This window comes from Roseovarius sp. (assembly GCF_048262375.1).
GTDB lineage: Bacteria > Pseudomonadota > Alphaproteobacteria > Rhodobacterales > Rhodobacteraceae > Roseovarius.
This window is the reverse complement of the sequence record NZ_JBLXFE010000014.1, coordinates 1-86,425: the sequence shown is the minus strand read 5'-3', so window position 1 is coordinate 86,425 and position 86,425 is coordinate 1. Positions and strand designations below refer to the sequence as shown.

General features: G+C 59.4%; 76 protein-coding genes and 1 pseudogene. 48 read left to right on the top strand and 29 right to left on the bottom strand.

Going from position 1 to position 86,425, the window contains the following annotated elements:
- Positions 1–502: 502 nt before the first annotated feature.
- On the bottom strand, positions 503–1,135 hold the full coding sequence (locus ACN0SW_RS14850) for a tyrosine-type recombinase/integrase (RefSeq protein WP_417728709.1): 633 nt from the start codon (positions 1,133–1,135) through the stop codon (positions 503–505).
- A 175-nt stretch (positions 1,136–1,310) separates the two neighbouring features.
- Here ACN0SW_RS14850 and ACN0SW_RS14845 point away from each other — a divergent pair, with 175 nt between their 5' ends.
- From ACN0SW_RS14845 to ACN0SW_RS14835, 3 genes are all read left to right on the top strand, one after another.
- Entirely contained in the window at positions 1,311–2,123 is an 813-nt protein-coding gene (locus ACN0SW_RS14845; protein WP_417728708.1) for a class I SAM-dependent methyltransferase, read from the top strand.
- A gap of 147 nt (positions 2,124–2,270) precedes the next feature.
- On the top strand, positions 2,271–3,080 hold the full coding sequence (locus tag ACN0SW_RS14840) for an SDR family oxidoreductase (protein ID WP_417728707.1): 810 nt from the start codon (positions 2,271–2,273) through the stop codon (positions 3,078–3,080).
- Positions 3,081–3,991: 911 nt separating this feature from the next.
- Positions 3,992–4,672, top strand: a complete 681-nt coding sequence (locus tag ACN0SW_RS14835; RefSeq protein ID WP_417728706.1) for a hypothetical protein — start codon at positions 3,992–3,994, stop codon at positions 4,670–4,672.
- A 307-nt stretch (positions 4,673–4,979) separates the two neighbouring features.
- Here the strand turns inward: ACN0SW_RS14835 and ACN0SW_RS14830 are convergent, their stop codons facing one another.
- The 4 genes and pseudogenes from ACN0SW_RS14830 to ACN0SW_RS14815 all read right to left on the bottom strand — a co-directional run bounded on the left by ACN0SW_RS14830 (position 4,980) and on the right by ACN0SW_RS14815 (position 11,413).
- Positions 4,980–8,615, bottom strand: coding sequence for a M10 family metallopeptidase (locus tag ACN0SW_RS14830; RefSeq protein ID WP_417728705.1), 3,636 nt, complete (start codon positions 8,613–8,615; stop codon positions 4,980–4,982).
- A gap of 264 nt (positions 8,616–8,879) precedes the next feature.
- Positions 8,880–9,034 (bottom strand): annotated as a pseudogene (locus tag ACN0SW_RS14825) (IS3 family transposase); the annotation flags it as partial.
- Between the two features lie 293 nt (positions 9,035–9,327).
- Positions 9,328–10,014, bottom strand: a complete 687-nt coding sequence (locus ACN0SW_RS14820; RefSeq protein WP_417728704.1) for a GntR family transcriptional regulator — start codon at positions 10,012–10,014, stop codon at positions 9,328–9,330.
- Positions 10,015–10,036: 22 nt separating this feature from the next.
- The gene (locus ACN0SW_RS14815) at positions 10,037–11,413 is read right to left on the bottom strand and encodes a glutamine synthetase family protein (protein WP_417728703.1); all 1,377 of its coding nucleotides are present in this window, start codon (positions 11,411–11,413) and stop codon (positions 10,037–10,039) included.
- Between the two features lie 744 nt (positions 11,414–12,157).
- Here ACN0SW_RS14815 and ACN0SW_RS14810 point away from each other — a divergent pair.
- The 7 genes from ACN0SW_RS14810 to ACN0SW_RS14780 all read left to right on the top strand — a co-directional run bounded on the left by ACN0SW_RS14810 (position 12,158) and on the right by ACN0SW_RS14780 (position 19,401).
- The gene (locus tag ACN0SW_RS14810) at positions 12,158–13,273 is read left to right on the top strand and encodes a M24 family metallopeptidase (protein WP_417728702.1); all 1,116 of its coding nucleotides are present in this window, start codon (positions 12,158–12,160) and stop codon (positions 13,271–13,273) included.
- A 147-nt stretch (positions 13,274–13,420) separates the two neighbouring features.
- Positions 13,421–14,044: a helix-turn-helix domain-containing protein gene (locus tag ACN0SW_RS14805; RefSeq protein ID WP_417728701.1), complete on the top strand. Its 624-nt coding sequence runs from the start codon at positions 13,421–13,423 to the stop codon at positions 14,042–14,044.
- Positions 14,045–14,170: 126 nt separating this feature from the next.
- A complete protein-coding gene (locus tag ACN0SW_RS14800) occupies positions 14,171–15,715 on the top strand; it encodes an ABC transporter substrate-binding protein (RefSeq protein WP_417728710.1) in 1,545 nt (514 codons plus the stop codon).
- A gap of 72 nt (positions 15,716–15,787) precedes the next feature.
- The gene (locus ACN0SW_RS14795) at positions 15,788–16,795 is read left to right on the top strand and encodes an ABC transporter permease subunit (protein ID WP_417728700.1); all 1,008 of its coding nucleotides are present in this window, start codon (positions 15,788–15,790) and stop codon (positions 16,793–16,795) included.
- The gene (locus ACN0SW_RS14790) at positions 16,792–17,709 is read left to right on the top strand and encodes an ABC transporter permease subunit (RefSeq protein ID WP_417728699.1); all 918 of its coding nucleotides are present in this window, start codon (positions 16,792–16,794) and stop codon (positions 17,707–17,709) included. Before ACN0SW_RS14795 ends, ACN0SW_RS14790 begins: the two co-directional genes overlap by 4 nt.
- 4 nt (positions 17,710–17,713) lie before the next feature.
- Complete coding sequence (locus ACN0SW_RS14785) at positions 17,714–18,553, top strand: ABC transporter ATP-binding protein (RefSeq protein WP_417728698.1); 840 nt, start codon at positions 17,714–17,716, stop codon at positions 18,551–18,553.
- A complete protein-coding gene (locus ACN0SW_RS14780; protein ID WP_417728697.1) occupies positions 18,550–19,401 on the top strand; it encodes an ATP-binding cassette domain-containing protein in 852 nt (283 codons plus the stop codon). Before ACN0SW_RS14785 ends, ACN0SW_RS14780 begins: the two co-directional genes overlap by 4 nt.
- 108 nt (positions 19,402–19,509) lie before the next feature.
- On the opposite strand, the gene torT is transcribed toward ACN0SW_RS14780, so the two are convergent.
- Positions 19,510–20,553 (bottom strand): TMAO reductase system periplasmic protein TorT, encoded by a 1,044-nt coding sequence (gene torT / locus ACN0SW_RS14775; protein ID WP_417728696.1) that lies wholly within the window; start codon positions 20,551–20,553, stop codon positions 19,510–19,512.
- Positions 20,554–20,636: 83 nt separating this feature from the next.
- On the opposite strand from torT, the gene ACN0SW_RS14770 reads away from it, so the two are divergent.
- A complete protein-coding gene (locus tag ACN0SW_RS14770; protein ID WP_417728695.1) occupies positions 20,637–23,564 on the top strand; it encodes an ATP-binding protein in 2,928 nt (975 codons plus the stop codon).
- Here the strand turns inward: ACN0SW_RS14770 and ACN0SW_RS14765 are convergent.
- Positions 23,537–24,238 carry a winged helix-turn-helix domain-containing protein gene (locus ACN0SW_RS14765; RefSeq protein ID WP_417728694.1) on the bottom strand — a complete coding sequence of 234 codons (702 nt, stop codon included), beginning with the start codon at positions 24,236–24,238 and terminating at the stop codon, positions 23,537–23,539. The two genes, ACN0SW_RS14770 and ACN0SW_RS14765, sit on opposite strands and share 28 nt — an antisense overlap.
- Before the next feature lie 158 nt (positions 24,239–24,396).
- On the opposite strand from ACN0SW_RS14765, the gene ACN0SW_RS14760 reads away from it, so the two are divergent.
- The 4 genes from ACN0SW_RS14760 to ACN0SW_RS14745 all read left to right on the top strand — a co-directional run bounded on the left by ACN0SW_RS14760 (position 24,397) and on the right by ACN0SW_RS14745 (position 30,874).
- Positions 24,397–25,338, top strand: a complete 942-nt coding sequence (locus tag ACN0SW_RS14760) for an ABC transporter substrate-binding protein (protein ID WP_417728693.1) — start codon at positions 24,397–24,399, stop codon at positions 25,336–25,338.
- A gap of 72 nt (positions 25,339–25,410) precedes the next feature.
- Positions 25,411–26,442, top strand: coding sequence for a quaternary amine ABC transporter ATP-binding protein (locus tag ACN0SW_RS14755; protein WP_417728692.1), 1,032 nt, complete (start codon positions 25,411–25,413; stop codon positions 26,440–26,442).
- The gene (locus ACN0SW_RS14750; protein WP_417728691.1) at positions 26,439–28,394 is read left to right on the top strand and encodes an ABC transporter permease; all 1,956 of its coding nucleotides are present in this window, start codon (positions 26,439–26,441) and stop codon (positions 28,392–28,394) included. Before ACN0SW_RS14755 ends, ACN0SW_RS14750 begins: the two co-directional genes overlap by 4 nt.
- A 188-nt stretch (positions 28,395–28,582) precedes the next feature.
- On the top strand, positions 28,583–30,874 hold the full coding sequence (locus ACN0SW_RS14745; RefSeq protein ID WP_417728690.1) for an Orn/Lys/Arg decarboxylase N-terminal domain-containing protein: 2,292 nt from the start codon (positions 28,583–28,585) through the stop codon (positions 30,872–30,874).
- A gap of 51 nt (positions 30,875–30,925) precedes the next feature.
- On the opposite strand, the gene ACN0SW_RS14740 is transcribed toward ACN0SW_RS14745, so the two are convergent.
- Both ACN0SW_RS14740 and ACN0SW_RS14735 read right to left on the bottom strand, forming a co-directional pair.
- Entirely contained in the window at positions 30,926–32,275 is a 1,350-nt protein-coding gene (locus ACN0SW_RS14740; RefSeq protein WP_417728689.1) for a glutamine synthetase family protein, read from the bottom strand.
- A gap of 228 nt (positions 32,276–32,503) precedes the next feature.
- Positions 32,504–32,839: a type II toxin-antitoxin system Phd/YefM family antitoxin gene (locus tag ACN0SW_RS14735; protein ID WP_417728688.1), complete on the bottom strand. Its 336-nt coding sequence runs from the start codon at positions 32,837–32,839 to the stop codon at positions 32,504–32,506.
- 170 nt (positions 32,840–33,009) lie between these two features.
- On the opposite strand from ACN0SW_RS14735, the gene murJ reads away from it, so the two are divergent.
- Entirely contained in the window at positions 33,010–34,548 is a 1,539-nt protein-coding gene (gene murJ, locus ACN0SW_RS14730; protein ID WP_417728687.1) for a murein biosynthesis integral membrane protein MurJ, read from the top strand.
- Here murJ and ACN0SW_RS14725 read toward each other — a convergent pair.
- Positions 34,545–35,231, bottom strand: coding sequence for a rhomboid family intramembrane serine protease (locus ACN0SW_RS14725; RefSeq protein ID WP_417728686.1), 687 nt, complete (start codon positions 35,229–35,231; stop codon positions 34,545–34,547). The genes murJ and ACN0SW_RS14725 overlap by 4 nt on opposite strands.
- Before the next feature lie 74 nt (positions 35,232–35,305).
- On the opposite strand from ACN0SW_RS14725, the gene trpS reads away from it, so the two are divergent.
- Complete coding sequence (trpS, locus tag ACN0SW_RS14720) at positions 35,306–36,334, top strand: tryptophan--tRNA ligase (protein ID WP_417728685.1); 1,029 nt, start codon at positions 35,306–35,308, stop codon at positions 36,332–36,334.
- Between the two features lie 103 nt (positions 36,335–36,437).
- Here the strand turns inward: trpS and ACN0SW_RS14715 are convergent, their stop codons facing one another.
- Entirely contained in the window at positions 36,438–37,073 is a 636-nt protein-coding gene (locus tag ACN0SW_RS14715) for a glutathione S-transferase family protein (RefSeq protein WP_417728684.1), read from the bottom strand.
- Between the two features lie 138 nt (positions 37,074–37,211).
- On the opposite strand from ACN0SW_RS14715, the gene ACN0SW_RS14710 reads away from it, so the two are divergent.
- The 3 genes from ACN0SW_RS14710 to ACN0SW_RS14700 all read left to right on the top strand — a co-directional run bounded on the left by ACN0SW_RS14710 (position 37,212) and on the right by ACN0SW_RS14700 (position 41,120).
- On the top strand, positions 37,212–37,694 hold the full coding sequence (locus ACN0SW_RS14710; RefSeq protein WP_417728683.1) for an RNA pyrophosphohydrolase: 483 nt from the start codon (positions 37,212–37,214) through the stop codon (positions 37,692–37,694).
- Positions 37,691–38,176, top strand: coding sequence for a hypothetical protein (locus ACN0SW_RS14705; protein ID WP_417728682.1), 486 nt, complete (start codon positions 37,691–37,693; stop codon positions 38,174–38,176). Before ACN0SW_RS14710 ends, ACN0SW_RS14705 begins: the two co-directional genes overlap by 4 nt.
- A 73-nt stretch (positions 38,177–38,249) precedes the next feature.
- A complete protein-coding gene (locus tag ACN0SW_RS14700) occupies positions 38,250–41,120 on the top strand; it encodes an error-prone DNA polymerase (RefSeq protein WP_417728681.1) in 2,871 nt (956 codons plus the stop codon).
- A gap of 91 nt (positions 41,121–41,211) precedes the next feature.
- Here the strand turns inward: ACN0SW_RS14700 and ACN0SW_RS14695 are convergent, their stop codons facing one another.
- Positions 41,212–41,700, bottom strand: a complete 489-nt coding sequence (locus ACN0SW_RS14695; RefSeq protein ID WP_417728680.1) for a peroxiredoxin — start codon at positions 41,698–41,700, stop codon at positions 41,212–41,214.
- A gap of 90 nt (positions 41,701–41,790) precedes the next feature.
- Between ACN0SW_RS14695 and ACN0SW_RS14690 the strand changes: the two genes are divergently transcribed.
- The gene (locus ACN0SW_RS14690; RefSeq protein ID WP_417728679.1) at positions 41,791–42,996 is read left to right on the top strand and encodes an NAD(P)/FAD-dependent oxidoreductase; all 1,206 of its coding nucleotides are present in this window, start codon (positions 41,791–41,793) and stop codon (positions 42,994–42,996) included.
- Entirely contained in the window at positions 42,993–43,550 is a 558-nt protein-coding gene (gene rsmD, locus ACN0SW_RS14685) for a 16S rRNA (guanine(966)-N(2))-methyltransferase RsmD (protein ID WP_417728678.1), read from the top strand. The genes ACN0SW_RS14690 and rsmD overlap by 4 nt, the downstream gene beginning before the upstream one ends.
- 112 nt (positions 43,551–43,662) lie before the next feature.
- Here rsmD and ACN0SW_RS14680 read toward each other — a convergent pair whose 3' ends face one another.
- A complete protein-coding gene (locus ACN0SW_RS14680; protein ID WP_417728677.1) occupies positions 43,663–44,880 on the bottom strand; it encodes an FAD-dependent monooxygenase in 1,218 nt (405 codons plus the stop codon).
- Positions 44,881–44,968: 88 nt separating this feature from the next.
- Between ACN0SW_RS14680 and ACN0SW_RS14675 the strand changes: the two genes are divergently transcribed.
- The 7 genes from ACN0SW_RS14675 to ACN0SW_RS14645 all read left to right on the top strand — a co-directional run bounded on the left by ACN0SW_RS14675 (position 44,969) and on the right by ACN0SW_RS14645 (position 51,497).
- A complete protein-coding gene (locus ACN0SW_RS14675) occupies positions 44,969–46,309 on the top strand; it encodes an amidase (protein ID WP_417728676.1) in 1,341 nt (446 codons plus the stop codon).
- A gap of 17 nt (positions 46,310–46,326) precedes the next feature.
- Complete coding sequence (locus ACN0SW_RS14670; RefSeq protein ID WP_417728675.1) at positions 46,327–46,947, top strand: FMN-binding negative transcriptional regulator; 621 nt, start codon at positions 46,327–46,329, stop codon at positions 46,945–46,947.
- Positions 46,948–47,008: 61 nt separating this feature from the next.
- Positions 47,009–47,611 (top strand): glutathione S-transferase, encoded by a 603-nt coding sequence (locus tag ACN0SW_RS14665; protein WP_417728674.1) that lies wholly within the window; start codon positions 47,009–47,011, stop codon positions 47,609–47,611.
- A 319-nt stretch (positions 47,612–47,930) separates the two neighbouring features.
- Entirely contained in the window at positions 47,931–48,494 is a 564-nt protein-coding gene (petA, locus tag ACN0SW_RS14660) for a ubiquinol-cytochrome c reductase iron-sulfur subunit (RefSeq protein WP_417728673.1), read from the top strand.
- 12 nt (positions 48,495–48,506) lie between these two features.
- The gene (gene petB / locus ACN0SW_RS14655; protein WP_417728672.1) at positions 48,507–49,829 is read left to right on the top strand and encodes a cytochrome b; all 1,323 of its coding nucleotides are present in this window, start codon (positions 48,507–48,509) and stop codon (positions 49,827–49,829) included.
- 16 nt (positions 49,830–49,845) lie between these two features.
- Entirely contained in the window at positions 49,846–50,691 is an 846-nt protein-coding gene (locus ACN0SW_RS14650; RefSeq protein ID WP_417728671.1) for a cytochrome c1, read from the top strand.
- 140 nt (positions 50,692–50,831) lie between these two features.
- Complete coding sequence (locus tag ACN0SW_RS14645; RefSeq protein ID WP_417728670.1) at positions 50,832–51,497, top strand: cupin domain-containing protein; 666 nt, start codon at positions 50,832–50,834, stop codon at positions 51,495–51,497.
- Positions 51,498–51,545: 48 nt separating this feature from the next.
- Here the strand turns inward: ACN0SW_RS14645 and ACN0SW_RS14640 are convergent, their stop codons facing one another.
- Together ACN0SW_RS14640 and mutY are read right to left on the bottom strand one after the other, a co-directional pair.
- Positions 51,546–52,685, bottom strand: coding sequence for an alkane 1-monooxygenase (locus ACN0SW_RS14640; protein WP_417728669.1), 1,140 nt, complete (start codon positions 52,683–52,685; stop codon positions 51,546–51,548).
- A gap of 29 nt (positions 52,686–52,714) precedes the next feature.
- Positions 52,715–53,776 (bottom strand): A/G-specific adenine glycosylase, encoded by a 1,062-nt coding sequence (mutY, locus tag ACN0SW_RS14635; protein WP_417728668.1) that lies wholly within the window; start codon positions 53,774–53,776, stop codon positions 52,715–52,717.
- An 82-nt stretch (positions 53,777–53,858) separates the two neighbouring features.
- Here mutY and ACN0SW_RS14630 point away from each other — a divergent pair, with 82 nt between their 5' ends.
- The 3 genes from ACN0SW_RS14630 (at position 53,859) to ACN0SW_RS14620 (ending at position 56,468) form a co-directional block, all read left to right on the top strand.
- A complete protein-coding gene (locus ACN0SW_RS14630) occupies positions 53,859–54,368 on the top strand; it encodes a DUF721 domain-containing protein (protein WP_417728667.1) in 510 nt (169 codons plus the stop codon).
- A gap of 28 nt (positions 54,369–54,396) precedes the next feature.
- A complete protein-coding gene (locus ACN0SW_RS14625; RefSeq protein ID WP_417728666.1) occupies positions 54,397–55,005 on the top strand; it encodes a DsbA family protein in 609 nt (202 codons plus the stop codon).
- Positions 55,006–55,118: 113 nt separating this feature from the next.
- Entirely contained in the window at positions 55,119–56,468 is a 1,350-nt protein-coding gene (locus ACN0SW_RS14620; protein WP_417728665.1) for an aminotransferase class III-fold pyridoxal phosphate-dependent enzyme, read from the top strand.
- Between the two features lie 49 nt (positions 56,469–56,517).
- Here ACN0SW_RS14620 and ACN0SW_RS14615 read toward each other — a convergent pair whose 3' ends face one another.
- From ACN0SW_RS14615 to ACN0SW_RS14605, 3 genes are all read right to left on the bottom strand, one after another.
- Positions 56,518–56,802, bottom strand: a complete 285-nt coding sequence (locus ACN0SW_RS14615; RefSeq protein WP_417728664.1) for a hypothetical protein — start codon at positions 56,800–56,802, stop codon at positions 56,518–56,520.
- A 123-nt stretch (positions 56,803–56,925) separates the two neighbouring features.
- Positions 56,926–58,467, bottom strand: coding sequence for an alanine/glycine:cation symporter family protein (locus ACN0SW_RS14610; protein WP_417728663.1), 1,542 nt, complete (start codon positions 58,465–58,467; stop codon positions 56,926–56,928).
- 27 nt (positions 58,468–58,494) lie between these two features.
- The gene (locus ACN0SW_RS14605; protein ID WP_417728662.1) at positions 58,495–58,929 is read right to left on the bottom strand and encodes a universal stress protein; all 435 of its coding nucleotides are present in this window, start codon (positions 58,927–58,929) and stop codon (positions 58,495–58,497) included.
- A 275-nt stretch (positions 58,930–59,204) separates the two neighbouring features.
- Between ACN0SW_RS14605 and ACN0SW_RS14600 the strand changes: the two genes are divergently transcribed.
- The 4 genes from ACN0SW_RS14600 (at position 59,205) to lpxK (ending at position 62,873) form a co-directional block, all read left to right on the top strand.
- A complete protein-coding gene (locus ACN0SW_RS14600) occupies positions 59,205–59,624 on the top strand; it encodes a TIGR01244 family sulfur transferase (RefSeq protein ID WP_417728661.1) in 420 nt (139 codons plus the stop codon).
- The gene (locus tag ACN0SW_RS14595; RefSeq protein WP_417728660.1) at positions 59,621–60,364 is read left to right on the top strand and encodes a 2-dehydro-3-deoxygalactonokinase; all 744 of its coding nucleotides are present in this window, start codon (positions 59,621–59,623) and stop codon (positions 60,362–60,364) included. The genes ACN0SW_RS14600 and ACN0SW_RS14595 overlap by 4 nt, the downstream gene beginning before the upstream one ends.
- A 272-nt stretch (positions 60,365–60,636) precedes the next feature.
- Positions 60,637–61,857 carry a 3-deoxy-D-manno-octulosonic acid transferase gene (locus ACN0SW_RS14590; protein WP_417728659.1) on the top strand — a complete coding sequence of 407 codons (1,221 nt, stop codon included), beginning with the start codon at positions 60,637–60,639 and terminating at the stop codon, positions 61,855–61,857.
- Positions 61,854–62,873 carry a tetraacyldisaccharide 4'-kinase gene (gene lpxK / locus ACN0SW_RS14585; protein ID WP_417728658.1) on the top strand — a complete coding sequence of 340 codons (1,020 nt, stop codon included), beginning with the start codon at positions 61,854–61,856 and terminating at the stop codon, positions 62,871–62,873. The genes ACN0SW_RS14590 and lpxK overlap by 4 nt, the downstream gene beginning before the upstream one ends.
- A 13-nt stretch (positions 62,874–62,886) precedes the next feature.
- On the opposite strand, the gene ACN0SW_RS14580 is transcribed toward lpxK, so the two are convergent.
- The 7 genes from ACN0SW_RS14580 to ACN0SW_RS14550 form a co-directional block, all read right to left on the bottom strand.
- Positions 62,887–64,200, bottom strand: coding sequence for a M16 family metallopeptidase (locus ACN0SW_RS14580; protein WP_417728657.1), 1,314 nt, complete (start codon positions 64,198–64,200; stop codon positions 62,887–62,889).
- Positions 64,197–65,540, bottom strand: coding sequence for a M16 family metallopeptidase (locus tag ACN0SW_RS14575; RefSeq protein ID WP_417728656.1), 1,344 nt, complete (start codon positions 65,538–65,540; stop codon positions 64,197–64,199). Before ACN0SW_RS14575 ends, ACN0SW_RS14580 begins: the two co-directional genes overlap by 4 nt.
- A gap of 76 nt (positions 65,541–65,616) precedes the next feature.
- Positions 65,617–66,129 carry a DUF3035 domain-containing protein gene (locus ACN0SW_RS14570; protein WP_417728655.1) on the bottom strand — a complete coding sequence of 171 codons (513 nt, stop codon included), beginning with the start codon at positions 66,127–66,129 and terminating at the stop codon, positions 65,617–65,619.
- Between the two features lie 51 nt (positions 66,130–66,180).
- Positions 66,181–66,651: a signal peptidase II gene (gene lspA, locus ACN0SW_RS14565; RefSeq protein ID WP_417728654.1), complete on the bottom strand. Its 471-nt coding sequence runs from the start codon at positions 66,649–66,651 to the stop codon at positions 66,181–66,183.
- Between the two features lie 7 nt (positions 66,652–66,658).
- Positions 66,659–68,248: a bifunctional phosphoribosylaminoimidazolecarboxamide formyltransferase/IMP cyclohydrolase gene (purH, locus tag ACN0SW_RS14560; RefSeq protein ID WP_417728653.1), complete on the bottom strand. Its 1,590-nt coding sequence runs from the start codon at positions 68,246–68,248 to the stop codon at positions 66,659–66,661.
- A gap of 25 nt (positions 68,249–68,273) precedes the next feature.
- Positions 68,274–70,016: a heparinase II/III family protein gene (locus ACN0SW_RS14555; RefSeq protein ID WP_417728652.1), complete on the bottom strand. Its 1,743-nt coding sequence runs from the start codon at positions 70,014–70,016 to the stop codon at positions 68,274–68,276.
- Positions 70,017–70,113: 97 nt separating this feature from the next.
- A complete protein-coding gene (locus tag ACN0SW_RS14550) occupies positions 70,114–71,382 on the bottom strand; it encodes an RsmB/NOP family class I SAM-dependent RNA methyltransferase (protein WP_417728651.1) in 1,269 nt (422 codons plus the stop codon).
- Positions 71,383–71,451: 69 nt separating this feature from the next.
- Here ACN0SW_RS14550 and ACN0SW_RS14545 point away from each other — a divergent pair, with 69 nt between their 5' ends.
- Positions 71,452–71,643 carry a DUF1674 domain-containing protein gene (locus ACN0SW_RS14545; RefSeq protein WP_417728650.1) on the top strand — a complete coding sequence of 64 codons (192 nt, stop codon included), beginning with the start codon at positions 71,452–71,454 and terminating at the stop codon, positions 71,641–71,643.
- A 433-nt stretch (positions 71,644–72,076) separates the two neighbouring features.
- On the opposite strand, the gene dapB is transcribed toward ACN0SW_RS14545, so the two are convergent.
- A complete protein-coding gene (gene dapB, locus ACN0SW_RS14540; RefSeq protein ID WP_417728649.1) occupies positions 72,077–72,895 on the bottom strand; it encodes a 4-hydroxy-tetrahydrodipicolinate reductase in 819 nt (272 codons plus the stop codon).
- Positions 72,896–73,045: 150 nt separating this feature from the next.
- Between dapB and rbfA the strand changes: the two genes are divergently transcribed.
- The 4 genes from rbfA to ACN0SW_RS14520 are packed head-to-tail and all read left to right on the top strand — an operon-like array spanning position 73,046 to position 75,694.
- The gene (rbfA, locus tag ACN0SW_RS14535) at positions 73,046–73,441 is read left to right on the top strand and encodes a 30S ribosome-binding factor RbfA (protein ID WP_417728648.1); all 396 of its coding nucleotides are present in this window, start codon (positions 73,046–73,048) and stop codon (positions 73,439–73,441) included.
- Positions 73,428–74,186 (top strand): phosphodiester glycosidase family protein, encoded by a 759-nt coding sequence (locus ACN0SW_RS14530; RefSeq protein ID WP_417728647.1) that lies wholly within the window; start codon positions 73,428–73,430, stop codon positions 74,184–74,186. The genes rbfA and ACN0SW_RS14530 overlap by 14 nt, the downstream gene beginning before the upstream one ends.
- Positions 74,187–74,222: 36 nt before the next feature.
- On the top strand, positions 74,223–75,128 hold the full coding sequence (gene truB, locus ACN0SW_RS14525; protein WP_417728646.1) for a tRNA pseudouridine(55) synthase TruB: 906 nt from the start codon (positions 74,223–74,225) through the stop codon (positions 75,126–75,128).
- Positions 75,125–75,694: a DUF1643 domain-containing protein gene (locus ACN0SW_RS14520; RefSeq protein ID WP_417728645.1), complete on the top strand. Its 570-nt coding sequence runs from the start codon at positions 75,125–75,127 to the stop codon at positions 75,692–75,694. The genes truB and ACN0SW_RS14520 overlap by 4 nt, the downstream gene beginning before the upstream one ends.
- A 69-nt stretch (positions 75,695–75,763) precedes the next feature.
- On the opposite strand, the gene ACN0SW_RS14515 is transcribed toward ACN0SW_RS14520, so the two are convergent.
- Positions 75,764–76,396, bottom strand: a complete 633-nt coding sequence (locus ACN0SW_RS14515; protein ID WP_417728644.1) for an enoyl-CoA hydratase/isomerase family protein — start codon at positions 76,394–76,396, stop codon at positions 75,764–75,766.
- Complete coding sequence (locus tag ACN0SW_RS14510) at positions 76,393–77,142, bottom strand: SDR family oxidoreductase (protein WP_417728643.1); 750 nt, start codon at positions 77,140–77,142, stop codon at positions 76,393–76,395. Before ACN0SW_RS14510 ends, ACN0SW_RS14515 begins: the two co-directional genes overlap by 4 nt.
- 128 nt (positions 77,143–77,270) lie before the next feature.
- Here ACN0SW_RS14510 and ACN0SW_RS14505 point away from each other — a divergent pair, with 128 nt between their 5' ends.
- The 4 genes from ACN0SW_RS14505 (at position 77,271) to ACN0SW_RS14490 (ending at position 82,010) form a co-directional block, all read left to right on the top strand.
- Positions 77,271–78,791: a DUF2125 domain-containing protein gene (locus ACN0SW_RS14505; RefSeq protein ID WP_417728642.1), complete on the top strand. Its 1,521-nt coding sequence runs from the start codon at positions 77,271–77,273 to the stop codon at positions 78,789–78,791.
- A 117-nt stretch (positions 78,792–78,908) separates the two neighbouring features.
- A complete protein-coding gene (locus tag ACN0SW_RS14500) occupies positions 78,909–80,255 on the top strand; it encodes a TldD/PmbA family protein (RefSeq protein ID WP_417728641.1) in 1,347 nt (448 codons plus the stop codon).
- On the top strand, positions 80,242–81,024 hold the full coding sequence (locus ACN0SW_RS14495) for a 3'(2'),5'-bisphosphate nucleotidase CysQ (RefSeq protein ID WP_417728640.1): 783 nt from the start codon (positions 80,242–80,244) through the stop codon (positions 81,022–81,024). Before ACN0SW_RS14500 ends, ACN0SW_RS14495 begins: the two co-directional genes overlap by 14 nt.
- A gap of 65 nt (positions 81,025–81,089) precedes the next feature.
- Entirely contained in the window at positions 81,090–82,010 is a 921-nt protein-coding gene (locus ACN0SW_RS14490; protein ID WP_417728639.1) for a DMT family transporter, read from the top strand.
- Here the strand turns inward: ACN0SW_RS14490 and ACN0SW_RS14485 are convergent.
- On the bottom strand, positions 81,949–82,767 hold the full coding sequence (locus ACN0SW_RS14485) for a glycosyltransferase (RefSeq protein WP_417728638.1): 819 nt from the start codon (positions 82,765–82,767) through the stop codon (positions 81,949–81,951). The two genes, ACN0SW_RS14490 and ACN0SW_RS14485, sit on opposite strands and share 62 nt — an antisense overlap.
- 497 nt (positions 82,768–83,264) lie before the next feature.
- Between ACN0SW_RS14485 and rpsL the strand changes: the two genes are divergently transcribed.
- From rpsL to fusA, 3 genes are read left to right on the top strand one after another with little or no spacing between them, the layout of a single operon-like run.
- On the top strand, positions 83,265–83,636 hold the full coding sequence (gene rpsL, locus ACN0SW_RS14480; RefSeq protein ID WP_008281863.1) for a 30S ribosomal protein S12: 372 nt from the start codon (positions 83,265–83,267) through the stop codon (positions 83,634–83,636).
- A 12-nt stretch (positions 83,637–83,648) separates the two neighbouring features.
- The gene (gene rpsG / locus ACN0SW_RS14475; RefSeq protein WP_008281864.1) at positions 83,649–84,119 is read left to right on the top strand and encodes a 30S ribosomal protein S7; all 471 of its coding nucleotides are present in this window, start codon (positions 83,649–83,651) and stop codon (positions 84,117–84,119) included.
- Between the two features lie 20 nt (positions 84,120–84,139).
- Entirely contained in the window at positions 84,140–86,263 is a 2,124-nt protein-coding gene (gene fusA, locus ACN0SW_RS14470; RefSeq protein ID WP_417728637.1) for an elongation factor G, read from the top strand.
- Positions 86,264–86,425 lie beyond the last annotated feature (162 nt).

The window sequence follows — 86,425 nt, the reverse complement described above, 5'->3', positions numbered from 1 at the left end:
GATTTGCCATTTTGCTTTTTGTCATAACCATCATCCTTACTTAAGTTGATGGTCTCCGACAAACTCGGGGCGATTCACATCATGGGCTCATGGCCAAGCCCTTGTTCCAACCCATGGCATCACGCAACGTCGTGTTCTACGATCCGAAGCGCAATATCAACACGTCGGCGAGTGAAGCGAAGGCTCGGCGAATTAGGCGGCGCAAGAACCTCAAAGAGGTTAGGGAAATTCTAGGGCATCTCCGGGGAGTCGATCTCGGGCTGTACTGACTGGCTGTGAAACGGCATCGAACTGTGATCCCGCGTCGAACAACTGGTAATCAACTGGAATCATGTTGATATCACGCGTCCGCGGCGAACGGCAGGTCAGTCCAAACTGGCGCCACTCACCCCTGAAATTGCTGCACCTAGGACCGAATGGCCGCAACGCGACGCTGCATCGCAGTACTCGGTGACATGGCCAAGGTCCGCTCAGGGCCGTCCTTGTCGAACGGCCAAAAGGATTATATTTCAATGGCTTCCGAGATTGCCAATGCATCTTCAAGTTCAACACCCAGATAACGAACCGTGCTGTCCATCTTCGTATGTCCTAACAGCAGCTGAACGGCACGCAAGTTGCCTGTCTTTTTGTAAATTTGGGTGACCTTAGTGCGCCGCATCGAATGGGTGCCATAGGCGGTAACTTCCAAACCGATAGACGACACCCAATCTCGCACGATGCGGGCATACTGGCGCGTTGAGATGTGCAGGCGCTCGTGAAAACGCCCGGGCCAGAGAAATTCGGACCCGACCATCAACGGATTTTCCATCCACTTCGCCACCGAGGCGCGGGTGCCTTCGGAAATCTCGAACCGGACCGGTTTTTGGGTTTTGCTTTGCAGAACAGATGCGCGCGCTTTGATCTGCCCTGACGCCATGACATCCACGACTTTCATCCGTACGAGATCGCAGCCGCGCAATTTGCAGTCGATAGCCATATTGAACAGGGCAAGGTCGCGATGGTTCTCGGCCAATTCGAGCCGCACGCGGATTGCCCAAACATGCTTGGGCTTCAGCGGGAGCTTTTGACCGACGATGCGTCCTTTGTTCCACGCGGGCCGAAGCGCGCGAATGGCCGGTAAGTTTGGTGTTTGCATGATTGATCCTCCGATCCACCATGCCCCCCACATCGACAACCCGACGTTGACACTGCTTCATATCACAAAATGCTGCGCGGCATCTGAGGTCGGCAGTGAGCCCAAACTGATCTATCACCAAAACTGTGCTATGATTTCATCTTTGGGTTCAAGACCCGGTGGAGGAGTTTTCCCAATGACGCATGAAGACAAGAATTTTACTGGATCTATTCCCGATATATATGATGAGTACTTGGTTCCGCTAATCTTCGAGCCCTATGCCGCTGACATGGCCAAGAGAGTTGCAGATGCAAACCCAAAGGCAGTTCTTGAAACTGCGGCAGGAAGCGGGGTCGTCACGCGGGCTTTGGCACCATTGTTGAACGAAAACACGCGCTACGTGGTCACTGACCTGAACCAACCGATGCTTAATCGGGCAGCCAGTCAACAGCCGCAAGCGGATCAAATTGAATGGTTGCAAGCAGACGCACTTGAATTACCATTCAAAGACCAGTCGTTTGACGCCGTTTGCTGCCAGTTTGGTGTGATGTTCTTTCCAGACAAAATAGCTGGCTATAAGGAAGCGCTGCGTGTCCTGAAAGAGGGTGGAAAGTTCGTTTTCAACGTATGGGATCGGATCGAAGAGAATGAATTTGCTCAAAGCGTAACAGACACGGCATCACGATTTTTTCCCGACGATCCGCCCGTTTTTCTAGCGCGGACACCCCACGGACACGGTGATGTCGATGCAATTGTCAGTGACCTTAGCAAAGCTGGGTTTGCAAAAGTCGAAGTATCTACCTTGTCCAAACTAAGCCGAGCTACCAGTCCATACGTTCCGGCATTGGCCTATTGTCAGGGCACACCGCTCAGAAACGAGTTGGAGAAACGTGAATCAGGATCGCTCAAAAGAATAACAGACGCGGCGGCGGCGGATATTCAAAATTCTTTTGGATCTGGTCCTATTTCCGGGCGCATACAAGGGCATGTTTTTGTCGCCAGAAAATAGAATATGTGGCGCCGCTTGATAGCAAGTTCGTCCGCGTTTCAGTCAGTTGCGGCCAACACTTTGAACGTCTGCTTTCATCGACCTGAGCGCCTCATCATATGACCGCTTTGGGCTGGCTGCAGTCACCTGGGCAACGCTTAGAGGGCGATGATGGCCCAGAATCGTGTGCCGCACCGCCGCAAGTCGGCTTGGAGCCCAAAGCCGGCAAAAATTGCTGTCGATGATGAAAAAGTGTACTGTAGCCGTATGTCCGGTGACTTCAGGAGAAAAACGCTGGTCGTTGGCGCGACCGGCGGCATGGGAAGTACAGTGGCTCTTGAGCGGGCTCGTCAAGGGGACGTTCTTGCCTTGGTCGGACGGGATCCATCGAAGCTGTTGAAAGTCGCAAAGGGACTCGGAGACGAACATGAAAAACCTATCCTCCTGACCGTTGATCTCGGCGATGTGAGTTCCTGTACAAAATGCATTAATGAGAGTGTTGAGTTAATGGATGGCCTCGACACTCTGATATTTTGTGCTGGTACGCACCTGAGAGGGCGAACTATGGAAGCGGACCTTAAAAGCTGGGACCAAGTTCTGGATGTGAATTTTCGTTCATTTGTCCATCTTGTCCGTGCGGGTATCGATACCATCAACGCGTCTGGGCGCGGCGCGGTCATAGCAATAGGTTCGATCACTCCTGCTTTCGCCGGAGCGGGTATGAACCTTGCGGCCAAGCGAGCCCTCTCGGGTTTCTGTGAGATACTCTTCGATGATGTGCGTGAGTTCGGAACAAAGGTCAGTGTTATCCGACCGGGGTTCGTCGCCACATCGATGTCAGCCTCACCAAGGCTTGAATCTGATCTGATGATACAGCCCAAAGACATATCCGACGCAATTGGGTATATTCTGCGAACCGCGCCAACTGCGTGTCCGACCGAGATTGTGATCCGCCCTCAACGTTCCCCCTACAAGTGAGATTTTCCGCTGTCTGGAACGTCCGCTTAGTCCCGCCTTCCTGACCTTCACCCCTGCTCGGATGCTGCAAGATGCACGAATGGCCGGTCTCGTGAAGCTGCGCTGCGGCGTCGGCACGACCGATGAATGGCCGCTTTGGGCCGAGAGTGTCTGTAATCGTGTCCCCGCCTTCGCCAGAATCGCTCCGGTGCTGCGCAGCCTCGGTTTGAGCCCAACCTGCTTGTTCAAGAGGTCTTAACGAATGTCTATTAGTTGCCCGACCACAAGGCGGGAAGTCATCTCGCGTGCTACTGCATTTGACGTTATCGGTATTCAAGGCCGTTTGGCACGTCTGGGTATCATATGGGTATCATTTTCGGCGTGGTTGGCTGGCACGGTATAGGGTAACTCGTGATGGTTTGCGGCACCTAAGAGGCATCAATTCAATCGCTTGCGGACGGTATGAAGCGGGATGACTCAAGTTGCAGAGATTCAAAGACTTATTGAAAATCCTCGTGTCGGTGGTTCGATTCCGCCCCCGGGCACCACTTTTTACCTATAAATAAAAAATAGTTACGAACATTAACGCGCTGATCTGCTGCTGGGCCAAAATTGCCTGGCTATCATTTGCGCGCCCTTTGGCACGTGAGCGGCATTGAAGACGCCGGAGCCTGAGATGCCAGTATACCCTCTATGCGGCAGTGTATTGAAGCGAACGGCCCATTTCTACCGTTCACGGTTTTTTTCAGAACGGTCACTTCAAATCGAAAGTGGACTCAACCTGGGATCTTGTTCGACCGTTGCCGTCGCAGACAGTCGAGTCTGCAACCAGAAAGGCAGTCATGCTCGCAGGTGCAAGGATGTTTCAATATGCAAGGCGTTGGTCACGCAATATAGTAAACTAACCCTGATCCAGGAGTTGGAGTTTGGCCATGCAGATCAAAAACGACTGGCACGGCTCGACTGATACTCGGCATGGCTGGGTGGCCAAGCTTGCCCTCAGGATCGCGTTTCTGGTTAGTCTGTTCGCCGCCCCGGCGTCTTCACAGCCGCATTCTGTGTCGGGCGTCGCAGCGCAGGACGTGCTGAATATCCGAGCAGATATTGATCAGACGCTCGATGTGGGCAGCTCTGAAGTCATCGGCACCATTCCACATGACGCGACCGATGTCGTGGTCACAGGGATTTCGGTAGACGTAGACGGCACCCAATGGCGCGAGGTCGCATACGGGGGCACAGTGGGTTGGGTGAATGCGGACTACCTGGTGCCCACCAATTTCATGTTTCAGATCCCCGATGCCTTGCACTGCGCCGGAACAGAGCCCTTCTGGGGCGTGACCGTCGAGGAAAACAACGCCAACTACAGCGCGGCTGAGCTGGAAAGTCCAATCAAACTCGATCCCCCGCGCTTTGTGCCCGGCATTGGCAGGTCGGATCTTTGGGCATATTATCTGGAGGGTGCTGACACCGCATATTCCCTGTCACTCATCGTGCGCTACACCGAAGCCTGCTCTGATGGGATGTCGGACCTGACCTATGATTACGAAGCGGTTCTGCTGGGGATGGGCTCAACCGGCGCCCCGGCCCAAGGGTGCTGCCACATAAGTCATTGAAATAAAACGGATAGCGCCAATGCGCGCCACGTGGTGACACATCGGCCCCATGGCTTGGCTGGCGGAACCATAGAAAGCTGGCCCGTGGATGATTTCACCTTTGTCGAACGAGAGAGTTACGAAAAAGGTTTGTCAAATATACAATTGCCTTTAATTTTTTTGCAAAACTCTTCCTTGATCGAGAGGTGATCTGGTGATTCAATTCTTCCAGTTATCGGGAGGATCGAGGATGTTGGGACCCAAGCAGGAAGCGCAAGCCGCGCTGTTCTATGAGTTCTCACTTGAAGATCGGACACTCTCAGTCGCGCTAGCCAAGCAATAGGAAGTCCTGAAAACTGAGGTCCGCGACGGCAAAATTCTGCAACGTCACACTCTGCGTCGGATCTGCCACGAGTTCGACCACCGTATCCAAGCCGCTCGAATACCAATGGAAACTGTCTTCGATCGCCTTTCGGCCGAGTGATCCCACTACGCCGTTGAATTGCAAGACATCAAGCCCGTCCTGAAAGTCGACAATCGTGTCCGCGCCCCATGCCACGATATTGAAACGAAAATTGTCCCGGCCTGCGCCGCCGTTAAGTTCATCGTCACCGAGGCCGCCTATGATCAGATCATTGTCGATACCGCCTTCTATGGTATCGTTGTCTGCTCCACCGCGCAGCGTGTCCTGGTCCGATCCACCAAAGATCATGTCATCACCGCTGCCCCCGTCGATCCAGTCGAGGCCGCTCTGGCCGTAAAGGTGGTCATCCCCATCACCACCCAGGATCGAGTCGTTCTGGGTGCCACCATAGACGGTGTCGTCGCCGCCACCGCCGAACACGCTGTCCAATCCGTGATAGGTCTCGATGAGTTCGCCTGTCGCCAATCCTACGAATTCGTCATTGGCTTCCGTCATCTGGAAATGTTCGACAGCAATGTAGATATCGCCCTCGGCTATGCCTGAATTTCGGGATTGGTCGGTCAGATCAATGACTATGCCCGTGATCGATTCATTAACGGAGGTGGTGTCAAATCCGTCACCGCCATCAACGATGTCCGAGCCTTCGCCACCGACGAGGAAATCGTCGCCGTCCTCGCCGTACAACTCGTCGTCACCGGCAAAACCAAGGATAGTGTCGTTACCACCTCCGCCATAGACAATGTCGATCGGTTCCTCGAGATCATAGCCGATATAGGTGTCACCGAATTCCGACAGGCCGAATTCCTCGATCGAGATCCAGGTGTCATTCAACGCGTCGCCGGTGTTCTGGGATGGATCCTGCTGGTTGATAACGATGGGACCTGCGGCATCCTCGAACGAAGCCCGGTCGATGCCGTCACCCCCGTCCAACGTGTCAGGGCCCGCCCCCCCCGACAAGGTGTCATTGCCGTCCTCACCCTGAACCAAGTCTATGCCGTTCTCGCCAAAGAGGCTGTCATTGCCGTCGCCGCCCCAAATGGTGTCGTTGCCATCGCCGCCGTGGATCTCGTCCTCGCCGCCGTCGCCCCACAGGCTGTCTGCGCCGCCGTCTCCGAATATGGTGTCGTTGCCTTCTCCGCCACGTATCGAATCCACCCCGCCGCCCGCGATGATCGAATCGTTGCCGGTCCAACCCTGGATCGTGTCGGCTCCGCTTCCGGTCTTGATGTCGTCGTTGCCGTCTCCTCCGTCGATCAGGTTGGCGCCGTCGCCAGCCGTGATCGTGTCGTTGTCGCCGCCGCCATAGATCGTGTCATTGCCAGCCGATGTGATGATGTCGTCGTTTCCGGCGCCACCTTCAATGGAGTCATTACCCCCGCCGCCAACGATGGTATCGTCGCCCAGTCCGCCAAGGCCCGTATCATTGCCCAGGCCCAAATCTATGACATCATTGCCGCCGTTGCCTTCGACGGAATCGTTCCCGGATCCGGCCTCGATCGTGTCGTTCCCTGTTCCAGCTTCACTCGGACCCTCTCCGTATATCGAGTCATCGCCAGTGCCACCGATGATCGAATCCGACCCGCCCATACCGTAGATCGTGTCATTGTCCGATCCGCCATCGATCGTGTCGTCGCCGTCGCCCCCCTCGATGGCATCATCACCATCCTCACCAAATAACATATCGTCATTTTCGTTCCCGGTGATCAGGTCGCCGCCAGCGCCGCCATAGATCGTATCCTCTCCGGCATTGCCATAAAGATAGTCGCCATCATCGCCGCCGAATATACTGTCGTCGCCGTCGCCGCCTGCGATCACATCGAAATCTGCCCCGCCATTGATCGTGTCATCGCCGCCATCCCCATTGATATCGTCCTGGCCGGTTCCGCCGGTAATCGAATCTCCGGCGGCGCCGCCCTCAATGGTGTCGTCGCCATCTCCGCCATTGATTGTATCGCTCTCGTCGTCACCTTCTAGGATATCGTCTCCGGCTCCGCCGATGATGCTGTCGGCGCCGTCTCCGCCTATGGCAATGTCATTGCCAGCGCCGCCGTCCAGCGTGTCGGCACCGTCATTGCCCCACAACTCGTCATCATCGTCCTCGCCATAGATGGCGTCGGACCCAAAGCCGCCCGTAACCGTATCGTTGCCAGTGCCTGCGGTGATCAGATCGTCGTCCGCACCGCCAAAGATCTCGTCATTGCCGGACCCACCGTCGATCGTGTCGTCGCCATCACCGCCTAGGATCTCATCATCGTTGTCCCCGCCAAGCAGGCTGTCCTCTCCTTCGGCGCCGCGCAACGTGTCGTTCCCCGTCCCGCCATCGAGCGTGTCATCACCTGCGCCGCCATCGAGGCTGTCATTGCCCGCCCCGCCAACGAGGTCGTTGTCCGCGTCGTTGCCGATCAAAGTATCATCGCCGATGCCGCCGATGGCATTCTCGATCAGCGACCGGGAATCGCCCTCGAACAATCGCGCATTCGCGACATTGCCCTGAACCGGGCTGCCGTCGATCATGGCCAGTTGGTCAGTGGACAGCGTCGAAAACTCACCGGGACGCAGGTCGATATCGACCCCCCCGTCAAAATTCGAGGCATCATAGGTATCAATGCCACCGCCATCCCAAATCGTCAGGAATATCGTGTCGCCAAACGGATCACGTTGTGCAGCTCCGTTAATGAACATGGTGCCGGAACTCTCCGACCAGGTGTAGACGGTATCGCCGGAATTGGTGGTGAAGTTCGCGCCATAAAGGTACTGGATCGCAGCAATGTCGAGCATCATAAGGGTCTGCGGATAATCGCCTTCTTCCGGATCGCCGGTATAGGTCATGATAGTATATTCAAGCGAGTCGAAGGCCGGGTCCATGACCGGCCCTGCCTGGTCCGTAAGGACGGACTCCCAGAACGGATCAATCGTTTCCTCGCCTCCGAACAGTCCCGGCTCATGGGCATGCTTGAGGCCGAGCGCATGACCGATCTCATGCATGATGGTGCTGTCTGCCCGTGTGCCGGCTTGCGGATTGTCAAAGCCGGTGCGCGGATACCAGGTGTCCGCGATGACACTTTCGCCTACTAGGGTTTCGACTGACGGCAGAGGTGGAATGCCAAAGGCGCGTTCGTCCGTCGTCAATCCGGTTTCGGCGAAACGGATGTCGCCGTGCGTGAAAATGCCTTCGTCCACTTCGGAAAACGTCAGATTGCTGATTGCAGCATATTGCGACAATCCGAATTCCGCAGAGGCTATCTGATTGGCATTGAACGCCTCAAAATCGTTCAGAGCGACCGCAGAGACTGCAATCGTGGGAGAGAATGCGAGGATCGCGATCAGCGGCGGCGTCCCCAATCCCACAGCTGTCACATACAACGCGATCTGTGCTGGGGTCATGGCGTCCAGGACATAGTAGACGCCCGAGTTCGGAAAGCTGTAGGTTAGCGATGTCGTGTTGAGCTTGAACACGATGCTCGGATCGTCATCATCGTGCAACAGAAGTGCATCAATTTCTGGATCGCCTGAGGCAATGGCTAATTCGGTGATGGGCATATGAATTCCCCCCCCCGCAAAAAAATTTTTGATATTTTTTGGATCAGCAGTAACAGTGTACACCCTCCACCTACATTCGCGCAAGCTTTCATACGTGCGCAGGTAGTGAGCGACAGTTCCGGGTTTCATCGAGGTAAACACATTGACCCTCCTGGCCGCGGCTCGACACGCGTCAGGATAGTCATCGAAAAGGCTCTGACCGGTACTGTCAGAGCAACCCGGCTTGTGGACCTGTCGCGCTTTTGTGCCGCCCCAGATTGTCACTTAAGCGGCGGTTCGTTCGAAAGCCAAGGGGCTTTCCAGCCGAGGATTGAGTGGCGTCTGCGCGGATTGTAGAACCCGTTGATGTATTCGAAGATGGCCACTTCGGCGTCGCGACGTGTCCGCCAGAAACGTTGCCACAGGAGCTCGGTCTTCGCCTTTTTCCACGTCGCGGCGACCTCCAGCGTGTCAGCCTGAAGGTCGAATCCGATCTGCTGAAACGCGGACAGGAGATGGTTGACGTGATCAGGAGCTATTCCCCAAGACCCCCCCCTTCACCTTGCGGATGTTTCTGGCGATGTCCGGGCGTTCGGCGGAACTATCCAAAAATTTTTGCGCTGTCGCGCTGACGGTTCCAAGGGTGGCAGTGCGCGATTTCCTGCACCAACACCCCGCATTGTATCACCTCCGGTGACACGCCCTTGGGTCTGGCTTGCGCCGGCAGGGGCGGCTATTCGAACCGACCGTGCTGCATCAAAAAGGTGTAGCCGTCGCGGATATCGCTCTCCAAAAGATCGGCGGCCCTGTCGCCGTCTCCTTCCTCCAGCCGCTTCACGATGTCATCGTGATAATCAAGCTCAAGGATTCCGCGCAGGTCATTGTCAAACTGACCACTGAACTGCCGCAGAAAGGGGCCAACCTGCAACCAGAGGGTTTCGATCAGAAACAGCAGCGAGGCCGAGCCACAGGCGGCATAAATCCCGAATTTGAACGCGTGGTTATAGAGCAGATAGGCGTCAATGTCCTGATCCTCGGCCGCAGCAGTCAGGGCAACCGCCGCCTGCCGCAGCCTGAGCAGCCCGGCACGGTTTAGCCCCTTGACCGCCTGTCGCGCCGCCGCAGGTTCACAGACCAGCCGGGCGGTCATCAGGTCCGAAAACCGATCTCGGGTCATGGCGGGCAGGATCATCGACCCGTTTCCAAGCTGATCAAGCGCGCGCAGCGTCTGAAGGCGCAAAAGGGCAGAGCGCACGGGCATGTCGCTGGTCCCCAATTCCTTGGCCAGCTTGCGCGAGGTCAGTTTGCGCCCCGGCGCGATTTGCCCCGACATCAGTGCAGTGCGCAGCCTCTCGTACACCATCTCATGCAAGGGCTGTGTTTCGATCATGCCGAGACCGATCGGCGCTTGGGGTTTCATGCGATGCTTTCAGATGCAAACATCAAAGGGTGGTCCCATAGAGTTGCCATTCCAGATCCGTCACTTCGACAGCAAGCGCATCATGCTCTCCGCGTTTGACGGTTGAAAGCAACTGATGAAGCGGGGCGCCAAAGATGGATTTCATGGTCTCTGACGCCTCGAACCGATTGATTGCCTCCAGCCAACCAGCGGGCATTGGCGGATAATCAGCCGCACCATCCGCGCCTGCGGGGCCGGGGCCCGCGCTGGCGTTGATCCCGTCAAGCGCTGCCCCAAGAACCAAGGCCGCAACCAGATAGGGATTGGCATCCACGCCGGCGACACGATGCTCAAAATGGCGCGATTTTGCGCTGCCTGACGGGATACGCAACGCGACATTGCGGTCTTCTTTGCCCCAGGTGTTGGCGGCCGGGGAATAGACCGTTCCGGCAAATCGCCGCCAGCTGTTCAGCACCGGTGCAAGGATCAGCATGGACTCGGCCATGCTGGCCCGGATGCCCCCGATCGCATTCAGCATCAGCGGTGACAGCACGCCCTCTGATGGATCACCAAAGACATTCGCGCCCTTCACATCGTTGAGCGACAGATGCAGATGCATGCCAGACCCGGAACTCTGCGAAAACGGCTTCGACATAAAGCACGCCTCCATCCCAAACCGGCGCGCGGTGGTGCGCAGCAGGCGTTTGGAGCGCACGATATCATCCGCCGCATGCGCCAGATCGCGGTAGCGCAGCGTCAGTTCGAACTGTCCCACGGCGTATTCCGAAATCAGACTTTCCATCGGCAGATCCAGAGCGGCTGCCCCTTCATAAACGGCGTCAAAGAACGGCGCCATTTCGTCCAGTTCGTCCACGGACATACAGTTGGTGCCCGATAGACGCCGCCCGGTCATCGGCGCACGGGCGGGCTGTGGACGGCCGTTGGCGTCACGTTCCTTGTCCACAAGGTAGAATTCCAGTTCCAGCGCCCCCATCGGTGTAAGGCCCATGCCCTGCGCCCGGATGATCTGAGCCAGCAGCGCGCCACGAGGGTCGAGCGGATGCGGTGCGCCACTCTCGGTCTCCATCTGCAACAGCACGACGCCGCGCCCGGTGGCGGTCTGATAGCCCAATGTCTGTGGAACCGGCCAGCAGCGGCTATCGCCCCCGCCGTCCTGCATCACATGGATTGCGGCATCGACATCATGACCAGACACATCCTGCGCAAACAGCGATGCGGGCATTGCACGTCCCGTGCGGAACAGGCTCTCCAACTCGTGGCGGCGAATGATCTTGCCCCGCCCGACACCGTGCAAATCGCTGAGGACGATGTCGATGGCCTGCACATCCGGATGCGCTGCCAGAAAGGCCGTAGCCTCGGGCAAGGGCGCGCGGGTCTGCGGTGTAAAATCCGTGGTCATTGTGACGTCATCCTTGCGGTATCCACCATTTTTTACGCCCCGCCAAAACGGCACGGCGTATACTCCTCAGCCGCCATAGCATGCGCGATAGTGGCATCAATCCCAGAAAACACCCCCGTGACAATTGCACAGGGTATCTGGGTCGGAAATTCCTAAATTTTGCGATCGCATAAGTCAATAACATGAGGTTTCTGGGGTGCTCACGCACCAATACTCACTAATTTAAACAAATTTTGAATATCCTGTTTCGTGCCTCAATATAAAAAATGAGATCGCAAAAATCGTCAAATCAACCTTGGCAGGCCGGGACGGATCCCGCAGATAGAGGATACCGTCATCCAACATTTGCTGTGATGTGGCACAGGCCCAGCAGGTGGTCCCGACTTGCCTGAAGGATTGGCAACAAAGACGCCAGGCCAGACCCCGGTTGAGGGTAAGGCGGTGCCTCTCGTCATCGCCCATGACATCCGGGATAAAAGGGTCATGCGCGTCGGATCAGAGCCTTGTCCGTGGTCACCAGTGCCTCCAGCCCCTTGACCATGCCCATCGGCCTCCGGTTCACCATCTATAATGGCCTGATCCGTTGGTCTGATCTGGCAATGCTCGGCCTGACATACAGAACCACAGTGGTAGGTCTGGAATTGTCCTCTATTGTCGCGACGATCAGAGATGATTCGTCTTGTCGGCCTCGCATGACCGCGCCGCCGGCCATCCTGATGAAAACATCCCCCGGCAGGAGCCCCAATGACCGCCTTTCCCCTTGCCCAGACCCGTCTTTCCGCCTTGCGCAGCCTGATGCAGAGCACCGGCACCGACCTGTTAGCCCTCGGGCCGTCGAGCCACATGGCATGGCTCTCAGATGTGCATCCACATGGCGATGAACGGCCGGTGATGCTCTTGGTCAGCCGCGATTATGCCGGATTTCTCATGCCCTCGCTCAATGCCGCCTCGGCGCGGCAATCCACCGATCTTCCGTTTCATATGTGGCGCGATGCCGATGGCCCCGAACAGGCGCTGCACGACCTGCTGGCCGCCTGCAACGCCACGCGCCCCGGCCTGTCGGTCGTGCTGGATGAAACCATGCGCACCGACTTTGCGCTCTTGCTGCTTGATCATCTGAACACACCAACACGCCGCTTCACCCAAGATACAATCGGCGCGCTGCGCGCGCGCAAGGACGCGGCGGAATTTGACGCGATCAAGGCCGCGCATCTGCTGAACGACAAGGCGGTGCAGGCCGCCTTTGACGCGCTGTGCGAAGGCATGACCGAACGGGACCTCGTGCGGTTCATTCAGGATTTTTACGGCGCGCATGGCGCAACACTGGAGTTTTGCTCGGTCTGTTTCGGCCCCTCCGGTGCCTTTCCTCATCATACCCCCGGTGAAACGCGGCTGGAGCGGGATATGCCGGTGTTGCTCGATACCGGCTGCCGCCTGAACGGATATCCCTCTGATATGACGCGCTGCGGCTATTTTGGCACCCCGGATGCAACCTATACCGAGGTTTTCGCCGTGGTTGACCGGGCTGTTGCGGCCGCGCTGGCTGCGGCGCGACCGGGCGCTCTTGCGTGCGATGTCGACAAGGCGGCGCGCGATGTCATCGCCGACGCAGGCTATGGCGACCGGTTCTTGCACCGCACTGGCCACGGGCTTGGCATCGATATCCACGAACCGCCCTATATCACCGCGACGGCCACAACGCCGCTGGCCGAGGGCAATGTATTTTCTATCGAACCGGGTATCTATCTCGAGGGCCGCTTTGGCCTCCGGCTGGAAGAGATCGTGATCCTGCGCGCCAATGGTGCCGAGGTCTTCTCGAATATGCCGCGCGATCTGGTGGTGCGTCCGGCGCGGGAATGATCGGCGCTCTGAACATCGTGGCGCATAGGATGATATAGGTCCGATTCGGTGGCAAAAAGTTTTTTCTTCGGGAAAATTTTTGTTGCAATGCTCTCGTAATTCGTTTGAGGTGACCTTTAACAAACGCCTTTTGACCCAAGGACGCCGATGACAAATACACCTGCTGGCGCGCCTTTCGCACTCGGGCGCCGCATACGCAAACGCAGGCAACTCATGTCGATGACCTTGCAGGATCTCAGCAACGGATGTGGGGTGTCGGTGAGCTATCTCAGCCAGATCGAACGCGATAACGCGGTGCCCACCTTGGGCACCTTGGCCGAAATCGCGGCGGCGCTGGATGTCAGCATCGACCATTTCATTGCCACCCCACGGCAGGCCGATAGCGTGACCCGTTCGGACACGCGCCCGCAATTCTCAATCTCGGGCACTTCCATCATCTATGAACAGATCGGGGCAGAGTTTCCGGGGCACGAGCTGACCTCCTTCATTCTCAATGTCCCCCCGGCCTATCAATCCGAAACCGTGCAGCATTCCGGCGAAGAGCTGATCTTCGTGCTTGAGGGCGAGATCCTGCAAGTGGTCAACGGACAAGAGTTCCTGCTGCGTGCCGGTGACAGCATGCATTATCTCGGCCAGCATCCTCATTCGTGGTCCAATTCCAGCAACCACTGGGCCCGCCTGCTCTGGACGGGCAAGATGCTGCATGGCGCGACCCCCTCGTCCTATGTGCCGCGCGCAGGCGCGGATACCATGGTGCCTGACATCCCCTGAGCGACATCACAGCGTGCCGCTCAGGCATCAGCCGGACAAACCGGCGCACTCTACCCAGATCCAACAAGGAGAACCCCCGTGAAACACCTACTGCTCTGCGCTTCGGCACTGGCGCTGACCGCCACGATGTCCGAGGCCAAAACCTTCGTGTATTGCTCCGAAGCCTCGCCCGAGGGCTTTGATCCGGCTCCCTTTACCGCAGGGGGCACATTCGACGCCTCGGCGCATCCGATGTACAACCGCCTGACCGAATTCAAGAAAGGCACGACCGAGGTCGAGCCGGGCCTCGCGACAAGCTGGGACGTGTCAGAGGACGGCACCGAATACACCTTTCACCTGCGCAAAGGCGTCAAATGGCACTCGAACGACAAATTCACGCCCAGCCGTGATTTCAACGCTGATGATGTGATCTTTTCCTATCAGCGTCAGGGGGCTGCCGACCATCCCTGGCATCAGTATATCGCTGGTGTGACCTATGAATATTACACCTCGATGGCGATGCCCGAGCTGATAAAATCCATCGAGAAAATTGACGACTACACCGTCAAATTCACCTTGAACCAACCCGAGGCGCCTTTCCTCGCCAATATCGCAATGCCCTTCGCCTCGATCGTGTCCAGGGAATATGCCGATGCGCTCGACGCCGCAGGGACCAAGGAAGATCTCAACAACCTGCCCATCGGCACCGGCCCGTTCAAGTTCGTGGCCTATCAAAAGGACGCGGTGATCCGCTACACCAAGAACGCCGACTACTGGGGACAGGGCGCGATCATTGACGATCTGGTTTTTGCCATCACCCCTGACGCCGCCGTCCGCCTGCAAAAGCTCAAGGCCGGCGAATGCCACCTGATGCCCTATCCGGCCCCAGCCGATATCGAAACCATCAAGGCTGACCCCAATCTTAAGCTGGACGAACAGGCCGGTCTGAATGTGGGCTATCTGGCCTATAACACCACCGTCGCCCCGTTTGACAACGCGCGCGTCCGCAAGGCGCTAAACATGGCGATTAATAAAAACGCCATCGTTGATGCGGTGTTCCAAGGGGCGGCCGCCCCGGCCAAGAACCCGATCCCGCCAACCATGTGGTCCTATAACGACTCCATTGTTGACGACCCCTATGATCCCGAAGCCTCCAAGAAGATGCTCGAAGAAGAGGGCGTGACCGACCTCTCGATGAAAATCTGGGCCATGCCGGTGCAACGCCCCTATATGCCCAACGCCCGCCGCTCTGCCGAACTGATGCAAGAGGACCTCTCCAAGGTCGGCGTCAAGGTCGAGATCGTGTCCTATGAGTGGGGCGAGTATCTGCAAAAGTCGATGGAAGCAGGCCGTGACGGTGCGGTGATGCTGGGCTGGACCGGGGACAATGGCGATCCCGATAACTTCCTGTCGGTGCTCTTGTCCTGCGATTCCGCCGGTGAAGGCGGTGCCAACCGCGCCTTCTGGTGCAACGAGGATTTCTCGAAGCTGCTCAAGGACGCCAAGATCACGGCAGACCCCGCAGAGCGGACCGCGCTTTATGAACAGGCGCAGGTGATCTTCAAGGATCAGGCCCCGTGGTTCACCATCGCGCATTCGACCCAATATGTGCCGATGTCAAACAAGGTGTCGGGTTTCGTGATGAGCCCCTTGGGCGACTTCACCTTCGAAACCGTCGATCTTGCCGAGTAACCGGATCTTCTTGATCTGAAACCGGACGCGCGGGGGCTGTCGCCCTCGCGCGTTTGCAAAGGAAACCGGCGCATGATCCGATTTATCCTGTCCAAGCTCCTCTATCTCATCCCGACCTTTCTCGGGATCACCATCATCGCCTTCAGCTTTGTGCGCATCCTGCCCGGCGATCCGGTGCTCTTGATGGCGGGCGAGCGTGGCGTCACGCCCGAACGGCATGCCGAACTCAGCGCGCAACTGGGCTATGACCAGCCCATCGTGATGCAATATTTCGATTTTCTCGGGCGGCTCTTGCAGGGGGATATGGGCAATTCGCTCGTGACCAAGAAACCCGTGCTGGACGAGTTTCTGACCCTCTTTCCCGCGACTGTCGAACTGGGCCTCTGCGCCATCATCATCGCTACGCTCATCGGCGTCACCGTGGGCGTGCTCGCGGCCATCCGACGCGGAAGCTGGTTTGACCAGATTTCCATGACCCTCGCCCTCGTTGGCTTTTCGATGCCGATCTTCTGGTGGGGGCTGCTGCTCATCATCTTTTTCTCGGGCATTCTGGGCTGGACGCCGGTGTCGGGGCGCATCAGCCTCTTGTATTACTTCCCAGATGCGACCGGCTTTATGCTGATCGACAGCCTGCTCTCGGGGCAAAAGGGGGCGTTTGCCTCGGCGTTGAGCCACCTCATCCTGCCTTCGCTGGTGCTGGCCACCATCCCGCTTGCGGTCATCGCCCGCCAGACCCGCTCGGCCATGCTCGAAGTGATGGGTGAGGACTATGTCCGTACCGCCCGCGCCAAGGGCATGCCCCCGTACCGCGTCATTGGCATCCATGCGTTGCGTAATGCGATGGTGCCGGTGGTCACAACCATTGGTCTGCAAATCGGGGTGCTCATGGCCGGGGCCATCCTGACCGAAACCATCTTCTCGTGGCCCGGCATCGGCAAATGGATGATCGATTCCATCTCGCGACGGGATTATCCGGTGGTGCAGTCGGGCCTCCTGCTCATCGCGGCGCTCGTGATGATCGTCAACTTGCTGGTCGATCTAACCTATGGCCTCATCAACCCGAGGATTCGTGTGAAATGAGCGATACATCCAACCTTGCCGCCCCGGTGAAACTGTCCGACGCGGCGATCCGCCGCCGCATGCTGGCGGAATTCTGGTTCTACTTCAGCCAAAACCGTGGCGCGGTCATCGGGCTGGCGGTCTTTGTCCTTCTGGTGCTGACGGCGGTTTTTGCGGGGGTTCTGGCACCGCATGACCCCACCACGCAATACCGCGAGGCGCTGCTCATGCCGCCGGTCTGGGCGGAAGGCGGTAGCGTGCAGTTTCTGCTGGGTACCGATGCGGTCGGGCGCGACATGCTCTCACGCCTGATCTTCGGCGCGCAATATTCGCTCTTTATCGGCATCGTCGTGGTCTCCATCGCGCTGCTGGGTGGCATTATCATTGGCCTCTTGGCCGGGTTCTTCGGCGGCTGGATCGACAGTGTCATCATGCGGATGATGGATGTGATCCTTGCCTTTCCCTCACTCCTCTTGGCGCTCGTGCTGGTGGCGGTGCTGGGGCCGGGGCTGACCAATGCGATGATCGCGATCGCGATTGTTTATCAGCCACATTTCGCCCGCCTGACCCGCGCCGCCGTCATGACCGAGATGAAGCGCGAATATGTCACCGCCGCGCGTGTGGCAGGGGCGGGCAACCTGCGCCTGATGTTCAAGACGATCCTGCCCAATTGCCTCGGACCTCTGATCGTACAGGCCACGCTGTCGTTTTCCTCGGCGGTGCTCGATTCCGCCGCCTTGGGCTTTCTCGGCATGGGCGCACAGCCGCCTTCGCCGGAATGGGGCACCATGCTGGCCGAGGCGCGTGAATTCATCCTGCGCGCGTGGTGGGTTGTCACGTTCCCCGGACTCGCCATTCTGATTTCGGTTCTGGCGATCAACCTCATGGGCGACGGGCTGCGCGACGCGCTCGATCCCAAGCTGAAGCGGAGTTGACGATATGGCGCTCCTGAACATCAAGAACCTGACGGTCAAATTCGCCACTGCCACAGGCAGCTTTACCGCCGTTGACGGAATCGACGTGCATGTCGATCGCGGCGAGGTGCTGGCCATCGTTGGCGAATCCGGCTCGGGCAAATCGGTGTCGATGCTGGCGGTGATGGGCCTCTTGCCAGACACCGCCACCATCACCGCCGATGAAATGACCTATGATGGGCGCGACATCTCGAACCTCACCGCCTCTGAGCGGCGCGCCCTCATTGGCCGTGAGATCACCATGATCTTTCAGGAACCTGTGGCCTCGCTCAACCCCTCTTTCACCGTGGGCTTTCAGATCGAAGAGGTGCTGCGCCTCAACCTTGGCCTCTCGCGGCAGGACGCCCGCGCCCGCGCGCTTGACCTCTTTCGCGCCGTGGGCATCCCCGACCCTGAGACCAAGATCGAGGCCTATCCGCATCAGATGTCAGGCGGGCAATGCCAGCGGGTGATGATCGCCATCGCTATCGCTTCGAACCCGCGCCTTCTGATCGCGGACGAGCCAACGACCGCCCTCGACGTGACCATCCAGAAACAGATCCTCGATCTCTTGATGAAACTGCAAGAGGATTACGGCATGGCGCTGATCCTGATCACCCATGACATGGGCGTGGTGGCCGAAACCGCCGACCGGGTGGTGGTGCAATATCAGGGGAAAAAGATGGAAGAGGCTGACGTGCTCTCGCTCTTCGAGGCCCCGCAGCACCCCTATACCCGCGCGCTGCTCTCGGCCCTGCCAGAGCACGCAACCGGCGACCGCCTGCCCACCGTTTCGGATTTCTTTGCGCAGGAGGTCGCCCGATGACTGCCCCTCGAAACGCCCCCGTCGTCGAAGGCCGCAGCATCGTTCAGGATTACGCCACGCCCGGCAGCCTCTTTGCCCGCGCTGGCAAGGTGCGCGCCCTCAATGGTATCAATTTTACGGTCGACAAGGGCAAGACCCTCGCCATCGTCGGCGAGAGCGGCTCTGGAAAATCCACCCTCGCGCGTATCATCGCCCTGATTGACGCGCCTTCAGGCGGCGAACTGCGGATTGATAACCAACCTGTCGATATTGCCCGCAAACGCCCCGGTCCTGTGCTGCGCTCCAAGGTGCAGATGGTGTTCCAGAACCCCTACGGCAGCCTCAATCCCCGCCAGAAAATCGGCAATGTGCTGATGGAGCCTCTGGTGATCAACACCGATATGCCCGCATCTGAACGCCGCGATCGCGCCGAGGCGATGATCAAAAAGGTCGGCTTGCAGCCCGAGCATTTCAACCGCTACCCGCATATGTTCTCGGGCGGTCAGCGGCAGCGCATCGCGATTGCCCGCGCGCTCATGCTCAATCCCTCGCTTCTGGTGCTGGATGAACCGGTCTCCGCGCTCGATCTCTCGGTGCAGGCGCAGGTGTTGAACCTCTTGGCCGATTTGCAGGACGAGTTTGACCTGACTTATGTCTTTGTCAGCCATGATCTCTCGGTGGTGCGTTATATCGCCGATGAGGTGATGGTGATCTCCAAGGGCGAGGCGGTCGAGCAGGGCAGCCGCGAGGCGCTCTTTGCCGATCCGCAACACTCCTATACCCGCGCCCTCTTTGCCGCGACACCTGTCACTGATGTGGCGGCCATTCGCGCGCGTGTGGCCCGGCGCAAGGCCGCGAAGAGCGCGTAGGGCGTCGCTTGGACTTGGGGTGCTATGGTCAGAAAGGGAATGTTGGCGGATGCGCCTTTAACGCGGCGCATCGCTCGCCGCCAATGTCTATAACCCCAACAAAGGTCCTCACTCCAATTCGAACACCGGGATGAAACTGGCAGGGGCCAATGTCTCTGCCAGATCGGTGTTGCCAGCCATGTCCGAGGTCACCAACTGGATTTTCGGACCGGCATGACGCACCTCCAGCGTGCCTTCGATGGCCCGCACCGCCATTTCGATGGCCAGTTTTCCCTGCATGATCGGGAAATCGGTCGGAGCCGCCAGAATCCGGCCTCGTCGGATCCCGCGAAACACCGCATGGCTCATGTAATCCGATACGATGCTGATCCGGTCTTCCAATCCGCGTGCGCGCAGGATCGACACCGCCACCTCGGCGGTCGGCGCGCTGCCGACCAGATAGTCGAATTCGATCCCGCTATCGAGCGCCTCTTCGACCAGCGTCACCTGTATCTCGCGCCCGGTATCGCCATATTTGGTGAGGGCGATGCTGGCCGAACTCTGCGCAATCGCATCGCGGAACCCCGCCTCGATAAAGCTGACCCAGCCCGCCCCCTCGGGCCCCGGAAACCACGCAAGCTGCACCGGCGCGCTGCCTTTGGGGTGGCGGTCCGCGATGAAACGGCCAGTGGTGGCGCCCATGTCATACCACGATACCGCCGCCTTGGCCGCGATCCCCGGATCGGCAATGTCATTGACGGCGGCGATCACCGGCACCCGCTCGGACAGCGCCTGCACTGTGGGCGTCAGCCCGTCAAACGACACCGTGCCAACGATCAGCGCATCCGCCCCCTGCGCCACGCAGGCCTCGATCTGTTCAGTCTGCCGTTCAAGATTGGGATATCCTCCGGCCTCGACCAACCGAAACCCTACCTCCAGACGCTCGGCCTCTTCGACCATGCCGTAATTCACCGAGAGCCAATAGGCATCCTTGAGATGCGGATAGGACACGCAGATCGTCCAGCGCGACGCCGCCCGGTCCAGTGGCGCGTAATCCAGCGGATGCGCAGGACTGTCATAATCGAACGGCACCTCATGGGTTTCCAGCGGCCAACTCTCGGCCCAGAGCGGCAGCGGCAGAAGCGTCAGAAGACAGATGACTATTCTTTGCATGAAAAATTCACTCCTCCGCAGAAAATGACTATAATCTGTCAGGATAGGACTGCAAGAAAACTGGCGGATCAGGGAACAGCCGGATGAGAACCAGAACCGGATTGGGCGCGCGGCTGCTCGCGGCGTTCCTCGTGATCGCCGGGCTGCCCGCGCTTGCGGGGTTCTTTGGCTGGTTCGAACTGCGCGATGTCACCCGCGCCCAGCAACAACTCTATGAAAACTCGATCCCGGTTCTGTCCGACATGCGCCGCTTTACCGAAGAAAGCTCTGCGATCATCACCGTTGCGCCGGAACTGGCGGCGGTGGATGATGAAACCGAGCGCCGCGACCGCGCCGCCTATCTCAGCGCCCGCGTCACCGCGCTTTCGGATCATCTCATCCGGTTTCAATCCGAGCATGGCGGCACGGGCGGTGAGCTGACGCTCGCGGTGGCGGCCATGAAGGACGGCATCGCAGAGCTTGACCGTTTGGTGAAACAACGCCTTTCGCTGGTTCAGGCCCGCCAAGAGGGACTGGATCAGGCCCTTGGCGCCACCTCCGCACTGCTGAACATGGCAGACACGCTGGTTGCCAATGCCGAAATGGGAACTGCGGCGGTGATCTCGAACCTTTATGAGTACGATCCCGGCGCGCCTGGCACCTCGCAGCATCTCACCACCTTGGACAAGCTGATCGAGGTCGATCTGTTCCAACTCGGGTTGATGTTCGAGTTGCGCTCGCGCACTGCTGAAATCGGCCTTCTCTTCAACCGCATCGCAACCTTGACCGAACCCACCGATCTGGCTCAGATCAGCGCGAACCTGCTTGAGCGGACCGAAATCGTCGCGCGGCGTGTGGCGGCGATCCGTGATCCCGGACGGGCCGCGCAGGCGCAGACATTGCTTGCCACCATCCTACCGCTCAGTGATCCGGCCGGGGCGCAGGGCCTGCTTGGTCTGACCGAAGGTATCTTGCAGCTTGAGCGCCAGATCGACAGCGAACAGGCGACGCTTCGGGTCTCGGCCACCCGCCTGCACGAGGCGGTGACAGGCCTTGCCGCGCGGGTGCAGGCGGATGCGCTCTTTGCCGGAACCACCTCAATGGAGGTCATCCGCGCCACCCGTCTGCGCAGTGCCGGTGCGGCGGGTTTTGCGCTCTTGTTGTCACTGGCCGTGCTCTGGTTCTATGTGCGCGGCAATATCTCGCGCCGCCTCGATAACCTGTCGGACATGATGACCCGATTGGCCGCCGGTCAGCTTGATATGCGCGTAGCCCCCAAGGGCAGTGATGAGATTGCGGGCATGGAGCGCGCAGTCGAGGTGTTCCGCCGTCAGGCCATTGCCAACCGCAATCTCGAAGAGGCCCGCCGCCGCAACGAAGAAGAGCTCAATCGTCACCGCACCGCCCTGCAAGAGTTGGTGGCTGAGAAAACCGAACAGCTGCGCGGTGAGGTCGAGGCGCATGCCATCGCGCGCCAAAAGGCCGAGGCCGCAGACCGCGCCAAATCCGAATTCCTCGCGATGATGAGCCATGAAATCCGCACGCCGATGAACGGCGTTTTGGGGATGCTGCGCAACCTGTCGGCGGATGGTCTCTCTGAGGCGCAGCTTGAACAGTTGCGCGCTGCCCGCGCCTCGGGTGAGAGTCTGCTGACGATCCTCAATGACATCCTCAACTACTCCAAAACCGAACTCAGCAGCACCCACGAGGAACGGGTGGTGTTTTCAGTCGCTGAGGTGATGCAGGTCATCGTGACCCTTCTGGATCCCGGCGCGCGGGAGAAGGGCATCGTGCTCTGGCTCGATCTGCCCGAGGATGCGCCCGCCGCCGTGTTGGGCGATATGGCCAAACTGCGCCAAATTCTCTTCAACCTCGTCTCGAACGCGGTCAAATTCACCGAAGAGGGTGAGGTCGTGCTGCGGCTGCGCGTCCGGTCCGCAGGTGCCGGGCGTGTCACCCTGATCATCGAGGTCAGCGATACCGGCAAAGGCATCTCGGCACAGGCGCGCCAGCGCATATTCGATGCGTTCGAACAAGAGGACGGGCTGACCGCACGGCGATATGGCGGCACCGGGCTTGGCCTTGCGATCTGCCGCAAGTTCGCCGAGGTGATCAACGGCACGCTGAGCGTCGAAAGCACCCCGAATGTCGGATCGGTCTTTACCCTGAAGGCCGATTTCGATCTGGCCGATGCGACCGGGCTGGCCGAGAACCTCCCGGACTGGACGCCAGTGCGTGGCGAACACAGCTTGCACGCGCTTATCGTCGAGGATCACAAGGTCAACCAGATGGTTGCCCGCAGCTATCTGGAACGGATGGGACACACGGCGGTTTGCGTGGACAGTGCTGAACAGGCGCTCGACATGCTGAACACAGAGCGCTTTGATCTGGTGTTGATGGATGTCAACCTGCCTGGCATCTCGGGGACCGAGGCGACACGCCGCATCCGCGCCATGCCGGTGGCGCGAACCCTGCCGGTGATCGGCATTTCCGCTCATGTTCAGGATGATGAGGTTGAAGAGCAGTTGGACGCCGGAATGGATTGCTTCGTGGCCAAGCCGGTCTCGCCCGAACGGCTGGCTGCGGCCCTTGATCAGGTCACGGGCGGTCAGCGGCGCGGCGTGTTTCTGTCGCCCCGGTCGCAATCATGGCCCAGGGGCGGGGCGCAGGATGTCTTGGGCAGCATGCTCGCGGATCTTGGTCGGGACCGGACCGTCGAGGCGATCCGCCTCTATCTCGATGGCGTCACCTCGGATGCGGCGGCCCTGCAAGACGCGCTGGACAAGCGCGACAGCGCACGCGCGGCCAAGGTCGCACACCGGATGAAGGGTGCGGCTGGCAATTTCAGTCTGCCCGCCCTCTCGGCTTGCGTGAAAGAGATCGAAACCGCCGCCCGTCGGGGTGATTCAGAGGATGCGGCTGCACAGGTCGCGAACCTTGCCCAAGAGATTGTACAGGCGCGCAACGCCCTCACACGGGCGCTTGACGGGATGACCGCCAAACCTCAGTCCAAAGTGGCGGTGAATACATAGCCTTCGCCATGGGCAGTGGTGATGAACCGCGCCACCGCCGGGTCTTCTTCCAGCTTTGTGCGCAACCGGCGAATGATCACATCGACGGTACGCGTATCGGGATGCTGCTGGCGGTGGGTGATCACCGTCATCAGGCGCTCGCGGCTCAGCACCTCACCCGGATGCCGCAATAGCTCGGCCAGCACCTCGTATTCCGCGCGCGTCAAACGGATGGTTTCGCCATTCGGGGCGATCAACTGCCGGGTGGCATAGGCAAAGGCATAGCCGTGAAACCGCACATTCTGACGTGAAAACCGGCGCTGGACCTCGGTGCGCCGCAACAGGTTCTTGATCCGGGCCAGCAATTCACGGCGGTTGAACGGTTTGCAGACATAGTCATCCGCCCCCAGTTCTAATCCGACAATACGGTCCACATCATCGCTGAGGCTGGTGGTCAGGATGATGCCCACATCCGAACGCGCGCGCTGTTCGCGGGTGATCTGCAACCCGTCCTTGCCATCAAGCGTGATGTCGATCAGCAAGAGATCAGCCCGGTCGCTGGCCAGCATCGGTTCTGCGGTCTCGGCGCTGTCAAAGGCCGTGACGACGTAGCCATGCGTGATCAGATAATCCGCAAGCGTGGTCCGGGTGACGGGTTCATCCTCGATGATTACGATATGGGCCGCTCTTGCCACCCTCAAACCCTCCGCATGGTTTCCTCCTGTTAATATTTTTTCACAATTAAGTCCAGTTCGTTCATGCTGGCCGTCTGACGTGTTCATATCCCGTCGCTAAGCTTCCGGAACCAAAGCCCGAACACGGGCGGGGAAATCCAACACAGGGAGATTTTGGAATGACAGTACGTTTGCGAATGGTCGGCGGGGTCGCGGCCCTTGCGATGGCTGCAACCGGGGCTTTGGCGGATTCCGAGGATCCGATCGTGATCCCGATCCACAACTGGTCCAGCCAGATCGTGATGAGCCATGTGGTCGGCCAGATTTTCGAATCCATGGGCAATAGCGTCGAGTATGTCTCGACTGACAGCCAGTCGGTCTACGAATCCGTGCGCCTTGGCGATGTCGCGCTTGAGCTGGAGGTCTGGGAAGGCGCGTTCGGTGCGTCGTTCCGCGCCGCGCTGGAAAAGGGTGGTCTGCATGATGCGGGCGATCACAACGCCGTCACGCGTGAGGATTGGTGGTATCCGATGTGGACCAAAGAAGCCTGCCCTGGTCTGCCCGATTGGGAGGCGCTGAACGCTTGCGCCGCGGCTTTTGCTACGCCCGAGACTGGCGATTCCGGCCGGTTCCTTGGCGGTCCGGTGGACTGGCTCAAGCATGATCAGGAGCGGGTCGACGGGTTGGGCATGAACTTCAAGGTGGTCAACGCGGGCTCCGCCGCAGCGCTTTGGGCCGAAATCGGCGCCGCAGAAAAGACCAAAAAGCCGATTGTCCTGTTCAACTGGACGCCGAATTTCGCCGAGGCGGTCTGGCCGGGTGAATTCGTCGAATTCCCGACATGGGTCGACGGCTGTGACACTGATCCGTCGGTCGGTCCCAACCCGGACAAGACATATGATTGCGGCAATCCTGCCAACGGCTATCTGAAAAAGGCGGCGTGGGACGGGATGAAGGACAAATGGCCAGACGCCCATGCGACGTTGACCAAGATCAGCTTTACCAATCCGCAGATCGCGGAAATGGCCAAACTGGTGGACATCGACGAGATGGAGCCGGAAGAGGCTGCGGCCCATTGGCTGGAAGCGAACGGCGACGTCTGGAAGGTCTGGACCAACTGACCGCGTCCTGAAACCCACCTCACCCGCGGCCCGTCACGGGTGAGGTTTTGCCATTCAACCAAAGGGGGCCGTGTGCCGTTGTCTGAACCCGTGATCTCATGCCGCAATGTCTGGAAACTCTTTGGGCCTGCACCCGAGACTTATTTCAAGGGTCTCAAGGGCGATCCGGGGTTCGATGCCATTCGTCAGGCTGGCTATATCTCTGCGGTGCGTGACGTCTCGCTCGATATCGCACGGGGCGAGATGCTGGTTATCATGGGCCTGTCCGGCTCGGGAAAATCCACCCTTGTGCGCTGCCTCTCGCGCCTGATTGAAATCACCGGCGGCACCGTGTCGGTCGAGGGACAGGACATCGGCGCGCTTTCGGAGAAACAGTTGATCGACCTGCGCCGCAACAAGATGGGCATGGTTTTTCAGAGTTTTGGTCTGCTGCCGCATCGCACGGTGCTGGAAAATGTGGCTTTTCCACTGGAAATGCGCGGACAGGACCGCGCCACCCGTCGCAAACGCGCGCTTGAGGTGATCGAACTGGTGGGGCTGGGCGGGCGCGAGGATTATTTTCCGCGCGAATTGTCTGGCGGGCAACAACAGCGCGTCGGTATCGCCCGCAGCCTTGCCATCGAGCCCGACATCTGGTTTCTGGACGAACCGTTTTCGGCCCTTGATCCGCTCATTCGCCGAGAGATGCAGGACGAATTCCTGCGCCTTCAGGGCATGCTGGGCAAAACCATCGTCTTTATCACCCATGATTTTGACGAGGCGCTGCGCCTTGCCGACCGGATCGCCATCATGAAGGACGGCGCGGTCGAACAATGCGACACCCCCGATCAGATCGTCCTGAACCCGGCCACCGCCTATGTCCGCAAATTCACCGAAGAAATCGAGAAGGCCCGCGTGGTGCATGCCTCAGGCCTTGCCCGCCCGATCAACGGCACCGCCCCCGAGGGACAGCCCGTGCCCGGCAAGAGCACGATCCGTACCCTCGCGCGGCTCTTGATCAACGACCCGCGCGAGCTGCTGCCGGTGGCCGATGAGACCGGGCGCGTCACCGGCGCGCTCAACCGTCAGGAGGCGCTGGATATTCTGCTTGGGGGCCACGCATGAGCGAGAGCGCCGTTCCCCTCCCGTTCCCGGCAAAACCGCGTCTCAACCCGGCGTGGGCGCTTCTGGCCTTGGCCGTCTGCCTTGCTTTCGCCCGACCGCTGCTGCCAGAGGTGCTGATGCGCCCGGCAGAGGCGCTGATCTTGCCACTGGCGGACTGGATCAATGCTTTTTTCACTTGGCTGCGCGACGATCTGGGGCTGATCCATGTCACCCGCGCCTTTGCCGATGCCATCGAATGGCTGCTCGATGTGACCGCCAACATCCTCTACGGCAAAAACCGCTGGCCGCGCCTTGGCCCACTGCCGTGGTCGGTTGTGGCGCTCACCGCCGCGTGTCTGGGGTATTGGCTCGGCGGGGTGCGTCTGGCGCTGCTGGCAGGGGGCACGTTTCTCTGGATCGCCCTTATGGGGCAATGGAAATGGGCGATGGAAACCCTGTCGGTCATTGTGGTTGCGGCTCCGTTTTCCGTGCTCTTGGGCCTTTTGGTGGGGATCGCGGCGTGGCGCTGGCGCACGGTCGAGGCGGTGATGAACCCGATCCTCAATATCGCGCAATCCTTACCGCATTTCGCCTATATGATCCCGGTGGTGGTGTTCATTGGCGTCGGCCCCAAGGCGGGCGCCATCGTCACCATCATCTTTTCCGTGCCGCCGATGATCCGCATGACCCTTCTGGGGCTGCGCAAGGTGCCGCCCGAAGTGATCGAGAGCGGCAAGATGTGCGGCAGCACCGGCTGGCAATTGATGACACGGGTGCGCATCCCCACCGCGCGCACCGAAATTCTGGTGGGTGTCAATCAGGTCATCATGCAATGTCTGGCGATGGTGGTGCTGGCCAGCTTCATCGGCATGCCGGGGCTGGGGCAGAAACTCCTGCAACTGCTTCAGGCGCTCAAGATCGGGCGCTCCATCGAAATCGGCATCACCATTGTCCTGCTCGCGGTGGCGTTGGATCGGTGCTCCAAGGCGTGGGCCGAGCGTCAGCCCACGCATCACGAACCGGGCATCGGCTGGGTCGCACGGCACCGTGTTCTGACCACTTGGGCCGGGCTGATGGTTGCGGGCTTTGCCCTCTCCGCCATTGCGCCCTTTTTTGCAGAGGTCGGGCGCGGACAATCGCTCTCGGTGGCGGACCCGCTGGACGCAATGATGTCTTGGGTGATTGTGGCGATTGACCCGCTGACCCAATGGCTGCGCTGGTTCCTGATCACATGGGTTCTCATCCCGGTGCGCGATGCGCTCTTGTGGTTACCTTATACGGCGGTTCTGGCGCTGCTTGCTGCGGCGGGTTTTGCCGTGGGCGGGTGGCGCTCGGCGCTGATCTGCCTTGGATTCTTTGGCTATATCGCCATCACCGGCTGGTGGGACCGCGCCATGATCACGGTCTACACCGTGCTTGTGGCGGTGACGGTCGCGACCTGCTTTGGCTTTCCCTTGGGCATCTGGGCCGCACGATACGAGGCGCGGGCCAAGCGCGTGCTGTTGCTTTGCGACAGCCTTCAGACCTTCCCAAGCTTCATCTATCTCATTCCGGTGATCATGCTCTTTGGCGTCAACGATGTGGCGGTGGTAGGGGCGGTGGTGCTTTTTGCTGCCGTGCCACTCATCCGCTACACCATCGAGGGGCTGCGTGGCGTGCCCGAAGCGCTGATCGAGGCTGCGGATATGTCAGGGGCTTCGCGCGCCCAGAGCCTCTGGCATGTGCGCCTGCCTTTGGCCTTTCCCACGATCATGGTCGGGATCAATCAATCTCTGATGTTCTCGCTGTTCATGGTGATCATCGCGGCCTTTATCGGCACGCAGGATCTTGGGCAGGAAATGCAACGCGCCCTCAGTTCCACCGATGTGGGCAAGGGGCTGGTGTTGGGGTTCGCCGTGGCCTTCATCGGGCTGATGGCCGATCACCTGATCAACCGTATGGCCGACAGCCGACGCCGCGCCTTGGGGGTCTAACCCCAAGGCGTGCCCATCACCGGACCTGCATCGGCGCAAAGCGGCCAGCAAGCAGGACCACAGGGCTTGACCTCACTTCACGCAACAGAAACAACCACGCGAGAGTCGAAAACCTCCGGGCATCGGGGGTTTTATCCGTTATGCTAGGCGAGACTGTCCAACCGTTGTTCTCCTGAAAGGAGAGGTATATGAAATTCCACTTCCCCATCGTAATCATTGACGAGGATTTCCGTTCTGAGAATTCATCGGGTCTTGGCATCCGGGCGATGGCAAAGGCCATAGAAGACGAGGGTTTCGAGGTTCTGGGCGTTACAAGCTATGGGGATTTGTCGCAATTCGCGCAGCAGCAATCGCGCGCCAGCGCCTTTGTTCTGTCCATCGACGACGAGGAATTCAGCCCCGGCCCGGATATTGACCCGGTGGTCACCAACCTGCGCAACTTCGTCGAAGAGGTCCGGCGCAAGAACGCCGACGTGCCGATCTACGTCTATGGCGAAACCAAAACGAGCCGCCATTTGCCCAACGACATCCTGCGCGAACTGCATGGCTTCATCCATATGTTCGAGGACACGCCGGAATTTGTCGCGCGTCACATCATCCGCGAGGCCAAGATCTATCTCGAAGGCATCCAGCCGCCCTTTTTCAAGGCTCTGCTCGACTATGCCGAAGACGGCTCATACTCATGGCATTGCCCCGGCCATTCCGGCGGCGTCGCCTTTCTCAAGAGCCCGATCGGCCAGATGTATCACCAGTTCTATGGCGAAAATATGCTGCGCGCCGATGTCTGCAATTCGGTCGAGGAACTGGGCCAACTGCTCGACCACGACGGCGCCATCGGCGCGTCAGAGCGCAACGCGGCGCGCATTTTCAACGCCGACCACTGCTTTTTCGTCACCAACGGCACCAGCACCTCCAACAAGATGGTCTGGCATCACACCGTCGCCCCCGGCGACGTGGTCGTGGTCGACCGTAACTGCCATAAATCGATCCTGCACAGCATCATCATGACCGGTGCAATCCCGGTGTTCCTGCGCCCCACCCGCAATCATTTCGGCATCATCGGCCCGATCCCGCGCGGTGAATTCGAGATCGACTCGATCAAGGCCAAGATCCGCGCCAATCCTCTGCTCCAGGGCGTCGATCCCGATACCGTGCAACCGCGTATTCTGACGCTTACGCAATCCACCTATGACGGCGTGCTCTACAATACGGAAACCATCAAGGATCTGCTCGACGGCTACGTTGATAATCTTCACTTTGACGAGGCATGGCTGCCACACGCGAGCTTTCACCCGTTCTACAGCAATTTCCACGCCATGGGCCGCAGCCGCAGCCGCCCTCAGCACTCAGTGACCTATGTCACCCAGTCAATCCATAAACTCTTGGCCGGGATCAGTCAGGCCAGCCATGTGCTTGTGCAGGACAGCCAGACAACCAAGCTGGATCGCCACCTCTTCAACGAGGCGTATCTCATGCACACCAGCACCAGCCCGCAATACAGCATCATCGCCAGTTGCGATGTCGCGGCCGCGATGATGGAGCCGCCCGCCGGCACCGCGCTGGTCGAGGAAAGCATCGCCGAGGCGCTCGATTTCCGACGCGCCATGCAAAAAGTGGATGCAGAGTTCGGTGAGGACGATTGGTGGTTTCAGGTTTGGGGGCCGGATGTCCTAGACGACGAAGGCATTGGCGAGGCCAAGGATTGGGTGTTGAAACGGACCGACGCCCATGGCGTGCAATCCTCTGACGGCGAGGAATCGTGGCATGATTTCGGTGAAATGGCCCCCGGTTTCAACATGCTCGACCCGATCAAGGCGACGATCATCACCCCGGGGCTCAATCTCGACGGGCGATTCGAGAAAACCGGGATTCCCGCCTCTATCGTCACCAAGTATCTTGCAGAGCACGGCGTCGTGGTCGAAAAAACCGGCCTCTACAGCTTTTTCATCATGTTCACCATCGGCATCACCAAGGGCCGCTGGAATACCCTTTTGACCGCATTGCAACAGTTCAAGGACGACTACGCCAAGAACCAGCCGATGTGGCGCGCCATGCCCGAATTCTGCGCCAAACAGCCCCGCTATGAAAGCATGGGGCTGCATGATCTCTGTCAGCATGTGCACACGCTCTACGCGAAATACGATGTGGCGATCCTGTCGACCGATATGTATCTGAGCGACCTCACACCGGCCATGACGCCCAGTGATGCCTTCGCCCATATTGCCCGCCGCACCACCGAACGTGTTGCGATCGACGATCTTGAGGGACGCATCACCACCAGCCTCGTCACACCTTATCCGCCGGGCATCCCCCTGCTGATCCCCGGCGAGGTCTTTAACAAGACCATCGTGCAATATCTCAAGTTCAACCGCGAATTCGCCCGCGAATGTCCGGGCTTTGAGACCGATATTCACGGGTTGGTGCATGAGGCCGACGAGGACGGCGTGATGCGCTATTTCGCCGATTGCGTCGCGCTCTGAGGGCGTATCGCGTTTGCCGGTCCTTGTGACCGGCAAACGCAGTGGGCCGCGTCAGACGCTTTCGAGGTAACTGTCATACTCAAAGTCGGTCACATAGCGTGTGAACCGCTTGAGTTCCTGCATCTTGCATTCGACCAGCATGGTCTGAAGCCGCTTTGAAAACACGTCCTGCACATGTTTGCCCCGACGAAACGCCTGAATCGCGGTCGCCCAATCCAGCGGCAGGTGATCCAGTTTCTGACTGTAGGCATCGCCCTCAATCGGGTCACAGGGTTCCATCTTCTGCTCGATGCCGATCAGCGCGCCGCCCAGAATGCTGCCCAATACCAGATAGGGGTTGGCATCCGCCCCGGCGACCCGATGCTCAATCCGCCGCGCCTTGGGGCTGCCGCCCGGAATACGAATGGCTGCGGTGCGGTTCTCATAGCCCCAAGCGACGCTTGTCGGCGCATGCGCCCCCGGCAAGAGCCGCCGGTAAGAGTTTTGATGTGGCGCAAAGGTCAGCGTGTTCTCCTGCATGGTCTCCAGCAAACCCGCCACCGCATGGCGCATCAACGGCGTGCCCTCTTCGCCGCCGTCGTCAAACAGGTTGACCCCGTTTTCATCCACCAGACTGAAATGCACATGAAATCCGCTACCCGAGCGGTCGCCATAGGGCTTGGCCATAAAGGTGGCGGCCATGCCATGCTTGCGCGCAATGCCGCGCACCAGCCGTTTGAACAACACCGCATCATCGGCGGCCTGCAACGGGTCCGCGACATGCACCATGTTGATCTCAAACTGGCCCGCGCCATTCTCTGAAATCGCGGCGTCGGCGGGAATGCCCTGCTCGTGACAGGCATCGTAGACGTCATTCAGGAATTCATCGAAATGCTGCAATTCGTCCAGCGACAGCGCCCCATCGGAATCGAGCCGCTTGCCCGTGACCGGCGAACAGGGCGGGCGCGGCTGCGCCTCGCGGGGGTCACAGAGGTAGAATTCCAACTCGGTCGCCACCACCGGCGTCAACCCCATGGCCTTGTAGCGCTTCACGATATTCGACAGGGCATGCCGTGGGTCGCCCGGAAACGGACCGCCATCCTCAGTGCTCATCCAGAACATCACCAGCGCCGAGGGGCGGCTGGTCCAGTTTACCATGACGATGGGGCGCCCGGTGTAATCGCAAATGCCGTCGGAATCGCCGGTCTCGAACACCAGCTCGTTGTTTTCGATATCCTCGCCCCAGATATCCACACTCAGCACCGACAGCGGCAGGCGCAGCCCGTCATCCATGATCGCCTTGGCCTTCTCAATCGGCAGGCGCTTGCCCCGCATCGCGCCATTCAGGTCACAGACACAGGCGAACACGGATTCGATTTCTGGCCGTTCCTGAAGCCATTCTCGGATATTAGTCGTCGTCATTTCGGCTTTATCCCCATGCATGGATAGGTGTTGGTCACTGTCCATGCAGTCTACCTTGGTCCGAACTGCGGGGCCATGGTAGCGAAATATTGGCGAGTGCCGCGAAATGATACCGATTTCAGCAACCGGCGCGCCCCGCCGCAATCCAAGGTGCATCCCGGTACCGCGCGCTGTTGCGTGGTGGGGGGGGGCGGACAGGGCCGATTGGGCACTCTGGCCACCAGTCTGTCACCCTGTGTTCCTGCTGTGCGAGCGCGCCAACCTGCTTTGCTCATAGGCTCGCCTCTGCTCTGCCTCTCGTTCCCGCAAGAGCGCCAGACGCAGATCCCGGTCCTTGTCCAGACGTCGCATCGCCTGCCATTCCACATAGCCTTCACGGGTTTGCGTCACATGCCAGAGTGCGCGTGTCTCCGCGATCCCGACCAGCCCCGCCATAGGGTGTCCCATCCGGGTGATCAGCACCGGCTTGCCTGATCGGCCTACTTGATAGAGATATTCCGCAAGATGGTCGCGCAGCGCTGTCACCGGAATTTCGTGGACTGGGGGCAGATCGGTCTGTGGCATAAGCCTCTCGCAATGACGGGAACGAGACCACACTGAAGGGCATGTCTTTCCATCCGGTTAATGCCTCGCGCGCCCGTACGCTCAAGCCGCACAACCGTACAGTCGGCCCTCTTCCCCCCGGCCCGCCGATGGGCTAACTGTCTGCGCTAACCACCGGCGAAAGGCCCCGCATGAAACCTGTCCGCCTGCTCTCTGGCATCCTCACCGTTGGTGGCTGGACCCTGCTCAGTCGCCTCCTAGGTTTTGTGCGTGACGTGCTGATTGCCAGCTATATAGGCCCCGGCCCGGTCATGGACGCCTTTGTCGCGGCGTTCCGTCTGCCCAATATGTTCCGCCGCTTTTTCGCTGAGGGCGCGTTTAACGCTGCCTTTGTGCCGATGTTTTCCAAGCGTTTGGAATCTAAAAATAATCCAATGGGTTTCGCCGCCCTTTCCTGTTCTGGTCTCAGCCTCATCCTTTTGGCCCTGACCGGGCTCTCAATGATCTTCATGCCCGCTCTGGTCTATGCCACGGCCGAGGGCTTTGCTGGTGATGAACGCTTTGATCTTACAGTGGAATTTGGCCGCATCGTCTTTCCTTACATTTTCTTCATCTCACTCGCTGCTCTGTTTTCCGGGATGCTCAACGCCGCAGGTCACTTTGCGGCCGCTGCTGCAGCTCCTTTGATTTTAAATGTTTTTTTGATTTCTGCCATGACCTTTGCCGCCCTGACCGGCGGTGCCGTGGTTCAGGCCCTCGTTTGGACCATCCCGATCGCGGGTCTCGCCCAACTTGCCCTCGTCTGGCACGCCTCCCGCCGGGCGGGCATGCACCTGCCACTGGTCCGCCCCCGATGGACCCCCGAGATGGCGCAACTGGTGCGTATTGCTGTCCCCGCCGCATTAGCTGGGGGGGTGGTTCAGATCAACCTTGTCGTCGGACAACTCGTTGCTTCCAATACAGAAAAGGCGGTAAGCTGGCTCTATTCCGCTGACCGACTTTACCAATTGCCGCTTGGCGTGGTGGGCATCGCGGTGGGTATCGTGTTGCTTCCGGACCTCTCCCGCCGCCTCAAGGCGCAGGATGATACCGGTGCGCGCCTCGCGCTTTCGAGAGCAGGCGAGATCGCTTTGGCGCTCACCATCCCCTGCGCCGTGGCGCTTATCGTGATCCCGATCCAATTGGTCTCTGTGCTCTTCGAACGCGGTGCTTTCAACGTCGACGACAGCGCAGCCACGGCTCTTGCCGTTGCAATCTACGGCCTTGGACTGCCCGCCTTTGTGCTTCAGAAAATCTTGCAACCATTGTTCTTCGCGCGTGAAGACACACGCAGCCCGTTTCGCTACGCCTTGATGGCCATGGTGGTGAATGCGGTGCTGGCGGTGGGGCTGGCCTATGTTCTGGGTTGGATCTCTGCGGCCATCGCCACGACTGTCGCCGCTTGGGTTATGGTTGTGCAACTCTCTGGTGGCGCAAGAAAATTTGGGGATGTAGCCCGATTTGATCCGCAGTTTCATCGCCGCCTTTGGCGCATCTGTTTGGCCTCGGCGCTGATGGGGGCCGTTCTCTGGGGGGCAGGTGCTGTGATGGGTCCGCTGTTTGCGGCAAGTGGGTGGCGGTGGGTGGCGCTTCTGATGCTGATCGCAATCGGAACGCTGGCCTACGGTCTGTTCGGTCAGATGCTGGGCGCATTCCGCCTGCAGGAAATTCGCGGCCGCCTGCGGCGTTAGTCGTGCCTCAACTTTACGCGCAACCGTGACCAGCCGCCGGGGCTAAGTACAAATGACGCCAGAAAGCCGGTGCCAAAGCCGCTCACATCCGCCACCCATGTGGCGCTGCTGCCAAAGAGCAGGCCAAACACCAGTTGCAGCCCCATGAGCACGCCAATGAGCGTAAAGGCCCGCGCCTGATTGGTGCCCATCTGCCCAAGGCGCAACCACATGATATAGGTGAACCCCCCAATGAGCCCATAGACGCCGGGAAAGGCCCCAATCAGCCAAGGGGACTGTCGGACGACGAGACCGTAAATCAAGGCCCCCGCGATGGTGCTGAGTAAAAACAGCACCAGAACCGCCCAGTGCCGGAATACCTCCGAGACAAATTTGCCCATTGCCAACAAAAGAACTCCGGCAAAGAGGGCGTGGGTGAAACTGCCATGCACAAAAGCGTAGGTTACAAACCGGCGCATATGCTCAACCGGCCATGTCCGGTTTTCCAGCATCCAACTCATGATCTCGCCGTTAAAGCCGTAATCCTGAATGGCGGCACTGCGCCAGCCAACGGCATCGGGCCCACCGATCAGTCCGCGCGCGCCAAGAGTGAACGCCGCCTCGACGCCGATGATCACCAAAAAAAGAGCGATCACAAAGGGCGGCAACGGGTTGACTGGCGCAGGCGGTCTCTGCTCTGACATGGCACCTCTCCTTGACGGGGCTTTGGCGCATGGGTAAGCGAGGCGGGCAGAGAAATCCACCACGGAGTTAAGCTATGACCGAGGCGGCCTTTACCCCCCGCGTGTTTTCGGGAATTCAGCCCTCGGGCAACTTGCATCTGGGCAATTACCTCGGCGCGCTGAAACGCTTTGCCGATGCACAGAACAAGGGCATTCAGACGCTCTATTGCATGGTCGACCTGCATGCGATCACCGTCTGGCAGAACCCTGCCGATCTGCGCCATGCCACGCGTGAACTGGCAGCGGGTTTCATTGCCTCTGGCCTGGATCCTGCGCGTTCTATTCTCTTCAATCAGTCGCAGGTGGCTGAGCACACTCAGATGGCATGGGTCTTCAACTGTGTTGCGCGGATGGGCTGGATGCAGCGGATGACGCAGTTCAAGGACAAGGCGGGCAAGAACGCGCAGAATGCGTCGCTTGGTCTCTTTGCCTATCCTGCGCTGATGGCGGCGGATATCCTAACCTATCACGCAACGCATGTGCCGGTGGGTGAGGATCAAAAACAACATCTGGAACTCACGCGTGATATCGCCATCAAGTTCAACCATGATTACGGCGTAGACTTTTTTCCGATCACCGAGCCGGTGATCGAGGGCACGGCAACGCGGGTTATGTCGCTGCGCGACGGGGCCAACAAGATGTCGAAATCCGATCCCTCAGACATGTCGCGCATCAATCTGACCGATGATGCAGACGCCATCGCCAAGAAAATCCGCAAGGCCAAGACCGACCCCGAGGCACTGCCCTCGGAAGCGGCCGGGTTGGAGGGGCGCCCCGAGGCGCGCAATCTGATCAATATCTATGCGGCTCTGGCCGATATGACCGTTGAGCAGGTGATGCGCGAGGCTGGTGGCAAGCCGTTCTCGGAGTTCAAGCCGATGCTGGCCGATCTGGCGGTCGATAAGATCGCCCCGATCTCGACCGAGATGGCGCGGCTGATGCAGGATCTGACCGAAATCGACCGGATCTTGGCCAATGGTGCGGACCGCGCCCGTACGATTGCCGCGCCGATCCTGCGCCAAACCTATGAAATCATGGGGATGGTGGGCGCGCGCGAGATCTGAGATCCTGCGGTGGCGCTTTGCGCCTTGGCTCCGCTCGAATGGCATACGAAAGCCAGCAACAAGCCCAAGCTGCGACGCCCGCTGTGGGGCGCCGCTATTGCCGTTAGCCCAAATCCGGCTCGGTCTTGGCAAAGGTGCTGTGGGCCTTCATGGCCTCCCACCACTCCGAAACACCGGGCACAGACAGCACCTTGTCGGCATCGGGCGTGAGTGAGACGTAGAACAGGATTGGCCCAAGGAAATAATCGGCCAAAGTGGGGCTGTCGCCCGCCAGCCATTTCGCGCTGCCCTTGGTCTCCATCAGTAGTTTCAAAAGTTTATCCGAGGCTTCTAGTGCTGTTTTGCGCGCCTCTTCATTCTGACCGCCGATCAGATCGGGGAAGAGATGATAGCCCGCAACACCCACCAGAGCACCATAGCCATAGCTGTCGATCAGGCCAATCGCCTCGTTCATTCGCGCGCGTGCCTTGGCATCGGAGGGTATCAGGGAGGGCTCTGGGGCAATGTCCTCAAGATAACGGCAAATCGCATCGGTTTCGCGGATTCGCAGCCCGTCGATGTCCATCACTGGCACCTTTCCAAACGGGTGGCGCGCCAGATGTTCGGGCTGTCGCGGCTCGCCTGCCAGCACGTTGACCGGCACCTGATCATAGTCAATTCCTTTGTCTGCCAGCACCATGCGCACGGTGCGCACATAGGTTGAGCCATCAAAGCCATATAGTATGGGTTTTTGCGCCATATTCCTGTTCTCCATCCTGTCGAATCCAGATGGCTCACTGTGTAGCCGCCGGTGAAAAAGTCAAACTGCACCTAGAAGCCTTGACGCCCTTAGCACTGCGCCGCACTGTGCCGGCGATCCATGATAAGAGGCCCGACAATGACCCCCGAAGAAATCGCCAAACTGCCCTATCGCCGCTGCGTCGGCGTTATGCTGGCCAATCCTGACGGATATGTCTTTGTCGGCCAGAGGATCGACAACGATACTGCCGCCTGGCAGATGCCGCAGGGGGGAATCGACCCAGGTGAGACGCCACAAGAGGCGGCATTGCGCGAATTGTGGGAGGAAACCGGCGTCACCTCTGACAAGGTTCGGATTGAGGCGGAAACCATGGGTTGGATCCCCTATGATCTGCCGCATGATATCGTGCCGCGTATCTGGAAAGGGCGATACAAAGGGCAGGAACAAAAATGGGTGCTCATGCGATTTTTGGGCACGGATGCGGATGTGAACATTGTTACGGACCACCCTGAGTTTTCAGAGTGGCGGTGGCTGCCTCCTTCCGAGTTGGTCGCCAACATTGTGCCTTTCAAACGGGCGGTCTACGCCAGTGTGCTGGATGAGTTCGAGGGGAGGCTGTGATACGGGCACTGCTTTTTGTCATTTTCGCTGCCTCGTGTGGTCCCGCGCTTGCGCTGAGTTGCCTGCCACCCGATGTGGTGCAGAGTTACATCCGCGCGGCAGGAGCGAGCGAACCCTATATCGTTGTCCATGGCCAGCTCAGGTTTGATGCGGCGCGCTTGCCCAGCACGGATATGGTGACGCAAAGAAAGCCGCCCCACACCCTTATTCCCGCGCGGCTGACCGGGCAGGCGCTGACCCACAGCGGGTTTGATCAGCCCTTTGATCGTAACATTTCGCTGGATGTGCAATGTTTTGGCCCATGGTGTGCGGCGGCGGTGCCGGGGACCGAGTATCTTGGGTTTCTTGAGCAGCGCGATGAAGGGTATGTACTGACGGTTGACCCCTGTGGCGGCATGGCCCATCCTGAGCCCACACCTGCGATGCTGAAAAAGGTGCTGACCTGTCGTCAGGTTGGTTCTTGCTCGCTCGGGCGCCCTTGATCGGTGTCACGCAGAGGCTGGAATTCAGAACAAAAGAAGAACATTATGGCGGGGACTGGGAATCAATGCCGCCATGCCCTTTGCCGAACTTTCTGCCACCTCGAATTTCACCTTTCTCACCGGGGCGTCGCATCCTGAGGAGTATATCAAGCACGCGGCCGTCATCGGTCTCTCAGGTGTGGCGATTGCCGATGTGAATTCAGTCGCCGGGATCGTGCGTGCGCATGCGGCGGCACGAGAGATTGCGCGAGAGGTTGCGGACCGTCAGGCGCTTGAGGCGCTGCATGGCCCAATCGGCCCACCCGCCCCCCGGCTCACCCGACCCGATTGGGCCAATTGCCCGCGCCTTATTCCCGCAACAAGGCTAGTGTTGCGCGAGGGGCTTCAGATCACGGCCCTGCCACGGGACCGTCAGGGATGGGCCAGCCTCTGCCGTTTGCTCAGCTTGGGGCGGCAACGCGCGCCGAAAGGAGACTGCGATCTGTGGCTGAAGGATGTGCTGAACGGGGCGGAAGGGCTGCATCTCTTGCTGCATCCGAGGGGCGGGCGCGATTGGCAGGCGCTCGCGCGACAATTGGCGGCCCGGTTTGGGGACCACATGCATTTGTTGCTCAGCCCGCATTACGACGGGCGGGATCTGGCCCGATTCGATCGGTTGGCAGGGGTGGCGGCGCGCTTGGGTCTGCCGACCATCGCCGCTGCCGCACCGCGCATGCATCGCGGCCACCGCCGCCGTCTGGCCGATGTGCTGAGCGCGATCCGGCTAGGGATGAAAGTCGAGGACCTTGGCCGTCATGCCCTGCGCAACTCAGAGCAGCGCCTGCGTTCTGAGCCCGAAATGCGCTATCTCTACCGGGGGCATGAGGGCGCTGTGGAACGCGCTATGGACCTTGCGGTCCGGCTCCGCTTTTCGCTTGATGCGCTGCGCTATGAATATCCGAGCGAGGTGGCGAATGGAGAAACTCCCTCCCAACGTCTGCGCCGTCTGGCCCTTGAGGGGCTTGAGCGGCGCTATCCGGGTGGTGCTTCGGAACGGGTGCGTGGGATGCTCGAGCATGAGCTGACCCTCATCGCCAAGCTGCGCTATGCACCTTACTTTCTGACGGTGCATGACGTGGTGGCCTTTGCCCGTTCACGCGGCATTCTTTGCCAGGGGCGCGGTTCGGCGGCGAATTCTGTGGTCTGCTACTGCCTTGGCGTGACCTCGGTCAGCCCCGAGATCGGCACCATGGTGTTCGAGCGCTTCGTGTCTGAAGCGCGCGACGAGCCACCCGATATCGATGTTGATTTCGAGCATGAGCGCCGTGAGGAGGTGGTTCAGTGGATCTACAAGCGCTATGGGCGGCACCGCGCCGGACTCTGTGCCACGGTGATTCACTATCGGACCAAGCGCGCGATCCGCGAAGTGGGGCGCGCCATGGGGCTGTCAGAGGATATTCTGGGGGCCATGAGCTCGCAGATATGGGGACATGGTGGCGAGGGGGCCTTGGATACGGAGCGATTGCGCGAAATTGTTCTTGATCCCCGTGATCCTCGCCTTGTGGTAACTTTGGGGCTGATCCGTGAGATCATCGGCTTTCCCCGTCATCTTAGCCAGCATGTTGGTGGGTTTGTCATCACCGAGGGGAGGTTGGATGAACTGGTCCCTATTGAGAATGCCAGCATGGTCGATCGCACGGTCATTTGCTGGGACAAGGACGATATCGATACGCTTGGTATTCTCAAGGTTGATGTGCTGGCGCTCGGCATGCTGACCTGCATCCGCAAGGCATTTGATCTTTTGGCTGAGCATCGCAATGCCTGCTACACGCTCGCCACCCTGCCGCCCGAGGATCCGGACGTCTATACTATGCTGTGCCGTGCCGACAGTCTCGGCGTCTTTCAGGTTGAGAGCCGCGCGCAGATGAATTTCTTGCCGCGCATGCGCCCGCGCAGCTTTTACGATCTGGTGATTCAGGTGGCAATCATCCGCCCCGGCCCCATTCAGGGTGATATGGTCCACCCCTTCATTCGCCGCCGCAATGGAGAAGAGACGGTCAGTTTCCCTTCCGATGATCTGGGGCGAGTTCTGCGCAAGACTCTTGGTGTGCCGCTCTTTCAGGAACAGGCCATGCAGATCGCCATCATCGGTGCGGGTTTTACCCCTGAGGAGGCTGATCGCCTGCGCCGGTCCCTCGCCACCTTCAAGAAGCATGGTAATGTCAGTGAGTTTCGCAACCGGTTTCTGCGCGGCATGCGCGCCAATGGCTATGATGCGAATTTTGCTGAGCGATGTTTTTCCCAGATTGAGGGCTTTGGCAGCTACGGCTTTCCCGAAAGCCACGCCGCCAGCTTTGCCCATCTGGTCTACACGAGCGCGTGGATCAAATGCCATCATCCGGCGATCTTTGCCTGTGCGCTGCTCAATTCGCAGCCGATGGGCTTTTATGCCCCTGCGCAGATTGTGCGGGATGCACGCGAACATGGCGTGACGCTGCGCCCGGTTTGCATCAATACCTCTTACTGGGACAATGCCATCGAACCGGACAGGCATGGGCGGTTGGCGCTGCGCCTCGGGTTTCGGCAAATCACGGGGGTAACGCAGGATGAGGTTGACTGGATCGCAGCGGCGCGTGGCAATGGCTATACCAGTCCAGAGGATGTTTGGCGGCGCGCAGGTGTGCCTCCTGCGACACTGCAGCGGTTGGCCGAAGCGGATGCCTTTGCCGCTCTTGGTCTTTCGCGCCGAGAAGCCCTCTGGCAGGCGCGTGCCATTCAGGCCGACACTCCTTTGCCACTCTTTGCGCAGGACATCGACGGAGAGGCGATCAATGAGCCTGCGGCGCATTTGCCTGTCATGCGTTTGGGGGAGGAGGTGGTAGAGGATTATATCGCCCTACGCCTCAGTTTGCGCAGCCATCCTCTGGCCCTCTTACGGCACATCCTGACGCCGCAAACCGGATAATTCGGCAGTCAAAGGGTTTGATGGGTTCCTTCTTGGCGCAACTACTTCGGCGGGTGCGAGGGGCTGACCCCCTCGCACCCGCTAGGTTGCCTTAAATCGCCGCGAGCAGGGATTCGCCTGCCGTCACTTCGCAAGTGCCGGGGCTGGATTCGGCGTGAAGCACCGTGACGGTGCCATCCTCGACCACCATGGCATAGCGCTTGGAGCGGCCCATTAGGCCAGCCGGGGGCGCGTCAAAATCCATGCCAATGGCTTTGGTAAAGACGCTTTGCGGATCGGCCAGCATGGTTAACCCGGCCTCGGTGGCTCCGGTCGCCTCACCCCAAGCTTTCATCACGAAGGGGTCGTTGACGCTGAGGCAGATGATTTCGTCCACGCCCTTGGCATCGAACTGACCCTTAGTGCGCACGAAGCTGGGGACATGCGCCGACGAGCAGGTGGGTGTGTAGGCACCAGGCACGGCAAAGATCACCACTTTGCGGCCTGCGGTGAGACTGTTCAGATCTACGCTTTCTGGGCCTTTTTCGCCTATGCGAAGCAGGGTTGCAGCGGGCAGTTTGTCGCCATTGGAGAGGGTCATGGTCGTTCCTTACCTATCAGATGGTTTCTGGATGGATGTAGGTATAGGCGGGTGATAGGCAAGTGACCACGGGAAAGTCGGGAGAGCAAAATGGCAGGTGTTGTAGTAATCGGAGCTGGACAGGCGGGAGCCTCGCTGGTGGCAAAGCTGCGCAATGATGGATACGCTGGGGCGATCACGCTGATCGGTAATGAGGCCGTGCCGCCCTATCAACGCCCGCCCCTGTCCAAGAAATATCTGTTGGGCGAGATGGCGTTGGAGCGGCTCTACCTGCGGCCTGAAAGCTATTACGCCGAAGCAGGGATTGATCTGCGCCTTGGCAGTCACGTGACCGGCATCGACCGGGCGGCGCATGAGATAGTGATTGGGGACGAGCGGCTGGAGTATGAGCATTTGGTGCTCGCAACCGGATCGCTGCCGCGCCGCTTGCCTGCCGCGATTGGTGGTGACTTGGGCGGTGTGCACGTTGTGCGCACGCTGACAGACGTGGATGCCATGGCCCCAGGCTTTGTTGCGGGCGCGCGGGTGCTGATTGTGGGAGGTGGCTACATCGGGCTCGAGGCGGCGGCAGTGGCGGCCGCGCGCGGCATGCAGGTTGTGCTTGTAGAGATGGCTGAACGGATATTGCAGCGCGTCGCCGCCCAGGAAACCTCGGATTATTTTCGGGCGCTGCATGCACGGTATGGCGTCGATATCCGCGAAGGTGTCGGGTTGGAGCGTTTGCTGGGCGACGCGCAGGTCAGAGGTGCGCGGCTTTCAGATGGAACCGAGATGGATGTCGACATGGTGATCGTCGGCGTTGGCATCGTGCCTGATACGCGGCTGGCCGAGGCCGCCGGACTGGCAATCGACAACGGAATTGCCGTGGACGGGCAGGGCCGCACCTCTGATCCCGCGATCTGGGCCGTGGGTGATTGTGCATCCTTTCCTCATCAGGCTGGACGGCTCCGCCTTGAAAGTGTGCCCAATGCCATTGATATGGCCGAATGCGTTGCGGGCAATATCCTAGGCAAGGCGCAGGACTATGTGCCCAAGCCGTGGTTCTGGTCGGATCAGTATGACGTGAAACTGCAGATCGCGGGCCTTAGCGCCGGTTATGACCGGATCGTGACGCGCGATGGGGGTGAGGCTGTATCGTTCTGGTATTACTGCGGCGATCGCTTGCTGGCTGTCGACGCGATGAATGACCCACGCGCCTATATGGTCGGCAAGCGATTGATCGACGCCGGTAAAACCGCTGATCCAATGATCGTGGCGGATGCCGGGGCCGATCTGAAGCCGCTCTTGCAGCGGTGAGGATCATCGGCGGCACGCATCGTGGGCGGGCATTGGCAAGCGTCGGCAAGGGCGATGTGGCGGCGCATCTGCGCCCGACCTCGGACCGCGTGCGCGAGAGCCTCTTCAACGTTCTGGCGGGGGGCTATGGTGATCCTGTTACAGGTGCGCAGGTTCTGGACATTTTTGCTGGCACCGGCGCGCTCGGGCTTGAGGCGCTGTCGCGGGGCGCGAAGGCCGTTAGCTTCATTGAGAACGGGCGTAAGGCGCAGTCTTTGCTTCGGCAGAATATCGGGCTCTGCCGGGCTGAGGGGGAGACGCAGATTTTACCATTGGACGCGCGCAAACTCGGCAGAAATTCAAGTTTGCCGCATGACCTGGTCTTTCTCGACCCGCCTTATGGCAAAGGGTTGGGCGAAGAGGGCCTTACGGCGGCACTCGTCGGGGGCTGGATTGCCGATGATGCGCTGATCATCTGGGAAGAAAGTGCGGCCATCACCCCGCCCGAAGGGCTGCGTCTGATCGAAGAGCGGCGTTATGGTGATACGATGATCCGGTTTCTAGAGCGGGGGTAGGGGGCTTTGTGTGAATTTGGTCTGATTGGGACTTTTAGTATGCCTCTCGCGTGGAACAAGGCGCGGATCATCAATTGGAACGGACGTCCACTTCAGGCCTTAAACGCTTTCCTCACCCCTTCATCAACTCGGGCAAATCCCCGGTCAGCCCCGCCGCTTCGCGGATGAACCCACGGCGCAGGCCAGGCATATGACCGAGCGCCCCCATGCCGAGGTCGCGCGCGGCGCGCAAAAGCGGGTTGTCGTTTGAGAAAAGCCGGTTGGTCAGGTCTGTGGCGATGGCGAGCGTGGCGGTGTCGAAGCGCCGCCATTGCTGATAGCGGGCGAGCACGTCCGCGGCCGCGATATCCTCGCCTCTGCGGGTGGCTTCGTCCAAGATTTGCGCCAGTGCCGCCACATCGCGCAACCCTGCGTTCAATCCTTGGCCCGCGATCGGATGCATGCCATGAGCCGCATCGCCGATAAGAGCCAGCCGCTGGGCGATGAAGCTATTGGCAACTGTAAGGTTGAGTGGATAGGTGAAGCGCTTGCCGCGGAGCTTTATCTCACCCAGAAAATCCCCAAAACGAGGGCGCAGCACCTCCATGAAGGCATCATCAGGCAGGGCGGCAAAGCGTGCGGCAGTGGCGTCGGTTTCGCTCCAAACGATGGAGCTGACATTCCCCGGCAGCGGCAGGATCGCCAGTGGGCCGGGCGGCATGAAGAACTGGTGTGCGATGCCGTTATGGGGCAATTCATGCTCGATGGCGGCGACTAGCGCGGTCTGACCGTAACCCCATCCGGTACGTTTGATCCCCGCCCGCGCGGCTGTGCCCGAGGTGCGCCCGTCGGCCCCGACCAGAAGTCGCCCGTGCAGCACTTTACCGGACGCGAGCGTCACTGTGACGCCGGTTGCATCAGTCGCTTGCGCAATTACCGTGTCATTCGATACTTGCGTGATGTTCGGAACGTCCTGCATCGCGTCAATCAGGGCGCGACGCAGGAAGCGATCCTCCAGCATATGGCCCATCGGCCCTTCTTCGATTTCGGCATGGTCAAAGTGCAGAAAGAAGGGTGATGGGCCTTGACCTGCCCGCCCATCCGAGACCTTGATCTCCAGCATGGGCTGACTGTTGTCCGCTACCTCGTTCCAAATCCGGAGATTGCGCAAGAGCCGCACCGAAGCCAATGCCAATGCATAAGCGCGCCCATCAAAAGCAGCGTTCTTACGCACGGGTTCGGGCAGGGCATCAATTACTGTGCTGCTCAACCCCGCTTGCGCGGTGGCAAGGGCGAGGGTGGGGCCGTTGAGGCCGCCGCCGACGATCAGAATATCGCTGTCATGTTCCATGGTGCCCAATATGTGTGCCTAGGCGGGATTGTCCATGCGCCGCTCTGCCGCTAGCAATGATTTCTAGCACGGCAGAGGGAGTGATGCGATGCAGGATTGGTTGAGAATGACGGCGGGCGATCTGGGCCGTGGTATTGCGCTTGGGGAAATTGACCCTGAAGCGCTGACGGAGACCTATCTGGCGGCCATCAACAATCACCCGTTGCGGGACCGTATCTATAGCGTCGTGACCGAAGATCGCGCACGTATCGAGGCTGCGGCAGCCTCTGCCCGCGCCAAGGCGGGGCAGAGGCTTGGGCCGCTTGACGGGGTCCCGATCAGTTGGAAAGACCTCTTCGACAGTGCGGGCGTGGCGACCGAGGCGGGGTCGGCGCTGCTCAAAGGTCGGGTGCCTGAGCATGACGCTGAGGTTCTGCGCAACGCCACTGCGGCAGGCCTCATCTGTCTGGGTAAAACGCATATGAGCGAGTTGGCATTTTCCGGTCTGGGCCTCAACCCGATCACAGCCACACCGCCAAGCGTGAACGATTCAGAAGCGGTCGCGGGGGGGTCCTCCTCTGGTGCGGCAGCGAGCGTGGCCTTTTCGCTCGCACCCTGTGGCATCGGGTCTGACACTGGCGGGTCGGTGCGCATCCCATCCGTATGGAATGACTTGGTAGGGCTCAAGACCACGTCGGGGCGGGTGTCGCTAAAAGGCGTTGTTCCGCTCTGTGCAAAATTCGATACGGTGGGACCGTTGGCGCGGTCTGTCGAGGATGCGGCGCTGATGCTGGCAGCGCTCGAAGGGCGCAAGTCTGCTGATCTGCGTGGCGCGTCCCTCAGGGGGCTGCGGTTTGGCGCTCTGCAAACCGTTGTTCTGGACGATATCAGACCCGAGCCATCGCAGGCCTATCATTTGGCATTGACAAGGTTGCGCGAGGGCGGTGCAGTGATTGAAGAAATCGAGGCCCCGGAAGTGGCAGAGGCGCTACCACTCTCGCCTATTCTCTTCACAGGTGAGGCCTATGGTCTGTGGCGTGATACACTCGAAGCAGCACCGGACAAGATGTTCCCGCCTATTCTGGACCGCTTTCGGAGTGGCAAGGACATATTGGCAGCGGATTATGTTGCGGCTTGGTACAAGCTGGACACCTTGCGCGCGACTTGGGAGGCGCGTGTGGCGGGCTATGATGCTGTGCTGATGCCCACGGCTCCCAATTTGCCACCGCATCTGGATCGTCTGATGACGGACGGCGATTACTATGTGACCGAGAACCTGCTGACTCTGCGCAACACCAGAGTGGCCAATCTCTTGGGATTGTGTGCGATCACTCTGCCTGTGGGGTTGGCAAGTTGTGGCATCATGCTATGCGGCAAGCCGTTTCAGGAAGAGCGGCTGCTCCGGGTGGCCAAAGCTGCGGAAGATGTGGTTGCTCCACGTCAGGCATAATAGAAGAATAAAACCAGATGCATCCCAACCCTGCCTTTCGTCAAGCACCCAAGGCCAGTAGCGTCGCTTTTGCCCGCGAACGCGGCTTTGGCATTCTCGCGGTTTGTGGCGAGGATGGGCCGCTCATGAGCCATATTCCGTTTCTTCTGAGCGAAGATGGCCAACTTGCGGAATTCCATCTTGTTCGATCCAACCCGATTGCGCGGCTGATGCATTCGCCGCTCAAGGCGAGGTTGGCGGTGCAAGGACCACAATCCTATGTCTCGCCTGATTGGTATGGGGTCGAAGAGCAGGTGCCGACGTGGAACTATGTCGCCGTGCATCTGATTGGCCAAGTGCGTTTGCAGCCGCAAGACGACATGCGCGCTCTGCTGGATCGTCAATCCGCCTATTTCGAGACCCGGCTCTTGCCAAAGCCTGAATGGGTGGCGGACAAGATGACACCCGAAGTTTTAGAGCGGATGATGCGTCAGATCGTTCCCTGTGCGTTGCGTGTGGATGAGATCGCGGGAACGTGGAAACTGGGCCAGAACAAGCCGGATGAGGTGCGCTTGCGCGCCGCAGATCATCTGGGACTGGCAGGGCAAGGGCAGGAAACTGAAATGCTCGCAAACTTGATGCGTGATCCGCCTGTCTGAGCAGCTTTACAGGCGCAGTTCGCGCCCATACCGTTATGAACGAAAACCATAGGAGCGCGCCATGAAACTCATTTCTTCCCCTCTTTCGCCCTTTGTTCGCAAGGTTCGCGTTCTATTGCTCGAAAGCGGATTGGCCGATCATGTCGAGGTGGTTGAGGTCGCCACTACCCCGCTTGAGACAGATCCACAGGTCGCCGCTGCAAACCCTCTCGGGAAGATACCGGCCCTGATCCGTGGTGATGGTCCGGCGATCTATGACAGCAGAGTGATCACCCGCTATCTTGATGCTCGTGCCGGAGGGCGGTTCTATCCCGAGGCGCGGCTTTGGGAGGTCTTGACACTTGAGGCTACAGCAGAAGGGATTTTGGAGGCGGCTTTGTCGATGACCTATGAGGCACGCCTTAGACCAGAGGCGATGCGATATGCGCCATGGGTTGAGGGGCAATGGGCCAAGGCGGCCCGCGCCCTTAATGCCGTTGAGACGCGTTGGATGAGCCATCTCAACGGACCACTCGATATGAGCCATATCGCTATGGGCTGTGCTCTTGGCTATCTTGATTTTCGCCATGCCGCGCGTGGCTGGCGGTCAGGAAATCCAGCTCTTGTGGATTGGTATGCAGGGTTTAGCGCGCGTGCGAGCATGACGGAAACCGCACCGGAATGACCCGCAGCGGGCGGTAAGGCAGACTAGTCCAACGGTGACAGGCGGGCGGACAGAACCATAATTTCTGCAGAGACGAATTTCAGTCTGGTCAAAAAACACTGAGTTCAGTTTCTGGTTATGTCGTCCAAACACGCTGCTTAAGCCCTTGATCCGAGTACCACAAGCGCGACACATGCGCGCTCTGATTACTTCTTGCGGTATTGCAGGCTGGACGGCCCTCAAAAGCCCCGCTAAATAGCCGGTCATACTGACCACAGGGAATCCGGTGGTCCACATCGTATGAGGCCGATTGCGGCTCTGATATAAGGGAGAAATTCTCGTGTCCCACGCAGAAGATCACGAAGGCACTCGGAGGGATTTCCTCTATTATGCCACCGCAGGTGCAGGTGCCGTGACCGCAGGTGCGGCTATTTGGCCGCTGGTCAACCAGATGAACCCATCAGCGGACGTTCAGGCGCTGTCTTCTATCCGGGTCGATGTGTCTGGTGTGGAGCCCGGCACGCAATTGACGGTAAAATGGCTCGGTAAACCGGTGTTCATTCGCCGTCGCACAGAAAAAGAGATTTCTGAGGCGCGCAGCGTTGATGTGGAGACGCTCCCCGACAGTCTCGCGCGGAACGCAAACATCGCCGCGACAGCGCCTGCGACAGATGAAAACCGCACGCTCGACGAGGCCGGGGAATGGCTCGTCGAAATGGGCGTATGCACGCATCTTGGCTGCGTTCCGATTGGGGACGGTGCCGGTGATTTTGGTGGCTGGTTCTGTCCGTGCCACGGTTCGCATTATGACAGCGCAGGCCGCATTCGCAAAGGGCCAGCTCCGGAAAACCTTCCGGTGCCGCTGGCCGAATTCGTCGACGACACGACGATCAAACTGGGATAAGGAAACGCGCAAATGTCCGGAATTCCGCACGATCATTACGAGCCCAAGACGGGCGCCGAGAAATGGCTTCATTCGCGCCTGCCTATCGTTGGCTTGCTCTATGACACCATTATGATCCCCACGCCCAAGAATCTGAACTGGATGTGGATCTGGGGTATCGTTCTGACTTTCTGTCTGGTGCTGCAAATCGTCACCGGCATTATTCTGGTGATGCATTACACACCGCATGTCGATTTGGCCTTTGCCTCGATCGAGCACATCATGCGTAACGTGAACGGCGGCCACTTTATTCGCTACCTGCATATGAACGGTGCATCCCTGTTCTTTGTGGCGGTTTATCTGCACATCTTCCGCGGTCTTTATTACGGCTCATACAAAGCCCCGCGTGAGGTGACATGGATTATCGGCATGTTGATCTACCTCGCGATGATGGGCACGGCATTTATGGGTTATGTGCTGCCATGGGGGCAGATGTCATTCTGGGGTGCCACAGTGATCACCGGTCTCTTTGGGGCGATCCCTCTCATCGGTGAATCGATCCAGACTTGGCTTTTGGGTGGGCCTGCGGTGGACAATGCCACGCTGAACCGCTTCTTCTCGCTGCATTATCTGCTGCCCTTCGTGATTGCGGCGCTTGTTGCACTGCATATCTGGGCGTTTCACACCACGGGCAACAACAACCCGACCGGTGTTGATGTGCGCCGCAGTTCCAAGGCTGAAGCGGAAAAGGACACCGTGTCGTTCTGGCCTTATTTCGTGATCAAGGATCTCTTTGCCCTTGCAGTGATCATGGTTGTGTTCTTTGCAATTGTCGGCTTCATGCCCAACTATCTGGGTCACCCCGACAACTACATCGAGGCCAATCCGCTGGTTACGCCCGCGCACATCGTGCCGGAATGGTACTTCCTGCCATTCTACGCGATTCTGCGTGCATTTACCGCTGATGTTTGGGTGGTAATGTTCGCAAACTGGATCACAGGTGGTATCGTCGATGCGAAGTTCTTTGGCGTGCTGGCCATGTTTGGCGCGATTGCAGTGATGGCTCTGGCGCCGTGGTTGGATACGTCTTCGGTGCGCTCAGGCCGCTATCGTCCGATGTTCAAGTGGTGGTTCTGGCTTCTGGCGATAGACTTTGTTGTCCTGATGTGGGTGGGGGCAATGCCCGCCGAGCCTCCCTATTCGACCATCTCGTTGATTGCGTCTGCCTATTGGTTCGCTTACTTCCTAGTGATCCTGCCACTGTTGGGCGTGATCGAGAAACCCGAGGCCCAGCCTGCCACCATCGAGGAAGACTTCGATGCACATTATGGCAAGGCACATTCGCCCGCCGAATAAGAAAGGACGAGGAACAATGTTCAAGAAAACAGGCATTGCGGCCCTTGTGGCCCTGTCCCTCTCCGCTGGTGGTGCATTGGCAGCCGGGGCCGAAGGGCATATCGAGGACGTCGCCTTCTCTTTTGAAGGCCCGTTTGGCAAGTTCGACCAGAACCAACTTCAGCGTGGTTTGAAGATTTACACCCAAGTCTGTGCCGCGTGTCATGGCATGCAGTACGTACCGCTGCGCACCTTGGGGGATGAAGGTGGGCCTCACTTGCCCGCTGATCAGGTTCGTGCCTATGCGGGCCAGTTTGAAGTGTTCGATCCGGAACTCGACGATTACCGTCCGGCGACTCCGACCGATCATTTCCCGGCTGTGACCTCTGCGGGTGCTCCTGACCTCAGCCTCATGGCTAAGAAGCGGGCCGGATTCCATGGGCCTTATGGCACAGGTCTCAGCCAGCTTTTCAATGGCATGGGTGGATCAGAGTACATCTACTCGCTGATGACCGGCTATCACGAAGCGCCCGAATGTGCGCCTGAGGATTTCACCGGGTCGTATAACGCGGCCTTCACCGCTGGTGGCTATCCGGAAGAATGCAAGGACGAGCATGGGCATCACACGGTGCCTGGAAGCTGGATCGCTATGGGGCAGCCGCTCTGGGGCGACGATGTTGAGTTTGACGACGGTACAGAGGCCTCGTTGGAGCAAGAGGCCCAAGATGTGGCGGCTTTCCTGATGTGGGCCGCAGAGCCTAAGATGATGGCGCGTAAGCATGCAGGCCTGACCGGTGTGATCTTTTTGACCATCCTGTCGGTCTTGCTCTATCTGACCAACAAGCGGATATGGGCGCCGATCAAGGGTAAGAAGATCAGTTAAACTCTCGACACATGGATTAATGAACCCCCGCAGCCTCAGGCGTGCGGGGGTTTTCTTTTGGACTCTTGGGCACGTAGGATGGATTGATCTTTTGCTGCACAAGGTTATCTCTGGGAAACAGACAGATCAGGGGACACAGAATGCGACTGAATGCTGATTTTTCCCAACGTGTCGTGATCCGCCCACAAGATTATAATTGGGTGCAATCGCCGGCCACTGGTGTCGAACGTATGATGTTGGACCGAATCGGCCAAGAGGTTGCGCGTGCGACAACGATTGTCCGGTTTGCCCCAGAGTCATATTTCGAAGCGCATACACATGGCGGAGGCGAGGAGTTTCTCGTGCTTGAGGGCGTGTTTTCGGACGAAAGCGGTGATTATCCAGCGGGATCGTATGTGCGCAATCCCATCGGTACCAGCCACAAGCCCCACACCAAAGAGGGCTGCACGATCCTTGTGAAGCTCTATCAATTCGACGTCACAGACACCGAACAGTTCCACATTGACACCCGTACCGCTGAGTTTCGACCCGGTCTGGTTGACGGCCTCAGTGTGCTGCCACTCCATACCGCTGTAAACGAAAACGTAGCTCTCGTAAGATGGGCCCCCGGCACGCGATTCACCGCGCACCGACATTGGGGCGGTGAGGAGATTTTTGTTGTCGAAGGCACTTTTGCGGACGAGCATGGCACCTATCCGGCAGGCACATGGCTGAGAAGCCCTCACCTTTCTGAGCACAAACCGTTTTCAGACGAAGGGTGTCTTATATATGTGAAAACCGGCCATCTTCTTGATCAGGCTGCTTGATCCAACCTCATTGTCGGGAACCCGACTGGATTCCCCAATCTTTCCAATTCAGCGTGGCGTTGGATTTGTCGCCGCGTTGTAGAGCCGCCAATCGGTGATCTCTGGATAATACATCTGGCGCCAACGGCGCACGCGCGGATTCATCACCCGGCGCCATATTGGTGGTACCATCGCCGCCATGGTCATCATTGGATAGCCATAGGGCAGTTGTGGCGCATCTGCGTGAGTGTAGGTCTGCAAGAGCGGAAAGCGGCGGTCGGGTTTGTAATGATGATCCGAGTGGCGTTGCAGGTTAATCAAAAGCCAGTTGGAAGCCTTGTGCGCGGCATTCCAACTGTGGCGCGGCATAACATGTTCGTAATTTCCCTGACCCAAGTGTTTGCGCGTGAGGCCGTAATGCTCAATGTAATTCACCAGTTCCAACTGCCAGACCGCGATGAACGCCTGCCAGAGAAAGAGCGCAAGACCGATCCAACCGCCAATCAGTAGCGCCAATAGCAGCATGAACCCTTGCAGCGCCCAATACCTGAAAAACGGGTTTCTCAGATCGTGCCAAGGGCGGTCGCGTCGCGCCAGCATGTCGCGTTCGGCCTTGAACGCTGACCGCCAGCACTCTCTCAGCACGCGGGGAAAGAACCTATGAAACCCCTCGTTATATCGGGCTGTCACGGGGTCGCGCGGTGTTCCGACATAACGATGATGCACCAGGAGATGCTCTGATCGGAAATGCGAGTAGAGAACCATAGCCAACAGCAAATCGCCCAAGAACCGCTCGCTCTTGTTTTTCTGATGCATCAGTTCGTGGCTATAGTTGATACCCACCGTGCCGCCGATCACGCCGATCCCGAAGAAAAGAACGATGGTTTCAAGCGGGCTGAGATGTGCGTCGCCCGGTCCTGTCACATACCAGATCAGCCAGTAGAGCAGTCCAAATTGCAGCGGTGGCCAGACAAGCGTGATGGCCCTGTACCACGCAAGCTGATCCTCGCGTGTATCCGGGTCTGCGTTTTCGGAATAGAGACCCAGAAAGGCGTCAAGGATGGAAAAGAGGTGCCAGGTCATCACGGGAAGCAAAACTACAGTCCAACTGCCCTTCAAGGCCCCCAATACCGCCACCGGCATCAGCAAGAGAGACATCCAAAAAGGTAGGGCGCGTTTGATTTGGGCGACCCGAGTTGCGGCGATCATATGCATTCCTTGAAAATATCACTGTCACATCACTTCATATCTTTTAGCGCGCCATGAGCGAGGTCAAATACCTTTCGCATGACGGTGGGTAATTCCGCCGGGCGAAAAACCTCTGCAGGCATAAACGCGCCCCGTTGCGGTTGCGTGTGGCGAGGAAGTCGCGCAACGCACACAATCAAGCGAAGATGAAAATGGGTAAAGGTGTGACGCGCCTCAGCATCGAGGCGTCGCCAATCACCGTCAATTGGGGGGGCGGGGTTTGGCGCATTATTCCAATCGCTGTTGGGCCACCCCAGCATTCCGCCCAAAAGACCTTTATCAGGCCGACGCTCCAGCAGCCACGCACCGTCCTCACGTTGCGCCACATAAGCGTAGCCAAATCTGACCGGCTTGACCGGTTTGGCCAGTTTTTTGGGCAGTTCTGCCGCCGTCCCCGCGCGGCGTGCCATGCAGGGTTTCATCCAAGGGCATATCCCGCAAGCCGGGGATTTCGGCGTGCAAATCGTGGCACCCAGATCCATCACCGCCTGTGCATAGTCGCCGGGACGTTCATGCGGCGTAAGCCGTGCTGCCGCTTCGGTCAATTCACGTTTGGCAGTGGGCAGTGGCGTATGGATGTCATGGATACGTGCCATCACCCGCTCGACATTGCCATCTACAACCACCTCTGGCTGGTCATAGGCAATCGCTGCAATCGCAGCCGCCGTATAGGGCCCAATGCCCGGCAAGGCGCGCAGGCCTTCCAATGTGTCAGGAAATCGTCCGCCGTGATCAGCCACAACCACGCGCGCGCATTTCAAGAGATTTCGGGCACGGGCGTAATAGCCAAGGCCTGCCCATTCGCCCATCACCCGCCCATCCTCTGCTGCCGCCAGATCGCCTACGTTTGGCCAGAGTGTCGTGAACCGGGTAAAATACTCCTGAACAGCTGCAACCGTGGTCTGTTGCAGCATGACCTCACTGAGCCAGATACGATAGGGATCAGAGCGCTCTCCCGCCGCCCGCGCGCCGGGACTGACGCGCCAAGGTAAATCGCGGGCATGTCTATCATACCAGTCCAGCAGGATCCGCGCCTCAACGTCATAACGCATAGTTTATCCCCTTGCCTCGCAATCAGGTCTGGCATCCCCTGCCACATGGCATAGATTAGCGCCAGTGAGGAGAGTGCCAACCATGACCGCCCGCAAGGCCACGACATATGGGTTCAAACGCACCTCGGCGCTGCTGCAAACCAGTATACGCCGCGCCTCTGAAACGCGTGGTTTTACGCAATCGCGTCTTTTGACCCATTGGACAGAAGTTGTGGGTGAGGATATCGCCGCGATAGCGCGCCCTGTCGATGTGTCTTATGCACGGCAGGGGATGGGGGCCACGCTAACCTTGCTGACCACCGGAGCACAGGCACCGATGCTTGAGATGCAAAAAGACAAGCTGCGTGAGCGGGTCAATGCCGTCTACGGATACAATGCCATCGCGCGCATTCGAATCACCCAGACGGCCCCTGTGGGCTTTGCCGAAGGGCAGGTGGACTTCACTTACCGCCCCAAGGTCTCAGCCCCCCCCGCATTGGCGCCTGAAACCTTGCAAGCGGCCAGCAGCTTGGCTGCGCCTGTCACGGATGATGGGTTGCGCGCAGCGCTGGAAACGCTGGCGCGCAACGTGTTAACAAAATCGCAACGCTGAACTTCCCAATCAGACCAAGGAAAACGTGATGAAACAACTGATCGCAACCGGGGCGCTTGTCCTTGCCATGCTGACGGGCCCTGTGATGGCGCAAGAAGCAGCCCCTGATACGTCGCAGATCGTCGAGATGACGATGGGTCCCGAAGATGCCAAGGTGACTATCATCGAATACGCGTCCTTCACCTGCCCACATTGCGCGAATTTTCACAAAGGGCCGCTCAAGCAGCTCAAGGCCGATTATATCGACACGGACAAGGTGCACTTCATCTATCGCGACGTCTATTTCGACCGCTTCGGTCTCTGGGCGTCAATGGTGGCCCGGTGTGGTGGGCAAGAGAAGTTTTTTGGGATCTCGGACATGATCTATGAGCAGCAGCGCGAGTGGACCCAAGGGGAGCCCGCACAGATCGCTGACAATCTGCGCCGTATTGGCAAGGTTGCAGGGCTTGAGCCTGATGCGATTGAGGCCTGTCTTAACGACAATGAAAAGGCCAAGACGCTTGTTGCTTGGTATCAGGAGAATGCCGAGGCACATGACGTGAACTCTACACCGACGCTGGTGATCAACGATCAGAAATACTCGAACATGGCCTATGATGAGCTAAAGGCCATCATTGACGAAAAACTGGCGGAGTAACTCCGCACAGAGTATGTGGGTCGGGATTGATGGTCCTGGCCCATTTATCCCTCTGGACAGTCTTTTGCGCCAGTGGCAGAATTTGATCAAATTACACGTGCCGGAGTACCCCAATGAAAGACGACAATTTCCTGCGTGAGATGAACGCGCGACACCTGTGGCACCCGATGGGCCACCCCGGCGAGCAGCAGGTCAACGCGCCCAAGATCATCAAGAGCGCCGCAGGCGTGCGGATCACAGATATAGACGGGCATGATCCGGTGGATGCTGTCGGGGGGCTGTGGTGCGTCAACCTTGGCTATTCCAACGATGTGATCAAGCAGGCGATGACCGATCAACTTTGGCAGCTCCCGTATTATTCAGCCTTTGCGGGCACCACCAACCCGGCAGCTATTGAGGCGTCCTATGCGGTGCAGGAATTCTTTGCCGAGGATGGAATGACGCGGGTATTCTTCACTTCGGGCGGGTCCGACAGCGTGGATACGGCCCTGCGCATGGCGCGACAGTATCACCGCCTGCGCGGTGAGCCCACACGGACCAAGTTTCTGAGCCTCAAGAAGGGGTATCACGGCACTCACTGGGGTGGCGCTTCGGTCAATGGAAATAACCGTTTCCGTATAACCTATGAGCCGCTGTTGCCGGGGTGTTTCCACCTGCCGAGCCCGTACACCTATCGCAATCCCTTTGACGAAACGGACCCTGCGAAGCTTGCCCAAAAGATCGCGGCCGCGATGGTGGATGAGATCGAGTTTCAGGACCCTTCGACCATCGCCGCCTTCATCATGGAGCCGATCCAAGGTGCGGGCGGTGTAATCGTGCCCGATGCCAGCTTTATGCGGCTGATGCGCGATGTGTGTGACCGTTACGGAATCCTGATGATTTCGGACGAGGTGATCACCGGCTTTGGCCGCACCGGCGATTGGACAGGAGCGCGCCATTGGGGCGTGCGGCCTGATATGATGACTATCGCCAAAGGTATTACCAGTGGGTATTTTCCTGTTGGGGGCGTCGTTCTGGGCGATAAAATCGCCGATGTTTTTGAAAAGGCTGGCCCCGAAGGCAGCATCTGGACCGGCTACACCTATTCGGCGCATCCAGTAGGAGCGGCGGCAGTTGTGGCCTGCCTCAGCGAAACGTTGCGCCTCGACACCAAGAGCAACGCGGCGGTACGTGGCAAGCAGCTCTATGACGGGGTCTGCAAGCTGGCCGAGAAATATGACATCATCGGCGATGTGCGTGGCGGTCATGGTTTGATGATGGGGATCGAACTGGTCAGCGACCGCGAGAAGAAGACGCCGATGGATGCCGCGACCATGAAGCGGGTGCATCAGGCGACCTATGAGGCGGGCGCGATGGTGCGTCTGGGGGCGCATAACATCCTGATGTCGCCGCCCTTGGTGATTTCCGAGGCGGAAATCGACGTCATTCTGTCATCGCTCGATGCCGGGTTCGCGGCGGCCTGAGCCATACCAAGCGCCCTAAGGGGCGCTTGGTTCGTTTTCCGATCACGTCTTAGCTGAACCGGCTCCAGGCTGATTTCATGGCTTTGGACATGTTGTCCCAAGCCTGATCGGTGCCGGTCTTGAAATCTTTCCATGCTTCAAGGCTGGCCGCCTGTATCTTGTCATACTCGGTTTCCATCTCGGCGCGCTTTTCGCGCAGGATCTTGATCTGCTCTTGGTATTTGATCTGCATGTCGGCAGAGGCCTCGCGCGATTTCGCCTGAAGCTTGTCGATCTCGGCTTTCCATTGGTCGAGTTGGGCGTGCAGTTTTGCCTGATAAGCGTCTTTGTCCATGACGTATCCTCCTTATGGGAAATGGTCGTATTGGGCTGTGTGTCACCTATGCACGATTCCCGGGAAACCAAAGGGGCCAGCGGATGTTCGCTGGCCCCTGAGTATTGCATGAAAGCGCCTGATTTACTCGTATTTCGTGATCTCGCCGGATTTCAGGCGGCTGAGGTAGCTGTTGAGCTCGCGCTTGACGATTGGCATCAGGAAATAGAGACCGATGATGTTGACCACCGCCATGGCAAAGATCGCCGCATCCGAGAAATCAATCACCGGCCCAAGATTGGCCGCCGCGCCGATCACCACGAAGATGCAGAAGATCACCTTGAACACCAGTTCCGTAGTTTCGCCTTCGCCGAAGAGGTAGGTCCAGGCCTTGAGGCCGTAATAGGACCAGCTGATCATTGTTGAGAAGGCGAACAGAACCACCGCTAGCGCCAGCAGATAGGGGAACCAGCTGATCGCGCTGCCAAAGGCCGCCGAGGTCAGGCCCACACCTGAAGTGCCACCGACGGTCTGGATGGCCGTGCCTGCCTCATTGAGCAGGTAATTGCCATCAGGCCCCGCCACCAATTGACCTGTAATGATGATCACAAGCGCCGTCATGGTGCAGATCACGACCGTGTCGATGAAAGGCTCGAGAAGCGACACGAAGCCTTCGGTGATTGGCTCTTTGGTACGCACCGCAGAGTGCGCAATCGCAGCCGAACCAACGCCGGCTTCGTTTGAGAACGCCGCCCGCTTGAACCCTTGGATCAGCGCGCCGACCATACCGCCTGCAACACCAAGCCCGGTGAACGCGCCGTCAAAGATCTGGCCAAAGGCCCAACCAATTTTATCGGCGTTCATCAGAATGATAATCAGCGCAGTGCCGACATAGAGGATGCCCATGAAGGGAACGATTTTTTCTGTGACCTTGGCGATGGATTTGAGGCCCCCAACAATCACCGCAAAGACCACACCGGCAAAGATCACCCCGGTGATCCAGCCCGGATAGGCGCCAACAATCCCGGAAATCTGCTGATGTGCCTGATTGGCCTGAAACATATTGCCGCCGCCCAATGCCCCGAGAATACAGAAGATTGAGAACAGGACGGCGAGGATCTTTCCGCCTGGAATGCCACGTTCGGCAAAGCCTTTGGTCAGGTAATACATTGGTCCGCCGGACACGCGCCCGTCTGGATATTCATTGCGGTATTTGACGCCCAATGTACATTCGGTGAATTTTGAAGCCATGCCCATCAAACCAGCGAGGATCATCCAGAACGTAGCACCCGGCCCTCCGATGCTGACCGCAACGGCCACGCCGGCGATATTGCCAAGCCCAACTGTGCCAGAGAGCGCCGTGGCAAGCGCCTGAAAATGACTGACCTCTCCGGCATCATTCGGATCCGAGTAGTCGCCCTTGACCAATGCGATGGAATGGCCAATCGCGCGGAATTGCACAAATCCGAAATAGAGTGTGAACACTGTCGCACCGATCACCAGCCAAGCCACGATCCACGGGAATGTTGTCCCCGGAAAGTTGGAAAAGATCAGATTTACGAACCAGCCCGTGGACGTTGCGAAAATCTGATTGACCTTTTCATCAATGGATTGAGCGTAAGCGGGTGCCGCTACGAACGCGGCCGCAACCGCAGCGAATGCCGCAGGAAATGCGTGTCGTTTCATTGTTGTTATCCCTGTTGTTTCTTGTTGTTACGGAACGATGGTGCAGGGCACCGGTGCCGTCTGCACGAGTGCTCCGGCGACAGAGCCGAACACCCGCGCACCAATCGCTGACTGACCGTCCCGCCCGATGATGATCTGAACGGCGTCCTGCTCCTTGGCGATCCGACACAGAAGATCGGCGGTGTTGCCATACCGGATTACGGTTTCGACTGGCATGCCGGCGTCCTGAAGTTCTGCCACGACGGTCGACGTGATCGCCTTCTCAGCGCGTTCCATCTCTTCGCGACGACGCTTGTGCCGCTCTTCCAACTCGCTTGGGGTGAGGAAGGAATAAGGCGACCATTCAAGCACATGCGCCAGCACGATCGTACCCCCCTGAGCACGGGCCCGATCGACCGCAAATTCCAATGCGCGTCTTGATGAAACGCTGCCGTCATAGCCTACGACGAATTTTCCAGACATAACAGGATCTCCCTCACTGTTGTTGCTTATCCGAGTGTTAAGACTTCACCCCGGTATGTCACTCTACCAGAGGTTTCTTTTGCGGTTTTCCCGGATTTCTGGATTTCACGAGCCGATCGCGCCAAATTTGCGGGAAATTCCACCCTTCCTGCAAGATTCTTCGTCAATTTTGCGTGGCGTATCGCCGCGCGCGGCTCTGACGCAGGTTCTGCGCGCACCATTGAACTCATCTCTGGATTTGCGCATATGATAGGCAAACGCCCAAGGAGAGCCTGATGGACCTGCGCCCAATCACCCAAGACTTCACCGTTTCACCGCAGATCAGTTGCGCGGATGTTTCCAAAATTGTCGACGCTGGGTTTCGTTCGATCTTGTGTAATCGACCAGATGGTGAGGACTTTGGCCAGACCCCTTATGATGAGGTCGCCGCTTGCGCGCGTGCCAATGGCCTTGAGGTTCGTTTTGTGCCGATCGTCTCAGGACAAATGACCGAAGCCGATCTTATTGCGTTTCGTGCGGCGCTCGAAGAACTGCCCAAACCCGTGCTGGCCTATTGCCGCACCGGAACACGGTGCACGATGCTCTGGAGCATGACGCGTTTCAACGAACTGGGGGGCGACGAAATCCTGCGCTCCACGTCAAGCGCGGGGTACGACATGTCCGGCCTGGTTGCGCAGCTTGAACGTAACCAATGACGGATTGGGCCGTCCTTGGCCGTGATGGTGATAGGGCCCGCATCTTTGTCTTGCGCGGGCCGCATGTGCTCAACGAAGGGACTGCCCCCGATCCGGCAACGGCGCTTGCGCAGATTGATCCGGTCCCTCGGAATATATTCCGCATCGGAGAGTGCTATTCCGAGCCTTTGCCCACGCAGCTTGTCCCGCACGCCGATCATGGTCTTGCCGGACTTACCCAAGAGACCCCACCAGATGTGATCGACGGCTGGGTGCGGCTGTTGTTGATCGGACTATCGCAAGTGCGCACGAATTGGGACGGGGTTGCGTGGGTGGTGCGAGGTGAACTCAGCCATTGGATACATTTGAGTGCCGGTGAGGCCGTCAGTTGCCAGAGCTTTCTGACACCGCAGCTCATAACCATGCTGGGTGGGGCTTTCCCACCGTGTGAAACCGCAATTTCTGACACCATATCTCGACCAGAGCGTCTGGCTGCCCATCTGCGCGCCGCACAGGTGGCTGGGAATGCAGCTGCACTCAGTGGATCTCTGTTAGGAGCAGAAATGGCAGCCGCTCGGCCCTATTGGCTGGGCCAGAGCGTTAGTCTGATTGCGCCCGAGCCTCGGGCCTCCGGATATGTTGCCGCGTTGACCACTCTTGGCGTCACCCCAAGCGTGTTCGACCCTGACATGCTGATTGCCCCCGCCCTTTCGGCGCTTTGGGGGAGTTTGGCTAATGGTGCTACTCCAACAGACAACTAAAGCTATGCGCGCGCTTGCCCGTTTCATTGTTCTGGAAATACTCAAGGTTTTTCGTCACCATCTGCCTGGAAGAGGGGACACATCCAGATCATGTGCAGTGCTTGACCTGCGTGAGCAACTCAATAGGGTGCGCCTAGCCCGAGACAACCCCAAGGGACGGTCATGACCAATTGTCTGCATTATGTCTTTGGGCCTGTGTTCGTCTGCAACTGTCACAACCTGTGGACTCAGGCGGTGCGACCAACGACATCTGAGACCTTGAGGTAATCTGCATGAGCCGCTCACTCAGCCTTGCGGCCTATCTGGCCTATGCCCGGCGTGCCGGGAGAACGGGTGATATACCGGATCAAGCGCGTCCACCGGGGCCATTGATCTGGGCACATGCGGTGGATGCCGCGCGTGCTGATACGCTGGTGCATCTGGCGGAGCGGCTCGCATCCCAACGGCAGGGATTGCACCTTCTGTTGACTACAACGTCCAAGACGCCTGTGCGGCTTGACACGGCAGGATCGGTGCTTTGGCAATCGGTGCCAGAGGATAATATCCCGGCCGCTGAAACGTTTCTAAAGCATTGGCGCCCTGATATCTGTCTGTGGACGGGTGGTGATCTGAAGCCAGCTCTTCTAATCTGCGCGGCACGGCAAAATATCCCGCTCTATCTGGTGGATGCCGACGAGCCCAATCTTGAGCGAGCCAGCTGGCGCTGGTTTCCCGATATGCCCCGTACTGTGCTAGGGCTGTTTGCAGAGATACTGACCCGGACCGAAGGCGCGGCGCGATTGGTGCGCCGATTTGGTGCCCCAGAGCGTATCGTATCGGTGACCGGTGCGTTCCAAGAAGGGGCGATGACCCTGCCGTTCAATTCTGCAGAGCGCGAAGAGATGGCGGGTCTGTTGCGAAGCCGCCCACTGTGGCTCGCGGCTAAGATCCAGAAGGCCGAACTAGACACCGTACTCGAGACCCACCGCGAAGTCAGCCGTCTGGCCCACCGAAGCCTATTGATTATTGTACCTGACGACTTGGAGGATTGTGGTGGGATTCGTGCAGTATTGGACGCGCAAGGCTGGCGCACTGCAATCTGGTCCGAGGGAGAGTTGCCGAGCGAAACTACACAGGTCATCCTTGCGGATACCAAAGGCGAGATGGGGCTCTGGTATAGGCTTTCGCCAGTGACATTCATGGGGTCGTCGCTGGTGTCTGGCCAGTACGGGCGTGATCCAAATGAACCAGCGGCGCATGGCTCGGCAATTCTTTATGGTCCCAACGTTGGTCGTTATCTCAATCGTTATTCCAGATATGCCGAGGCTGGTGCGGCCCGGATCGTTCGGGATAGTCAAACTCTGACCGCAGCAGTGCAACGTCTGATTGCCCCTGATCAAGCGGCGGTCATGGCGCATGCCGCGTGGGATGTGGCGTCCAAGGGCGCGGCTGTGACCGACCGCATTCAGGACATGCTGTTGGACCGGCTGGATCGGTTGGAGGCCGAGCGATGAGATCCCCCGCCCATTGGTTCACCCCGCCTGAACGCCCTGGTCGAACGGCGCGGTTGCTTTCGCCTCTGGGTTTGTTCTATGCGCGCTCAACTGCCCGGCGATTGGCCTCTGGCCCCGCTTGGCGCGCGCCGGTGCCAGTGATCTGTGTCGGCAACCTCAATGCCGGTGGCACGGGTAAGACGCCCACAGTGCTGGCTTTGGTCGCACATCTACATCGTATGGGGCGCGAACCTGCGATCTTGTCGTCTGGGCATGGCGGAGGGCGGCTTGGACCTCTGCGGGTCGATCCACGCAGACATACCTCTGCGCAAGTGGGAGACGAGCCCTTGCTCGCAGCCGATTTCGCGCCCACCTGGATTGCGTGTGACCGGGTTGAGGGCGCGCGCGCGCTGTTGTCTGCGGATCGTGAGGGTAAGCCTCCGTTCGACTGCATTGTAATGGATGACGGGTTCCAAGACCCGTCACTGGCCAAAGATATTTCCATTGTTGTCGTCGATGCGGTGCGCGGGTTTGGCAATGGCCTGTGTATTCCGGCAGGTCCCCTGCGTGAGCCTGTGGCAACCGGCCTTGAACGCGCGGAGCTCTTGCTTTCCATTGGGCCGCGCAACGCGCAGGATCGATTTGCGACCCTTTGGGGCAAGTCGATCAATCTCCCTCATCTGCGGGGCGATTTGCAACCGCTCAAGACCGGAATGGAATGGGCAGGCGCGCGCCTCTTGGCCTTTGCTGGCATTGGACATCCGGGCAAGTTCTTTGCTGCCTTGCGGGAATTGGGGGCAGAGTTGGTGCGTTGCGAGGCTTTCGAGGATCATCAACCTTTCACGCAAGGGCTGTTAACGCGTCTCGAACGCGAAGCCAGTCTACGCGGCGCACAATTGGTTACAACGGAAAAGGACGCCGTGCGCTTGCCACAAGAATTTCGCCGCAAGGTTCTGACCCTGCCGGTGCGTCTCAACGTAGCGGACATATCAGCGCTGGACGCGGCCCTCACGCGGGTGGGGCTGCGTCAGGGCTGAGCGGTACCAGCCTTTAGTTGATGGAACTTTCCAATCCGTCAGGTTGTCCCACCACAACAAAAGTCAGAGCTTCGGGGCTCATTAATTCGCGCGCGACCCGTTTCACGTCCTCGAGTGTCACTGCGTTGACTTTGTCGTTGCGCGTGGAGATGTAATCGGTTGGAAGGCCCTCCATCTGCATGCCGACGGCGATATCTGCAATCGGGCCGTTGCCTTCAAATTGCAGCGGGTAGGCTCCGGTCAGATAGGTCTTGGCGTTCTCCAGTTCTTCGAGGGTCACGCCCTCGTTGCGCATCCGGCCCCATTCAGCGCGAATGACGGTAATAGCCTCGGCGACGCGGTCATTGGCAGAAGCGACCGATCCCATCCAAAGCTGTGCCGCATCCTTGTCTGCCAGATAGGAATAGACACCATAGGTCAGTCCGCGCTTTTCGCGCACCTCGGTCATCAGACGGCTCTCGAACCCGCCGCCGCCTAGAATATAGTTGAGGATATACGCCGCAAAGAAATCGGGGTGATCCCGGTCAATGCCCTTTTGAGCAAAGGTCACGATGGATTGTGGGGTTGCAAAGTCGATGACCTGAACCCCACCGGGTAGATTGGGGTCGACCGTGACAGGCAACGTGGCACCTGTTTCTGGCAGGGCGCCGAGCAGATGATCGAGAAGCTTTGCCAGATCCGTTTCCGTGATGTCGCCCACTGCACTGATGTACAGTCTGTCACGTGCAAGGGCCGCCGTATGCGCGGCGACAATATCCTCGCGCGTCAGCGCCGCGACACTTTCGATCGTGCCATCAAGTGAACTGCCGTAGGGATGATCGCCGAAAACAAGGCTATCAAATGCTTTGCCGACCAGATCGCGTGGATTGGTCTGTGATGCGCTAATCATTGAAGTAACTTGCCCACGCACCCGCGCGATGGCGTCGGGGTCAAAGCGCGGCTGCAACAGGCTTTTTCGCAGAAGATCGACTGCCTGATCACGATTTTCGGTGAGAAACTGGGCTGAAACGCTCACACGGTCATCGTTTACGGAATAGCGGAAATTGGCTGCGAGAGACTCGGACGCGCGGGCAAACTCTTGGGCATCAAGATCCGCAGCGCCTTCTTCCAACAGAGCGGCCATCAGATTGGTCACTCCGCGCTTGCCATCCGGATCAAGCGATCCGCCGCCGCGAAACCGTAACTCTAGCGCTACGAACGGGATTGAGTGGTCCTCGACCAACCACGCGTTTAAACCGCCTGGCGTCGTAAATTCCTTGACCTCGACCTCAGCGCGCGCGGGCAGAGCGGCCAGCAAGAGGATAAGACTGAGAGCGAAACGGATCATTGTGTGACCTCCGGTGCCATGAGCCAGCCGGTTACAGATTGGGTGCGGTCAAAGACTTCGCGTGCGGCCTGCATGATCTGATCTGCGGTGGTGGCTTGCAGGATGTCAGGCCATGCCTGAACATCGGCGACTGTCAGCCCTTGGGTCAACGCCTGACCATAGCGGTTTGCAAGGCCTCCGACGTCGTCACGGGCGTAGATTTCAGAGGCGCGGAACTGCATTTTGATCCGCTCTAGCTGCGCGGCGTCAACGCCTGTTTCCAGAAAAGTGGTCAAAACATCGTCCATTGCTGTCTCGGCCTGCTCCAGCGTCACGCCTGCGGCAGGTACGATGTAAAGATCGAATGTGGTGTCATCTAACGACGAACCTGAATACGACGCCCCCACTTGCACCGCTGTCTGGCTCTCGAACTGCAAGTTCTCGGCAAGGACCGATGTCTGACCTCCTCCCAGAATATCAGCCAGCAGGGTCAGCGCGGCTGCCTTATCCTGAGCCCCACTGTCACGCTCGGGTGCGAGATAGGACCGGCTCACATAGGGTTGCGAAACACGCGCGTCCTGAAATGTGATCCGGCGTTCCGCCATTTGTGGTGGTTCTTGTGGGCGGATGCGCTCGGGTAGGTTGGCATTGGCGGGGATGGGACCGTAATAGGTTTCTGCCAATTCGCGCGCCGTCTCTGGCACGACATCGCCAGCGATAATCAGGATGGCGTTATTTGGGGCATAATACTCGCCGTAAAAATCAAGCGCGGCATCAAGATCGAGCGCCTCCATCTCGTGTCGCCAGCCGATAATCGGCACGCCATAGCGGTGATTCAGATATTGCATGGCGTTTTTCTGCTCGCGAAAGAGCGCGCTCGGGCTGTTCTCTACCCGCTGATTGCGTTCTTCGATGATCACGTCCCGCTCTGTCGCAATATCGCTCTCATCAAGTTGCAGATTGGTCATGCGATCCGACTCCATTCGCATCACCAATTCTAATCTGTCCGCAGCAATGCGTTGAAAATAGGCCGTGTAATCATAGCTGGTAAAGGCGTTGTCAGAGCCTCCGTTCCGCGCGACGGTTGACGAAAACTCGCCCGGGGCTACTGTATTTGTGCCCTTGAACAGCAAATGTTCGAGAAAATGTGCAACACCGGATACCCCCGGCTTCTCGTCGGCTGATCCTGCACGATACCACAGCATTTGCGTGACCACAGGGGCACGGTGATCTTCAATCACCACGACCTCAAGCCCGTTTTCGAGCGCAAATGATGTCACCTTATCATCGGTCAAGGCAAATGTGGCGGGCGCTGACAGAATGCTGAGGGCCAGCGTAAGGCAGGCGAGACAATGACGCATATACGATCTCCGGTCGATGAGGGACGTTTGAACTAGTAGATACGTCTTGGCTGCGCAGTTTCAAGCAACTTACAAGTTACTTGGGTGCCGGCGGACTGGCCGGGGTCAGGACACCCCGGTTGCGCATCCACTCTTCCTCGGCATAGGCGTCCAACCACTCGCGGCGATAGGCCTGCACATAGTCGTCGCCAGGTAGAAAGCGCAGGATGTCGACGCGCCCATGCTGACGGCGCAATTCCTTGTCCTCTGCGGCAAGGGTCTGACGAATGCTTGGCGTGGCGCCAAATCGGTTGGCGTGATTGACAAGAGCACCGTTGCTGGCGGTGCCCCCGTTTGGATTTCCACCCAAAGCGGCCAATCCATCCGCCAGAGGATTCTGATCCGTAAGGTTGGCACCACCCGGATTGGGGGTGGGCAAGTTGGCAAGATTCTCGGGCGTCTGCAGAGGCTTGCCGGGAAGGATCGAAAACTCATCCGGCCCGTTCCCCGTATGACGGATACGGCTCAGCGTAACGTCATCGCGTCCGCCACATCCGGCCAGCACGGTCACTACCAAAAGGCTCAGAATTGTCTTATGCGGCATCGCCATCGCCACTCTCCTGCAAAATCACCTGAGCCTTATCGCATTCAAAGCCCAAGGTCACGAGGGCTTTTTGCCGGATGGCAACAGAACCATGCCAAAGGCCCCGACAAAGACTGCGATATCGGCGATGTTGAACGCAAAAGGATTGTTGATGCCGCAGCAGGACATGTTCAAAAAGTCTGCAACCGCACCATAGATCAAGCGGTCGATGACGTTCCCAAGGGCGCCCCCGACGAGTAATCCAGCCGCGAGCCGATGCCAGCGACCTGCAGGATCGGTGTGCACCCACCAAAGCACGGCCCCCGAGATGACCAAGGCTACGGCAATCAATATCCAGCGTGTGAGCGGGCCATCGCCCGCCAACATTCCGAAATTGATCCCGTAATTCCACGCCATGCGCAGGTTGATGAAGGGCGGCAAAACGTCAATCGTACCCAACGTACGCAGATCCAGAACATGCACGATCAGATATTTTGTGGCCTGATCCAGTAGAAAGACCCAGAATGCCGTCCAGAAAACGATCCGCATCTGCGCGTCAGTGTCTGAAATGGCGCATGCCGGTGAACACCATGGCAAGCCCTGCCGCATCCGCCGCTGCAATAACTTCGTCATCGCGCATCGACCCGCCCGGCTGGATTACGGCCGTTGCCCCTGCCTCGGCGGCCGTCAACAGCCCATCTGCAAAAGGAAAGAATGCATCCGAAGCCACGACGCTGCCTTGTGTCAGAGGTGCCGACAATCCTAGCGTTTCCGCCATGTCGATCGACTTGCGCGCGGCGATACGGCAACTGTCCACGCGGCTCATCTGGCCTGCGCCAACGCCGACTGTCGCCCCGTCCTTGACATAGACAATCGCGTTTGACTTGACGTGTTTTGCTACTTTCCAAGCAAAGAGCATGTCGGCAAGTTCACGATCGCTTGGCGCGCGCTTGGTCACAACTTTCAGATCCTCGATCGTGATCCGTCCATTGTCCTTGTCCTGAACGAGATAGCCGCCCGCGACCTGTTTGATCGTCCGCCCTGCAGTTACCGGATCGGCCAGACCTTCGGTCAAGAGCAGACGCAGGTTCTTCTTTTGGGAGAAGATTCGCATTGCATCCTCGGTTGCCCCCGGCGCAATCACCACCTCAGTGAAAATTTGGCTGATTTCTTCTGCGGTTGCAGCATCTAGCGGCTGATTAAGAGCAATGATGCCCCCAAAGGCAGAGGTGCGGTCACAGTCGAAGGCGTGCTTGTAGGCGTCCAACAGTGCCGCGCCCCGTGCGACGCCGCAGGGATTGGCATGCTTGATGATGGCGCAGGCCGGGCCATCGCCTGAAGCAAATTCACTCACCAGTTCAAAGGCCGCGTCGGTGTCGTTGATGTTGTTGTAGCTCAGTTCCTTGCCCTGCACCTGCCGTGCAGTAGCGACGCCGGGGCGGTTCGATCCATCGGTGTAGAATGCTGCCGCCTGATGCGGGTTCTCGCCATAGCGCAGCGTTTGCGCCAACGTGCCTGCAAAGGCGCGGCGGCGCGGGGTTGCGTCGTCGATAGCCCCGGCAAGCCAAGTGCTGACGGCTGCGTCGTAAGCGGCGGTGCGGGCATAGGCGCGTTGTGCCAGCTTGCGGCGGAACTTTGGGCAGGTCGCCCCACCGTGCTGGTCCATGTCGCCGATCAGGGCATCGTAATCCTCGACATCCACGACCACGGCGACATGGGCGTGGTTCTTGGCGGCGGCTCGGATCATTGCAGGGCCACCGATGTCAATGTTTTCGACGCAGTCGTCATAGTCGCCGCCGCGCGCGACAGTTTCTTCGAACGGGTAGAGGTTCACGACCAAAAGGTCTATCGGGCTGATCCCATGCGACTGCATCGCCGCCTGATGCTCGGGGTTGTCGCGCAGGGCTAAAAGGCCGCCATGCACCATCGGATGCAGCGTCTTGACCCGCCCGTCCATCATCTCGGGAAAGCCTGTGACTTCGGAGACATCGCGCACGGACAGCCCCGCATCGCGTAGCGCCTTTGCTGTGCCGCCGGTTGACAGGAGCTCTACTCCACGTTCAACGAGCGCGCGGCCCAGATCAATAAGCCCGGTCTTGTCAGACACAGAGAGAAGGGCACGGGTAATGGGCGCGTGATCGGTCATGTTGGGTGGTCCTGCCTTGGTCGTTTCATTCGTCGGCCACGGGATCAAGCGCGTACTCGTTGACATCGCGGATGCCGACGGGGGTATCTTGCGCCTTGGCCAGTGACCATCTCAGATGCGTCGCATAGTCCATCGCGCGACCGGATAAAACGATCTGTTTGGTCGCACGCGGTTTGAGGCGCGTTTTTTCAAGATACACACTCGGTTGCAAGGACAAAGCGGCCTGTCCGTCGCTGCGGAACACCCAAATTTCACCGCTGCGCAGCGCGAGCGATACTGCTGCCCCGCCCATGTCGACTGAGGCATCCACATCCGGGTGCAGATGGAACCGGACATCATAGGTAATGCCCTTCATTCGAGTCTCGTCCAGGGCCCGGTCAAACCGGCGCTTGTCCGGGTTATCAATGGCAAGAAGCATTTCTTCACCGACCAGCCCGCGCCCGTCGGATGACAGGTCGAGTTGCCGCACATGAGTCAGTCCGTGACTGCGCAAATACCCTTCATGCGCCCCCTCAAACCGCAGCCCGTCAGGTGCCTTGGACTGGTTGACCTGCACAGAGCGCGGTGCCTCGCTCAGCCAGTCGGGATGCCGTTTGTCGTTACTCAGGCGTGCACTCGATCCGTTGGCTAGCACGAGAGCCGAATGCGATGGCGTGGCACGCCCCGCACGCCGCCATTCAGACCCAAAGCTTTGCCCCGAGCCGCAATTGACGATCAGCGGACGACGCCCCGATGTTATTTCAAACGCTAACGTCGATGCATGCGCCCCTGCCGAGGCCGCGCCAGTGGGGGGCGGGGCCGCGTCGATGATCAGGCTGGTTCGTCCTGCGCTCAGGCGTGCAAATCCCATGGCAAGGCCGTCCATCCGTCGGGTTTTGACGCCGCTGGTAGCCAACGCGCTGTCAAGTCGTCCTTCAAGGCCGCGCCCGCCACCATGAAACCGTGCCAGACCACCATCGGCATGCCGCAAGCTGCGCAGGGTAGGAGCGATCCGTTCGATGGCACGCCAATGCGCCTCGCCTGCGGTTCTGCCCGATTCGCTTAGTGCCATGGCGGCCCATGTCAGCAGGGTGAACACTTCCAGTAATTCTTCGGGGTTTCGCGTAGGCAACCCGCCCATTGCATCTATTTGGCCATCACATTCCCGTGCAAGTGCAATCAGCGCCGGGGTCAAGTGTGGTTTCATTCCCTCCAAAGAGAGGGCGGCATAGATGAGCCCCGTCAGCGCCTCGAACCGTGGCAGGCCGGGACGGGCCGCTTGCCAGCGACGCGCGAGAAAAGCTGTTTGCTGTGCCATCGAGCGGTAAAACGGCCCTGAGGCCTCGGACGGCTGACCACTTAACACAAAGAGTGCCTGACTGATCCAGCGAATCAAGCGTCGTCCGGTTAGGTCGGGCGTCCAACCCGGTCCTGTGCCATTGCCGTAACGCGTGATCCACGCCCATATCCAAGCTTGAGCCCGTCTGCGCGCCGCCGCATCCCCCGCAGCGGCCAGATCGTCCAGCCAGCCAAAGCCATGTAATTCTGCCGCAAATCCTGTGTCGGGCGGATCAAGGTCCCAGATACTTGTGTCCGGAGCCTCTACCAGATGCCCGGCAAAAACGAAATTTCCCGCACAAAGTTGTCGGCCTCGGGCGAGATAGCCAATGCTGCGCGGTTCCGGTTGTGATAAAAAGGCTGTGGCGGGGCGGCTCATCGCCGCTCTTCGCGCCGCGAGCCGATTTAGCAGACGCGAACAGCGCTCTGGCAGGGGATCAGGAGTGGACATGTGCCGTGCCTCTAGACGCTTCTGTCGGCGTTGATGCCTGCACTATAGACGCGAGTATGAGGCGAGTCACCGTTTCTTTGCACAGAATTGCGGATCGTCAGCGACGCAGGCAGGCGATGTAGAACCCGTCGAGGCCACCAAGATCCGGCCAATAGTCGGGCCGTAACCGAAGGCCGCCTTCTTCTGTGATCCAGCCCGGATCGATCCCCGGCCGGGCGAGCGCCGCGCGCTCGACTTTTAGATTTGGATGGCGTTCAAGGGCCTCTTCGATCTGACATTCGCCCTCATCGGGCAAAAGTGAACAGGTGCAAAAGACCAGCCGCCCAGTGGGTTTCAAAAGGGTCAGCGCGTGATCCAGCATGGCCGCTTGCAACGTGATCAGCGCCCCAAAATCCGACCCATCCTTGGCATGAGGCAGGTCCGGGTGTCGCCGGATCGTGCCCGTGGCGGAACAGGGCGCATCCAGAAGAATTGCATCATACGGTCCGCCCTGATGGTCGAGCGCGTCGCCTACGACGCAGGTAGCGGCAAGTCCGGTGCGCGCGAGATTCTCTGCTACACGGGTCATCCTGCGCTCGGACAGATCGAGGGCGGTTACCTTTGCGCCCGCTGCCGCCAATTGCAGTGTCTTGCCCCCGGGTGCGGCGCATAGGTCGAGAATATGCTCTCCGGGCTGTGGGTTCAGTATGGCGACGGGCAGAGCAGCAGCTGCATCCTGTACCCACCACGCGCCGTCGTCATAGCCGGGTAAGGCCGAGACTTGGCCGAAATCGGTGCGGCGCAGCGATCCGGTTGGCAAGAGCGTAGCGCCCAGACGCTCGGCCCACGCCTCTGGCTCTGACTTTACGGTTATGTCGAGCGGCGCACCGGCAAAATGGGCGCGCTCCATTGCTGCAACCGCACCCTTGCCCCAAGCCTCGGTCAGAGGGCCACGCAGCCAGTTGGGCAGGCCCGGCAGACGCAGATCGCGCCAAGCGCGCGGAGCCTCCTCAGCCATCTTGCGCAACACGGCATTGACCAGCCCCTTGAGCTTGGCGTGCCGCGGGCTGTGGCTTATGGTTTCCACGGCCTCATTGACCACGCCATGCGGGTCGCCGCCTTGGGCGAGTTCCACCGTTGCCAGACGCAGGACATTTTGTACCGGCAGGGGCGGCGCTTTGCGCAGGTGACGTGATAAGAGGCGATCGGCACGCTCTAGCCCGCGTAGGGTGTCTGTTGCCAGTCTCTGTGCCCGTGCTCGGTCTTGGGGAGACAGCGCATCAAGGGCCCCGCCGGCTATCAAATCGGACATCAGCCGTCCCTCGCCTAACACTCGGTCAAGAAGATGAACCGCAGCAGAGCGGGCGGTGGGGGCGGGCTTTTTCATTGGCCTTGTCCTTGGCGAAGGGTTAGCTGCGCGATATATCAGCAGGGTGATAACAAGGAAAGCCCGACCATGACCGAAGAGGACAGTACATCACCGCGTGATCTGCCGCCCGCTGCACAGCGCGCGCTTGCCGAAGCTGAAGAGCGGCGCAAGGCGGCGGATGCGAGTGCGTTACCCAAGGAGCTTGGGGGGCGGCGCGAAGGGTTGGAGCCCGTGCGCTATGGAGATTGGGAGAAAAAGGGCCTCGCCATCGACTTTTAATGGTGGCGCTGACGGCTGGCTCATTTCAAGCTGAGATCGGCAAACTGGCCCGTTCCCTGATCTGAGATGAAACGAACAGTGTTGCCCTGAACCCGCACAGCCTGACAATTGGGGCCAAGGTTTATGGCACCCCAATAAAGATCGCGGCAAAAGTAACCCCCATTCCAACGCCACGCTCCGGTAACGTTGCGACCAAAGGCGCGGCCTCTGATTTGTCCGTCCCGTGTCACATTCAGCGTTATTCCAAACCGGGTGAGATCGCGGCCCTCGATGAGCGAGACAAAGCGATCACGCTCTGTGACAAGTGCAAATCCCTCTGCCAAGGCAGGGGTGGTTAGGCAAAAATTCAACAGAACAATAAGGATCGCACGCATCATATTCACCAGTCACAGGATGTGATCTGGATTTGATACGCGTGAGTTGCAGAAACGGATCAGTTGTCGGAGAGGCCGAGAACGTCGATCATGTCATAGCTTCCGGGCTTGCGCCCCTGCCCCCAGAGTGCGGCTTTAAGTGCGCCACGCGCAAAAACGGCCCGGTCAGTTGCGATATGTCGCAGTACGATCCGCTCGCCTGCCGCGGCAAAAATGACGTCATGTTCTCCCACAATGTCGCCGCCACGAATTGCAGAAAACCCGATGTGCCCACGTTCGCGTCGACCGGTGATGCCGTCGCGTGCGCGGTCGCTGACGTGATCCAAAAGAACGCCGCGCCCCTCTGCGGCGGCTTCGCCGAGCATGAGCGCGGTGCCCGAGGGGGCATCTACCTTTTGATTATGGTGCGCTTCGACGATCTCAATGTCGAAATCTTCATCAAGAGCTGCGGCCACGCGTTTGGTCAGTTGAGTCAACAGATTGACCCCAAGGCTCATGTTGCCCGCGCGCACAATCACCGCATGGCGGGCGGCGGCATCGAGCTTTTTGAGATCGTCTGACTCAAATCCTGTGGTTCCAATCACATGCACAACCCGCGCCTGCGCGGCCAGCACGGCAAACTCCAGCGTGGCGGCGGGGGCGGTAAAGTCGATGATGGCATGCGCGCGCGCAATCACCTCGAGCGGGTCGTCTGTTACTATCACGCCCATGTCCGGCCCGCCCATTGCCCTGCCTACATCCTGTCCGATCCATGGATGCCCGGGGCGTTCGAGCGCACCAATCAGCTGCACACGCGTGCTTTCGGCCAGCGTGCGGATCAACATCTGGCCCATCCGGCCCGAGGCCCCGGTAATCACGATGCCCGGTAGATCGGTCATTGGCGCAGCTCCTTTGGTTGTTGCCGGTCTGCATAGCGCGGCGCGCAAGATGCGGCAAGGGCGCGGGCAGAACCTGCGTGTTTCGGCCAATACGGAAATGAGCAGATTTCTGCGCTTGGAAAAGTCCGCCTGTGCGATTAAATGCGACGCATGGCAAAGAACAAGTTTCATGATGGTCCCGGACCTTCGCAACGACAGCTTCGCGTAGGCGAGCTGATCCGCCGCACCCTTTCCGAAGTGCTGATGCGAGGGGATATCCATGATCCCGACCTTAACCGTATTTCGGTGACGGTGGGTGAGGTGCGCACGTCGGCTGATTTGAAGATTGCTACGGCATATGTGATGCCGCTGGGGGGCGAGGGGCAGGATGATCTGATTGCTCTTCTGGCGCGCAACAAGCACGAGTTGCGGCGCATAATCGGCAAGAAGGTTGGTTTGAAATACGCGCCTGACCTGCGGTTTCGTTTGGATGAGACATTCGACCAGATGGATGAGACGCGCCGATTGTTTGACCAAGACACGGTTCGCCGGGATGTGGACAGTTAAATTTGGCCTTGCGCTTGCGGTGGGGCTTGGTGCTGGGGCCGCGCAGGCTGCTGAGTGCCGTAAGGACCAGTTCGAGGGGCAGAGCTATACCGTTTGCCAAGTCGATATGGTGCGCGACGAGATTGGTCTTTTCCTTAGGGATAGAGACACCGGGACGCTGTTGGGCAGTTTCGGCGCAGTCGAAGATATGTTGAAGGCCGAGGGCAAGGCACTTGCGTTTGCGATGAATGCGGGCATGTATCATGCGGATCGTAGTCCCGTGGGCCTTTATATTGAAGCAGGACAAGAGCTTAGAGGTCTCGTTACCAGTGACGGCCCCGGCAATTTCGGTCTCTTGCCCAATGGGGTGTTTTGCATCCGCGAGGACCGGGTTGATGTGATCGAATCCCTGCGCTTTGCGCAGGAGCGGCCCGAATGCCGCGATGCCAGCCAATCCGGACCAATGTTGGTGATTGATGGCGCACTGCATCCGCGATTTCTAGTGGAGAGCGACAGTCGCTACATTCGCAATGGTGTGGGCACGACAGAGAATGGGCAGCAGGCATGGTTTGTGATATCAGATAACGCATTGAACTTTCACAGTTTTGGGCGATTTTTCAGAGATTACCTGAAGGTGCCGCAAGCACTCTATTTTGATGGTAAGATCTCGCGACTCTATGCACCGGGACTGGGACGTTCGGATATTGGCTTTCCGCTGGGCCCGATGGTAGGTGCGGTGATTGACGCGGATGCGGTGGTGGATTAGGCGCTGCTGCCTCAGACAACAGGCAAAGGGCCGGACATGGCACGCAAACGCAAGGGGCGCGAGATTTCGGGGTGGCTGGTGGTGGATAAACCCGCTGGCATGACCTCGACCAGCGTTGTCAACAAGGTGAAATGGGCTCTGCAGGCGCAGAAGGCGGGGCATGCGGGCACGCTTGATCCCGAGGCGACGGGTGTGCTTGCTGTGGCGCTTGGCGAGGCGACCAAGACGGTGCCTTATATCACGGATGCGCTCAAGGCCTATACGTTTTGCGTCCGTCTGGGGCAGGCGACCAACACCGATGATACCGAAGGCGAAGTGATTGCCGAGAATGAAAAACGCCCGTCAGATCAAGAGATTAAGGATTCTCTTGGCAAATTTGTCGGGGATATCATGCAGGTGCCCCCCAAGTTTTCTGCCGTCAAGATCGACGGGCAACGCGCCTATAAGCTGGCGCGCGACGGGGAAGCGTTCGAGGTGGCTGCGCGGCCTTTGTGGGTTGAGGAATTGCTGCTCGTGGACCGACCGGATGCGGATCACGTGGTCCTAGAGATGACCTGTGGCAAGGGCGGTTATGTTCGGTCCATCGCGCGAGATTTGGGTGAGATTTTAGGGTGTTACGGGCATGTTGCGTGGTTGCGGCGGGTCTGGTCGGGACCGTTCGAGGCCAAGGACGGGCTGAGCATCGAAGAGATTGACCGGATGGCGCATAGCCCGGAATTGGAGCAGTATATTCGCCCGCTTGAAGAGGGGTTGGCGGACCTGCCGATGGTCACCGCCACGCCCGAGGGTGCGGCGCGTCTGCGCAATGGAAATCCCGGCATGGTAATCGCGCAAGGCATTGAATACGGTGAAGAATGTTGGGCTGCGATGGACGGCAAGGCAGTTGCTGTGGGGTGCTACAAGGCGGGTGAACTGCATCCCTCGCGGGTGTTCAACCAATGAGCGGCGGCGCCCCCGATCATCTGCACGATCCCGGGGGCAAGGTGCGCTTGCGCCTACCAGATGGTGTGGTAGGGGGGGCAGAATATTCTACCTGTGGACGATATCGACAGGTTTTGAGCCGGGATTGGACGGCTGAAGGGGCCACTCCGCGACGGGTGCTGTTTGTGGGCATGAACCCCTCGGTCGCGAGTGCGGAGGTGTCTGATCCGACCTGTCACCGCGAGGTGATGTTTGCCCAAGATTGGGGATTTTCCTTTTATTTCAAAGGAAACATGCTGGATTGGCGGGCGACATCGCCCAAGGATTTGCCGCGTGATCCGCAAGAGGCCTGCAGCGCCGCGAATATCCCGGCACTGGTGGCGATGGCGGAACAGTCAGAGTTGGTTGTGCTGGCGTTTGGGAAACTTCACGCGCGTTATCAAGAGGTTGTGCGGCAGGTCCTGAGTGAGATAGCTGCGACTGGCAAGCCGCTCATGTGTTTGGGGCTGAACAAGGACGGATCGGCCAAGCATCCGCTTTATCTGCGCAAAGACACGCCGCTCAGGCCATTCCCACTGCCGGTCTGAACAGGGGGACTGTACGTTTGTGCGGTTAAACCGTACGGCCGCACGATCCCTTCCCATGCTCTTAACCTTTCAACCGGCTACGGTACACATTGCCTTGAGCGCCATCGCGTGCTCGGGGGATGCGGCGAGGGCTGGCGCTGCCAAATCGCGCGCGCTGTCCATCAGGCTGTTGCGCGGCACGACGCGATCAAAGAGACCCCAGCCGAGCGCCTCTTCGGTACTGAGCCGCGCCCCGGCCAGAAGGATCATTCTTGCCCGCGCCGGGCCGATCAGGGCCGAGAGGCGGGCGGGGTCACTGGGCTGCGGCAGGAAGCCCAGTTTCATCACCGGATAGAACGCCCCCGCGCCTTCGGCGGCGATGCGGATGTCACAGGCCAGCACCATGCCGGTGGCCCCGCCTGCGACTGTGCCGTTGAGGGCGGCGATGCTGAGGCCGGGCAGGGCGGCGATGGCGCCCGAGAGGCGTTCCCAAACCGGGCTGGTCGCGAGACCGGCGCGCACGGCCTCAAGATCGGCCCCGGCGGAGAACACCTTGCCCGCGCCGGTCAGAATGAACACGCGGGCCTCTTGTGCGGCTTCGGCGATGTCGGCGAGGTCTGACAGCATCGGTTCGGTCAGGGCGTTGGCCTTGTCGGGGCGGTCGAGGGTGGCAATCCAAAGCCCGCCGTCACGTTCCAGCGTGACACGGGGGGTCGCGGTCATATCAGGCCCACCCGGCGGCGGATGGCCTCGTCGCGCAACGAGATTTCCTGACCGGCGAATTCTGCGGCATCCGGCCCGCACATCCACAAAAGCGCGCGGGCGGGCCAATCGGCCGGGATATGCGCAGACCAGTCCAGTTGGCTGACGGCATTCACGCCGCTCGCCTTGATTTCGCGTTGCATATCGGTGGCGACGGTGCCGGGTGAGAGGCCCATGACCCGGACGCCAGCATTTGCCGCCTCAAGATCGGCACAGCGGGTGAGCATGGCCGCGCCTGCTTTGGAGCTGCAATAGGCGCTCCAGCCTTCGAGGGGGCTGTGCGCGGCCCCCGAACTGACGGTGAGAATGGTGCCCGCGCCGCGGGCGATCATGCCGGGCAGGGCGGCACGCGTACCGTTGAACACGCCCTTGAGATTGACGTCGATGGCGCGGGCCCATTCGTCGGGATCAGTTTCGGACAGGGGGGCGATGGGGTCGATCACGCCAGCATTGTTGATCAGCACGTCCAACTGGCCAAAGGCGGTGTGACAGGCCGCGACGGCGGCCTCCATTTCCCAGTAGCGGCTGACATCGCAAGGGATGGCAATGGCCTTGGGGCCGATTTCCCCCGCCAGTCCGGCAATTGCATCGCCGTTCCGCGCCGTGAGGGCAACATTCGCCCCGGCGGCGGCAAAAACCCGCGCAGCGGCGGCCCCGATGCCTTTGCTTGCGCCAGTGATGAGAACGCATTTGCCTTGCATATCCATGATATCTCCCTCTCTGATTGCGTCTGTCCTAGCGCCCGCGTTGGGTGAATTCCAGTCAGATCATGCCTTGACCCGGTGACGGAGAGACCCGAGATTGGTGGCTACCCCATTTGCACAAGGTGTTCTTGATGTCTTACATTCGTATGCTTACCGCTTCGACCTCTGTTCTCTGTCTGACTGCGACGGCCGGATTTGCGGATCTGACAGCCTTGCAGGTCTGGGAGGACTGGCAGAGTTATCTGCAAAGCAATGGGTACGCGGTGCAGGGCGAGGCCGCGCAAGGGGGCGATACCCTGACCATCCGTGATCTGGCGATGCGGATGGACGTGCCCGAGGACGGTGGCCGTATCGAGTTGCGCATGGGGCAGGTGCAACTGGTGGAACAGGGCGATGGGTCGGTTGTTGTGATCCTGCCTGCGACAATGCCGGTGGCGATGGATCTCAGGGATGAGGCGGGCGAGCAGGTCGCGCTTACGACGCAGATCGCGCAACAGGGTCTGGAGATGCGCGTCACGGGGGATCCGGACGCAATGCAATATGTTTACTCGGCGCAAGAGGTCGCGATGATGGTGACCGATCTGGTGGCCGGAGAGGCGGCCGTCGAGATTGGCGCGGCCGAGGTTCGGATGACCGATCTGGCGGGACGGTATGAGAGCGAAGGTGTGGCGGGCACGCGCGCGATCACCCATGGTATGACGGCCGGTCCGGTCAGCTATCAGTTTGAGTTCACCGATCCCAAGGAGGGCGGGCACGCCGAGATCAAAGGCACGATGGCGCGTGTCAGCCTGACGGGGGATGGGGAGCACGTTGGCGGCGTGAATGCCAGCGATATGGCTGCCGCGTTGCGTGCCGGGCTGCGGATCGACAGTGAGATTGAATATGAGGACGGCACTACGTCCTACAAGGTCACCAATCAGAGCGACATGATTGAGGGCACGCAAAGCTCTGAGGCAGGCACGCTGCGTTTCGGGATGGGGCCGGATGGGTTGCGCTATGCCGGTGAGGGGCGCGGTGTGCGCCTGGCGATGTCGGGCAATGATCTGCCGTTTCCGGTCACGGCGGAAATGGCGCGGCTGGGGTTCGCCCTTGTGATGCCGGTGGCCAAGAGTGATGCCGCTCAGTATTTTGCACTGGCGCTGGATTTCGGCGGTTTCACCATGTCCGACATGATCTGGGCGATGTTCGATCCCGGCGCGCAGTTGCCGCGCGATCCTGCGACCATCCGTGTTGATTTGTCGGGCAAGGGACGGCTGTTCTATGATCTTCTGGATCCCAAGCAGATGAGCGCGCTGGAAGACGCCGATGAGGTCCCCGGCGAGATTGAGAGTCTCGCGCTGAATGATCTGACGATTGATCTGGCGGGGGCCAAGTTGACCGGGGCGGGGGCGTTTACCTTTGACCAGACGGATCTGACCAGCTTTGACGGGGTGCCTGCACCGGAAGGGGCGATTGATTTGCGGCTGGTTGGGGGCAACGGTCTTTTGGATAAGCTGATTGATTTGGGCTTTGTCGCTGAGGATCAGGCGATGGTGGTGCGCATGATGGCGGGTATGTTCGCGCGCGCTGACACAGGCGAGGACGAATTGACCTCGCGGATCGAAGTGACCGAGGAAGGTCAGGTTCTGGCCAATGGGCAGCGTCTGAAATAACGTGGAGTGACTGACAAGATGGGGTCACGGGCGCAGGCGCGTGGCCCTATTGCGTGGACGTGGGCTTGCACGCCTGTGCCCTGCGGGCTACCTGATCACAGCAACAAGGAGATAGCCATGGCGCGACCGCTTGAGGATCTGACCCACGCCCTGATTGAAGCGGCGCTCAAGGCGGGGGCCGATGCGGCGGATGCGATGGCGCTGCGCGGGCAGTCGGTGACGATTGACATGCGCGGTGGTCTGCTGGAGCAGGCGGAACGCGCCGAGGGTGTGGATATCGGGCTGCGGGTGCTGATCGGCGGGCGGCAGGCGACTGTCTCGGCCTCGGATACGGCGGTTGCGACGATTGCGGCCTTGGCCGAGCGGGCGGTGGCGATGGCGCGCGAGGCGCCGGTTGATCCCTATGCCGGGCTGGCCGAGGCGGACCAGTTGGCGAGGAATTGGGACGTGGCGGCGCTGGAGCTGTGTGATCCAAGCCCTGAGCCTGCGCCTGACGCCTTGGCGCGGATGGCGCAGGAGGCAGAGGCGGCGGCGCTTGGAGTGGCCGGTGTCACGCAGGTGCAATCGGCAACGGCGGGGTATAGTCAGCGCGCGATGCATATCGCCGCCAGTAACGGGTTTTCCGGCGGCTATGCGCGCAGCGATACGGGCCTCTCGTGTGTGGCGATTGCCGGGGCGGGCACCGGGATGGAGCGCGATTACGATGGCGACAGCCGGATTTTTGCCAGCGATCTGCGCGACGCTGCTGAGATCGGACGGAGTGCGGGCGCGCGGGCGGTCGAACGCTTGGGCGCGCGCCGCCCGCGCACCGGGGCCTATCCGGTGCTGTTTGACGAGCGGGTATCCGGGACGCTGATCGGGCATTTGCTGGCGGCGGCCAACGGGGCGGCGGTGGCGCGCGGATCGTCCTGGCTGCGGGGGCGGATGGGCGAGCAGGTGCTGCCAGAGGCGCTGTCGGTGCTGGAAGATCCGCACCGGGTGCGGGTCGGCGGATCGCGGCCGTTTGATGCCGAGGGACTGCCCACCGCACCGCGTGCGATTGTTCAGGACGGCGTTTTGATGGGGTGGACGCTTGATTTGGCGAATGCGCGCAAGCTGGGGATGCAATCCACTGCCAATGCCACGCGCGGCACCTCTGCGCCGCCCTCGCCGGGGACGTGGAATATTGCGCTGACGCAGGGTACGCAGAGCCGTGACGATCTTATCCGCGAGATGGGGACGGGCCTGTTGGTGACGTCGATGATCGGCTCGACGATCAATCCCAACACTGGCGATTATTCACGCGGCGCTGCCGGGTTCTGGGTGGAAAATGGTGAGATCAAGTGGCCGGTGAATGAATGCACCATCGCCGGCAGTCTGCCCGAGATGCTACGCCGCCTGATCCCGGCCAATGATGCGCGCACGCATCTGGGGCGGGTGGTGCCGTCGCTTCTGGTTGAGGGGATGACGCTTGCCGGGGAGTGATCTGGCGCTCTTGATCGAGGCCGCACAGGAGGCCGGCCGGATTGCGACCGCCTTTGTGGGTGGGCCGCTCGATATGCAGGACAAGCCCGGTGGGGCTGGGCCGGTGACGGCGGCGGATCTGGCGGTGAATGCCATGCTGGTGAAGCAATTGCGCGCGGCGCGGCCTGACTATGGCTGGTTGTCGGAAGAGACCGAGGACACTGCCGCGCGGCTGGGGGCCGAACGGGTGTTCATCGTTGACCCAATCGACGGCACGCGCAGTTTCATCGAGGGCAATGACAGTTGGGCGCATTCGCTGGCGGTGGTGGAGCGCGGCGTGGTTATTGCCGCCGCGATCTATCTGCCGATGCGTGACAAGCTCTATACCGCCGCTGCGGGGCAGGGCGCTACGCTGAACGGGGTGCCGATCCATGCCACGGCACGGGCCGATCTGGAGGGTGCCTCGATCTTGGCGGCCAAGCCCAATTATGCGCCGGAGCATTGGCAGGGGGGCCGGGTGCCCGAGGTAACGCGCGCGTTTCGCCCGTCGCTGGCCTATCGCCTCAGCCTTGTGGCTGAGGGGCGGTATGACGCGATGATGACGTTGCGCCCGTCCTGGGAGTGGGACATAGCGGCGGGGGATCTGATCCTGCGCGAAGCGGGTGCGACCACTTCGGATCGCCGCGCGCGGCCGCTCCTGTTCAACAATCCGGTGCCGATGGTCAACGGGGTTCTGGCGGCCAATCCGGTGTTGCACAGCGCGTTGCATGCGGCGCTGGTACAAGGATAACGGGTTGCAGCCGCCGGTGATCCCTGTCTAATGCGCGGGCAACATGATTAGTAAACAGGCACATCATGCCCCGCTCTGACAATCTGACAGGTGCCCTTTTGATGATGGGGTCGATGGCGGCCTTCACGCTCAACGATGCTATGATCAAGGGGCTGGCGGGACAGGTGCCGTTGTTTCAGGCGATGTTCCTGCGCGGGGTGGTCACGACGATCCTCGTGGCGCTGATCGCGTGGAAGATGGGGGCGCTCAGGCGGCGTCTGCCGCGCGAGGATTGGGGGCCGGTGTTCTGGCGCATGGTGGGCGAGATCGGCTCGGCCTATTTCTTTGTCACAGCGCTCTACAATATGCCGCTGGCCAATATCAGCGCGATCATGCAGGCGCTGCCGCTGACCCTGACGCTGGCGGCCGCGTTGTTTTTCCGCGAGCCGGTGGGCTGGCGGCGGATGGCGGCCATTCTGGCCGGGTTCATCGGCGTGATGCTGATCGTGCGGCCCGGCACCGAGGGGTTCAACATCTATTCGGTATACGGGTTGGCGGCGGTGGTGTTCGTCACGCTGCGCGATCTGGCGACGCGCAAGCTGTCGCGGGATGTGCCCTCGATGCTGGTGACGCTGTTCAACTCTTTCTTCATCATGGGGTTTTTCGGTCTGGGCAGTCTGGCCGGGGACTGGGTGCCGTTGGACAGGCATTCCGCGCTGCTGATTTGCGGCGCGGCTGTGATGATCATCGGCGGCTATCTCTTTTCCATCATGGTGATGCGGGTTGGTGAGATCAGCTTTGTCGCGCCTTTCCGCTATACCAGTCTGATCTGGGCGCTGGTTCTGGGATGGCTGGTGTTTGGCGACTGGCCAAAGACGCTGACCCTGATCGGGGCGGCGATCGTGGTGGCCAGTGGTCTGTTCACCCTCTACCGCGAAGCGCAGATCAGTCGGCGGGCGAAGGCGAATTTGAAAAGACAGTTTTCACTCGGTCCTCGTCCACGTTGAACTGAGACTTGAAAAACGCCGCTTCGCGCGCGTCGATCGGGTGCATCGGGCCGGTCTTGTATTTGGCATGCGAGTCGTTGTCGGCATGTTTGGCGCGCAGATACATATGCGGGCCGGGCTGAATGAGGGTTGGCATCTCAAGGTGTAGTTTGTGATGGCCGAAGTTCATCACGGTGAGCGGGTCGCCGGGGCGAAACAGCACCGCAAGGCCGCAGGCCCAGAACGACGCCTGAAGCTCTTCGGCCATGATCCCCTGTGCGCTGAGAGAGACGGAATAGCCGCGATTATAGTCGATGGCCATGTGACGCCAGTTCTTGCGCATGGTGCGGGTGTGTTTTTCGAACCAACGCAGGCTGCGCACAAAGCCGAGGCCGACGGCATCGTCGTCATCGAGGCGGAATTGCATGGAGAGGTCGGTATCCTCGCCCAGTTCCGCCTTGATCGCCAGCTGCATGGCAAGGCGGTGCTTCATCGGTTCGCTCTCGATGATCCTGATCTGGGGCACCGGGGCGGTGAGATCATGCAAGCGGTCGCGGTAAGGTTTGGGCAGGCTCTGCCCGATCATCACCAGAAAGGTGAAATCCGGGTTCTGCTGCGCCGCGATAGAGGGCAGGGTGAGGCATTCGAAATGGCGAAAGCGCAGCTCCATCCGGGCGGGGGCGTAGAGGTAGGCCTCGCGTGCCCCGGTCGTGTCATGCATGCGTTTGAAGCCGCCGATGGCAGGGTAGGAAAACCGGCAAATTCCGATAACTCTCATCCTGTGCTTTAACTCTTACCTGAAGCTGACGCGGACCCTGTCCGCCGCGATGTGAAAGATGCCGTGACGCTTCGCCTTGCCCACGGGCTCTGGCTGGGGGGATTCGAACATGCCCTTTTTGGGTGGGAGCCATTCCGGCCCGATCACCTGTAAATTTGCATTTTCAATCCTGCGCTGCGTGCCTTAGATTGTTGCTGTCGACTGTGGCATTGGCCTGTGGTGAACGCAAGTCCGGAGCTGTTGACAACCCCCGCGACTCCCCCTATACGCGCCCCATCCATGGCTGAGGGGGTCGCCCCGTCGCCTGTATCAGAACTGTAGTGGTCAAGATCCGGGCGAATGCGCCCCGATCCTCTGGAAACCCACCGCGTCGGACCCAGAATGCAGGGTGCGATTGCGGTCTTTGCGTATTGCGGACGCGCGATTCGCTTTTGATTAACCGCATGGGGCTGGGCCTTGTGCAGACACATGTGTTGAGAGACGGGGAAATAACCGGAATGCCAACGATCCAACAGCTGATCCGCAAGCCGCGGCAGCCGAAAGTCAGAACCACAAAGTCACAGCACCTGCAGGGTTGCCCTCAGAAGCGTGGCGTTTGCACGCGCGTCTATACCACGACGCCGAAGAAGCCGAACTCGGCCATGCGGAAGGTTGCCAAGGTGCGCCTGACCAACGGCTTTGAGGTCATCAGCTATATCCCCGGTGAGAGCCACAACCTTCAGGAACACTCTGTGGTTCTGATCCGTGGCGGCCGTGTAAAAGACCTTCCCGGTGTGCGCTACCACATCCTGCGCGGCGTGCTTGACACGCAAGGCGTCAAAGATCGTAAGCAGCGCCGTTCGAAATACGGCGCGAAGCGTCCGAAGTAAGAGGAATTACAGATGTCTCGTCGTCACGCCGCAGAAAAACGCGAAGTCCTGCCCGATGCCAAGTATGGTGATCGGGTTCTGACCAAGTTCATGAACAACCTGATGATCGACGGCAAGAAATCCGTCGCCGAAACGATCGTCTACAATGCGCTGGAGCGCGTCGAGGGCAAGATCAAGCGCGCCCCCGTCGAAGTGTTCCACGAGGCGTTGGACAACATCAAACCGTCCGTCGAAGTCCGGTCGCGTCGGGTTGGTGGTGCAACCTATCAGGTGCCGGTTGAAGTGCGCCCCGAACGCCGCGAAGCTCTGGCAATCCGCTGGCTGATCAACGCGTCGCGTTCGCGCAATGAGAACACCATGGAAGAGCGTCTGGCAGGTGAACTGCTCGATGCAGTCCAGAGCCGCGGTTCGGCGGTGAAAAAGCGCGAAGACACCCACAAGATGGCAGACGCGAACAAAGCGTTCAGCCATTACCGTTGGTAAACCTCAGAGGCATTTGAATCATGGCACGCGACTATCCCCTCCAGCGCTACCGGAACTTCGGGATCATGGCCCATATCGATGCGGGCAAGACCACGACGACCGAGCGCATCCTGTTCTACACCGGCAAGTCCCATAAAATCGGCGAAGTCCATGACGGCGCTGCCACCATGGACTGGATGGAGCAGGAGCAGGAACGCGGTATCACCATCACCTCGGCTGCAACGACGACCTTCTGGCAGCGCCAGGAAGATCCGAGTGTCGAAGGTACCTCGGATACCAAATACCGTTTCAACATCATTGACACCCCCGGCCACGTTGACTTTACCATTGAAGTCGAGCGTTCGCTGGCGGTTCTCGATGGCGCGATCTGTCTGTTGGACGGGAACGCCGGTGTCGAGCCGCAGACCGAAACCGTGTGGCGTCAGGCTGACCGCTACAAGGTGCCGCGTCTGGTGTTCGTCAACAAGATGGACAAGATCGGCGCGGATTTCTTTAACTGCGTCAAGATGATCAAGGACCGCACCGGAGCAATCCCCGCGCCCGTGGCCCTGCCGATTGGTGCAGAAGACCGTCTCGAAGGCATCATCGACCTGATCAAGATGGAAGAGTGGGTCTGGAAGGGTGAAGATCTGGGCGCGTCCTGGGTTCGTCAACCGATCCGTGATGACCTGCGTGATCTGGCCGATGAATGGCGTGCCAACCTGATCGAAGTCGCCGTTGAGATGGATGACGACGCGATGGAAGGCTATCTTGAAGGCAAAGAGCCCGACGAAGAGACCCTGCGCGCCTTGATCCGCAAGGGTACGCTGTCGCTCAGCTTTGTTCCGATCCTCGTAGGGTCGGCGTTCAAGAACAAGGGTGTGCAGCCTCTGTTGAATGCTGTCATCGACTTTTTGCCCTCGCCGCTCGACGTGCCGCCGTACATGGGCTTTAGCCCGGATGACGAGACCGAGACCCGTAACATCGCGCGTCATGCCGATGATTCCGAGCCGTTCTCGGCGCTGGCTTTCAAGATCATGAACGACCCGTTCGTCGGCTCGCTGACCTTTACGCGCATCTATTCCGGCGTGATGAAGAAGGGCGATGCGATGCTCAATGCCACCAAGGGCAAAAAAGAGCGCGTCGGTCGTATGATGATGATGCACGCGATCAACCGTGAAGAGATCGAAGAGGCATTTGCAGGTGATATCATCGCGCTGGCGGGTCTGAAAGAGACCACCACCGGTGATACGCTCTGCGATCCGGCCAAGCCGGTGGTTCTGGAAACCATGACCTTCCCCGATCCGGTGATCGAGATCGCGGTTGAGCCCAAGACCAAGGGTGACCAAGAGAAAATGTCGGCGGGTCTGGCCCGTCTGGCAGCAGAGGACCCCTCCTTCCGCGTCGAAACCGATCTCGAGTCCGGTCAGACCATCATGAAGGGCATGGGCGAACTGCATCTCGACATTCTGGTCGATCGTCTGCGTCGCGAGTTCAAGGTCGAAGCCAATATCGGTGCGCCTCAGGTGGCCTACCGTGAGACCATCAGCCACATGGTTGAGCACAGCTACACCCACAAGAAACAGTCGGGTGGCTCGGGTCAGTTCGCCGAGGTCAAGCTGGTCATCACGCCGACAGAGCCGGGCGAAGGCTTCAGCTTTGAGAGCAAGATCGTTGGTGGTGCCGTACCCAAGGAATACATTCCGGGTGTCGAAAAAGGTATCCGTTCGGTGATGGACAGCGGCCCGCTGGCAGGTTTCCCTGTGATCGACTTCAAGGTCGCGCTGATCGACGGTAAATACCACGACGTTGACTCTTCGGTTATGGCGTTTGAAATCGCCGGTCGTATGGGCATGCGCGAAGGTCTCAAGAAGGCCGGTGCCAAGCTTCTCGAGCCGATCATGAAGGTCGAGGTCGTGACGCCCGAAGAATACACCGGTAACGTCATCGGCGATCTTACGTCGCGGCGCGGTCAGGTGTCGGGTCAGGAGCAGCGCGGCAACGCGATTGCGATCAACGCAAACGTGCCGCTGGCGAATATGTTCGGCTATATCAACACGTTGCGCTCGATGTCTTCGGGACGCGCCCAGTTTACGATGCAATTCTCGCATTACGAGCCGGTGCCGCACAACATCTCGGAAGAGATCCAGAAGAAATACGCATAACGGCGGTGGGCAATTTGCCCACCCTACCATCCCTGTAGGGTGCGCCTGAGCGCACCGCACACGAACCCAAGAAGGAGCCAGTATCATGGCAAAGGAAAAGTTTGCACGTAACAAGCCGCATGTGAACATCGGCACGATTGGTCACGTTGACCACGGCAAGAC

Excerpts from the sequence above, each read along its gene's own strand:
- ACN0SW_RS14850 (WP_417728709.1), bottom strand. The coding sequence starts at position 1,135 with ATGCAAACACCAAACTTACCGGCCATTCGCGCGCTTCGGCCCGCGTGG.
- ACN0SW_RS14845 (WP_417728708.1), top strand. The coding sequence starts at position 1,311 with ATGACGCATGAAGACAAGAATTTTACTGGATCTATTCCCGATATATAT.
- ACN0SW_RS14840 (WP_417728707.1), top strand. The coding sequence starts at position 2,271 with ATGATGGCCCAGAATCGTGTGCCGCACCGCCGCAAGTCGGCTTGGAGC.
- ACN0SW_RS14835 (WP_417728706.1), top strand. The coding sequence starts at position 3,992 with ATGCAGATCAAAAACGACTGGCACGGCTCGACTGATACTCGGCATGGC.
- ACN0SW_RS14830 (WP_417728705.1), bottom strand. The coding sequence starts at position 8,615 with ATGCCCATCACCGAATTAGCCATTGCCTCAGGCGATCCAGAAATTGAT.
- ACN0SW_RS14820 (WP_417728704.1), bottom strand. The coding sequence starts at position 10,014 with ATGAAACCCCAAGCGCCGATCGGTCTCGGCATGATCGAAACACAGCCC.
- ACN0SW_RS14815 (WP_417728703.1), bottom strand. The coding sequence starts at position 11,413 with ATGACCACGGATTTTACACCGCAGACCCGCGCGCCCTTGCCCGAGGCT.
- ACN0SW_RS14810 (WP_417728702.1), top strand. The coding sequence starts at position 12,158 with ATGACCGCCTTTCCCCTTGCCCAGACCCGTCTTTCCGCCTTGCGCAGC.
- ACN0SW_RS14805 (WP_417728701.1), top strand. The coding sequence starts at position 13,421 with ATGACAAATACACCTGCTGGCGCGCCTTTCGCACTCGGGCGCCGCATA.
- ACN0SW_RS14800 (WP_417728710.1), top strand. The coding sequence starts at position 14,171 with ATGTCCGAGGCCAAAACCTTCGTGTATTGCTCCGAAGCCTCGCCCGAG.
- ACN0SW_RS14795 (WP_417728700.1), top strand. The coding sequence starts at position 15,788 with ATGATCCGATTTATCCTGTCCAAGCTCCTCTATCTCATCCCGACCTTT.
- ACN0SW_RS14790 (WP_417728699.1), top strand. The coding sequence starts at position 16,792 with ATGAGCGATACATCCAACCTTGCCGCCCCGGTGAAACTGTCCGACGCG.
- ACN0SW_RS14785 (WP_417728698.1), top strand. The coding sequence starts at position 17,714 with ATGGCGCTCCTGAACATCAAGAACCTGACGGTCAAATTCGCCACTGCC.
- ACN0SW_RS14780 (WP_417728697.1), top strand. The coding sequence starts at position 18,550 with ATGACTGCCCCTCGAAACGCCCCCGTCGTCGAAGGCCGCAGCATCGTT.
- torT (WP_417728696.1), bottom strand. The coding sequence starts at position 20,553 with ATGCAAAGAATAGTCATCTGTCTTCTGACGCTTCTGCCGCTGCCGCTC.
- ACN0SW_RS14770 (WP_417728695.1), top strand. The coding sequence starts at position 20,637 with ATGAGAACCAGAACCGGATTGGGCGCGCGGCTGCTCGCGGCGTTCCTC.
- ACN0SW_RS14760 (WP_417728693.1), top strand. The coding sequence starts at position 24,397 with ATGACAGTACGTTTGCGAATGGTCGGCGGGGTCGCGGCCCTTGCGATG.
- ACN0SW_RS14750 (WP_417728691.1), top strand. The coding sequence starts at position 26,439 with ATGAGCGAGAGCGCCGTTCCCCTCCCGTTCCCGGCAAAACCGCGTCTC.
- ACN0SW_RS14745 (WP_417728690.1), top strand. The coding sequence starts at position 28,583 with ATGAAATTCCACTTCCCCATCGTAATCATTGACGAGGATTTCCGTTCT.
- ACN0SW_RS14740 (WP_417728689.1), bottom strand. The coding sequence starts at position 32,275 with ATGACGACGACTAATATCCGAGAATGGCTTCAGGAACGGCCAGAAATC.
- ACN0SW_RS14735 (WP_417728688.1), bottom strand. The coding sequence starts at position 32,839 with ATGCCACAGACCGATCTGCCCCCAGTCCACGAAATTCCGGTGACAGCG.
- murJ (WP_417728687.1), top strand. The coding sequence starts at position 33,010 with ATGAAACCTGTCCGCCTGCTCTCTGGCATCCTCACCGTTGGTGGCTGG.
- ACN0SW_RS14725 (WP_417728686.1), bottom strand. The coding sequence starts at position 35,231 with ATGTCAGAGCAGAGACCGCCTGCGCCAGTCAACCCGTTGCCGCCCTTT.
- trpS (WP_417728685.1), top strand. The coding sequence starts at position 35,306 with ATGACCGAGGCGGCCTTTACCCCCCGCGTGTTTTCGGGAATTCAGCCC.
- ACN0SW_RS14715 (WP_417728684.1), bottom strand. The coding sequence starts at position 37,073 with ATGGCGCAAAAACCCATACTATATGGCTTTGATGGCTCAACCTATGTG.
- ACN0SW_RS14710 (WP_417728683.1), top strand. The coding sequence starts at position 37,212 with ATGACCCCCGAAGAAATCGCCAAACTGCCCTATCGCCGCTGCGTCGGC.
- ACN0SW_RS14700 (WP_417728681.1), top strand. The coding sequence starts at position 38,250 with ATGCCCTTTGCCGAACTTTCTGCCACCTCGAATTTCACCTTTCTCACC.
- ACN0SW_RS14695 (WP_417728680.1), bottom strand. The coding sequence starts at position 41,700 with ATGACCCTCTCCAATGGCGACAAACTGCCCGCTGCAACCCTGCTTCGC.
- ACN0SW_RS14690 (WP_417728679.1), top strand. The coding sequence starts at position 41,791 with ATGGCAGGTGTTGTAGTAATCGGAGCTGGACAGGCGGGAGCCTCGCTG.
- ACN0SW_RS14680 (WP_417728677.1), bottom strand. The coding sequence starts at position 44,880 with ATGGAACATGACAGCGATATTCTGATCGTCGGCGGCGGCCTCAACGGC.
- ACN0SW_RS14675 (WP_417728676.1), top strand. The coding sequence starts at position 44,969 with ATGCAGGATTGGTTGAGAATGACGGCGGGCGATCTGGGCCGTGGTATT.
- ACN0SW_RS14670 (WP_417728675.1), top strand. The coding sequence starts at position 46,327 with ATGCATCCCAACCCTGCCTTTCGTCAAGCACCCAAGGCCAGTAGCGTC.
- ACN0SW_RS14665 (WP_417728674.1), top strand. The coding sequence starts at position 47,009 with ATGAAACTCATTTCTTCCCCTCTTTCGCCCTTTGTTCGCAAGGTTCGC.
- petB (WP_417728672.1), top strand. The coding sequence starts at position 48,507 with ATGTCCGGAATTCCGCACGATCATTACGAGCCCAAGACGGGCGCCGAG.
- ACN0SW_RS14650 (WP_417728671.1), top strand. The coding sequence starts at position 49,846 with ATGTTCAAGAAAACAGGCATTGCGGCCCTTGTGGCCCTGTCCCTCTCC.
- ACN0SW_RS14645 (WP_417728670.1), top strand. The coding sequence starts at position 50,832 with ATGCGACTGAATGCTGATTTTTCCCAACGTGTCGTGATCCGCCCACAA.
- ACN0SW_RS14640 (WP_417728669.1), bottom strand. The coding sequence starts at position 52,685 with ATGATCGCCGCAACTCGGGTCGCCCAAATCAAACGCGCCCTACCTTTT.
- mutY (WP_417728668.1), bottom strand. The coding sequence starts at position 53,776 with ATGCGTTATGACGTTGAGGCGCGGATCCTGCTGGACTGGTATGATAGA.
- ACN0SW_RS14630 (WP_417728667.1), top strand. The coding sequence starts at position 53,859 with ATGACCGCCCGCAAGGCCACGACATATGGGTTCAAACGCACCTCGGCG.
- ACN0SW_RS14625 (WP_417728666.1), top strand. The coding sequence starts at position 54,397 with ATGAAACAACTGATCGCAACCGGGGCGCTTGTCCTTGCCATGCTGACG.
- ACN0SW_RS14620 (WP_417728665.1), top strand. The coding sequence starts at position 55,119 with ATGAAAGACGACAATTTCCTGCGTGAGATGAACGCGCGACACCTGTGG.
- ACN0SW_RS14615 (WP_417728664.1), bottom strand. The coding sequence starts at position 56,802 with ATGGACAAAGACGCTTATCAGGCAAAACTGCACGCCCAACTCGACCAA.
- ACN0SW_RS14610 (WP_417728663.1), bottom strand. The coding sequence starts at position 58,467 with ATGAAACGACACGCATTTCCTGCGGCATTCGCTGCGGTTGCGGCCGCG.
- ACN0SW_RS14605 (WP_417728662.1), bottom strand. The coding sequence starts at position 58,929 with ATGTCTGGAAAATTCGTCGTAGGCTATGACGGCAGCGTTTCATCAAGA.
- ACN0SW_RS14600 (WP_417728661.1), top strand. The coding sequence starts at position 59,205 with ATGGACCTGCGCCCAATCACCCAAGACTTCACCGTTTCACCGCAGATC.
- ACN0SW_RS14595 (WP_417728660.1), top strand. The coding sequence starts at position 59,621 with ATGACGGATTGGGCCGTCCTTGGCCGTGATGGTGATAGGGCCCGCATC.
- ACN0SW_RS14590 (WP_417728659.1), top strand. The coding sequence starts at position 60,637 with ATGAGCCGCTCACTCAGCCTTGCGGCCTATCTGGCCTATGCCCGGCGT.
- lpxK (WP_417728658.1), top strand. The coding sequence starts at position 61,854 with ATGAGATCCCCCGCCCATTGGTTCACCCCGCCTGAACGCCCTGGTCGA.
- ACN0SW_RS14580 (WP_417728657.1), bottom strand. The coding sequence starts at position 64,200 with ATGATCCGTTTCGCTCTCAGTCTTATCCTCTTGCTGGCCGCTCTGCCC.
- ACN0SW_RS14575 (WP_417728656.1), bottom strand. The coding sequence starts at position 65,540 with ATGCGTCATTGTCTCGCCTGCCTTACGCTGGCCCTCAGCATTCTGTCA.
- ACN0SW_RS14570 (WP_417728655.1), bottom strand. The coding sequence starts at position 66,129 with ATGGCGATGCCGCATAAGACAATTCTGAGCCTTTTGGTAGTGACCGTG.
- lspA (WP_417728654.1), bottom strand. The coding sequence starts at position 66,651 with ATGCGGATCGTTTTCTGGACGGCATTCTGGGTCTTTCTACTGGATCAG.
- purH (WP_417728653.1), bottom strand. The coding sequence starts at position 68,248 with ATGACCGATCACGCGCCCATTACCCGTGCCCTTCTCTCTGTGTCTGAC.
- ACN0SW_RS14555 (WP_417728652.1), bottom strand. The coding sequence starts at position 70,016 with ATGTCCACTCCTGATCCCCTGCCAGAGCGCTGTTCGCGTCTGCTAAAT.
- ACN0SW_RS14550 (WP_417728651.1), bottom strand. The coding sequence starts at position 71,382 with ATGAAAAAGCCCGCCCCCACCGCCCGCTCTGCTGCGGTTCATCTTCTT.
- ACN0SW_RS14545 (WP_417728650.1), top strand. The coding sequence starts at position 71,452 with ATGACCGAAGAGGACAGTACATCACCGCGTGATCTGCCGCCCGCTGCA.
- dapB (WP_417728649.1), bottom strand. The coding sequence starts at position 72,895 with ATGACCGATCTACCGGGCATCGTGATTACCGGGGCCTCGGGCCGGATG.
- rbfA (WP_417728648.1), top strand. The coding sequence starts at position 73,046 with ATGGCAAAGAACAAGTTTCATGATGGTCCCGGACCTTCGCAACGACAG.
- ACN0SW_RS14530 (WP_417728647.1), top strand. The coding sequence starts at position 73,428 with ATGTGGACAGTTAAATTTGGCCTTGCGCTTGCGGTGGGGCTTGGTGCT.
- truB (WP_417728646.1), top strand. The coding sequence starts at position 74,223 with ATGGCACGCAAACGCAAGGGGCGCGAGATTTCGGGGTGGCTGGTGGTG.
- ACN0SW_RS14520 (WP_417728645.1), top strand. The coding sequence starts at position 75,125 with ATGAGCGGCGGCGCCCCCGATCATCTGCACGATCCCGGGGGCAAGGTG.
- ACN0SW_RS14515 (WP_417728644.1), bottom strand. The coding sequence starts at position 76,396 with ATGACCGCGACCCCCCGTGTCACGCTGGAACGTGACGGCGGGCTTTGG.
- ACN0SW_RS14510 (WP_417728643.1), bottom strand. The coding sequence starts at position 77,142 with ATGGATATGCAAGGCAAATGCGTTCTCATCACTGGCGCAAGCAAAGGC.
- ACN0SW_RS14505 (WP_417728642.1), top strand. The coding sequence starts at position 77,271 with ATGTCTTACATTCGTATGCTTACCGCTTCGACCTCTGTTCTCTGTCTG.
- ACN0SW_RS14500 (WP_417728641.1), top strand. The coding sequence starts at position 78,909 with ATGGCGCGACCGCTTGAGGATCTGACCCACGCCCTGATTGAAGCGGCG.
- ACN0SW_RS14490 (WP_417728639.1), top strand. The coding sequence starts at position 81,090 with ATGCCCCGCTCTGACAATCTGACAGGTGCCCTTTTGATGATGGGGTCG.
- ACN0SW_RS14485 (WP_417728638.1), bottom strand. The coding sequence starts at position 82,767 with ATGAGAGTTATCGGAATTTGCCGGTTTTCCTACCCTGCCATCGGCGGC.
- rpsL (WP_008281863.1), top strand. The coding sequence starts at position 83,265 with ATGCCAACGATCCAACAGCTGATCCGCAAGCCGCGGCAGCCGAAAGTC.
- rpsG (WP_008281864.1), top strand. The coding sequence starts at position 83,649 with ATGTCTCGTCGTCACGCCGCAGAAAAACGCGAAGTCCTGCCCGATGCC.
- fusA (WP_417728637.1), top strand. The coding sequence starts at position 84,140 with ATGGCACGCGACTATCCCCTCCAGCGCTACCGGAACTTCGGGATCATG.